Source organism: Bacteroides mediterraneensis (assembly GCF_016900355.1).
GTDB lineage: Bacteria > Bacteroidota > Bacteroidia > Bacteroidales > Bacteroidaceae > Phocaeicola.
This window is the reverse complement of record NZ_JACJKA010000001.1, coordinates 115,343-230,685: the sequence shown is the minus strand read 5'-3', so window position 1 is coordinate 230,685 and position 115,343 is coordinate 115,343. Positions and strand designations below refer to the sequence as shown.

The window sequence follows — 115,343 nt, the reverse complement described above, 5'->3', positions numbered from 1 at the left end:
CATTTCTATGAAAACGAATTGGGTGTATTGACCAACTCTCCGGGTTTTGAGTGGCAGCTGACCAACTTGAACAATTATGTGAATCTTTATGCCGGCAGTGCACAGCCTCAGGAATTCGGTAAGCTTACCTTGCGCTCTTTTGGGGCAGGAAGTGGTTTCCTGGGCATGCCGGGCGATGTGACGCCTCCTTCCCGTTTCGTGCGGGCTGCTTTCTATCAGACTACGGCTCCCCAGCAGGAAAATGCCCACCAGACGGTGCTTCAGGGATTTCAGATTTTGAACAATTTCGATATTCCGGTAGGTATTGAGTTTCAGGGAGGAAAGATTCCGGCCAATATCCCGAGTGCCACCCAGTGGACTTCGGCTACGGACATGCGTCATCGGATGATTTATTTCCGTACCATGTACAATGCATCTATCCGCAGCATTGACTTGAACAAGATTGATTTCCAGCGTGTCAAATACAGAGCGGTACCGTTGGATACCGTAAAGGAACAGCCTGTGACGGAAGTATCCATCCGTTGAGGATACGAATGAAAAAATAAGGTAGAAGCTGCTTTCACTTGTGTGTGGAGGCAGCTTCTTCTGTTTCTGCAAAGTCAAAACTCAACTGCCGTTCGTCTGTCTTTTTACGGGGAGTAGGAAGCAGCAGTCTCCGTACACCGGCAGCTCCCAGTTCGTGGATGGTCTTGTCCGGCAGTTCATTGCAGGTGATAAAGTATTTGGCTTTTTTCATCACAGCCCCCATCTTTTTCAGTTCATAGAAGCCGATGCGTGAGAAACGGCGGGAAGCTACAATCAGGCGGGCAGATTTTACTCCGATACCCGGCACGCGCAGGATGGCTTCATAATCGGCGGTCTGGATGTTCACGGGGAAAAACTCCGGATGGCGAAGGGCCCAGGCCAGTTTCGGGTCAATGTCCAGATCCAGGTTGGGCGTCTGGTCGTCCACGATCTCGTCCACCTTGAACTGGTAGAAGCGTAGCAGCCAGTCGGCCTGATAGAGTCGGTTCTCCCGGACCAGAGGCGGTTGTTTTAAGGTCGGCAGCCGCTTGTCGTAAGTATTGACCGAAATGTAGCCTGAATAATACACGCGTTTCATGGTGGGCTGTTCATAGAGCGAGGAAGAAACCTGCAGGATGTCCTTGTCGGTTTCAGGCGTAGCCCCGACAATCATCTGCGTACTTTGTCCGCCGGGGGCGAAACGAGGCACATGACGGTAATGTTTCCGGTCCTCCTGATGCGTCAGAATCCCTTGCTGAATGTATTTCATCGGGAGATATACACTCTGGTGATCTTTCTCCGGGGCCAGCAGCTTTAAATTCTTTTCGGTCGGGATTTCCAGGTTGACACTGAGACGGTCGGCATACAATCCGGCCTCCTGTACCAGTTCCTCACTGGCGCCGGGGATGCTTTTCAGGTGGATATAGCCGTTGAAGCGGTGCACCAACCGTAAGTCTTTGGCCACTCGGACCAAGCGCTCCATGGTGTAGTCGGGATTGCGCACCACTCCTGAGCTGAGGAACAGTCCCTCGATGTAGTTTCTTCGATAAAATTCCATAGTCAGTTCCACCAGTTCCGTCACGGAAAGCGTGGCTCGCGGAATGTCGTTGCTTACCCGGTTGATGCAGTAGGCGCAATCGTAAATGCAGTAGTTGGTCAGCATGATTTTGAGCAGGGAGATACAGCGTCCATCCTCCGAAAAGCTGTGGCAGATGCCCCATCCGCCCACGGTATTTCCCACTCCTCCTTTGGTATTCTTGCGGGAAGTACCGCTGGAAGCGCACGACACATCGTATTTGGCGGATTCTGTCAGTATCTTTAGTTTTTGTATTACCTGCTCATTCATCGTTCTTTTCCTTTCCAAATTTAAAGGTAGAGAGAGTTTCCGAAATGTGCAACGGTTGGGTGGAATTTCTCGTAAAAAACGGACGGTCTGTGTTTAAAATCGAACGGAGTGTCCGATATCGGACACTCTTTAAAAATTGAATACTATTGGGAATCAATGGTTTATCAATCTGGCATGGATGTTGTTTAGGAAAATGCGTGATGAGATAGGTAAAGATATGGATAGAGAAATATCAAAAGAAGTACGAAAAAGGTTGCGCAATAAAAGACTCATGCAATATGGAGGTATCGGAGTCGGATGCGTGGTAGTGTTGATTCTGCTGTTTTCATGGATGCGCAGCAGTGTGAAAGAAAGCAATCTGGTTTTTTCGGAAGTGACCCGGGGAACGATTGAAGTAAGTGTGAGCGCGTCGGGTAAGGTCGTACCTGCCTTTGAAGAAATCATCAATACGCCGATTAATTCGCGTATTGTGGAGGTATATGGAAAAGGAGGAGATAGTGTGGAGGTAGGTACGCCGTTGTTGAAACTGGATTTGCAGAGCACTGAGACCGGCTATCAGAAATTACAGGATGAAGACCAGATGAAGCGTTACCAGTTGGATCAGGTGAAAATCAACAATCAAACGTATCTCAGTGATCTGGAGATGAAAGTAAAGGTGTCGGCCATGAAACTGAACCGGATGAAGGCGGAGTTGCGAAACGAGCAATATCTTGACAGCCTGGGTTCGGGTACGACCGACCGGGTGCGTCAGGCGGAACTGAATTTCCAGACGGGAAAACTGGAATTGGAACAGCTTCGTCAGCAGCTGGCCAACGAACGTCAGGTGAAAGCGGCCGATTTGAGAGTGAAGGAGCTGGAATATGAGATTTTTCGTAAGGAGATGGCGGAAATGAAGCGGACCTTGGAGGATGCACAGATACGGTCACCGCGAAAAGCCATTCTTACCTATATCAATGATCAGGTGGGGGCACAGGTGACAGAAGGAACCCGGCTGGCAGTCATTTCAGACCTAAGTCATTTTAAAGTGGAAGCGGAAATTGCCGATACCTATGCAGACCAGGTAGTGGCAGGCGGACGGGCCATTGTGAAGATTGGCAATGAAAAACTGGAAGGACAAATCAGCAGTGTGACGCCTTTATCTAAAAATGGCGTGATTTCCTTTATTGTACAGCTGGCCAATGACCATTATCGTCGGTTGCGCTCGGGACTGAAAGTGGATGTGTATGTGATGAATTCCGTGAAAGAGGATGTGCTCCGAATAGACAATGCCAGTTATTATGTGGGAAAAGGAGAATATGCACTTTTTGTGCGGGATGGAAAAAATAAACTGGTCAAGCGGAAAGTGCAGTTAGGAGATTCCAATTTTGAATACGTGGAGGTTATTTCCGGACTTCAGCCGGGTGACCAAGTGGTAGTCAGCGACATGAAGGATTTTCAGAACAAGCGGAAGGTAAGCTTGAAACATTAATAGATGACAAAGAATATACAAGATTAAAATGAGAGTGAGATTTTTATGAGAATGCAAAGAACTTATTTGACACAGGCTTTTACACTACTGAAGCAGAACCGTCTGTTCAGTATGCTCTACATTGTCGGCACAGGATTGGCTATTGCCATGACCGTGATAGTGGCGGTAGTTTATTACGTGAAATTGGCCCCTATCTATCCGGAAGAGAATCGGAAAAACACGTTGTATCTGACTCATGTCAGTTTCAAATCGGAACAGGAATCAAGAATCTATCAGTCCGCTTTGTCGTATCGGGCTTTACAGGAATGGATTTATCCGCTAAAGAATGTGGTAGCGGTTTCTGCGCGTTTCAGCAATGCGATGGACTATTATGTACAGCCTGCCGATCGGAGCGGGGATTTCCGTCCGGCATTGAAACTGGTAGACCCGGCTTTCTTCCGTATCTATGCGTTGCAATTTCTGGAGGGACATCCATTTACGGAGGCCGATTTGGCAAGTGGTATTCATACGGCTGTGATTTCCGATGACCTTGCCCGTCGTTTGTTCGGTACGACAGAAGGCGTGGTGGGACGTTCGTTTTCCATGGATTATGTGAATTATCGTGTATGTGGGGTGGTACGTGGAGCGAGTTTCTTGACCCGCCAGTCGTATGCACAGGTTTATGTACCTTATTCCGTTGAATCAAATTACAAGGACCCCGTTGTCTCCAGCTTCCCCTATTGTGGGCTGTTTGATGTGACTTTTTTAGTGAAAGACAATGCACAAGCAAAGGCTTTACGGGCTGAAATCAAGGACTTGACCAGAAGAGTGAACGCACAATATAAAGGGCAGTGGCAGATGGAATTGTGGGAACAGCCTACTTCGCATGCACTCAGTGTGTTTAAAGAGTATCCTGCGGATACGAGTTTCAGCTCTTGGAAGGTGGCAGGTCGGCTGACGCTGTGGGTACTGGTACTTCTGCTTGTGCCTTCACTGAATCTGAACGGACTGATAGCCAGTCGTATGGAGAGTCGTTTGCCGGAGATGGGCGTTCGTAAATCTTTTGGAGCCAGCCGGAGTGCCTTGCTGTCGCAGGTGATGTGGGAGAATTTTTTCCTTACGTTAGTGGGAGGCCTGCTGGGCTTGCTGGTGGCATGGATCATGCTTTATGTGGGGCGTGAATGGATTTTTATCTTGTTTGATTCCTGGCCGATGGATATTCCAGAAGGAGCCAATCTGTATGTGTCAGGTGAAATGCTGTTTGCACCGGTCGTGTTTCTCATCGCCTTTTTATTGTGTCTGGTGCTGAATTTGCTCTCCGCTTTGTGGCCGGCATGGATGTCGTTGCGCAAGCCGATTGTGTATTCATTGTATGAAAAAAGATAATCCGAAAAATACTGAGTGGATATGTGGAAATTGATTATAAAAAATCTTTGGAGCCGTCGCCGTCGTAACGGATGGCTGCTGGCTGAACTGATATTGGTGGCCATTCTTTCCTGGGCCATTTTCGATCCTGTGATGGTAGTGACTTATGAGCGACATCTTCCGTTGGGATACGATGCAGACCGCCTGTGTATGGTATCTGTGGCCATGCTTCCTCCGGAGGCTCCCGGATATGAGCCGCAAGCGGCCGATTCGGCTTCGTTGATGCAGGCGTATTTGAATCTGGTAGACCGTGCCCGGCAGTATCCTGGGGTGGAACAGGCCGCTCCGGTACTTTCTTTTGTATATCCGGGTGCGATGGGAAGTGGAACTTCCGACTTTGTAGCAGAAGGTGATTCGGTCGTTCATTCGGCTCTCTATATCGAATTTTTACCTCATACCCATTTCTTTGAAACCTACGGTTTCCAATCTGGGGAGGGGAGTATGAGTGCAGCCCGGCTGTCGGATTTGGACAATGGGTACTATTATATCATGACGGAAGATTTGCTGGAAGAAATGTTTCATACACATACGTACCGGAATCAGCGTTGCTTGGAGGTGAATGGTACAGACACGTTTTATACGGCAGTGAAGGGGACGGTGAAAGCATGCAAGTATCTGAGTGACTGGCGTCCCGTACCGATGGTGTTCATGCCGCAGCAGAATCCGGATATACGTTCCAATCTGGACGATATGAGGATGGTCATTCGTTTGAAAGAGGGAGTCAGCATGGAGCGCTTCTTGCACGATTTCCGCCCTTGGATGCTTCGCCAGCTACGTGCCGGGAATCTTTATGCCCGTGAATTGCAGTCGTACGATGAAATCAATGCGGCCCGTGAATTCAGTGATTCTACGGCGCTTTATCGCCGTAATTTGAGCATTGCACTGTTTTTCCTAATCAATCTCTGTCTGGGGGTGATTGGTACTTTCTGGATGCAGACTCGTACCCGTCGGGAAGAGGTGGGGGTGATGCTTTCTTATGGAGCGACACCGCATCGCATTCGTCTGATGCTCTTGGGAGAAGGTACGGTACTGACTACGCTGGCTACTTTCATCGGCTGTTTTATTTATCTGCAATATGCGTTTAGTGAAGGGCTGAATAAGGGAAATTCCTGGATGCCGGCGGTGATTCCCAGTTGGGTGGACAATTTTGGACTGCACTTCTTCCTTATATCGCTGGTGGTATACGTCATTCTGCTGTTAGTGGTGTGGATAGGTATTTATATCCCGGCTCGTCGGATAAGCGCCATTTCGCCTACGGAAGCCTTGCGGGATGAATAAAAAGCACGTGAAACGATTCATCTGAATACAGATGTAATGATAAACTTTTAAAACAAGATGCGTATGAATATGATAGAATTAACCGGAATCAATAAGATTTACCGGACCAATGAGATAGAGACACAGGCATTGGAAAATGTGAACCTGACGGTAGAAAAAGGAGAATTTCTCAGTATCATGGGACCTTCCGGATGTGGAAAATCTACTTTGCTGAACATCATGGGACTGCTGGATGCGCCTACCAGCGGTACCATACAGATTGCGGGAGTGAAGATAGAAGGAATGAAAGACAAGGAACTGGCCGCTTTCCGTAACCGGAACTTGGGATTCGTGTTCCAGTCGTTCCACCTGATTAATTCCTTGAATGTGCTGGATAATGTGGAGGTACCTTTACTTTATCGCGATGTTTCTGCGAAGGAACGCCGGCAGCGGGCTGAGGAAGTGTTGCAGAAGGTGGGGCTGAGTCATCGTATGCATCACATGCCGTCGCAGCTTTCCGGAGGACAATGCCAGCGTGTGGCCATTGCCCGGGCCATTGTGGGAAATCCGGAAATCGTGCTGGCCGATGAACCGACCGGTAACTTGGATTCCAAGATGGGAGCGGAGATCATGGAGCTGCTGCACAAGCTGAATCAGGAAGACGGGCGTACGGTGGTGATGGTGACCCACAATGAGGAGCAGGCTAAACAGACCTCACGTATCGTACGCTTCTTTGATGGCCGCCAGGTAGGATAAGGCGGAATGGCTGGTTGGAAGAATTGAGGTGAGGGTAATACGATAAATGAGTGGAAGAGTATGAAACGGAGTGTATGGATTTTATTTTCTTTTTTCCTTTTCTGTAAAGGAGGGGCGGTAGAGCCGATGGAGAAAACGCATGTGTTGACGTTGGATGAGGCCATTATGCTGGCACGGGTACAGAGTGTGGATGCAGCTGTGGCTTTGAATGAGCTGAAAACGGCGTATTGGGAATATCGTACCTATCGTGCGGAATTGCTGCCGGAGGTGAACTTTACGGCCACTGTGCCTTCTTATCACAAGGGGTATAATTCGTATCAGCTGAATGACGGTTCCTACACGTATGTGCAAAACAACTACATGCAGATGAACGGACAGTTGTCCATCGACCAGAATATCTGGTTCACGGGAGGTACGTTGTCATTGAATACCTCTCTTGATTTTCTGCGGCAGATGGATGGCAGTTCGGGTAACCGTTTTATGTCGGTTCCGTTGGCTTTGACCTTGAACCAGCCTGTTTTTGGGGTGAATCAGACCAAGTGGGACCGCCGGATTGAGCCGGTACGTTATGCAGAAGCCAAAGCAGCTTTTTTGAGTGCAACGGAAGAGGTCACGATGACCACCATCAATTATTTTTTCAATTTGCTGCTGGCTCGTGAAAACGTAGCCATTGCCAGACAGAACCTGGAGAATGCAGAGAAATTGTATGAAGTTGCCAAGGCCAAGCGCCGGATGGGGCAGATCAGTGAAAATGATGTGTTGCAGTTGGAATTGAATGTGCTGGATGCCCGTTCTTCGCTGACCTCCAACGAGAGTGCCTTGAAGAGTCACATGTTTACCTTGCGTTCGTTCCTGGCTTTGGGGGAGGACGAAGAACTGATACCGGAGGTCCCGGATTCCGTGCCCGAGGTTCGGTTGGAGTATGCGGATGTGTTGTCCAAGGCTTTGGCTAACAACTCCTTTGCCCAGAATATCCGTCGCAGGCAGCTCGAAGCCGATTATGAAGTGGCCAAGGCGAAAGGGAATATGCGCGAAATCACGCTCTTTGCCCAGGTGGGATTTACAGGAACCGATCGCCGTTTTGACACGGCCTACCGCCGGTTGAAAGACAATCAGGTGGTGGAGATTGGGTTCAAGATTCCGATTCTGGACTGGGGCAAACGTCGCGGACAGGTCAAAGTGGCACAGAGCAACCGGGAAGTGACGGAAAGCAAGCTGCGGCAGGAATCCATGAATTTCAATCAGAATCTGTTTGTATTGGTAGAGCAGTTCAACAACCAGCAGACGCAGCTTCATTTGGCGGATGAGGCCGATCAGATTGCCCGTAAACGCTATCATACGAATGTGGAGACTTTTCTGGTTGGGAAGATTTCCACGCTCGATTTGAACGACTCGCAGAGCCAGAAGGATGAGGCACGCCGCAAACACATCAATGAGTTGTTTTATTATTGGTACTATTATTACCAGTTGCGCAGTCTCACCTTGTGGGATTTTGCGGCAGGAACGGGCATTGAGGCCGATTTTGAGAAGATAGTGAAGCACTGACCCCCTTCTTTTGTGAAATAATATTTACTTTTGTCGTGTTATGATATTGATAATAGATGATGATAGTGCCATTCGTTCGTCACTCAGTTTCATGCTTAAACGGGCGAAATATGAGGTACAGGCTGTGCCGCGCCCGAAAGAAGCAATGGAGGTAGTACATACGGTAACTCCACAGCTGATTCTGATGGACATGAATTTCAGCCTCTCTACCGATGGGGCAGAAGGACTGGTGTTGTTGAAGCAGGTCAAACTGTTCTGTCCGGATGTACCGGTCATCCTGATGACCGCGTGGGGAAGTATTCCGTTGGCTGTACAAGGGATGCGGGCCGGAGCTTTCGATTTTATTACCAAACCGTGGAACAATGCGGCGTTGATGCAACGCATTGAAACGGCTCTGGAACTGACGTCGAAAGAAGATTCAGCCGGCTTTTCTACAAAGGAGGAAGAAGATTTTGACCGCAGTCATATCATCGGGAAGAGCAAGGCGTTGGAAGAGGTGTTGTCTACCGTGAAGCGGGTGTCCCGCACAGGAGCCTCTGTCTTGATTACGGGGGAGAGCGGTACGGGAAAAGAACTGATTGCGGAGGCGATACATTTGAACAGTCCGCGCAGGAACCAGCCTTTTGTCAAGGTCAATTTAGGAGGTATTTCGCAGACTTTGTTTGAGAGTGAGATGTTCGGGCACAAGAAAGGGGCGTTTACCGATGCGGTGACCGACCGGAAAGGACGTTTCGAACTGGCGGATAAAGGGACGATTTTCTTGGATGAAATCGGTGAACTGGATTTGTCGTGTCAGGTGAAGTTGCTGCGGGTGTTGCAGGAGCAGACGTTTGAACCGTTGGGGGAGAGCCGTCCGCGAAAGGTCGATGTACGGGTGGTGTGTGCCACCAATGCCAATCTGGAACAGATGGTGCGTGAACATACGTTCCGGGAAGACTTGTTTTACCGTATCAACTTGATTACAGTGCATCTCCCAGCTTTACGTGAACGGAGGGAGGATATTCCTTTGTTGGCCGCTCATTTTGTGGAGAGCCGCTGCCAGGCCGACGGATTGCCGTTGGTGTCCCTTTCGGACGATGCGCTGGAATTCCTGAGCCGGTTGCCTTATCCCGGGAACATTCGTGAGCTGAAGAATCTGGTGGAGCGTACCTTGCTGGTATGCGGAAAGGATTGTCTGACTGCGGTAGATTTTCAGTCACAATATCATCCCACGACAGGAGCATGGGAATCATCGGTCACTTTGAAGGGACTGACGCTGGAGGAATTGGAGAAACAGACCATTCTGCAAGCTTTGGAGGCACATGGCAATAATCTGACGCAGGCAGCCCTTTCATTGGGCATCAGTCGGGCGGCTTTGTATCGCCGGCTGGAAAAATACGGCATTTCGTGGAATGACTGACGGGAGGGCTTATGAGACTGCGTACTTTGTTTTTTCTATTAGGCGGGCTGCTGGTCTTGGCGTGGGGCATCTTGCTGTCGTTTACCTTGAGCGCAAAGAGTCCGCTTTTGTATGTGGGAGAGGGCGTGATTTCTTTCTGTCTGATTGTCTTGTTTTATTTTTATCGGAAGGTGGTAAAGCCGCTCCACAGCATTGCCAGTGGGATGGATTTGTTGCGTGAACAGGATTTCAGCAGTCGTCTTGCTCCGGTGGGGCAGGCAGAAGCCGACCGTATTGTGGAGATGTTCAACCGGATGATGGGGCAGTTGAAGAATGAGCGGCTGCGCTTGCGGGAACAGAATCATTTTCTGGATTTGCTGATTAACGTGTCTCCTATGGGAGTGGTGATTCTGACGTTCGACGGACAGATTTCGATGTTGAATGCGGCAGCTTTGAAGTTCTTGGGCTATGCCTCGGCCGAAGAACTGATGGGAAAGCAGTTGCAGGAACTGAATACCCCGCTGGCCGAAGAAGTGGCACGCTTGCCGAAAGATACCACCGATACTATTCGTCTGAGTGATGCCAAAATCTATCGTTGTTCCCGACTGTCATTTGTCGATCAGGGATTTGCTCACCCGTTTATCTTGATAGAAAGTTTGACGACCGAGGTGGTGAAGGCGGAGAAGAAGGCTTATGAAAAAGTGATTCGGATGATTGCCCACGAAGTGAATAATACCACGGCGGGCATTACTTCCACGTTGGAAACAGTGGGAGAGGCATTGGAAACCTTGGAAGAGGATACGGAAGATTTGCGGGAAGTGATGAAGGTTTGTGTGGAGCGTTGTTTAGGCATGAGTCAGTTTATCACCAATTTTGCCAATGTGGTGAAAATTCCGGAACCTCGTCTGGAGCAGGTACGGCTGAACGACCGGGTACTGTCTTGCCAGCGGTTTATGGAGACAGTCTGCCGGGAGCGGAAGATTGGGTTGCACAATGAGTTGTGTCCTGAAAATCCGAAGGTCTGGATGGATACGGTGTTATTCGAGCAGGTGATGGTGAACATTATTAAAAATGCGGCCGAAAGTATCGGGCAGGAGGGAGATATCTATATTCGTACCTCCGCCTCGCCGGTGAGGCTGGAAATAGCCGATACCGGAAAAGGTATCTCCAAGGAAGTGGAGACAAAACTGTTCAGCCCCTTCTTTTCGACCAAGCCTCACGGACAGGGAATCGGGCTGATTTTCATTCGCGAAGTGTTGATCCGGCAGGAGTGTACTTTTTCGTTACGGACTTATCCGGATGGACTGACGCGATTTCGAATCTCATTCCCAGAGCGACGGCCGGAGCAGCAGAAAAAGGATGGATGAAGCCGCTTGCAGTACTTGCGGGGAAAGAAAGAGTGGAAGGTTCTGACGGAGAAACTTGTCAGTCACGGCTTTATTGTCTAATTTTGCAGGCTGTAATTCGAATTAATGTAAAGAAAACATGTGGTTATTACTGGCTTTTTGCTCAGCGGCGTTGCTGGGATTTTATGATGTCTTCAAGAAAAAATCATTGTCGAACAATGCGGTGCTCCCGGTGCTGGGACTGAATACGCTTTTTTCCAGTCTGATTTTCTTGCCGTTTATTTTAATTTCGCACTTTCACCCGGAAACCTTGAAAGATACGCTTTTCTATGTACCGGATGCAGGTTGGGAAGTGCATAAATTCATCCTGCTGAAATCATGTATCGTCCTTTCTTCGTGGACGTTCGGGTATTTCGGTATGAAACATTTGCCCTTGACTATTGTAGGACCGATCAATGCCACCCGTCCGGTCATGACCCTGGTGGGGGCCTTGCTGATATTTGGCGAGCGCCTGAATGTGTATCAGTGGATTGGCGTACTGATGGCGATCATCTCGTTCTTTATGTTGAGCCGTTCGGGAAAGAAGGAAGGCATTGACTTCAAGCATGACAAGTGGATTTGGTTCGTGGTGCTGGCAGCAGTGTTGGGAGCCGTGAGCGGATTGTACGACAAGTATCTGATGGGGCGGTTCAGCAACATGGTGGTACAGGCATGGTACAATGTCTATCAGCTTTTTCTCATGGGCGGAGTGCTGATGTTTTTGTGGTGGCCCAAACGGAAAAGCAGTACACCTTTCCACTGGGACTGGTGCATCATCCTGATTTCCGTGTTCCTGTCGGCTGCAGATTTTGTGTACTTCTATGCCTTGGGAATGGATGGAGCCATGATTTCCATCGTGTCCATGGTACGACGGGGAAGTGTGATTGTGTCCTTCCTGTTTGGAGCCATGATCTTCCGTGAGAAGAACCTGAAGAGCAAGGTAGTCGATTTGATTCTGGTGTTGATTGGTATGTTCTTCCTTTACTTAGGAAATGTGTTAGGATAATCTCATGGCTTTTATGGAACGACTGGAAGGCCGTTTCAGTACTTCCACGGCAGTACTCCAGTACTTTCCTATCAGTACTCTGGTACTTCCACGGCAGTACTGCAGTACTTCCTAAGGAGTACTGAGAAAAGAAAATAGACAGATGCTTTTGCCCGAAGAGAGTATTCTGATAAAATAGAAAATGCCGGAGCATACGAGGAGGTATGTTCCGGCATTTTTAGGTCTTACCCTGTACAAGGACTTTTTTAGTTCCGCATGTATTTCTTCATGCCTGCTGTGGAATAGGTTTGCAGTTTTCCGTTCTTGTCCGTATAGATGAAATAGGCATCCAGTTCCGGATGAGAATCACAGACTGCTTTGGCTGAATCCAATCCCAATACCATAAAGGCGGTGGCGTAGGCATCGGCAGTGGCACAGTTCTTGGCAATGACGGTAGAAGAAAGAATGTTGTGCTGCACTGGATAGCCTGTCCGCGGGTCGATGGTGTGCGCATATTTCTTTCCATCTTTATAATAGAAGTTGCGGTAATTGCCCGAAGTGGCCATACCGGCATCGGTAATTTCCAGTATGGTTTGCAGTTCCTGGTTGACCGATAAAGAGTCGTCAATCGGTTTGTTGACTCCGATGCGCCAGGTCTCCATCTTGGCATTCTGTCCTTTCATGACCAGTTCGCCGCCAATGTCAATCATGTAGTTCTTGATGCCTTTCCGGTCGAACAGACGGGCCACACAATCCACGCCGAATCCTTTGGCTATGGAGCTGAAGTCGAGCATCATGCGCGGGTCGGATTTGACTACTTCGCCGTCTGCGTTGAGGTGGATTTTGTCGATACCCACAAACTGACGCAAGCTGTCGACGGTCAGGGAATCCGGGAATTGGGAGTGTTTGAATCCGAAGCCCCAGGCATTGACTAACGGAGCCACGGTCACGTCGTACGCCTTTCCAGTGTCATGAGAGACTTCTTTTGCCAGATTAAACACATAGACGAACATACTGTCGGTATGCAAGTCGGTATTCTGGTTGATACGCGTGATGACCGACTGTTTGTTGAACGGTGACAGGGAGTTGTCCACCTTCTGCAGTTCTTTTTCAATCTCGTTTTTCAGGTTTTCCGACGACTGGTAAGTGATTTTATACACGGTGCCGAACACCAGGCCTTCGTCGGTCTGGTAAGGCGCTTGCTTTCTCAGAATCAGCACCGTTCCGACGATAAGGATGACGAGGAACGGCAGCTGCCATTTCAAATTGTTTTTGCTCATGAGTTATTGTAGGAATAAATGTTCTATTAAAATCTTCACGCCGATACCAATCAGTACCAGTCCTCCGAAAAGTTCTACCCGCAGGTGGAAGCGTTTGCCGAAGAACACTCCGATGAGGCTTCCCACCAGTGAAAGAATGAAAGAAGCCAGTCCGATGCTGGTTAGCGGCAGGGTCAGATCCTCTATCTGTTTGAGTCCCGCAAAGGCGAAGGAAATACCGATGGCCAGGGCGTCGATGCTGGTAGCTACCGCCAAGGCCAGTGTCACCTTCAGGCTGGTGGGGTTGAACGAGGCTGTTTCTTCTTCCTTGAACTGTGCCCGTATCATCCGGATACCTAAAAAGGCCAGCAGACCGAATGCAATCCAATGGTCGTAGTCCTCGATGAGGTGCTGGAAGCGGCTGGCACCCAGCCATCCGATGAAAGGCATCAAAGCCTGGAAAAGTCCGAAGAAAAAGGCCATTCTCAGAAAAGTACCCCAGCGGATGCGATGCAGGATGATGCCGCTGGTGACGGATACCGTAAAGCAGTCAATGGCCAGACTGACCGACAACAAAATTGTTTCAAGTAAGTTCATGTAAATCAGAAGGGCAAGTTGTAAATGAGATTATACGTCAGGTTGAAACTGCTGCTGGCATTCTTTCCGAATCCGGGCACGTACCATGGAACGGAATTTTCATGATTCTTGATGCTCATCCTCATTTTGTATCTCACGCTCCAACCCATGCAAAAACCTTTGTAGATTTTCACCTTGAGTCCGAGTACGCCTTCCAGCCAGCTGGCATTGCTCTTCAAGCCGGAATAAGAGAAGGGGTAGGAGATTTCTCCTCCATAGTTCGGGTCAGTCATGGATGGGCCGTCCACATCGTAGCTGAACGAGGTCATGCCATAGCGTAGTCCCACGTACAGATAGCCCGGCAAGTGTGTTTTCTTGTAAAACACGTTGTAATCCATTCCTATTCGGAAATAGGGGGCAGAGGTTTTGTAGTGCAGGTTGTTGGCGTCGTTGATGGCATCTGCTTTTCCGTATCCCACTTCCACCACAGGGAGGAAGCGGTTTTTCAGGTTGGCCTGTAGAGCTACCTCACTGTTCAGAATGTCACTTCCTAACAGGTAGCTTCCGATTCCGGCAATTTCCACTCCGATGCTCATTCCCTGATAAAGAGGTATGTTTTCCGTCGGTTCTGTTTTTTTCGCTTCTTCCTTCTGTATCTGTACCGGCTGTGCCTTGTGGGCTCCCGGCCGCTGTGCCCACAGGGAGCCACAGAGAAGGAGGCTACTCATTAGCAGCAGTAACCGTGAAATATATCTTGAAATTCTCTTTCTCATAATTGTCTATGTTCGGATTGGTGATGACGAGTGAATCGAGCATGCGGGTAGTCGTTTCCGCACTGGTTATCTCGTAGAACATCATGGTGCCGCAGTCCAAGTTGATGAAATAAGGAATGTTGCGGTGATTGACCGTAATGATGTCCCGCTGCCGGTTACCGTATTGGAAGATGAAGCGGGTCTGATCTCCGTAGCTGAGTGGCAGGCTGAGGGTACTCGTTTTTGTCGATTTGTTAATCAGCGTGTCATAGATAAGGGTATCGGCCGTCTGTAGCTGCCCGATTACGGTCAGCGTGTCAGTGTATTCCACCGATCTTCCATATTGGTCTACGAAATTGAACTGCGCATACGCCAAGGCGTTGGGCGGACAGTTCTCCACCTCGCAGGCCGGGAAGAAGGAGAAGGCTGCCAACAGGAGCAGGCTGCATACAATCGGTAGTTTCTTCATCGTCAAAGTTCTTTCTCAATTTGGTATTTGTTTCTTTCCGGCGAATTACGCGCAATCAGTTCACCGATGAATCCGGCCAGGAAAAGCTGGGTACCTAAAATCATGGTAGTCAGTGCCAGGTAGAAATAGGGACTTTCGGTCACCAGGCGGTAAGGATTACCACAATACATGTCGTACAGCTTGTTGGCTCCCACCACGATGACGGCGATGAATCCTAACAGGAACATGATGGAACCTAAAAAACCGAAGATGTGCATCGGTTTCACGCCAAAAGTAGAGAGGAACCAGAGCGACAGCAAGTCCAGATAGCCGTTCACGAAGCGGTTCAAGCCAAACTTGGTCTTTCCGTATTTGCGGGCCTGATGGTGTACCACCTTTTCGCCGATGCGGGTGAATCCGGCATTTTTAGCCAAATAGGGGATATACCGGTGCATTTCGCCATACACTTCGATATTCTTCACCACGTCCTTGCGGTAAGCCTTCAGTCCGCAGTTGAAATCGTGCAGGTTGTGAATGCCCGATACGGCACGTGCCGTGGCGTTGAACAGTTTGGTTGGAATGGTCTTCGACAGCGGGTCGTAGCGTTTCTGTTTCCAGCCTGAAACCAGGTCGTATCCTTCTTCTGTAATCATGCGGTACAGTTCCGGAATTTCGTCCGGGCTGTCCTGTAAGTCCGCATCCATGGTGATGACCACGTCGCCTTCAGCCTTTTCGAATCCACAGTACAGGGCTGGTGATTTACCATAATTCCGGCGGAACTTGATGCCTTTCACTTCTTTCGATTTCCGGCTGAGTTCTTCGATGACCTGCCAGGAGTGGTCCGTGCTGCCATCGTTCACGAAAATGACTTCGTAGGTAAAGTGGTGGGCGTACATCACGCGCTCAATCCAGGCATACAATTCAGGTAAGGATTCCTCTTCATTATAGAGAGGTACGACTACAGATATATCCATATATTTATTTCTAAGCGATTAATTCTTTTTTCTCATGACCAGCAACGCTGTCGGGATAGACAGCAGGATTCCGTAGAAGAAATTCTGTGAGAGCAGCTGGAATGTCATTTGCAAGGGGGTGAGTGACGAAATCACCTCGAAGCTGCTGATGAGTTGTTCCACGGAAACCTTCATGTCGCCGCTCACACTGTCCTTTATATTGTCCAGCTGGTCCAGATACGTGTTCAGCAGGTATCCCTGATCGATGAAGCGGAAATATACATAGTGAGCCAGTGCGGTCAGGATAGAGGCGAAGAGATACATCAGAAAGCAGAAACCGAAAGCCTGAGTGAAGGACAGGTAACCTTCACGGTACTGGTTACGGTAACGGCGGGCATAGATGAAGCCCAGTACAGGAACGAAAATCGTCATCAGGATGAAAAGCAGCTGGAGCAGCGGAATGGTAAATCCGATGGGAAGGAAAATGAATTTGAAAATCCAGAACAATCCCATATAAGTTCCGAACCGCATGGCGTATTCCTGTAGGGTAGTTGGTCTTTCTGCTGTCATATCGTCAAGTTTGTTAGTGGTTACAAAAGTAGTCTTTTTCGGTGAGCTGTGGTATAGAAAAGATTGAAAAATCATGAATCTTTCCCATTTTGGCCAATTTTTTTTGCGCAGGTATTGTATATTCAGAAAATTTGCCTACCTTTGCACCCGCAATCGAGAAATACGCCTTCCGCGTGATGCTCGATGACATGTTGAATACGGGTAAGTCCCATACGGCCAGCTCCCTTCGAATCCTCCAGGGCTTGATCGCAGCAAAGGTAGTTGGTTGTAGCGGCGCGATATGGTAAGCTTACCCACCCGCCTCTTTAGCTCAGTTGGCCAGAGCACGTGATTTGTAATCTCGGGGTCGTTGGTTCGAATCCGACAAGAGGCTCGAAAAAAGGACATATTTGGTGATTGCCTCTTTAGCTCAGTTGGCCAGAGCACGTGATTTGTAATCTCGGGGTCGTTGGTTCGAATCCGACAAGAGGCTCAGGAAAGTTGGACAGTTTTGTCCAACTTTTTTTTATGTCTGTAGTGAAGGGAAAAAGAAAAGCCACCGGTGTTGTTTCGGTGGCTTTTTTGTACATAAAGTTAGTTTAGTAAGCCTTTTGTAGGTAATATATGGCTTCTTTTCCCTTTGGAAGAAGGGAGATTCAATAAAGGAGTTATTTTTTCTATGAAAACAATCGGAAGATGAAAAATGTTCACAGCCCGTGAAAAAAAATTTTTTTTGCCTATTTTTGTATCCGGAAATAACAATAAATCTAATAACTATCAAAACTTACAAGCATGGGAGGTTTTTTCGGAACAGTCTCTAAGGCTGAATGCGTAACCGATTTATTTTACGGTACGGATTACAACTCACATTTAGGTACGAAACGCGCCGGTATGGCGACATACGCTGAGGGCGAAGGTTTCATACGTTCAATTCATAACCTGGAAAGTACTTATTTTCGGACAAAGTTTGAGGATGAACTTCCTAAGTTCAAAGGCAAGTCGGGGATAGGGATCATCAGTGATACAGATCCTCAGCCTATCATGATCAATTCTCATTTGGGGCGTTTTGCCATTGTCACGGTCGCAAAAATCAACAATATCGACCAGCTGGTGAAGGAACTGCTGGACTGCAATATGCATTTCTCTGAAATGAGTATGGGAAAGACCAACCCTACAGAATTGGTGGCCCTGCTCATTGTGCAGGGAAAAGATTTCGTGGAGGGCATTGAGAATGTGTTCCAAAAAATCAAAGGTTCGTGTTCCATGTTGATTCTGACGGAAGACGGGATTATCGTGGCTCGTGACAAATGGGGCCGTACGCCGATTGTCATTGGCCGGAAGAACGGGGCATATGCGGCTACCAGTGAGTCGAGCAGTTTGCCGAACCTGGATTTTGAGATTGACCGCTATGTGGGGCCGGGCGAGATTCTGCGCATGCGTGCCGACGGAATTGAGCAACTCCGCCAGCCGAACGAGAAGATGCAGATATGTTCGTTCCTTTGGGTGTACTACGGTTTCCCGGTTTCCTGCTATGAAGGGAAAAATGTGGAAGAAGTGCGTTTCATGAGTGGCTATAAGATGGGACAGCACGACGATTCCGAAGTGGATTGCGTGTGTGGCATTCCTGACTCGGGTGTAGGAATGGCATTGGGGTATGCGGAAGGAAAAGGAGTGCCTTATCACCGGGCCATTGCCAAATATACTCCTACCTGGCCTCGTAGTTTCACGCCGAGCAACCAGAGCATGCGTTCGCTGGTGGCCAAGATGAAGCTGATTCCCAACCGGGCCATGCTTCAGGGAAAGCGCTTGCTGTTCTGCGATGACTCTATCGTGCGTGGCACCCAGCTGCGTGACAACGTGAACGTACTCTACGATTACGGAGCCAAGGAGGTACACATGCGCATTGCTTGTCCGCCGTTGATTTACGGTTGTCCCTTCATCGGTTTCACTTCTTCCAAGAGTGACATGGAACTGATTACCCGCCGCATCATCAAGGAAATTGAAGGAGACGAAAATGCCAAGCTTGACAAGTATGCTACCACCGATTCGCCGGAATACAAGGAACTGGTAGAGCGTATCCGGGCCCGTTTCGGACTGACTTCACTGAAATTCAATACCCTGGAAATCTTGATTGAAGCCATCGGGCTGCCGAAGTGCAAGGTCTGCACCCACTGTTTTGACGGCTCCAGCTGCTTCTGACAAACCGTTTCGGAGGCTGCGAGCAAGATAAATTGGGAACTCCCCGGTATATACCGGAAAATGTATCGGAGAATTCTCTGTACCACACTGTGAAATAGGTATCCCACACTGCGGAATATGTATTTTACAGTGTGGTTTTTATATTCCATAGTGAGGGACAGAAAAAGTGCTGATATACAAGGGAGAATTTGCCGGGGCGTTTTTCAGAACGCCTCGGTCATGTTGAAATAAAACAGGTTCTGACGGTTGGTGAAGTCACGTCCTAAATCCAGACGTACGTTCATACGTGGCTGTACCTCGATGCGGAGGCCCAGTCCGGCATTCGGAAGTACCCCTTCAATCTTTCCGGGTGTCGGGCCCATGAAGCCACATCCGCCCCAGGCTACGAAGCCCAATCGGTTGATGACCTTCTTGATCCAGTTGCTTTGGTCGGTGTTGAACATTTGGCGGTATTCAGCCAGTGCCACGTGCGACGACTTGTCACGGTATTGTCCCATGTAGTAGCCTCGCAGGTCGAAGGGTGTGCCGCTCAATACGTATTTGTTCAGGGGCAGGTTGTGTCCGAAGGAATGTTTGCTCTGCACGGTCCAGGCCAGCACTTTCCGCTTTCCCACCAGCTTGTATTGCCGGTAGTCCAGTTCCAGACGGTAGAAGCTGGTATTGCTTCCCAGGAACTTTTCGTACATCAGTCCCCGCAGGTCGAAATACAGTCCTTTGTACGGGTTGGCCGGTACATCACGCGTATCATAGGTCAGCAGGAAGCCGATACCCGAACTAAAGTCTTTGTAGCCATCGGCAGTACCTCCTGCCCGTTTGTAGTCGGGTTGTTCCACCAGGTATTTGGCAGGATCCATGATGTGGTCGTAGGTGATGTCAATCTGCGGGCCGGCAAAGAAGTTGCTTTCGCCCAGCCGGAACAGGAACCAAGGATTAATCTGGATGCCGCTGTAGCGGTACTGGCTGGTAGAGTCGCTTCGTACATAATTCTTGTTGGTGCTGTAGCCCACGCCATAGAAATTTTCACGGGTGTTTTTAAACGAGAACTGTCCGAAGATACGGAAACGGTCGTTCTGGAAGAAAAGTTGAGGTTTGACCACCAGATTCAATCCCCCGTTGAACATAAAAGCCAGAGCGGCCGGTATGACCGAACGCCGCATGGTGGTGTCTTTCGGGTTCATCCGGAATGTCATCAGGGCACTTCCGCCCACTAACAGTCCGAAGTCAGGGGTATAGCTGGGCCCTCCCAATATATTATAGTGAAAGTTACGTTCGGCTTTCTTCTTTTTCTTGAGCTCTTTGGCGGTCAGCGGTTTGGCGGCCACGGTATCTTGCAAAGACTCTTGTGCATTCCCCATTATAGCAAACAGGAAGTAAATGCAGATCAGTAAGTATTTTTTCATGCGGCAAAATTACAAAAAAAGGCCTGAATCTTTTTGGTATTGTTTTAAGAGATTATGGATTGCCCTCTCTTTTTTAACTTAAAAGTGATAGCATTTTTGAGCTTCAAAGTAAATCATTCTTGTGTTCTAATAAAAAATGGTAAGTCGTTTGGTCATTCTCAGGGTATTTTTGTACTTTTACGTCAAACAAGAAAACGTAAACAGTAAAATTGATATGACAGTAATTGAACGCTTTTTGAAGTATGTGACTTTTGATACACAGTCGGACGAATCGACCGGAGTAACGCCAAGTACGGCGAAACAGATGGTGTTTGCCCGTTATCTGAAGGAGGAACTGGAAAAACTGGGCTTGAAAGATATTTCGCTGGATGAAAACGGGTATCTGTTTGCCACGCTTCCTTCGAACGTGGACCATGAGGTGCCGGTCATCGGTTTTATTGCCCACATGGATACCAGTCCCGACATGAGCGGAGAGAATGTGAAGCCGCGTATCGTGGAGAAATACGACGGAAAGGACATCCCATTGTGTGCGGAGGAGCATATCATTCTGTCGCCCAAGAATTTCCCGGAACTGCTGGACCATGTAGGCGAGGATTTGATTGTGACCGACGGTCATACCTTGTTAGGCGCCGATGATAAGGCAGGTATTGCAGAAATCGTAGGGGCAGTGGCTTACCTGAAGGCTCATCCGGAAATCGAGCACGGAGATATCCGCGTGGGCTTTAATCCGGATGAAGAAATCGGCTTGGGAGCCCACAAGTTTGATGTGGAGAAATTTGGTGCGAAATGGGCCTACACGATGGACGGCGGTGAAGTAGGGGAACTGGAGTTCGAGAACTTCAATGCCGCAGCAGCCAAGGTGGTCGTGAAAGGACGCAACGTGCATCCGGGATATGCCAAGAACAAAATGATCAATTCTTTGCTGGTGGCCACGGAATATGCTTCCTTGCTTCCTGCCAATGAGACTCCGGGTACCACCGAAGGATACGAAGGCTTCTATCACCTGATTGGTATGGAAGGAGAAGTGGAAAAGACGGTGTTGTCTTACATTGTGCGTGACCATGACCGGGAGAAGTTTGAAGCACGCAAGCAGGCTTTGCTGGACTATGCGGCCCAGCTGAACCAGAAATACGGAGAGGGTACGGTGAGTGTGGAACTGAAAGACCAGTATTATAACATGCGTCAGCAGGTAGAGCCGTTGATGCATATCATCGACATCGCCTTTGCGGCCATGCAGGAAGCCGGCGTCACTCCGAAGGTGAGAGCCATCCGCGGCGGTACAGACGGGGCACAGCTTTCGTTCAAGGGACTTCCTTGTCCGAATATCTTTGCCGGCGGGCTGAACTTCCACGGACGTTATGAGTTCGTGCCTATCCAGTCTATCGAGAAGGCTATGATGGTGGTCGTGAAGATTGCCGAGCTGACAGCCAAAAGATATCGTTAAATCATTATGAAAGTTGCAGACTTGTTTCGGCAGGTCTGCAACTTTGTACATCAACCTTAAAATATACCTTATGAAAACAACTCCATTTACCGAGAAACATATTGCACTCGGTGCCAAAATGCATGAATTTGCGGGTTATAACATGCCGATTGAATACTCTGGAATCATTGATGAACACATGACGGTTTGCCAGTCAGTGGGGGTATTTGATGTGTCGCACATGGGAGAATTCTGGGTGAAAGGGCCTCATGCCCTGGAATTCATTCAGGAAGTGACTTCCAACAACGCGGCGGTGCTTACTCCGGGCAAGGTGCAGTACACTTGCTTCCCCAATGAAACGGGAGGAATTGTTGACGATTTGCTGGTGTATGCGTATGAACCTGAGAAATACATGCTGGTGGTCAATGCGGCCAATATTGAAAAAGACTGGAACTGGTGCGTGTCTCACAACAAGGTGGGGGCAGAGCTGGAAAATTCGTCCGACCGTATCGCACAGCTGGCCATACAAGGACCTAAGGCGTGTGACACCCTTCAGAAACTGACTCCGGTGGACCTGAAGTCGATTCCTTATTATACATTCAAGGTGGGTGAGTTTGCCGGAGTGCCGAATGTGATTATTTCGAATACGGGATACACCGGCGCCGGAGGTTTTGAATTGTACTTCTATCCGGAAGTAGCCATGAAAATATGGGATGCCATCTTCGAGGCCGGAAAAGAATTCGGTATCAAACCGATTGGTCTGGGGGCCCGTGATACTTTGCGTCTGGAAATGGGCTTCTGCCTGTATGGAAATGATATTACCGACGAGACTTCTCCGCTGGAAGCCGGACTGGGATGGATTACGAAGTTTGTGGAGGGTAAGAACTTCACGAACCGTGCCGCATTGGAAAAGCAGAAAGCAGAAGGCGTGAGCCGGAAACTGGTAGGCTTTGAGATGATTGACCGTGGCATTCCTCGTCATGGATATGCCTTGCTGAATGAAGCCGGCGAGACCATTGGACACGTGACTTCAGGTACCATGTCGCCGACACGGAAAATCGGTATCGGCATGGGATATGTCAAGATTGAATACGCCAAACCAGGTACGGAAATTTACCTGGATAACCGGGGGCGGAAGCTGAAGGCACAGGTAGTGAAACCGCCCTTCCGTAAGAACTCCTGAGGCTTTTGAAATAGATTTTGAATAGATTCGGATGCAAAGTCGTTTCAGAGATTTCTCTCCTACGGCTTTGCATCTTTTTTAAGGAAACCATGAAAGAAAAGTTTTTGTATGCAAGTGCATGTCTGCCTTTGCTGGCTCCGGCTCATCTGAAGGCGGCAGACAGTGACGGTCTTTCCCGTCCCAATGTGATTATTATCTGTGCGGATGATCTCGGCTATGGAGATCTGGAGTGCTATCGGGCCAAGAACATCCATACACCGGCCGTGAACAGTCTGGCTCAGCACGGTATTCAGTTCACGAATGCCTATGCGGTGGCATCCACGAGTACTCCGTCGCGGTATTCTCTGCTCACAGGAGAATATGCCTGGCGGAAACCGGGTACTGATGTGGCAGCAGGAAATGCCGGCATGATTATCGATCCGGGGCGTTATACGCTGGCGGATGTGTTTAAAAATTCAGGGTACGTGACTTCCGTCATCGGCAAGTGGCATTTAGGCTTGGGAAGTGAGACCGGCGAGCAGGACTGGAACGCACCGCTTCCTACGCATCCGGGCGACTTGGGCTTTGATTATTCGTATATCATGGCGGCTACGGCCGATCGCGTGCCTTGCGTGTTCATCGAAAACGGGAAGGTGGCGAATTACGACCCGGCCCATCCGATAGAGGTAAGTTACAAGAAGCCTTTTCCGGGGGAGCCTTTAGGAAAAGAACATCCGGAGCTGCTGTATAATTTGCGGTCGACCCATGAGCATAATCAGGCTATTGTCAATGGGATTGGGCGTATCGGATATATGAAAGGAGGGGGAAAGGCCTTGTGGAAGGACGAGAATATCGCCGATTCCATCACAGCGCATGCCATTGGCTTTATCCGTCAGCACAGCCAGGAACCTTTTTTCATGTATTTTGCCACGAACGACGTGCATGTGCCGCGTTTCCCGCACGAGCGGTTCAGGGGAAAGAATGTGATGGGCCTGAGAGGGGATGCCATTGCGCAGTTCGATTGGAGCGTGGGACAGTTGTTGGCTTGCCTGGAAGAGCTGCACCTGCGTGAGAATACGCTGATTATCCTGACCAGTGACAACGGTCCGGTGTGCGACGACGGCTATGACGATCAGGCGGCTGAACGCTTGAACGGTCATTCACCTACCGGCGGGCTGAGAGGGAATAAGTACAGTGCGTTTGAAGGGGGAACCCGAATTCCGTTCATCGTGTCATGGCCTGCCGAAATCCGGAAAGCGGGCACATCCGACGCATTGGTTTCGCAGATTGATATCATGAAGTCGTTGGGACAACTCGTGGGGGCTGTGCTTCCCAAGGGAAGTGCACCGGACAGCGGCGATTACCTGAATACCTTGCTGGGAAAGGACATGAAGGGCAGAGAATGGGTGGTGGAACAATCGTACAACCACACCTTGTCGGTACGCACGAAGGACTGGAAATACATTGAGCCAAGCGACGGACCTGTGGGAGTACCTTGGGTGCCGGAAATTGAATCGGGCAACAATACAGCGCCTCAGTTGTATAAACTGGTGGATGATGCCCACGAGCAGCAGAATGTGGCCGTTGAATATCCGGAGGTGGTGTTTAAGATGCAGGATATCCTGAGAAGAGTCAGAAAGGGTGTCCAATAAACGTTTTCGTTTGTATCGCGAAGAATAAGAATGGCTGGAAAGTGGGCGAAAGCTGCTTTTCAGCCATTTTGTGTAGTGTAGAGATAGGGATATAAAAAAAGATTGTCTTTTTGAAAGACAATCTCTCGGAGAGCGGAAGACGGGACTCAAACCCGCGACCCTCAGCTTGGAAGGCTAATGCTCTATCAACTGAGCTACTTCCGCAAATTTGCGGTGGGCAAAGATGGATTCGAACCACCGAAGGCGTAAGCCAGCAGATTTACAGTCTGCCCCATTTGGCCACTCTGGTATTTGCCCGATAGAAGAATTTCAAAAAAGAGCGGAAGACGGGACTCAAACCCGCGACCCTCAGCTTGGAAGGCTAATGCTCTATCAACTGAGCTACTTCCGCAAATTTGGTGGGCAAAGATGGATTCGAACCACCGAAGGCGTAAGCCAGCAGATTTACAGTCTGCCCCATTTGGCCACTCTGGTATTTGCCCGTCCGCAACTGAGAATTTAGTGCTTTTCTCAATTGCGTTGCAAAGGTACGATTATTTTTTTAACTTGCAAACAAAATCAATCATTTTTATCGCTGTCACTGCACATTCGTCACCTTTATTTCCCAATTTGCCGCCCGCGCGATCTTCTGCCTGTTGCATGTTGTTGGTGGTAATCAGACCGTAAATCACTGGGGTGTCGGTGGTTGCGTTCAGTTCAGTAATGCCTTGTGTGGCACCGGCGCATACATAGTCAAAATGGGGAGTATCTCCACGAACCACACAGCCTAATGCGATGACTGCATCTACCTTTCCACTTTTGATAAGTTGTGCAGAACCGAAAGTCAGTTCAAAACTGCCTGGCACCGGATAAACCAGGATGTTTTCGTCTTTGGCTCCGTGTTTTTTCAGTGTGCGGACCGCGCCGTCGAGCAGGGCACCTGTGATATTGTGATTCCATTCAGACACTACAATTCCGAAACGCATTTGTGAAGCGTCGGGTACGGAATTAAAATCGTAATCAGAAAGATTGTGATAAGCTGTTGCCATATTCGTTGTGTGTTAAGGGTTATACATAAAAAAATGAACCGGACCGAAAAACTGGAGTACATCCGCAGATGCTTGTGAGTTTTTCGGTCCGGCCTGAATGATGATACTCTTTTATAATAATAGAAGTATGTTCGTCGAAATTATTTCAGAGAAGCACGTTCGATGTACTTGTCGATATCCATAGCCTGGTAAGAATTACCGTATTTGTTCTTCACCTGCTTGTAAGCGTCTACGGCTTCTGCATTCTTGCCTTGCTTTTCCAGAATCTGTCCGGCCTGAATCAGGTAAATCGGGCTTAAAGTCATGCTGTTGGCATGTTCGGCAGCTTTCAGCAATGTAGCTACGGCCTTGTCAAGCTGTCCTACCTGTGCATAGCAGTTTCCCAGTGCTCCCATTACGGCTGGTGCTACCAGCAGGTCGTTTCCGCTGAATTTGTCCAAGTATTTGATAGCGTCTTCGTATTTGCCCAACTGTGCATAGCAAAGTCCGGCGTATGCGTTAGCCAGGTTGCCGGCATCTGTACCGCTGAACTGGTCTGCCAGTTTGATGAAACCTGCATAACCTAGGCTGTCGCCTTTCAGGGCGATTTCAAAGTTGTCGTCTCCAAAGTACTGTTCTCCTTTGAAGATGGCTTCCGATGCCTTCTGTTCTTTTGGCTCAGAAATGAAATGTTTGTATCCGAGGTAACCTCCGACAATGACAACCAGGGCGATTACTACGCCTAACAGTAGATTCTTGTTTTTGAGAAGAAATGCTTCGGAAGTGCTGAGCGCTTCGTCTACATTCAATGGGTCATGAGTGTGTTTTTGTTCAGTCATTTGATATTTGTTTTTTATTATTTTCAAAATCCACTTATTCGGACAGCAAAAGTAGTTTATTTATGCTTATAAATGAAATTTGCGGGCAGTTTTTTTAATGTGTCTTGCTTTTATTGTTAAATTTGTATCCTAAATAACAAGAGTTTTATGTGGCTTAAACGCATTTCAATTGTAAATTATAAGAATCTGGAACAGGCGGAGTTGAGTTTTTCGCGGAAGATGAACTGCATTATCGGAAAGAACGGGATGGGGAAAACCAACCTGATGGATGCCGTGTATTATCTTTCTTTCTGCAAGAGTGCGACCAATCCCATTGATTCACAGAATATCCGGCACGGACAGGACTTTTTCGTGCTGCAGGGATTCTATGAAACGGATGGAGGTGATCCGGAGGAAGTGTATTGCGGATTGAAACGCCGGCAGAAGAAACAGTTCAAGCGGAACAAGAAGGAATATACCCGTTTGTCGGATCACATCGGACTGATTCCGCTGGTGATGGTCTCTCCGGCCGACACGCTGCTCATTGCGGGGGGAAGCGAAGAGCGCAGACGTTTCATGGACGTGGTGATTTCGCAGTTCGACCGGGAATATCTGGATGCGTTGATTCGCTACAACAAGGCGCTGCTGCAACGGAATACATTGCTCAAGGCGGAACTGGAACCCGATGAGGAGCTGATGAACGTGTGGGAGGAAATGATGGCTTCTACGGGGGAAGTAGTATTTCGCAAGCGTCGCCAGTTCATCGAGGAGTTTATTCCGATTTTCCAGTCGTATTATGCCTATATTTCCCAGAACCGGGAGCAGGTGAAACTGTCGTATCAGTCGCATGCGGCGGAGGGAGACCTGCTGACGCTGCTGCGTGAAAACCGTCAGCGGGACCGGGTGATGGGATTTTCTCTGAAAGGTATCCACAAAGACGACCTGATTATGCAGTTGGGTGAGTTCCCCATGAAGCGGGAAGGGTCGCAGGGGCAGAACAAAACGTATCTGATTGCGCTCAAGCTGGCCCAATTCGAGTTCTTGAAACGTACGGGCAGCGGTACCACACCATTGATTCTGCTGGACGATATCTTCGACAAGCTGGATGCTCTTCGGGTGGAACAGATAGTGAAACTGGTGGCCGGTGACAATTTCGGACAGATTTTCATTACGGACACCAACCGTGACCACCTGGACCGCATCCTGAAAAAGATTGAGGGAGACTATAAACTGTTTGAGGTGGAAAACGGAGAAGTTTCCGAACGAAAGGAAGGATATGAAGCGGAATAATACGGAACAGATAGGCGATGTGATCCGGCAGTTCCTCCGCCAGCAGGGGCTGGAAACGCCCTTGAACGAATATCGTCTGGTGGATGCCTGGAAAGATGTGGTGGGGCCGGTCATCACCCGTTACACCACGAATCTTTTTATCAAGAACCAGGTACTTTATGTCAGTCTGTCTTCGTCGGTCATCCGGCAGGAGCTGATGATGGGGCGGGAGATGCTGATTCGCAATCTGAACGCGCAGGTAGGGTCGCAGGTCATCGTGAACATTGTGTTCCATTGAACACACAGCCTTGCTCGGTCCACACTTCGTGCATGGAGTGGTCTGTAGGCTCTGTCGGGATGTACGGGTAGAGCTGGAAGTGAAAGCACACACCTATATTATAAGAATGCAGGCGAGCCAGGGTGCGGTCATAGTATCCTTTTCCGCGTCCCAATCGATTGCCGGTCCGGTCGAAGGCGACACCGGGAACGATGCTCAGTTCGATTTCATCCCAATTTTCTACCTGTCTTCCGGTAGGTTCCTCAATGCCGAATGAGCCGGTTTGCAATGAGTCTTTTCCTTCGTAATACCGTAGTTCGAGTTCTTCTCCTTTCACCAGAGGCAACACGATGCGTTTGTGCGGATACCAGCGCTCGATAAATGCGTGAGTCTGTACTTCATCGGGCAAAGAATGATACAACAGGATGGTTTTCGCCTGTAAAAACAAAGGATGGTCTTCCAGCTTCTGGAACAAGCTGGAAGACCATTCCGTTTTTTGAGAAGCGGAGTATTTCCGCTTCTCTTGTGCAATTAGTTTGCGTATTTCTTTTTTGTCCATTAGATCCTATTTCTTTTTCTCGTTGGAGGCCTGTACCTCAGGAGCCTTTGGGAAAGATTCTCCCTTTTCTAAGATTTCCACCGCTTTCAAAACCGTTTTATCGGTTTCATTCAGGTATTCCACATACGCTTCCATGCCCAGCATGTTGTAGATAATGTTTCCGTAAAGGCTCATTTCAAACAGCCGGCGTGATTTGGCCATCAGGTTGTTGCGGCGTTTCAATCCTTTCTTTTCTGCCCATGCCGCAAATTTGTTCAGCAGGTTCTGCTTTTTCAAGTATTCCTCCATCTTTTCCGGTATGTCATATTGCTGTAATGTGCTCCGGTTCTGATCGGTATATTCGAAAGTATAGCGGATAATCAGTCCACGGTTGGCTGCCATGCGGAAATAAGACGTCATGCCGGTGGTGTCCTGTGGTACGAAGATATCAGGCATGATACCGCCACCTCCGTAAACCGGACGTCCCAAGCGGGTGTGGTAGACTTCGGTTTCGTTCTGTTTGATGCTGTCGGCTGAGAAGAACTCTCCGTGTTCGTAGCGGGTGAGTAAATCCAGTTCATATTCCGATTCTTTTCCTTTTTCGTAGGGCTTCTGGATGCAACGTCCCGATGGCGTATAGTAACGGGCGATGGTCAGACGGATGGCAGAGCCGTCGCTGAATTCAATAGGTTGCTGTACCAGTCCTTTTCCGAATGAACGGCGTCCGATGATGGTTCCGCGGTCATTGTCTTGGATGGCTCCGGCAAAAATTTCGCTGGCAGAAGCAGAGCCTTCGTCCACCAATACCACGAGCGGCATTTTCTGGTTGCTGCCTGTACCGTTGGAACTGTAGTCTTCGCGCGGGGATTTGCGACCCTGAGTATAGACAATCAGTCGGTTGTTGGGAAGGAACTCGTTGACCATCTGGATAGCTGCCGCCATGTAGCCTCCCGTGTTTCCACGAAGGTCGATAATCAGTCCTTCACAGTTCTTTTGGTTCAGTTTGGCCAGGGCTATCAATAATTCCGGATAAGTGGTTTCACCGAATTTGTTAACCTTAACATAGCCTACTTTTTCGTTAATCATGTAGGCCGCATCAATGCTCTTGACCGGAATGTTGCCACGTACTACCGTGAAGTGCAGCAATTCCTTTTCGCCCGGGCGGTATACCCCGAGTTTGACCTTGCTGCCTTTTTCGCCTTTCAGCCGTTTCATGGCTTCTTCGTTGGTCACGATTTTTCCTACGAAGGCAGAGTCATCAACTTCTACGATGCGGTCGCCCGCCATCAGGCCTACTTTTTCAGAAGGACCTCCCTGAATGACGTTGTTCACGTGAATTGTATCGTCCTGGATGGTGAACTGAATACCGATACCGCTGAAACTTCCTTTCAAGTCGGCCGTGACGGCTTCCAGGTCTTTGGCTGGAATATAGGAAGAGTGCGGGTCGAGTTCGGAAAGAATCTGCGGCATGGCTTCTTCCACTAGGTCACTGATGTTGACCGTATCTACATACTGGTCGTCAATGATGCGCAGCAAGGCATTCAGTTTATTGGAAGAGGTATTGATGATGCCCAGTTTGTTGCCGGAAAAATGATTGGCATAGAATGTACCGATGGCGATGCCTGCAATCAGGGCAATGGCCAGCAGAAACGGAATGAGGCGTGTTCGGTTATTTTTCATAATTTTTATTCATTTGGGTTAAGGTATACAACTTCAATATGGGCTCGTTTCAATAAGTCCAGTCCGTCTTCCAGACGGTATTTTTCGGCATAGACCACCCGCTTGATGCCGGCCTGAATAATCAGTTTGGCACATTCGATGCACGGGGAGGCAGTGACATACATGGTGGCTCCCTCGCTGCTGTTGCTGGAACGGGCAATCTTAGTGATGGCGTTGGCCTCGGCATGGAGCACGTAAGGACGAGTCACTCCGTTTTCGTCTTCACACACATTTTCAAATCCAGCCGGTGTGCCGTTGTATCCGTCTGAGATAATCATCTTGTCCTTGACAATCAATGCCCCCACCTGACGCCGCTTGCAATAGGAGTTCTCGGCCCAGATGAGTGCCATACGCATATAGCGTTTGTCCAGTATTTCCTGTTTATGTTCTGATGGTTCCATAATGCTATAGCCTAATCGTTAAATCCTTTGGGATAAAATTGAATATAATGATTCTTGTCGAGGTTGAACAGCTTGATGAGCCGTGAACTACCCCGATAGAATTTTGCACTGCTTATTTCGTCATAAAAAGTCTTGTCCAGTCCGCTGCGGTTTCCGTTAGGCTTCAACTGGATGGAGAAGCTCTGGTCATCTCCGTTGGCACTCCATGTGCCGGTAAAGGTGAAACTGCCTCCTTTTCCTTCCACCGTACCGTCTTCTTTGAAAATGATGGTGTATTTGTCTTGGTCATCATTGATTCTGGCCAGTTCATCCCGTGTCAACGTGGGAGTGTAATTGTTGTTGTCGCTTTTCCAGTCACTGGTGTTGTAAGAGCCGCTCCAGTGCCATGTCTGTCCACTCGCGAAAATTTCATAAACATCGTCTTTCTGGTTACATCCTGCCAGTAATAGGAGTAACGTAAAGAACCAGGAGATTCTGAATGTTTTCATTTGTATGTTCATTTTATTCCATTTCTTTTTAACAATGCGTCGATGGTCGGTTCCTGTCCGCGGAAACGCTTGTAGAGCGTCATCGGGTGTTCGGTACCCCCTTTCGACAGAATATTTTCGCGGAAGGAGCGTGCCGTTTCCGGATTGAAGATGCCTTTTTCCTTGAATACGGAAAACGCATCGGCATCCAGCACTTCCGCCCATTTGTAGCTGTAGTATCCGGCAGAGTAACCTCCCGACATGATGTGACCGAACTGTACGCTCATGCAAGTGTCGTCCAGCTGTGGCAGCAGTTGGGTGCGTTGCCAGGACGCTTTTTCGTATGCTTTCACATCTCCTTCAAACGGAGTCTGGCGGGTATACCAGGCCATGTCGAGCAGTCCGAAGCTGACTTGGCGCAAGCAAGCGTAGGCCACGTTGAAGTTCGAGGCGTCTACAATGCGCTGGACCAGTTCTGCCGGAATGGGCTCTCCTGTCTGGTAGTGACATGCGAATGTATTTAAAAATTCTTTTTCTATGGCAAAGTTTTCCATGATTTGTGACGGAAGTTCCACAAAATCCCAATATACGTTCGTGCCGCTCATGCTTTGGAAGCGCGTATTGGCAAACATACCGTGCAAGGCATGGCCGAATTCGTGCAGGAAGGTGTTGACTTCCGAGAAAGTCAGCAAGGCCGGCTTGTCTTTCGTGGGCTTGGTGAAATTCATGGTCACGGAGACGTGCGGGCGACTGTTGGTGCCGTCGTCGTCTATCCATTGTTCCTTGTAGCTGGTCATCCAGGCACCCGAACGCTTGCCTTCTCGCGGATGGAAGTCGGTATAGAGCACGGCCAGGAAGCTTCCGTCGCGGTCGAACACTTCGTAGGCTTGTACATCGGGATGGTAGACTGGTATTTCTTTATTTTCCTTGAAGGTGATGCCGTAGAGGCGGGTGGCCAGTCCGAATACGCCGGCTTTTACGCGGCTCAGTTCAAAATAGGGGCGGAGGGCTTCTTCGTCCAGACTGAATTTCCGGTTTTTCAGTTTCTCGGCATAATAGGAGAAATCCCATGGCATCAGTTCAAAGTCGTTTCCTTCCAGTTCGCGGGCCAGCGTGCGGATTTCTTCTACTTCCTTTTGGGCCACTGGTGTATAGGCATCCAGCAAATCGTTCAACAGTTTGTAGACATGTTCGCTGTTTTCGGCCATACGTTTTTTCAGTACATATTCCGCATAATTGGAGAAACCCAACAGCTGGGCCAGTTCCATGCGCAGGTTGACCAACCGTTTTACGATGTCGAGGTTGTTGAATTCGTTGTCGTGACAGCACTGGGTGTTGTAGGCCATGTACAGCTGTTTACGCAGGTCTCTTCTGTCGCTGTATTTCATGAAAGGCACGTAGCTGGGAGCCTGCAAGGTGATGATCCAGCATCCGTCTTTCCCTTTTTCGTGAGCGGTATGGGCAGCAGCTTCCACAGCACTTTCCGGCAGTCCGGCCAGGTCGTCTTCCTGTGTCAGCACCAGTTCGAAACTGTTTGTTTCTTTCAGATGGTTCTGTGAGAACTTCAGGGTCAGGCTGCTCAGTTCCATGCTCAGTTTGCGGAAGGTAGCCTTGTCTTCTTCCGAAAGATTCGCTCCGTTACGGACGAATCCGTCGTACGATTTTTCCAGCAGCTGGCGTTCTTCCGGGGTCAGTGAAAGGTTTTCTCTTTGGTCGTACACTGCTTTTACGCGAGCAAACAAAGCTTCGTTGAGGCTGATGTTGTTAGCGTGTGCCGAAAGTTCAGGCGTCATCTTTTCGGCCACGGCCTCCAGTTCGTCACAGGTCTCCGCACTCAGCAGGTTGAACAACACGGTAGTTACCCGGTCGAGCGTCTTTCCGGCGTGTTCCAGTGCCAGAATCGTGTTCTGGAAGGTCGGTTGTTCCGGATTGCCGGTGATTTGCTGAATCTCTTCGTCTTCCTGTCGCATGCCTTCCCGGATGGCCGGTTCATAATCTTCTATCCGTATTTGCGGGAAGGGAGTGGTGTGATGCAGCGTATGATAGGGTTGTAAAAATGGATTGTTCATAAGTTTTCAGTAAAAAGTTAGATTTATTCTTTTTGGTTCAAAAGTTGAACCACATCTCTCAGTTCAGGAATGCTGAACGTGCGTCGTCCCAGTTGGATGAGGCCCTGTTTCTGCAAGTCGTTCAGCACGTTTGATACGTTGATGCGCGTGTCGTCGATGAGCCGGGCCAGGTCTTCCATACGGATAGACAGTTTCTTGGGGCCGTAGGGTGTCATGCAGCGCAGCAAAAGGAAGTTGATGATTTTATCGCGTGTCTTCCCGATATGGGCATTCCACAGCTTGTTATAGATTACTTGTCCCCGGTTGCTCAGCATGTTCAGGTAGTTCAGGTTGAACACTTCGTAGCGGCACAACTCGTTGAGGATATAAGATTTCTCAATGTGAAGCGTGTTGACTTCAGTCAGTGCCGTATAGGAGGCCGTGTAATACGTACGCATACCAAACAGGGAGTAGGGCTCAATGACGTTCGGACTTTTAAAATTTTCCCACAAGGTATATTTGTGGGACGGGTCGTTGGATTCTATCTGTACATCTCCGTCGAGGACGAAAATAAGTTGGTCGCACGGACTATCCTGTTTTACCACGCAGCTTCCAGGTTCATATTTATTGAAGTGAATTTTTACTTTTTCCAGAATGTCGGTGAAGTCGAATTTCGACATTCCTTGAAACAGAGGGAGCTGTAAAAGCTTATCGTACATTGTCAATTCCATCTCTCGTTAACTTTATTAAGTTATCTTTTAACATACAAAGTTAAGTATATTTCTGTACTGTAGCAGTTCCTTTCTGATAGGTTTTATCTTTTTTATCCTTTCTTACGGTCTGATAATGTTTGTGGATTCTTGCAAGTGTATGAAAAAATGATAACTTTGCAAAAGTAATTGGAATATAACAATGATTGGATTTAATTTTCAACAGTTTTTGAGCGCCTTCATCGTTCTTTTTGCCGTGATTGACATTATTGGTTCTATCCCTATTATATTGGATTTGAAGCAAAAAGGAAGGCCGGTGAATGCGCCGAAGGCTACCCTTATCGCTTTTGTCCTTCTATTGGGATTTTTCTATGCCGGCGATATGATGCTGCGCTTGTTTCAGGTAGACATCGCTTCGTTTGCGGTGGCAGGTGCGTTTGTCATCTTTTTGATGTCGCTGGAAATGATTCTGGATATCGAGATTTTCAAGAATACAGGCCCTATCAAAGAGGCCACGCTGGTGCCTCTGGTGTTCCCTTTGCTGGCAGGTGCGGGTGCATTTACCACTCTGCTGTCGTTGCGGGCGGAATATGCGCCAATTAACATTGTACTGGCGCTGATATTGAATATGGTATGGGTCTATATTGTGTTGAAACTGACCGACCGCATCGAACGGATGCTGGGAAAAGGTGGAATCTATGTGATTCGTAAATTTTTCGGCATCATCTTGCTGGCTATTTCGGCCCGTTTGTTTACGGCAAACATTACGTCTCTCATTGAACAGTTCCAGGCTTTGAAGTGAGATATACCTTGAAAAGGGTATTGGGCATTTGGATGGTGAGTGGTATATTTGCCGCCAAAAAAGAACAGACATGAAAATAGCAGCATTGATTTCGGGAGGAGTGGACAGCGCGGTAGCGGTACATCTGTTGTGTGAGCAAGGATACAAACCTGACTTGTTTTACATAAAGATTGGGATGGATACGGATGAGGAACTGACGTGTACGGCAGAAGAGGATATAGAACTGGCTTCTGCCACTGCCCGTAAGTATGGACTGCCGTTTCATATCGTCGATTTGCAGAAGGAATATTGGGAGAATGTAGTGGCCTACACGATAGACAAGGTACGACGTGGACTCACTCCCAATCCGGATGTGATGTGCAATAAACTGATCAAGTTCGGTTGTTTTGACCAAAAGGCCGGACATGACTATGATAAGATAGCTACAGGACATTATGCTTCTACACTTGTGGAAGATGGACATACGTGGCTGGCAACAGCCAAAGACCCGGTGAAGGACCAGACGGACTTCCTGGCACAGATTGATTATCTGCAGGTGTCCCGGCTGATGTTCCCGTTGGGTGACTTGCGGAAAGAAGAAGTACGGGCATTGGCCCTCGAAGCTTCTTTGCCCAGCGCCAGACGGAAGGACAGTCAGGGTATCTGTTTCCTGGGAAAGATAAACTACAGTGATTTCATCCGTCGTTTTCTGGGCGAACGGCCGGGACCGGTCGTAGAACTGGAGACCGGGAAAATCATCGGGCAGCATCGCGGATACTGGTTCCATACCATCGGCCAGCGAAAGGGGCTGGGCCTTGGAGGTGGACCATGGTTCGTGGTAGGCAAGAACGTAGAAGAAAACATTATCTATGTGTCGCATGGTTATGATACAGAAAAGCAGTTTGGCTATTCCTTTTACCTGAAGGACTTCCATTTCATTACATTGAATCCTTGGAAAGAACCGGAAACTGAAATTTGTTTCAAGATACGCCACACGGATACCTTTCAGACTGGAATAATCCGTTTCTCGGATAACGGATTGCAGGTGTCCAGCAGGGAGCCGATACAGGGGATAGCCCCTGGACAGTTCGGGGTGATTTATGACAAGGATGCTCGCCTGTGCATCGGCAGTGGCGAGATAAGAACGAAGGAATTTTTTTAACAGAAAGGCTGACTATGCGAATTTCTTTTCAACTGAACGCGTCGGGTTCTTTTCGTATGAAGGAACTCATCCGCAAATTGGAGGTGCCGATCAAGGTGACACTTCAGGGCACGTATCAGGGAAAAAATCTGTATTATTTTCATCGTCCGGAATATTCTACCACTTCATTTGCCATTTCAGATGACGAGAAGGGACGGGTGTTGGTGGCTATGGACGGATTGGCTTCTTATGATGATTACAAGTTCTTTCCTTATCTGATTGATACATTGGGGTTGTATCTGAACGGACATAGCCCGAAACTGGTATCGGGAGAGGATGGAATGTCTTATTCTGTGTACGAACGTCTGGGAACGCAGTGGATAGAAGATTGTATCGGGGAGGAAATTGCTTCCCTGAAGGTGGTGCTCTCGGTCATCCCCCGTTGCTATCTGGAACTGCCGAAAGAAGGGATTTGTTATGTCTCGTTGGAGCAGTTGAAGCAATATGGGGTGAACCTTCATTCTTCCACTTCGCGTATTTATGGCTATATTCAGTATCTGTTGCGAAAGGGCTGGCTTTCGGAGGCTACCCGCGAGGAGTTCATGGCCGACAGCCTGGCGTATGCCATGGATGTGGAGGTGGATGTACCTCAGCATGTGTCAATCGGCCGTGTCAAGTCCTGGCAGTCAGACGGCACGGAGGCCTGGGAAAGCTTTTCGCAGGAAGATGTGGACATGTTGCTGGAACTGGGAAAGGAATACCGGGAAGGAACTCGCGTGGATGGAGTGGTGCTGAACGACATCGGTACCTTGTATCAGGAAGGAGTCGGCGTAAATTCCGATGGCTATGAAGCTGAATTCTGGTTCAAGGAAGCAGTACGGCAGGGCGATATGACCTATGCTTCGGTCAATCTGGGCGATTTGTACCGTAAGGGATGCGGTCAGTTGCCGGTTTCGTTGCCGCGGGCTTTCGAGGCTTATCGCCATTCGTCCGACCCTTATGCCTTTTATCGGATTGGACAAGGATACGAAGAAGGTTGGACTGGTGCTCCCGACCTGCATCTGGCCATGTTCTGGTATAAGAAAGCTGCCCAGGCAGGACATCATCTGGCACTGAAACGGCTCTCAAAGTCGTGAATTTTCTCTTCTCGGAAAACGACGAAGCGTTTGGACTGAAACGTCCTTGCGTTTAATATAAAACGCCTTTGCGTTTTACCTGAAATGTACTTGCGTTTGAAGTAAAACGTAAGGGCGTTTGGGGAAGAACGCAAAGGCGTTTTTTTTTAGGGTGTATGGCGCGCTCCTTGTGAAGATGCTCGCCGTCTGGAAATCTGTTATAGTTGCAGGAAACGACTGATGTCTTCCGGCTTTTCCGCCAGCAGGTCTGGGTGGAATTCCTGCAGTTCACTCTTGGGGCGGAATCCCCAGCATACGCCGATGGTGGTGACGCCTGCGTTGAGGCCCGTCTGCATGTCGACTCCGGAGTCGCCGATATACACTACTTCTTCCTTGCTGACTCCTGCCAGCTGGATAATCTCGTTTACGACTTGTGGGTCAGGTTTGGTCGGTACGTTTTCCCGCTGCCCGAAAACTGCAGTGAAACGGATGGCCGGAAAATATTGCCCGATGAGCTTGGCGGTGGCTTCCTGGTATTTGTTGGATGCGACTGCTATCTGGATGTGATGTTGTTGCAACAGATTGAGCAGGTCTTCAATGCCGGGATAAGGGCGGCTTAAATCTGCATTGTGTACGTTGTAGTAAGGTACGAACTTCGACCGGATACGCAGGACGTTTTCCGGAGTTCGGTCTGCTTCAGGAAGTGCCCGTTCAAAAAGTTTGTTGATGCCGTTGCCCACAAAGAAACGGTAGGCGTCCGTCGAGTGGGTAGGATAGCCGAACTGGGTCAGGGCATAATTGGTGGCTGCGGCCAGGTCGGCAATGGTGTTTAGTAAAGTTCCGTCCAAATCAAAAATCACAAGTTTTTTCATATCGCGTTAGTTTTTGGTATAAGTTGATTCCACTCCGGTTTTCTCGCAGTCTGCTCCCATGGGAGGGTTTTGTTTGAACAGGGCAATCTTGACTTCCGTGAGGGTAGGAAAGTCGCGGAACAGCCGTTCGGCAATGCGTTGGATGACGTGTTCCAACAGCTGGGAAGGCTGCTGCATTTCTTCTTTTACGGCCTGAAATACCTCGGCATAGTTGAGGGTGTATTGCAGGTCGTCGGTCTGCGACGCGCGGCTGAAGTCTGTTTTCAACCGCAGGTTGAGAGTGTACTCGGCACCGATCTTGTTTTCCTGTGGCAGCACGCCGTGGAACGCATATAGTTTCAGCCCGTTCAGGCAAATGTACATGTCAGATTGTTTCATAGGGAAGTAGATAGAAGAGAGGCATGAATTAGGCGTGGCTGCGGTACAGCCTTCTGCCTGATTCATGCCTGAAAATAAATGAGTAAAGTCACTCGTATGTAAGAGTTTATCCGCAGCGTGAAGAACCACAGGTCTTACAGATCAGACAGCCTTCCTGATATACCAGCGTTTCATGACCGCAGTTCGGACATTTCACGCCTTTGGCTTCTGTTCCGTCTTGTACGTATTTCTTCAAGGCTCTTTCCACACCGTTCTTCCAGGTGTTGATGCTTTCGCTATCCAGCTGCAGGGAGCTTACCAGCTTGATGACCTGTTCAATCGGCATTCTCCAGCGGAGCACTCCTGAAATCAGCTTGGCGTAGTTCCAGTATTCCTTGTTGAACTTTTCAGAAAGTCCTTCGATGGTCATCTTGTAACCGCGCTTGTTTTCAAACTGGAAGTCGTAGTGCTTGGTTCCGTCTTCGTCGTAGCTCTTGATGATACGTCCGGAAGTGACTGACTTCGGCAGTACGATGCCTTCTTCGTCATCCTGCAGACCAGTAAAGATTTCGTAAGGTCTTCCGTCGAGCAGGCCGACAAAAGCCACCCATTTTTCCTTGTTGTTTTGGAAACGTACCACATCGGCTTCCAGCACTTTCGGGCGGACTTCCACTACCTGGGGCGGTTTGCAGCGGCATTCTTCCTCTTCTTTCTTGTCTTTCTTCTTGGTAGAGAGCAGTACGCCGGCACGAGAACCGTCACGGTATACAGTACAGCCTTTGCAACCAGAACGCCATGCTTCTACGTAAAGCTGGTTGACGAGGTCTTCGCTTACGTTATTCGGCAGGTTGATGGTAACACTGATAGAGTGGTCTACCCATTTCTGGATACGGCCCTGCATCTTCACTTTCATCAGCCAGTCTACATCGTTGGAAGTTGCTTTGTAATAAGGTGATTTGGCCACCAGTTCGTCAATTTCTTCCTGCGTGTAACGCTTGTCTGGATCGTAACCGTTTACCTTCATCCAAGTCAGGAACTTGTGGTGGAATACGATGTATTCTTCGAAAGCGTCTCCTGTTTCATCCACAAAATCTACATGTACGTTGGTGTCATTCGGATTGACTTTCCGGCGGCGTTTGTACACCGGCATGAATACCGGTTCGATACCAGAAGTTGTCTGTGTCATCAAGCTGGTGGTACCGGTCGGTGCGATAGTCAGGCAGGCGATGTTGCGTCGGCCATACTTCTTCATTTCTTTGTACAATTCAGGGTCAGCCTCTTTCAGACGGTTGATGAACGGGTTGTTCTTTTCACGTTCTGCATCGTAGATTTCGAAAGCGCCACGTTCCTTGGCCATGTTCACAGAGGAGCGGTAGGCTTCGAGCGCGATGGTCTTATGTACTTTTTCAGAGAAATCGGTAGCTTCTTCTGTGCCGTAGCGCAATCCCATGGCAGCCAGCATATCGCCTTCTGCAGTGATACCTACACCGGTACGGCGTCCCAAACCTGACTTGTGGTAAATCTTTTCCCACAGGTGACGTTCGGTGCCTTTTACTTCCATGCTTTCCGGGTCAGAATCAATCTTTTCAAAGATGCGTTCAATCTTTTCCAGCTCCAGGTCGATGATGTCGTCCATGATGCGCTGTGCCAGTGCCACATGTTTCTTGAACAGGTCGAAGTCGAAGTAAGCTTCCGGAGTAAACGGATTGACTACGTATGAATACAGGTTGATGGCCAGCAGACGGCAGGAGTCGTACGGACACAATGGAATTTCACCGCATGGATTGGTAGAAACCGTACGGAAACCTAAATCGGCATAGCAGTCGGGCACAGACTCACGGATAATGGTATCCCAGAACAATACGCCCGGTTCTGCCGATTTCCAAGCATTGTGTACAATCTTCTTCCACAAGGTAGAAGCATCGATTTCTTTGGAAACCATCGGGTTGGGTGAATCAATCGGGTACTGCTGTATATAAGGCTTTCCTTCTACAGCAGCCTGCAGGAAGGCATCGTCCAGTTTGACAGATACGTTGGCTCCCGTCACTTTGCCTTCCGTCATCTTGGCGTCGATGAATGCTTCTGAATCCGGATGCTTAATGGACACGGTCAGCATCAGTGCTCCGCGGCGTCCGTCTTGAGCCACCTCACGGGTTGAGTTAGAATAGCGCTCCATGAACGGAACGAGTCCGGTAGAGGTCAGGGCAGAGTTCTTCACAGGAGAACCTTTCGGGCGGATGTGCGACAAGTCGTGTCCCACACCTCCACGGCGTTTCATCAGTTGTACCTGTTCTTCGTCGATACGGATAATGGCTCCGTAAGAGTCGGCATTTCCGTCAAGTCCAATCACAAAGCAGTTGGACAGTGAGGCAATCTGATAGTTGTTTCCAATTCCAGTCATCGGACTACCTTGCGGTATGATGTACTTGAAATGGTCCATCAAATCAAAAAGTTCCTGAGAACTGAGTGCATTCGGATATTTTGCCTCGATACGGGCCACCTCATTGGCGATTCGCCAATGCATATCCACTGGAGATTTTTCATAGATGTTTCCAAAAGAGTCCTTCACGGCGTATTTGTTTACCCAAACGCGGGCCGCCAGTTCGTCTCCATTGAAATACTCCAACGAAGCATTGAACGCTTCATCGTAGCTGTACGTTTTCTTTTCCACGGTTATTTGTATATGATTTGTTTTCAATAAAAGTCAGTGTAATATGTAGAAGCTCGTTTTATTTCCAACAAACGTTTGCAAAGCTAAAGATGTTTTTTTAATTCACAAAATAAAAAGAGAAGAAGTTATTAACAAGGTGAGTGGTTTTCTGTTTTTATTCTTTATTTTATTGATAATTAAATATATATGGATTTTGTCTTGTTGAAAAGTTTTCCATTTTAGAAAACTTGGTGAAGTTATGGTTGTTTTTTATCATTCGGAAAAGTACAGGGATTTTTGTCGGTTTCCAGGCCTCTGCACTCAGCTTTCACTATCTTTAAAGAAGATAGGATGCGCCTCGGCAAAGTCAAATTAGAAAACTGTGTTTTCTATTTGCCTCTGCACTCAGCTTTCATTATCTTTGTACATATATATAAAGCCGATATAATATGGAATCAATAAAGAACAGACGGACCATTCGCAAATATACGCAGGAAGATGTGCCTGCCGAATTGCTGAATGAATTGCTGGAGGAAGCGTTTCGGGCCTCCACCATGGGAAATATGCAGTTGTATAGTGTGGTTGTAACGAGGGATGCGAAAATGAAGGAGCGCTTGGCTCCTGCTCATTTTAACCAGCCGATGGTTACTTCGGCTCCGGTTGTGCTGACTTTCTGTGCCGATTTTAACCGGTTCAGCAAGTGGTGTGAACAGCGGAAGGCAGAACCAGGCTATAATAATTTCATTTCTTTCCTGAATGCGGCGACCGATGCCTTGCTGGTGACACAGAACTTCTGTACGCTGGCTGAAGAGAAAGGATTGGGTATCTGTTATCTGGGAACTACCATTTATAATCCTGATCAGATTATCGATTTGCTGAAGCTTCCGAAACTGGTGGTTCCGGTGGCTACCATTACGGTAGGCTATCCCGATGAATGTCCCGCACAACCCGACCGTTTACCTATTCGGGGCATCATCCATGAGGAACAGTATCATGACTATACTCCAGCAGAGATAGACGATATTTATGCGTATAAGGAAAGCTTGCCTGAAAACAAGCATTTTGTGGAAATCAATCACACCGAGACGCTGGCCCAGATTTTCACGGATATCCGTTACAAGAAATCAGATAATGAATATATGTCGGAAGGCTTGAAAAAAGTATTGAAACGGCAAGGATTTGATGATTGAGGGTATCAGGATGGGTAAAAAAAGAGGTGGCTTGAATTTCAAGTCACCTCTTTTTTTATCTCATTCGAAGACTGGTTTCTATTTCTTCGATTTCTGCCTTAAATGCTTTGTCTACATCTACCTGGTCTTTTACAATCTTGCAGGCATGCAACACCGTGGCGTGGTCTTTGTTGCCTATCAGCTGGCCAATCTTGGAAGAAGAGGTATCGGTATGTTTCTTCGCCAGATACATGGCTACCTGTCTCACCTGTACCACTTCCCGCTTGCGGGTCTTGGTGTGGATGGCTGTTTCATCAATTTTGTAATGTTCGCACACTTTCGTGATGATGTCGCTTACGGTCATCGGTTTGCTCTCGGCGCATTTCACTGCCTTTCTCACGATGTGTTGTGCCAAGTCAAGATCGATTTCCCGTTTGAACAAGATGGACTGGGCCAACAGTGAATTGACGATACCTTCCAGTTCACGCACGCTCTCATTCACGCTCTCTGCAATGTAGCTGATAACCGATTCCGGGATGACCAGTCCGTCACGCTTGATTTTGTTGCGCAGGATGTTCTTCCGGAGTTCGATATCCGGTTTCTCCAGTTCGGCCACCAAGCCCCATTTGAAACGGGTGAGCAGACGGTCTTCCATTCCCTGCAGCATGACGGGCGCACGGTCTGAAGTCAGAATCAGTTGCTTTCCGTTCTGGTGAAGGTGGTTGAAGATATGGAAGAACGTGTTTTGCGTTTTGGTAACCCCTGCAAATTCCTGTATATCATCAATGATCAGCACGTCGATTGTCTGGTAGAAGCTAATGAAATCATTGAAGTGATTGGTTCGCACAGAGTCGGTGTATTGCACCTGGAAAAGATGAGCGGATACATACAGTACTCGTTTTTCCGGATACAATTCCTTGATTCTTGTACCGATGGCGTTAATCAGATGGGTTTTTCCCACTCCCGAGGGGCCATAGATAAACAAGGGGTTGAAGGTACGTGCCGGGTTCTGGGCAACGGTCTCTGCCACTGTCCTAGAGAATTCATTGCTGTTTCCTTTAATGAAGTTCTCAAAGTTATAGTTCGGGTTCAGATGAGGATCCAAATCCTGTGGAGCCGGAGCCTGCAAAGGATTCGGTGCCTTGTTTCCGTTGTACACAGGAGCCTGTTCCGGCAATGCGGAAGAGCGTTTTGTGCCTTCTATATTGACTGTGATATGGTTGGTCTTATCGGTCAGGATAGAGTACATCAACTCCGTGCCTTCACCTATTTCTTTATAGATGGCGGCGCGCAGCAATCCCACGTACTTTTCTTCCAGATATTCATAGAAGAAAGGACTTGGGACGCCGATTGTCAATGCCTTTTCTGTATCCTCATATTTTAAAGGTACGATAGGCTCAAACCATGTTTTAAAAGCCGTAGCATTTACGTTGTCTTTGATGAATGCCAGACACCGGTTCCACAATGCAACGGCTTGGTTATGTTCAATCATACGTGCGTTGTTATTAATAAAGCGAAACTTCTACGTTTGCAAATTTCGTAATGAAATTTCAGAAAAACAAATGCCTTTTTGCTTGCTTTTTATTTTGATAAATTAAGTTGTTGATAAATAAGATGTTACAGGTTTGTTAAATTCCTTGTTAAAGAGAAATGACTTGTGAATCTATAATGTCTTGCTTATCAATTGGTTAGTGTCTCTCCTTTTTGGCGTGATTCCCCTTCGTTTGATATGGTTTGTCTTTGAAAATCATGTATTTGAGATTCTTTACTTTTCTTCTTTGGGTATTCCTTTCTATTTAGATTGTTTCTATATAGTGAGGCTGATGCTTCTTTGCCAAAGGATTGTCGTGGTTTTCTTCATAAGAAGGCAGGAAATCACCTTTGGAACCGATGATTTCCTGCCTTGCCGATAGGAATGAGATTTCCTTATTTATCTTTTTTCCCAAACAGAGAGAAGTGTACGTACCGTTTCGGGTGTTCCTGCAAGTCTTTCAGGAGAGAAGCTGCATTGGCTGAGGTGGCATTCAGGTTCTGATACAGCGCATCGTCGTTTAACAGGAGTCCGATGGAATTATTCTTGCTGCTCAGCTTTTCGGTCAGCATGTGTACGTTCTGCAAAGTAGAGTCCACCTTTTGGAAGGTAGCTGCATAGTCCACCCCTTTCAGGTTCTCGCTGATTCCTTTCAGGTTTTCCGTGATGGTAGTCACGTTGCTGGTCAGTTGCGGAATGTCGCGGCTCATCAGGCTGTGCAGTTGCGTGCTGGTGGCATTGAGTGAAGCCGTCAGCTTTTCTGCATTATGCAACGTGTTTTTCAAAGCCGGATCTGCTAACAGCTGGTTTAGGGAGCCCAAGATGGAATCCAGTTTCGGCATCATCTGCTCCACTTTCGGCAGCAGTTCCTGTTCCGCTTTGCCCAGGATGCCCGTGTTGGCTGTACCTTCGATGGTGTCGCCGGGATTCATGTAAGTGGCAGCTCCATGTTTGAGCAGCATGTTCATCTTGACAGTTCCTAACATTTCAGTCACCAGTTCCGCCTTACTTCCGGTCGGGATACGCATGTCCTGATCTACTTCAATTCCTACCACCACATGGCCCGGCTTCTGGTAGTTGTATTGCAGGTCGCGTACAATACCTATCTTGAAACCATTGGCGAATACCGGGCTCGACAGAGCCAGTCCGTTTACATCGGTAAAATCCACATAATAGTAGCTTTCCGGTTTGAACATACTGATTCCTTTCAGGTAGTTGATGCCGAAAAAGAGAATCAACAATGCGCCGATTCCAGCTAATCCGATTTTTACTTCTTTCTTCATATTTTTTTCTTTTTCTTTTTTTATTATCTGTTTCGTTTGAATTCTCGTATGGCTTGATTGATGTTCATTTTCTGTCCGTCTTTGAACGCAATGATGAAGGCATCCTTGAATTTGCTGTCCACCTTGGTGCGTTTGAGGCGGAGAATCTTGTTGTAGTTTGTATCTGCTCCGTAAGTATACTTGATGATTCCGTTCTCTTCGTAACTGTCCACTGGAGTAAGCCCTTTGAACTGCTTGCTTTTGGCTGGCAGTTTGCGGCCGGAAGTCAGTATCTGTATTTTGAATACCGGTTTCCCTGTTATGGTGGCTGATTCGGACTTCTGCTTGGTAGTGCGCTGTTCGCGTACGGTGGGCATGGGTGCGGAAGATTCTACGCTGACTATTTCTTCTTCTGCAGGCGTGGCCGAACTGTCAGTGTCAGCCACTGGTTGGGAGGCTACGCCTTTTTTCCCTGCTTTGTAATTCAGAAAGGCACGGTAGATACTTTTAGCCAGGGTAGAGCTGCCTTGGTCTGACATTAGGTAAGCTTCTTCAGTAGGGTTCGTAATGTAGCCCAGCTCAATCAGTACACTCGGCATGGACGTGGCACGCAAGACCAGAAAGCCGGCTTGGTGCACCCCTTTGTCTATGCGGTTGGCATTTCGGAACCCTCGTTGCACTTGAGTGGCAAAGCTGACGCTTTGGGCCATATTCTTGTCTTGCAAGAACTCAAAAATGATGTAGCTTTCCGATGAATTCGGGTTGAATCCCGCATATCGCTGCTTGTAGTCATCCTCAATGAGAATTACCGCATTTTCTTTTTTTGCTACTTCCAAGTTTTCCTGAGTACGGTGCAATCCGAGGGTATAGGTCTCTGTGCCGCTGACGCTTCTGTTTTTAGAGGCCACCGAGTTGGTGTGGATGGAAATGAAAAGATCCGCCTTGGCATCGTTGGCGATTTCAGCCCTTGTGTGCAGCGGGATGAACACATCTCTGTCTCGGGTATAGACCACCCGCGTGTCCGGACAGTTTTGTCGGATCAGCTTTCCTAATTTGAGAGCTACGCTCAGATTGATGTTTTTTTCCTTTCCTCTTTTGCCCACCGCTCCAGGGTCATGACCTCCGTGTCCGGCATCAATCACGACGGTAAAGTGAGTATCGGCAGCATGTATTTGGGGGGATAGGCTGAAAGACAGCCACAAGCTAATGGCAATGAACAGTATGTCGAATCTTCTCCTCTGCATAATTTAAATAACGTGGCAAAGTTAATATTTTTTTGTCGACTAACTTTCTGTTGCCCGAAGATTTATTCCCTTGCTGTAATAATTGCTATAAAAACCGAAAAATGAGCAGGTCTTTGCCGTAAAATTCCTACTTTTGTATAAATCATAAAATTAGAAAGGAGTATTTATGACATTAATCGACGGAAAAGCAGTTTCTGAACAAGTGAAAAAGGAAATCGCTGCCGAAGTGGCCGACATTGTGGCAAAAGGAGGCAAGCGTCCTCATTTAGCTGCCATCTTAGTGGGTCATGATGGAGGGAGTGAAACCTATGTAGCGGCAAAGGTAAAAGCCTGCGAAGTGTGCGGATTCAAGTCTACGTTGATCCGCTACGAATCGGATGTGACAGAAGAAGAACTTTTGGCCAAAGTACGTGAATTGAATGCCGATGCCGATGTGGACGGATTCATCGTACAGCTTCCGTTGCCTCCCCACATTTCAGAACAGAAAGTGATAGAGACCATTGATTACCGGAAAGATGTCGACGGATTCCATCCCATCAATGTGGGACGTTTGTCTATCGGACTTCCTTGTTACATTTCAGCCACTCCCAACGGCATCATGGAACTTCTGCGTCGTTATCAGATTGATACGCGCGGAAAGAAATGTGTCATCTTGGGCCGAAGCAATATCGTGGGAAAGCCGATGGCCATGCTGATGATGCAGAAAGCCGTGCCGGGCGATGCCACTGTCACTGTATGCCACAGCCGCAGCAAGGATTTGGTCAGAGAATGCCAGGAGGCCGATATCCTGATTGCTGCCATGGGACAGCCTAACTTCGTCAAGGCCGATATGGTGAAAGAAGGAGCGGTCGTTATCGATGTCGGTACCACTCGTGTGCCCGATGCATTCAAGAAATCAGGTTTCAAGCTTACCGGCGACGTGAAGTTTGACGAGGTGGCTCCCAAGTGTTCCTACATTACTCCCGTACCCGGTGGAGTAGGGCCGATGACCATCGTTTCTTTGATGAAGAATACGCTGTTGGCCGGGAAAAAAGCAATATATTGAGATTTTAGAGGATTTTTTCGATGAAATGTTTGCAGTTTCGAAAAAATCCTCTACCTTTGCAATCGCTTTTGAAAAGGAAGCCAACATGGTGACTATAGTTCAGTTGGTTAGAGCGTCAGATTGTGGTTCTGAATGTCGTGGGTTCGAGTCCCACTAGTCACCCTCCTTCATTTTTTAACGTTTTTCATGCCAACATGGTGACTATAGTTCAGTTGGTTAGAGCGTCAGATTGTGGTTCTGAATGTCGTGGGTTCGAGTCCCACTAGTCACCCACAGAAAAAGGTCTTGCAGTTGCAAGGCCTTTTTTTGTATCCCTTCTTCTCTGACAGCGCATAAAAAAGCGCTATCTGGCCTTCACAGGCTGGATAGCGCAAGCTACAATACAAAATACAAATACAACTAAACGAGATTTTGTGCTAAAATTAAAGCTTTCAAAGATAGGAATAAAAGTTTACCTATCCTGAGGATTCATATGTAATTTAAATATCCTTAATATTCAGACAATTCCCTGAGCCATCATGGCATGAGCCACTTTCATGAATCCGGCAATGTTGGCGCCCTTCACATAATTGATGTATCCGTCGCTTTCCGTACCGTACTTCACGCACTGTTCGTGAATGTTGTGCATAATCTGGTGCAACTTGTCGTCCACTTCCTGTGCGGTCCAGCTCAGGTGCATGGCGTTCTGGCTCATTTCCAGTCCGGAGGTAGCCACTCCGCCCGCATTGACCGCCTTGCCCGGTGCATACATCATTTTGTGTTCAATGAACGCATCGATAGCTTCCGGTGTACATCCCATGTTGGAGATTTCACCTACACAGAGCACGTGGTTCTTGATCAACTGCTGTGCATCTTCGCCGTTCAGCTCGTTCTGGGTAGCGCAAGGCAGTGCGATGTCCACTTTCACCTCCCACGGGCGGCGTCCCGGCACGAAGGTAGCTCCCGGGAATTTCTCCGCATACGGGGCCACGATGTCGTTGCCCGAAGCACGCAGTTCCAGCATGTAGTCAATCTTTTCTCCCGAAATGCCGTCCGGGTCATAAATGTAACCGTCCGGTCCAGAGATGGTCACTACTTTGGCGCCCAACTGAGTAGCCTTGGTGGCAGCTCCCCAAGCCACGTTACCGAAGCCTGAGATGGCCACAGTCTTTCCTTTTATTTCAATGCCCTTCGCATCGAGCATGTGTTTCACGAAATACAAGCCTCCGAAGCCTGTTGCTTCCGGACGAATCAGCGAACCGCCGAATTCCAGTCCCTTACCGGTAAAGGTGCCGGTAAATTCACGCGTCAGCTTCTTGTACATGCCGAACATGTAACCCACTTCGCGTCCGCCTACGCCGATGTCACCGGCCGGCACGTCCATGTCCGGACCTAAGTGGCGCCACAGTTCCAGCATGAAGGCCTGGCAGAAACGCATGATTTCCGCATTGCTCTTTCCGCGCGGAGAGAAGTCGGAGCCTCCCTTGCCGCCGCCCATCGGCAGCGTGGTCAGTGCGTTCTTGAAGGTCTGCTCAAATCCTAAGAATTTCAGGATAGACAGGTTGACCGAAGCGTGGAAACGGATACCTCCCTTGTACGGGCCGATGGCGTTATTGAACTGCACGCGATAGCCCAGGTTGGTTTGCACTTCCCCTTTGTCGTCCACCCATGTGACACGGAAGGTGAAGATACGGTCGGGTTCTACCAGCCGTTCAATGATTTTGGCCTTTTCAAATTCGGGATGTTGGTTGTAGATATCTTCGATAGAAAGCAATACTTCCTTGACTGCCTGAAGGTACTCGGATTCACCTGGATGCTTGGCTTCCAGCGATGACATGATTTTGTTAATATCCATAATCAAATAATTTAAGGTCTGACAAAATGAAATGTTTTGTATCTGCAAAGATAGGAATTTACCTGTATTGGCAAAGCTTTTCCCCTTATTTTTCGATTGTGAGCTTGAATTTTGATAGTTTTTCACCAACGCTCAAGAAAGATTTGCAAAAATCCCGTGAATTTCCGATTTTTGCTTTTATAAATGTCAAAAGCCTAAATGAAGATACTATGTTAAGCAACCTGAGAATTAAACTCCGTCAGCTTTATTTCAAGGATACGCAGTTCGCCAACCTCATGACCAAGCGCATTTTCAACGTGCTGTTAGTGGCTAATCCCTACGATGCGTTCATGTTGGAAGACGATGGCCGCATCGATGAGAAGATATTCAATGAATATATGAACCTGAGCCTGCGCTATCCTCCCCGTTTCACCCAAGTGTCAACCGATAAGGAGGCATGGGAGCAGTTGCGCAATACCATGTTCGACCTGGTTATCTGTATGCCCGGTTCCGACAACAGCGATACCTTCGATATTGCCCGCGACATCAAGCAGGCCTATCCCCACTTGCCGTTGGTAGTGCTGACTCCTTTTTCGCATGGCATCAAGGAACGGATGGAGCACGAAGACCTGAGCATCTTTGAGTATGTGTTCTGCTGGCTGGGCAACACCGACCTGCTGGTGTCCATCATCAAGCTGATTGAGGACAAGATGAACCTGGAACACGACATCCAGGAAATCGGCGTGCAGATGATTCTGTTAGTGGAAGATTCCATCCGTTTCTATTCGTCCGTGCTGCCCAACCTCTACAAGTTTGTGCTCCGCCAGAGCCAGGAGTTTGCCACGGAAGCCCTGAACGAGCACCAGCGTACGCTGCGCATGCGCGGACGTCCCAAGATTGTGTTGGCCCGCTCGTACGAGGAAGCCATGGAACTATATGACAAGTACGAGCACAACATGCTGGGAGTCATTTCCGATGCCCGTTTCCCCCATGAAGGCGTGAACGATCCGGAAGCCGGCGTGACTTTCCTGCGTGAGATACGCCGTCGCGACCCCTTCATCCCGCTGATTCTACAGTCGGCCGAAGAGAGCAACCGCCGCTATGTGGACGAACTGGGCGCCGTGTTCATCGACAAGAACTCCAAGAAGATGAACATCGACCTGCGCGAAGCCGTGTCGGATAACTTTGGGTTCGGTGATTTTATCTTTCGTGACCCTCATACCATGAAGGAAGTGGCTCGCATCCATAACCTGAAAGAACTTCAGAATGTCATCTTCGCCATTCCGGCCGAATCCTTCCTCTACCACATCAGCCGCAACCACATCTCGCGCTGGCTGTATTCGCGTGCCATCTTCCCGGTGGCCGAGTTCTTGAAACAGATTACGTGGGAATCCCTTCAGGATATCGATGCACACCGCCAGATTATCTTCGAGGCCATCGTGAAATACCGCAAGATGAAGAACCAGGGCGTGGTGGCCGTATTCCAGCGTGACCGTTTCGACCGCTATTCCAACTTTGCCCGCATCGGTGATGGTTCTTTGGGAGGAAAGGGGCGTGGACTGGCCTTTATCGACAACATGGTGAAGCGCCATCCCGAGTTCGATGAGTTTGAGAATGCCTCGGTCATGATTCCGAAAACCGTGGTACTCTGCACCGACATCTTCGACGAGTTCATGGACTCCAACCAGCTCTATCAGATTGCCTTGAGCGATGCCGCCGACGATGTGATTCTGAAAGCCTTTCTCCGGGCCAAGCTTCCCGACAACCTGGTGGAAGATTTCTTCGCCTTCTTCGATGCCGTCAAGGCCCCGATCGCCATCCGCTCGTCCAGTCTGCTGGAAGACTCGCACTACCAGCCGTTTGCCGGCATTTATTCCACCTACATGATTCCTTATCTGGACGACAAGTACGAGATGCTCCGTATGCTGAGCGATGCCATCAAGGGCGTGTATGCCTCCGTATATTATAAGGATAGCAAGGCCTATATGCAAGCCACCAGCAACGTCATCGACCAGGAAAAGATGGCCGTCATCCTTCAGGAAGTGGTCGGCACTCAGTATGGCGACCGCTACTATCCGGCCATCTCCGGTGTGGCCCGCTCCGTCAACTATTATCCCATCAACGACGAATTGGCTGAAGAGGGCACGGTGAGTCTGGCATTAGGACTCGGAAAATACATTGTCGACGGCGGACTTACTCTGCGCGTCTGTCCGTACCATCCCACACAAGTACTACAGACCAGTGAGATGGAGATCGCCTTGCGCGAGACCCAGACCCGCTTCTATGCCCTCGACCTGAAAAACTTAGGACAGAACTTCTCGCTCGACGACGGGTTCAACCTATTGAAGCTCCATGTGAAAGATGCCGAAGCCGACGGGGCCTTGAACTTCATCGCCTCGACCTACGATCCTTATGACATGGTGATTCGCGACGGACTCTATCCCGGTGGGCGCAAGCTCATCACCTTTGCCAACATCCTTCAGCATGACGTATTTCCGCTGGCCCGCATCCTCCAGCTCGTACAGAAATACGGTCAGGGCGAAATGCGCCGTCCGGTCGAAATCGAATTTGCCGTCAACCTGGATGCCCGCACCAAGAGCGGGGTGTTCTATCTGCTGCAAATCCGTCCGATGGTCGACGTGAAAGCCGGATTGGAAGAGGACCTGAGCCGGATACCGGAAGAAAAACTTCTGCTCAAGAGCGAAAACTCATTGGGTCACGGGGTGATGGACGACATGCAGGATGTCATCTACGTCAAGACCGAAGGCTATTCTGCTTCCAACAACCAGCTGATAGCCTACGACATTGAGAAACTCAACCGCCGTTTCCTCGACGAAGGCAAACATTACATTCTGGTCGGTCCCGGGCGCTGGGGCAGCAGTGACACTTGGCTGGGTATTCCCGTGAAATGGCCGAACATTTCCGCTGCGAGGATCATCGTGGAAGCCGGTCTCACCAATTACCGGGTAGACCCCAGTCAGGGCACCCATTTCTTCCAGAACCTGACCTCCTTCGGGGTGGGCTATTTCACCATCAATGCCTACATGAACGACGGCATCTACAACCAGGCATTGCTCGACCGTATGCCAGCCGTAGAAGAGACCAAATTCCTCCGCTGGGTACGATTTGAAAAGCCGCTTATCGTGAAGATGGACGGAAAGAAGAAGCTCGGTGTGGTGGAATTGCCGGAAAGCTGATGCTTTTCTTAAAATAGAAAGCTCCCTTATTTCCTTCTCATATTAGGTTGGGAAATAAGGGAGCTTTTTTTATCCGATTATTCGGAGGAGTTGGCTTCTTATTGCGGATTCTGAACCAAATTACTGTTGGTCAGCATGGCCTTGTTCGGAATCGGGAAGAGGTTTCTGTTCGGGTTGCTCTTGTCGTGTGAGAACCAAGACTTCGTGGTGAAGACTCCAAAACGGATCATGTCCTGACGGCGTCTGCCTTCCTGACAGAATTCCCATCCTAATTCGTCCAAGAAACGGCCGTACTTGATGTCCGCTCCGCCTTCGTGAGTTTCCATGTTGGTATCCCGGCGTCCGTAGTCATAGCAGCTTCCGCCTTCCAGTTCCGCATCGGTGACGATGGCTTTGTTCGGGTCTTCGAAAGCACGTTTACGTACTTCAGTGACCAGTGCACCTGCTCCGGGCTGTCCGGAACGCATCAGGGCTTCTGCCTTCATCATCAGTACATCGGCATAGCGGAGCAACGGCCAGTCGTTGCTCAGACGGTTGGTAATGCCTTTGGCATATTCAAATTTACCCCAGCGGTAGCCGTGTCCGGAATCAGAACTTTCAATGGAAGGCACTTCGTTGATGTAGATGAGCTGTCCTTTGCCGTCACTGCGCTGCAACGGTTCGCCGGATGCTGTGAGCTGAGGCCCTTGGATATAATTCTCTTTCAAGCGCAGGTCGTCCGGGTCGAAAGAATCGATGAACTGAGGAATGGCACACACACCTCCCCACGGTCTTTCGGTGAACTGATAAGTATCCTGGTTTTCGGCTGCTAACGTATACATGTGGAAGTCGAAATCATTCCATCCCGTCACGTAGATTTCATCGAACGGAAGGGCGAAGATGATTTCCTTGGAATTCTCGTTCTGAGTGATGAACACGTTTTTCTGTTTTTCTTCCAGTCCGTATTCGTTTGTAGCGTTTGCAAAGTCAATCACGGCTTGACATTCGTCGATGCAGTCTTGCCAGTGAGCTTCTCCGGCCCAGATTTCCGCATTCAGATACATCTTGGCCAGCAGGGTGTGGGCAGCCCACTTGTTGAAACGTCCGTAGTAGTATCCTCTCGGAGTTTCAGAAAGCAGGTCGATATTGTCCTTGATTTCTTTCACGATAAAATCGAACACTTCTTTGCGGGTAGCCTGCTTGGGGAGCGATTCATCCTTGAAGTCGGTTACCAGAGGCACATTTCCATAGAGGTCGATCAGGATGTAATAGTAGGAGGCACGCAACACCTTCAGTTCGGCTATCAATGCAGCCTTGGTATCGTCTTCCACATTGATGGTACCTTCTTCTATCTGCGAAAGGATACGGTTGCAGGTGTTCACTCCGTTGTAGGTACGTTCCCATCCTTGCAGCACACCGTCGTCTTCCGTGGTCCAGGTATGCTGGTGCCAGCGCTTGTAGATGTATCCGTCTACCCATCCTGTACCGTCGCGTGCTGGAATTACATCCTGGTCGGCACACAGTTCCTGTGAGCGTACCACACCGTTCCATTGCAACAAGGTCTCTCTCCAGGGAATATAGGCTGCGTTTACCAGGTAGCTGACTTCTTCTTCTGTCTTCGGAGAGTATTTGCTGGACACTACCTGTCCATAGCTGTCGTCCAATAAGCTGGTACATGCCGTACTGCCGATTAAGGCTGAAGTGAGCAGGCATGTGGAAAATAATCTGATTATATTTTTCATGGTTCTTTACTTTTAAATTAGAATTTTACGTTGACACCTAATGTAAATGAGCGTATGCTTGGATAGCGGTCGCGGGTGTCGTATCCAGGAGTCAGTCCGTCAGTAGAAACTTCCGGGTCGATGCCTTTGTATCCGGTGATGGTCAGGGCGTTCAGTACGGAACCGTAGATACGCAATGACTTGATGTATTTGCCGAGCTGTCCGAAGTTGTAACCCAGTGTGATGTTGTCAATCTTCCAATAGTCACCGTCTTCTACATAGTAGCTGTTGAATTCCGGTTCTACTTCCGGGCTGAGGGTATGCTTGCCGAATACCAGGTCGTTGACTGATTTCAGTCGGTTTTCCATACGGGCGTTCTTCACGTTTTCGTAGTTCATACGGGCACCGTTGATAATTTGGAAGCCGAAGGCGCCACGCATGGTGATAGACAAATCAAAATTCTTGTAGCGGAAGTTGTTGTTCCATCCTGCATAGTATTTCGGAAGTCCGTTACCGATGATGTGCTTGTCTTCCGGTGCATGCGTGAAGTCTTTGTAGTTTATCAGGTCGCCGTTGCGGTCTTCGTAGATCCAGCGTCCTTCTTCGTCCACGTCTACTACCTTGAAGCCGTAGAAGTTACCGATGCTTTCGCCCACCTGTACGCGGTGTGAGTCTGCCACCTGTCCGGAGTATTCCACTGTTCCTGTGTTGAAGTAGTCATATTCTGATTTAAAGATACTTCCTGACAGACTTTCCAGTTTGTTGGAGTTGAATGAGAAAGTACCGGTGGTGCTCCATTCAAAGTCTTTGTTCTGTACCGGAATCACATTGACCAGGATTTCCACACCCTTGTTTCTCATCTTACCGCCATTGGCTGTAGTGGTGTTGTACAAGTTGGGAGGAGTCGGTACGGCATAGTCATAAATCAATCCGTCTACCAGTCGGTTGTAGTAGTCGATGCTACCAGAGAGACGTCCTTCCCAAGAAGACCAGTCGATACCGATGTTGGTTTCTTTCTTCTCTTCCCAGCGTAAATCGGGATTCGGGTTGGAAGCCGGTACAATGGTTTGAATCCAGCTGCTGTTTACATAGGCGTAAGAACCGTATTTCAGCATGGCTACTCCCAAGAATCCGTTTTTAGGTTGTGACCCAGTGACACCGTAACCTACTCTCAGTTTCAAGTCATTGAAAATGTGCTGGTTTTTCATGAACGGTTCTTCCGTGATTCTCCAACCGAATGAGACGGACGGGAACAATCCCCATGCGTTGTCCGTGCCCCAGAGCTGGCTGGCACCTTCATAACGCAGGGCAGCCATGAACAGATAGCGTTCTTTCCAGGAATAGGTGGCACGGCCGAAGAAACCGATCAGGTTGGTCGAAGTCTTGCTGGAGCCTGCAGAAGCTTTTCCTTCTTTCAAGGCAGAACCGATGCCGATGTTGTGCCAACCGCCGAAATAGTCATCCTGGAAACCGTAGTTGTCGAACCACATTTCTTCATAGTCTGTTTCGTCGTAGCTGTAACCTCCCAAGATAGAGAATTTATGGTCGTTGATGGTCTTGTTGTATTGTGCGGTCAGTTCCATCAGCTTTTCCATTTCGGTATACGCACCGACAGAAGACCATCCGTTCTTGTGGTCACGAAGGGCGGAGATGTGGTTCTGTGTTTCACTGTATCCGCGGTTCATGTTTTCACGTGTGTAAGAGAACATGGCCTGCAGGGTCAGGTCTTTGATGGGGTTGTAGGTGATGTTTCCGTTGTAACGCAATTCTGTTTTCTTTACGTTTCCGTCTGATTCATAGAGCAGAGCCAACGGGTTTTCATATTCAAATTTGTTGACGTTTTCATACCAGGTACCGTCCGGGTTGCGTACGGGTTCGGTCGGGTTGCGTCGGGTAGCCTGTGAGTAGACACCGCCGCGGAAGCTTCCTCCACTTTGAGTGGATTCCATCTGGCTTTTCTTTCCGAAAACGCCGAATTTCAGTTTCACTTTGTCGTCGAACATACGGTGAGTCACTTCAATTCTTCCCTGGAAGTTGTCGAAGTCTGATTTTTTCATGGTTCCCTGACGGTCTGCGTAGTTGAGGTTGGCAATGTAGCTGGTCTTGGAATTACCACCCATCAATGAGAGGTTGTGTACGTGAGAAATAGGGGTACGGCTGATTTCATCCACCCAGTCGGTGTTGTATCCGTAGTCATAATCCGGATAGAGGGCAGCAAATTCGCGTCCACTGAGCATTTCCAGCCGTTTGGCCATCATGGCAGTGCTGACGTAGCCACTGTATTCTACAGAGCAGATATCGCCTCCTTTTGACTGCTTGGTAGTGATGAGGATGACACCGTTTGTACCACGGGTACCGTAGATGGCGGCAGCGGAACCGTCTTTCAGTACGTCTACGCTTTCCACGTCTTCAGGAGCCACTGTGCTCAAGGTTCCGGGGATACCGTCAATCAATACCAAAGGGGCTGTGTTGGCTCCACCGATGGTGTTGGTTCCACGGAGGCGGATCTGAGTTTCTCCGGCCGGGTCACCAGTCGGGTTGGTGATGGCCAGTCCGGCTACTTTTCCTTGAATCAGCTGGCCGACATCCTTTACGGCTCCTTTGACGAAGTTTTCTGATTTGACGCTGGAGATGGCACTGGTTACATCTCCTTTACGCTGGGTTCCGTAACCGATGACTACTACTTCATCCAGCATTTCATTGTCTTCTTTCAATACTACTTTTATCGCCGATTTGGCCGGTACTTCTTGGGTTACATACCCGATATAAGAAATGACGAGTGTGGAGTTGGCCGGTACATTGAGAGTGAACTGTCCGTCGAAGTCGGTAATGGTACCTTGTGTGGTGTTCCCCTTTATCACTACACTGGCTCCAATAATGGGTTCTCCTTTGGTGTCGGTCACATTTCCTTTAACGGACAGGTCTTGTCCCCATCCTACGGTTGCCCAACATAGAAAAAGAACTGTGGCAATGACAGTCTGAAGCCATGAATGACATGGCTTTCTTTTACATGCATGTTTCATAAATATAGGTTTTAAAAGGTTATAAAATAGAATTATAAAAAGGTTCAATCTAAATAATCCTATAGGAGGAGTGTCATGTGTTTCGTATTAGTTTGGATGGCGTTCTTAAAAGAAGGTGCGGGACTCCTCAAGCCGCACCTTCTCTTAAAATGTGTCTTACAGTTTTATAGAAATCTTTTTACCTGTATAAGTCACTTTCTGGTCGGGTTTCACCGTGACGGTTTCAGCCGACGGTTTGCCCGGTTGCATCAGGGTGATGCGGAAGTTTCGCTTTTTCAGCATATGCGGGAATTCTCCCTGACGGTTGTCGATGGTCAGCGTGCGGGTGGCATCGTTCCAGTGGAAACGGATGGTAGAGAATGCTCCCTTTTCGTAGTTGTAGTTGTCGAACTCGTCTTCGTAGAGGGTGAATTCGCCATCGGCACCCGGGTAGACACAAATGTCCAGGTTGTCCCATTTCTTTTCAGAAGAATATTGTACCTTCGGACCTAAGGGCAGGATGCTTCCGGCCTTGATGTAGAGCGGCAGGATGTCTACCGGGCATTCCCGCTGGATGTCTTGTCCGCCTTCCACGGTTTCGTTGGTCCAGAAATCAATCCATTTCGTGCCTTTCGGCAAGTATACTTTCACCGGTGCGGAAGCCTTGGCCACGTCGGGCACGGTGGTCACGCCCTTGTTGCCTTCTACCTTTTTGGTGTACAGCGGTTCAGTGACCGGACGTACCAAAATCTGCTTGCCGAAGAGGTATTCATTGTCCAGCAGGATGGCCTTGCGGTCGGTAGCGAAGTCCATTACTAACGGACGCATCATGCAGCCGTCTTCCTGTACCACTGCACCGTTCAGACTATATATATAAGGTAAGAGGCGGTAGCGGAGTTCGATGGCCCGCTTCTGTGCATCGTAGGCCCAGTCGCCTTCCTTGCCGAAGAGGTCAATTTCGTTCAGCATCGGTGAAGAGCAGTGGTTGCGCATCAGTGGCATGAAACAGCCCCACTGGAACCAGCGGGCATGCAGTTCCTGATAAGCCACATTGGTACAGTCGTTGTTGTATTCCCAGCCGAAGAAACCTCCTAAGTCTGTATTCCAGAACGGGATGCCGCACAGCGTGAAATTCAGTCCGGCCGGAATCTGCTGGCGGAGTACGTCCCAGCTTGATACCACGTCGCCGCTCCAGCTCAGGGCACCGTAGTGCTGCTGGCCCAGGTAGCCCGAACGGGTCATCTGGAACACACGTTTGGCATCCGATACGGCACGCTGGTGTTCATAGATACCCCGGTTGTGAGACAACGGGAAGGCATTGTGTACGGAACGGAAGGAGCCGTCGGCCGTTTGCAGGTCGAAGTCGCTTTCCTTGGGGTTCAGGTGGTCGGGTTCCGTAGAGTCGGTCCACCAGGCATCGATGCCCATCTGATGCAAATGGCTGAGGTAACGCCAGTAGAGGTCGCGTGCGTCCTTGTTGAACGGGTCGTACGGATGAGCACCTGATTTGGGCGGCCAGGTTTCGAATTTTAGCAAGGCCCCCATCTTGTCGAGTTCCTTGTACTGGTCGGTCCACGGTCCGAAGCTGGCCCATACGGAAATCATGAGGTGGGCATTATTCTTGTGTACGTATTCCACCATCTCTTCCGGGCTCTTGAAGCGGGGTTTCGGATAGCGGGCGTTCTTGTCTTCGTCGTTCGGCAGGTAGCGCAGGGCAGCCGGATCGTCCATCTTGTTGATGTAGCGCGGGTTCATGAATTTCATGGCGTTCCAGTTGGAATCACATCCCCAGTACTGCCAGTCCTGTACGATACCGTCGAGAGGGATTTCGAGCTTGCGGTACTTGTCGAGCACGCCGCAGAGTTCGTCGGGGCTCTTGTAGCGTTCGCGGCACTGCCAGTAGCCCATGGTCCAGAGCGGGAACATGGTGGCCTTTCCCGTCAGGTCGCGGATACAGGCAATCACGCCGTCCTGCGTACCGTCTTTATAAAGGAAATAATAGTCGGAGCAAAGGCCTACCTGTGAAGAGAATGAGGTTTCGTAGGGCGTGTCGCTGAAATCGGAGATACCCGGATTGTCCCAGTACACGCCATATCCCTTTTCGGAAGTGAAATAGGGGATACAGATATTGGTGTTGCCGTTTGACAGGTGAATCTGCTGGTTGCGGTGGTTCATGGCCCCACTCTGGCGTTGTCCCAGTCCGTAGATGGCTTCATCGGGTGCAAGGCTGAAGGCCTGGCTCACGGTATACGCCTCGCGGTTGACATCTTTCCGGGGGATGAAGTTGGTGCCTTCTACTTTTTCATTTAATAAGGTTTTTCCTTTTTCATCGGTGTAAGTCACTTTTCCGGTGGCCACATCCAAGGTCACCTTCATCTTTCCGGCGGTCATGCACACCGTGTTCCCGTTCTGGGTGTAAGCTATTTCCACTTTCTCCGGAGTCTTGATGACCGGGAAACTTTTTTTCTCGGGCATCTCAGCCGAAGGATATTTCACGATGCGCACAATGGAAGGAGAGTAGAAAATCACTTCCCCGTTCAATACAGGTTGTGCGGTCTGGAATTTTCCCCCTTGGGCAGTTCTTTCAAAATGCTGCGCAAAAGAGGACATACAAGAGGCCAGTGCGGCCAGAAACAGAATTTCTTTTCTCATGTTGTCAATTTGTTTTTCGGAGTTTACCACTAAGGTTGACGTCACCAAATGTAAAAAGATTCTTTGGCGAGGCGGAGAAAAGAATGTGCCAAAGAGCGGCATAAAATGCTTCAAAAGGCGTTTTGACGCATTTTTACCCCTCTTTTGATTCAGATATACCCTCTTGTTCCTGTTTCTTCTGGTATTCGCTGGGCGTGAGACCGTACTCTTCCTTGAAGCAGGCGGTGAAATATTTCCGGTTGTAATAGCCGAGGGCCAGGGCCACTTCGTTCACGGTGGTATGGCTGTCTTTCAGCATCCGGCAGGCATGCTGCATCTTGACGCGGCGGATGTATTCCAACGGGGTCAGTCCGGTGATGGCCTTCAGCTTGCGGGTCAGGGTGGAGCGCGACATGTTGGCTTTTTCGGCCAGGTGCTGCACGTCGAAATCCGGTTCGCTCAGATTGTCTTCCACGGCTTTCAGAATGTTGTCGAGCAGCATCTTGTCGAGGTTTGCAAACTCCCGGTCGGAAATCTGCACTTCCGGATGGACATCCTGCCGGTTGCCGTTCAGGTACGAGCGCATTTTCATCAGTTCCGTGCTGTCGGCATACAGTTCCTCGTTTTCCTGTTTCATTCTTCGAAGGTAGAAGCGGATACCGGCATAAATTCCACCCACTATGAGGAGCAAGTAAAACGCCATGGCCCATCCGGTTTGGTAGAAGGCTGGCAGACGTTTGATATGGATTCGGGTGATTTTATCACTCCATACGCCGTAGCCGTCTGTCGCTTTCACTTCGAACACGTAGTTTCCTTTGGGAAGGTGTTTGTAGACGGCCACGGGCTGTCCTTCGGCAGTGTAGTTCCATTCCTTGTCGAGTCCGTCCATGCGATAGGCATAACGTATTTTCCTTGCATTCAGGTAGTCGAGCGATGAGAAATGAATTTCCAGACTGTATTCATCGGGCTGGAGAGTCAGGTGCCCTTTCCAGTTTCTTGGTTGGCCCATGACGTTGATACCGGTCAGGAAGGTAGGCGTTTCGGGACTTGGCTGGTCGAGCCGGGCGGAAGGAGTGACGGCACAGATGCCCGGGATACCTCCTAAGTAAATCCGTCCGTCGTGTCCCTTGCAGAGGGCGGTAGGGATGAAACGATGGAGCAGCAGGGAATTGTCAGTCGTCAGATAGGTAGAAAACGAGTGATTTTTCGGATTGTATTCTATCAGTTTCTGGTTGGTGTCAATCCACAGATGTCCGTACACGTCGTATTCCAACTGGTTCACCGTGTTTCCAGTCAGTCCACAAAGCCAGGTGTGGTCAGTGAGGTGTCTGGTCTTTACATGCAGGGCATATACGCCACCTTCCTGGGTACCTATCCAGACGCAGGTGTCTTCTTGCAGGCTCAGGCAGGTGATGGGGAGGGAGGGGACGATTCTTTGACAATTGTCAGTCTTGCTTTGTCGGTAAAGTCCTTTGTCGGTGGTCCCTATCCACAGGTTGCCGCGTTTGTCTTCCTTGATGCAGCTCACCTGTCCCAATGTGTCGCAGAGAGTATGCCACTGTCTCTTTTGCAGGTTGAAGGTATACAGTCCGTGGTTCGTGCCTGCCCATAGCGTGCCGTGTTCGTCTTCGTAGGTTTGGGTGAAATATTCGTCGGGCTTTGGAGAAGGCAGTGACAGGGTACGTACGTGGACAATCTGCATGCCTTCCCGTCTGAACTCATAGATAAGATTTTCTCCTTCGGGAATCACCCATACGTTTCCTTCCCTGCGGGCCTCCGACATCTGTTTGATGGTTCCTAAAGAAAGACCGGTGAGTGACGGAAAATCGGGGTAAAGTGACACACGGTCGTATTGCAGGTCATACAGCCCGAGTCCAGTACGTTCCTGTGAAATCCACAGCTTGCCTTCGCCGGCATCACTCAGAGCCATGATGGCGGGTTGAGACTTGACACGCTGTGCTAAGGCGGGGAGCGGATACTCTTCCGGCACATCTTCGGCAAAATGCACGATGAAACTCTTGCCGTCGAAAGAAGACACCCACAGGGCCCCGTTCTTGTCTTTATAGATTTCATTCAGCATACTGCCGTATTCGGCCGGCAGGCGGAAACCGGTCTGTACTAACTGACGTTTCTTTTCATCGTAGCGCATGGCAATCAGCGAACTGCGGGTGGTCATCCAAAGGGTGCCGTCATTATTGTCTTGTGCCAGATACAGGATGTTGCCCTCCTTTTCTCCCATGGAATTGACGGGGAGGGGGGAGTAAGTGTAGAGGGAATCTTTTGGAGCCGACGGATTGAAAAGCAGCACGCCGTTGCCGCTGGTCCCTATCCAAAAGTAATTGTGTGTGCAGTCCTGGATGAAGTAAGTCAGGTTCCGTTCGGCAGGAGGATCGGCATAATGTATAAAGGTATCCCGTTTCCGGTCGTAGCGGTAGATGCCTTCCCGGCCTAAGTTAATCAGGATTTCCTTTTGCCGGCTTTCGCAGAACCCGGCCATCCACGAAGGTTTTCCTTCCGGGTCGTACAACGAATAGGTTTTCTGGTGTCTGCCCGATGCGTCATATCGTATCAGTCTGTTGTCGGTGGCCAGCCACATACATCCGTCCGAGGTTTTCCGGATGCTGTAGACCGCACTTCCTTGCAATCTTTCCGGGTCCAGGGGAGTGACCTGTCGGTCGGTCTTGTCCAGTATGTAGGCACCGGCATCCGTACCGAACCAGATCCGGCCTTTGGCATCTTCCGAAATGGACTGCACCAGGTTGTTGCGCAGTAGTCCCGGTGTATGGATGTCGGAGCGGATGACATCCACTTGGTAGCCGTCGTCGCGGCACAGCCCGTTGACCGTGCCATACCACATTATTCCCTCGCTGTCCTGGAAAATGCGGTGTATGGCACTTACCGGCAGTTGTGGAAGAGACGGAATGGGGGTGAGCCGCACACTGGAGGCAGCTTTCAGCAAGAGGCTGACCAGGCAAAAAAGGAGTGAAATATACGTTTTTTTCATGGCTTTTCAGGGGGGTATAAAAAACGCAAGTACGTTTGGGTTAAAACGCAAGTGCGTTTCACTTAAAACGTAAGTGCGTTTTGATCAAAACGTAAAGGCGTTTTACTTCAAACGCAAGTGCGTTTTCTGACGAACGCTTCGGCGTTTTTCTGAGGACCTCAAAATGGCCTCAGAAAGCGTCTGGAAGCGTTTTGATTTTTTATCCGTTGTTCCGGTATTCCAGTGGACTCATTCCCACGTATCGTTTGAAATATTTTCCGAAGAACGACACGTTGGCAAAGTTCAGGGAGTCGGAAATGTTCTGAATGGAAAGCTGCGATGACTTCAGCTGCGACTTGGCATCCATGATGACCATCGAAGAGATGATGTCCACGCAGGTTTTCCCCGTAATCTGTTTCACGGTGGTACAGAGGTGGGCATGCGTGATTTGTAGCTTCTCGGCATACCAGGCCACGTTGCGCGTCTGGTTGTAGTGCTGCATGACCAGCTGGGCAAAGTTGCGGCAGATCAGTTCGCTTTTCGACAGGTTATGTACTTCGTCGGTCTTGTTCCGGTAGAGCATGGATATACCTTTATGTATATCGGCATACAGGTTGGTGGCGATTTCCGGCCTGATTTTCTCGGGCAGGAACTCATACATCTTGATGAGCAGCTGCATGTATTCCTCCATCATTTTGGCCCCTTCCGGTTTCAGACGGATGACGGGGCGTCCTAAGGTAAGGTACATGGTGTCGAGGAAAGAATGCGACTGGAGGTTGTGTTCCATGTATTCGGACGAGAATCCACCGAAGTAGATGTTCAGGTCTCCTTTGATGTCGTTTATCTGAAAGATGCTTCCGGGGGTAAGCGTGATGAAGTCGTTGGCTTCCACCTTTATTTTATTCAGGTTGACCGAGGCTTCCACTTCTCCGGACATGCAAAGTACGAAGATTTCACATTTCAGGCGCACGGGATAATTGGTATAGAGTCCCAGCAGTTCCTTACTGATGCCGGTGCCGATGAGCCATTCTTCCGGCAGGTCGATTTTGGGAAGTTCCTTTTCCATGGTATTCAAATTTTTGCAAAGATAGCGAAAGCCGAGTGCAGAGGCAAATAGAAAACGCAGTTTTCTAATTTGACTATGCCGAGGCGCATCCAATCTTCTTAAAAGATAGCGAAAGCCGAGTGCAGAGGCAAATAGAAAACATAGTTTTCTGAATTTAATATTAGAATTGATTTTTTTATATTCTTAAATATTGACCATACCTGTTGAAATTAAATATTCTTAAAACTGTTATAACGCCATTTTTTTTATCTGATTTATTCTGTATTTGAAAAATAGGCTAAAAATAGAATAAATTGACCTTGCAGGAATAAAGCAGATTGGTTTCCTTTGCGACCGTAATTAAAAACATAATTAAGCAATGAAAAAGAGTTTATTTTATTACGTGTTGGCCATGTTGTGCATGGTAGGTTTGTTTACTTCTTGTAGTAATGATGATGATGCTGCCGTTTCGGCTGCAAACGAAGTGGTAGGCGAGTATTCCGGGAAATTAGATGTAGTTATCTCTATGGGTGGAATGGATGTTCCGGCTGGAACAATTGATCCTCAAACCATCACCGTGACAAAAGCTGGCGACAATTCCATTAATCTGTCTATCACCAATTTTACGTTCCAGAATATCCCACTTGGAAACATTGAACTGAAGGATTGTGCGTTGACTGCCAATGGCGACAAATATAACTTTACAGGAACCACTAATCTTGATAATCAGATGCTGACTGCCGACATAGCTGCTACTGGTTCTTTCAGCAATGGAACCTTGACACTGGACTTGGATATCGATGCAGTATTGGGAGGAACAATGAACCAGACTGTGAAAGTAACTTATTCAGGTACGAAACAGGAATAAGATGAAACCTTTTTCAGGACTTTCCTGAAATACATAAAAAAAGGGCTGAGGCATTTCGAACCTCAGCCCTTTTTTTTCGTATGCAGGTCTCAGAATTCATAGCCGAATCCCAAGTTCAGGTAAATGGGATACATGGCAAAGGAGACCGTGGTAAAGTCTTTTTGGAAAATATCGTTCAATCCCCAGGTCAGGTCGGCATGGACGTTCAAGTGCTTGTAGGCCTTCCATTCTCCGCCCACCTGCACGCCCCACTGGAAATGGCGGAGGTTGTCTGAGAAGTCGTAGGCAGCCTTGTTTTCTCCTTCAAAATTCACGCGGCTTCCGCTGGCATCAGGTGTACGGAGGTGTCCTTCGTAGACATTGCCGGAAAATTCTCCGTTCAGCATGTACGAGAAATACGGTCCGGCCATCACTTTCCAGCGGTTGCTGATCCGGTAGTTCGCCAATACCGGAACGGTGAGGTACGACATTTTCACGGTTGTTTTTACTCCTCCTGTCCAGAGTCCCTTTATTTTTCCTCCGGTCTCACTGAAAATTTCCATGCCATAGTTCTTGACGGTGGCTTTGGTATCCATGTCTTTTTTGTCGAGGCGTAGTCCCACGCTGAGGCCCCACTTTTGTTTTGCATCCAGCCATTTGGTGGCATTTCCTTCCAGGGTGATGGCCAGTCCGGGCGAATAACTGTCCAGGCTTCTGATTTCCTGGGGAAGTGGCAGTGGAGAAGTTCCACCTATATTTATACCGGCCTTTATTTCATAGTCCAGCCCGTGGGAAGCCAGCCATAACAGTCCTTTGTGTGAGGAAGAATACTGTGCGTGACCTGCCAGGGCGAAGCCTCCTAAAAACAATGCTAATATGGGCGTTACATATTTTTTCATCTTACTCTATTTTAGTTCTCACAAATAATTTCCACTTCATCAATGTACAATTCACTCCCCACGGCTCCTTGGAAGTAGGCGCCCATGACACTGGAAGAGAACACGACGGCCAGTTTGTATTTTCCGTTTTTCAAGTCGTCGGCGTTGACGGTTTTTCCATTCTGGGGAGTAAATTCCAGGTCAAATTTTTTCCATTCGTCGGTTTCCGTCATTTCCTGTTCCGGGATGCGTGCTAACAGCACGATGTGTTCGTCTATGCCCGTTCCGTCCGGAAAAAGGTTGCCGTCCAGGGTAAAGTCGCTGGTGGGAGCCTCATAGAGTACCGCATAAATATCGCCTCTATCCTTCTTGCCAGTCACCACATTGCCTGCTTTGTCGGTAAAGGTTTCTCCTGCCTTATATTTGAACCAGCCAGTCATCCGGGTGGGTCGTTTGGTGAACGGGAATCCCATGTGAGTGGCTTGCAAGGGTGCCAGTACGGCGTTTTGGGTATCGAACGAACCGATGAAGATATTTCCGGCCGCAATCGGCATACCAAGAGGCTTTCCGAAGCTTCCGGTGCTGAGCGTGGTCAGTTTGACACATTTTCCCGCGTAACCCACAGGATATTGCACGGTAGGGTATTGTGTTTCGTTCAAAGCCATACCGCTCAGTTCGTATCCGGGATTTCCGCTGGCCCACTGCATGATGCCGGTCGCATTGGTGAGATAAAAAACATTGTAAGGGGTGGTTTCTTTCAACTCTTCAAAAGAGAAACTGGTGGGCAACGCCAGTTTGTTCACCCGTACGATGTATGGAGTTTTTGTGGCTCCGTCTTCGGAAGTTACTACAAAATGCCGGAGGACTTTTTGGCTGAAATCATAGAGAGGAGGCCGGTCGTTGGTTTCCGTCTCTTCCGCTTGGATGGTGGCTCCCTCGGGAAGCGTGAAAATCAGTTCTTGTTGGGAAATGTCAGTTCCGTCGAGTACATAGACTTCCACTTCCTTTCTTAAATGGTCGATGGTGGCCGACTGGATATTGGTTCCGGTGCAGCCGTCTATGGCTGCTTCCACATTGAGCGCTTCGTCCTGTATGCAGGAACTGACGGACACGCTTAGCAGGAATCCGGATAAGATGTACTTTACGTTCATTTGGATTCGTGATTGTCTGTTTGGTATTGTTTTTGCAAAGGTATAAATTTTTTGGTAGGATATAACTTCCGTTATCTATGGTATTTTAAAAATAGACCATTTGGATGTCTTGTAGAAAGGGGTTTTGTGTTAATTATCAGGTAAAAGGGGGCTTTACGGAAGATTGATTATGAAAAATCAGCCAAAAATAAAAAAAAAAGACCTTGTGAGGGTTGGGAAATTGGTGTTATTTTGCACACTGAAAAATACAATGTACAAATGAAGATAAAAGGTTATTTAAAGGTTTCTTTGTTGCTGGTGTCGCTGGCTTTCCTTGGAAGCTGCCGCAGTGAAAAAGAACAAGAGGGTTTTTCAGAAACAGGCAGTGTGATGATTGATTTGTCGTCTGAACTGTCTTATCACAGTCGTGCGATAGACCAAAGTGCCTATCAGAATACAGACAATTATAAGGTATCCTTGTATAAAGGTGAAGAAGCTGTGTACACGGACAAGCTTTACAAGGACTTGGAAGTGGAACAGAAAGTTGATTTTGGAGTACCTTATACAGTGACGGCTTATTATGGGGAAGATGTAGCCGCAGGGTATGATCAGCTTTATGTGAAAGGCAGTCAGACTTTCTCGGTGGCTCAGGGAGACAAGAAAACGATTTCTATCACTTGCAAGCCTGCCAATGCAAAAATGTCCGTAGTATATAAAGGTAATGATGATACGGATACATTCGAAGATTATTTCCAAGATTGTACAGTGTCAATCAAAACTTCGTATATGGACAATGCGTGGACCATGAACAAGTCGGATGTGGGGAAGGAACTATATTTGAAAACAGGTGATGAAGGTACGAAATGTACGTTGACATTTGCTTTGACAGATAAAGAGGGAAATCCTGTCACAGTAGACGGCTTTGAATCTACGAAAGAAATTGATTTGAAGCCTTGCTATGCTTATACCTTGACCATCAAACCGAAGGGAACCGATGTACCGGGAGGTAAATTCGGCTTGACTGTGACGGTGGATAATGGGGTGACCGAAGAAGATGTAACAGTAAATATTCCGGGGGAATATATTCCTAGTTCAAATTAAAAGATGAAAAATATGAAAAAATATAAGAGTTTAATTGGCTTTTTGGCACTGGTAATCGGCCTTTCATCTTGCGAGATGCGTGATGAAATTTTAGGGAAAGGTCAGGCTGGCCCCAACGACGGTGTGTTGGAGCTGGATTTGTCTTCTGTTTATAATGGCGTGGAAATCAGCCGTGCGGATGCGACTGTAGATAATGGAACTACGACGGGTAGTTTTGCTGATGAAGATATAAATACGGATAATTATACGTTGGTAGTGACGAATACGTCTACCCAGGAAGAAGTGGCCAAAGGTACGGTCAGTGAATTGAAAAATCAGGATGGAAAGATTTTGATTCCTTTGGGAGAGGGTGATTATACGGTAGAAGCTTATAATTATGAAGGAGAAAACGTGACGGTTTCTGAACGTCCTTTCTTCAAAGGTGAACAGACTTTTTCTGTGAAAAAAGGTGTTTCTACAGCGGTAAGTTTGTCTTGTAAACTGGCCTGTGTGGAAATGGAGCTTGGGGTAACCACTTCTTTTACAGACGCTTTTAAGGATGATTATGCCATTACAGTGGATAATGGAGAGGGAGCTACTCAGGTATTTAGTAAAGATAACTTGGGTAAAAAATATTATTTCAAGACTCCCGCTCAGCAGGATCATTTGACGGTTTCAGTAAAGGCTACTACTAAGGAAGGCACTGAAATTACATTGAATGCCACAGTAAAGAAGCCTGCTGATGCAGAAGGTAATTCTGAATTGGCCGGAGGAGACTCCTTTATTATTAATCTGACAGAAGAAGGTGCTACGGATTCTTATCTTTCTATTGGTTTGACGGTGGATTTGACCTTTACAGAAAAGGGAGAAACCATTGAAATTCCGGTAGAAAATATTATTTATGACGGACCGGATGTGCCGGATGCTGGAGGAGAAGGAGGTACGGGAGAACCGGAACAACCGGAGGCTTCAATTACATTTGAAGGATTGCCCGCTACTTATACTTGCACATATGGAGATACTGAGATTGAAGGCTTACAGGATGTGCATATTACGGCGCCCAATGGGATTAAAAACTTGAATGTGACTATTTCAGGAGAAATCGCCGGACTTTTAGGAATGGTGGAATTACCAGAAACATTTGATATCTGTAATATGGATGATGAGCTCAAGTCAAAAATAGTAGGATTAGGACTTGTTACGGAGGAAGAATATTCGGAGTTGCATGCAGGAACACGTACAGATTTCACTTTTAAGTTGGGAGGGTTATTGGTCTTGATTCCTCCAGTCGTAGAATCAGGAAATAGTACATTTAATTTGTCGGTTTCTGATGGAGTAAATACTAAAGACGGCGATATTACAGTGGTGGTCAATCCAAAATAAGGAGAGAAGAAAACTATGAAATTAACAAATATAATGATTGGATTGTTTCTGGGGACAGGATTGGTTTCTTCTTGTCAGTCAGAAATAGAAGAAGGCGAGGGATATGGTTATCTCCAGTTGTCTTCTGTGGACGTCAATAAGAATGTGACGACACGTGCCGATGTGACTAGTTCGGAAGCGATTGCCGTAGATATATTGGATGCTTCAGCCGCAGTGGTAAAACATGCCGACGATTGGACAGAATTGAACGATGTATTGTTGCCGGTAGCCACTTATACTATCAAAGCATATTCAGCAGATAAGGATAAGGAAGCACAGGGCTTTGAGGCAGCTCCTTATTACGAAGGAGAGAAAGAGGTGGCCATTGAAGCCAATCAGGCAAAAGCAGTTAACATTACATGCAAGTTGGCACAGGCAATGGTTTCAATCAATTGTTCTGAAAGTTTCAAGTCAACTTTTAGTACTTATTCATGTTCAATTGAAGGTACAGATTTGAGTATTCCTTTCGTAAAAGATGAAGCACGTGCCGCTTATGTAAAGGCAGGCCAGCCTTTGACGGTAAAAGTGGGTTTCGGTAATGGCAAGTCTTTCACGCAACAGATTACCGAAAAGGCAGAAGCTGCCTATTATTATAAAGTAAACTTGGATATTACAGAAGGAAACGCTTCATTTGACATTACAGTTGATCAGACTATTCATCAATATGAGGTATTGGTGAAAGTGCCTTCTACACAAGATGAAACTACAGTAACGACAGGAATTGCTACTACTGATATTTCAAATGATGTATCTAAAGTATGGGGACAGTTTGCTTATCTGTCTGGAACCTGTGATTTGCAGGATGCCACTTCACCTGTACAGTTCGCTTATAAGAAGAAGGCTGATTCTGAATGGAAGACAGTGGAAGCTACTCATGGAGAAGGAAATGAGTATTCCGCTAAAGTATCTCCGCTGGATTTCGGTACGGAGTATGAATATCATATCTTGTGTGGAGATAAGACGGGTGAGACTTATAGCTTTACTACGGAATCTTTTGAAGCAATACCTAATTTAGGGTTTGAAGATTGGTCGCAGAAGGGTAAAAATTGGTATCCGAATACAGATGCCTCAAACAGTTATTGGGCCACAGGTAATGAAGGAGTTACCATGGGGGGTAGTTCAAATAGTACGGGAGTTTCAGATTCTCACACAGGATTGGCAGCTCGGTTGGAAACTGTAGAAGTTAAGGTGTTAATTGTCAAAGTAAAAGCTGCAGGAAATCTTTTTATTGGGAGTTATAAAACCAATGTTTCAGATCCTGCATCAAGTGTAACATTTGGTAAACCTTATGCAGGGGCTCGTCCAACGAAATTGTCTGGATACTTTAAGTATCAGCCAGGAGCTACGATGTCTAGTGGAAGTGTGCCTGCTGACCGTACTTTGACTGCGGATGAATGTGATATATATATTCAGTTATGGTCAGGAGATGTGACGATTGGTGAAGGGCATTTTATCACTAACAAAACAGTTTCTGAATATACCCGTTTTGAGATTCCAGTTGAATACACAGTCACCAATAAGCGGCCGGATAAAATAACTATCGTGGCGACTTCAAGTCGTTACGGTGGATATTTTGATGGGATGAGTGTGGTTGGTCAGCTGGCGATTGGCAGTACCCTCTGGGTAGATGATTTTGAATTGTCATACTATTAATATTTTGCATGAAGAAATATTTGATTCTATTTTTAACTTTTTTGTGCGTCACTTCGGTGTACGCACGAAAAAGTTATGACCGTAATATAAAGCCTTCTCTTTTTGTGCCGAAAGGTTCCTGGATGGGAGGGGTGACTTTTTCCTATATGGAGTTGACGGGAGATAACTATAAGTTTTTAATCTTGAACGACATTAACGGTGAAGGCTATACCTTTAAAGTGAGTCCGTATGCGGGCTATTTCTTCCGGGATAACATGGCAGCTGGTCTTCGTCTGAACTATAATCGTACGTATGCGGATATAGGAAATATCAATCTCGATTTGGGAGACGATTTGTCGTTCGACATCAGTGATTACAAATATCTGGAACATGAATATACGGCTTCCGGTTTCTTGCGGACGTATATGGGACTGGGAAACAGCAAGGTTTTCGGTTTCTTCAATGAACTGCGCCTGACTTATGGTTATGGTGAAGGAAAGACGTTGGATGGAGTCGATCAGAAAGCGACTGGTACTTATCAGACCACACACAGTTTGCAGATTGGTGCAGCTCCGGGCTTGACGGCTTTTGTGACCAACAACATGGCGGTGGAAGTGTCCATTAATGTGGTGGGACTGAAATTCAAGTGGGCGGAACAGGTAACCAATCAGGTAGAACGTGGTTCGTACCGTCAAAGTTCAGCGGACTTTAAGATTAATATATTTTCGATAAACATCGGTATTTGTTCCTATTTTTAAATTGACAGATTATGCTTGTAAAAGCCTTGAAATATAGTTTTATTTCTCTCTTGTTACTGAACTTGTCTTCTTGTATTGAGAATGACATCCCTTATCCATATATTGAAGGAGTGATTCAGGAAATCCAAGTGGAAGGGATGCAGGGAGAAGCCGTGTTCAATAATCAGGCACGCACCATTGAACTGACCATTGGTGAAGATGCTTTTATAGACAGTTTGCCGATTACAAAATTGGTGGCTAATGCAGAAGCTTTGATTTATCCGGATTCAACGGCCTGTATCAGGCCTTCCGGTTTTCCTGATTTCAGCTTTTCTTCCTTGGATGAATTGCCGGCCAATGCCAATACGGCGGTCGACTTTACTAATCCGGTGGATGTCTTGCTGAAAACCTATCAGGATTATTGGTGGAAGATTACGGTAAAACAGAACATTGAACGTACGATAGAAGTGGAGAACCAGTCGGGTACGGCTCCTTTGCTGGACTTGAATACCCATGTGGCCATTATCTATGTGACGGAGGATGCGGATTACCGGAATATTAAAATCAATAAACTGAACCTGGAAGGCTCGAAAACCAAATTGATTCCTTCGCCCGATACCATCACGGACTTTACTCGTCCCCGTGTGTTTCAGGCGTATCGGAATGGACGATACATTTGTGACTGGACGGTGGATGTGCAGAAGTCTTCCGTACCTGCTTCGGTGGAAAGCGTGAATGCATGGGCTACGAAAGCTTATATAAGCGGCAGTTTCCGTGCGGGTACTACCTTATCGGTAGAGTATCGTGTACAGGGAGAAGAGGAATGGACTGCGTTGGACGCGGCTTCCATAACAACCACCGGAACACGGTCGTATTCGGCCACGCTGACCGGATTGACCAATGGTACCAATTATGAGGTGCGTGCGCTGGCGGATGGAAACAGCGGTGAAACTTTCTCTTTCCTGACCGAAACTATCGTGACAATTCCGAATATGAATTTTGATACGTGGACGCAGGATGGAAAAACCTGGTATCCAAATCCGGTGGCCAACAATTTGGATGATGCACAGGCCTATTGGGCGACCGGAAACGAAGGAGTGACCATTTATAAGGAATCGAGTACGGTACCTGTGACAGGCAGTGATGCGTATCGTGGAACTTCTGCCAAATTATATACCTATGGTGATATTCTTTTGGTAGGAGCAGCTGCGGGTAATCTTTTTATAGGTACTTATAAGACGAATATGGGAACACCCGAATCAAGTCCTTCTTTTGGACGTCCGTACTCGGGGGCACGTCCCACGAAGTTAAGCGGATATTACAAGTACAAATCCATGCCTATCACTTACAATGGGACGGTTCCGGGAAATTTGAAGAATGACCAATGTCAAATTTACTTGCGGCTGTGGAATTCTGCCGATCAGGAAATTGCTTATGGAGAATTTACGGGCAGTGAGACGGTAACGGAATACCAGAAATTTGAGTTTGACATTAACTATACGGATACAATCTCTAAGCCTGCCAAGATTACAATTGTGGCTACTTCCAGCAAATATGGAGGGGAGTTTGATGCAAACGGTAAAAAGGTTATTGGTCAGGTAGGTGACGGTAGCACATTGTGGGTAGATGAATTTGAATTGAGTTATGAATAAAGGAAGAGATAAAAATATGAAATGGTTTAGTAGCCTTTTGTTATTATTGTGTGGAATGTGGCTGGGAGGCTGTCAGCAGGAAGACGATTTTCGCTCCTCTGCTCAGACAGGTTTCCAGATTACTTTGACAGACGAAGGAAATCAAGCCTATTCGCGTACGGCTCCTACTGAATTGGAGAAGCCAGTAGCATCTATGTTTCGCTTGCGTGTGGTAGATGCGTCTACAAATAAAGTGGCTTATTCTGGAAAATGTGCGGAATCGGTCTTGGTGAAAGAAGGTACATACAATCTGACGGCCACTTATGGAGACAATCCGGTCATTGCATTGGATGCTCCTTATTATGTGGGTACGTTGGAGAATCAGCAAGTGGTGACCGGGCAGATGACTTCGGCCACTATTTCGTGTGCGGTGGCTAATGCATTGCTTTCGGTAAACTATAATGAAGAAAGTTTGAAAAAAGCCTATGAAGACTATTCGGTGACGGTTTCTGTAGGCGACCAATCTGTCGAGATTGATTCTGTAGGCGACCAATCTGTCGAGATTGATTCAACAGGGATACAGAGTGCCTATTTTCAGGCAGGCTCTTCTGTACAATTGGTTTTCCATGGACATTTGGCAGGGACAGGGAAAGAAGTATCGTATAATATAGCGGAACCTGTTAATCCGGAAAAGCCTGATTGGAAACCATTTACCAATATCCCTGCGAGAACACATGTGAAAATTACGCTGGGTACGGATACAATTTCATCGGGTGTCGGCATTTCTGTGGAAAAGGTGGAGGTATCTAAAGTATCTGTCACCGAAACGTTGCCTTTGGAATTCTTGCCAAAGCCTAAGTTGGAATCGGCAGATTTCGTGAACAATGAACTTTCTTTTGCGGAAACGGAGAAGAAGAAATCGGCCGTCATTAATTTGAAGTTGTCTTCTCCCTTGCAGGATATCAAGCTGAAATTCAATTCTACAGATACAATATTTGCAGAATTGGAAGCGGACAAGGAATATTTGTTGTCAAATCCAGACGATTCGGCAGCTGTAGCATCTTTGGGTATCACCTTGCCGGAAATCGGTGCGACAACAGGAAGCCTTGATTTTACTTCTTTGATTCCTCAGTTGATGACAGACGCTGGAAATACGGTTGCTTCTACCATTACGGTGGATGTGGAAGCCAATAATCGCTGGGCGAGTGAAGACCAAGCGGTCAACAGTGTGTACACTTTGAAGTGCAAGAAACCGGAATTCAGTATTGCTGTAGATGAAAGAAATTGCTGGTCAAGAGAGTTCACCATAGATGAAGTTAATGTAACTTCCGGAGATCCGGAAGCAATAAAAGCGAATCTGGTTTACCAGTATTATGACGGGGCGAACTGGATTGATTGTACTACCCGTGAGAATGTCAAGGGACGCATTCAGCAGTTTGCACAGCGTGCAGAAGACATTTCGAACAAGGTCTATAAAGTGCGTGCGTTGTATCGTGGAGTGATTGCTTCTGCTGAGGCGGAAGCTACGCTGGAAACACCGGTGCAATTGCCGAATTCGGGAATGGAAGAATGGAAAGAAGATAATTATGTAAAAGATGGTTTGTTTAGTGATGAAACCTATTATTCTTTTAATCCTTGGCAAAATGATGAAGATCATTTTTGGGATACCTGTAATGATTTTACAACACGTCATAGAAATAATAGCAATGTTAATATATATAATTACAATGGATTTCATGCAGTTTCTTATGTGCCAGGGCGTAATGGTTTAGCAGCAGAGCTTAGAAGTACGGTTAATGGACGTGGAAATATGGTTAGTACTTTTTATAATTTTAATAAAGTAGCAGGTGAGTTATTCACCGGAACGGCAAAGGTTACAATGGGAACTAGTGGCTTCTTTGGAGATACTGATGGGAGTAAAGATACGTATGAGCGCATAAAAGATGCTTCGTTCTATAATCGTCCTACTGCGTTGAAATTTTGGTATAAATATGTACCATACAATTCTGATACATGGAAAGTTCATGTGGAGTTGTTGGATGAGAATAGAAATGTGATTATTCAAAATGATTATACTTCTTCTGAAATAAAGAATGATTGGACAGAAACAACCTTACCTTTGAATTATGTGGAGGGAGTGTCTTATGCAAAATGTAAATATATTTATGTGATATTTAGTTCTACTGTAAATTCTGGATCTAATATGCCTTATCGGGAAATCACACAGACCTTTTATGTGAATGGAGAAACTAAGACATTTAGTCCTGCTTATGTAGGTAGTGTATTAACTATTGATGATATCTCTTTGATTTACGACAAATAAAGAAGAACGATGAAAAAGAATATAGTATATATTTTATTGGGAATTTTCCTGCTGGCAAGCTGTCAGCAGGAAAATGAGATTCCTTCAGGAAAAGGTTATTTGTCTGTAGAAGGGATTGAATTGCAGTCGCAAGTGGTGACGGAAGTCGTTTCGCGTGCAGTAGATGAAAGTTTGACTGTGGATTTGTATAAAGGAGGAGAATTGGTGCGTACTTTGACTCCGGAAGAAATGCAAAACAAAATTGAACTGGATCCTGCTACCGATTATATGCTGAAAGTGTACAGTGCAAACTATGGAGAGAAGTCTACTTGGGACAATGAAACCATGGGTGAGCCAGTTTATTATAAAGACGTGTCTTTTGTGGTGACAGAAGGGGCTACAACGCCCTTGAAGGTGCAGGTGCCCATGATTACCTTTGCAGTCTGTCTGGATATGTCAGCGGTGACGGGTAACTGGTTGCAACGTTATACTTTTACCGTGACCTATGGGAGCCGGTCTGTGACGTTGCAAAATGGAGAAACAGCTTATTTCTCTTACGCGGAAGAAACTTCTTTCAGTTATCAGTTATCGATTACCAACTCGGATAATGAATCTCAGGTGCAATCAGGTAGCTGGGGAACGGAGGATGGAGAAACGGTAGCACAGAATACGGTGTACACCGTGACTTATAATTGGGCTACACAGTCGTTGACGGTGGAATAACAACCAGTCTACGCAATAATATAGAAAAACCGGGTGAAACCTTGAAATATTCAAGCTCTCACCCGGTTTTATTGTAATTTTAAAATCAAGCGTTATACAATACCCTGAGCCATCATGGCATTGGCCACTTTCATGAATCCGGCTACGTTGGCACCCTTCACGTAGTTAATGTAACCGTCGGGTTCCGTACCGTATTTCACGCAGGCTTCGTGGATGTTCTTCATGATGCTCTTCAGCTTTTCGTCCACTTCTTCCTGAGTCCAGCTCAGCTTGATGGAGTTCTGTGTCATTTCCAGACCGGATACAGATACACCACCTGCATTGGCAGCCTTACCTGGAGCGTAGAGAATCTTAGCTTCCTGGAACACGCGGATGGCTTCCGGAGTAGAAGGCATGTTAGCTCCTTCGGATACGGCAAATACGCCGTTGGCAATCAAAGCCTTCGCATCGTCGCCGTTGATTTCGTTCTGAGTGGCAGAAGGAAGGGCGATGTCGGCTTTTTCGTGCCAGGGACGAGCACCTTCCACGTATTTGCAACCGTATTTCTCTGCATATTCACGGATACGTCCGCGGTAGAGGTTCTTCAGTTCCATGATGTAGTCCAGTTTCTCACGGTCGATGCCGTCCGGGTCATAAATGTAACCGTCGGAGTCGGACATGGTGACTACTTTGGCACCTAACTGAATCAGTTTTTCTACGGTGTACTGTGCTACGTTGCCGGCACCGGATACCAGACAGGTCTTGCCCTTGATGTCAATGTTACGGGTTTTCAGCATTTCAAGCAGGAAGTAGATGTTACCATAACCGGTAGCTTCGGGACGGATGAGTGAACCGCCGAATTCACGGCCTTTACCAGTCAATACGCCACTGAATTCGCGGGTCAGTTTCTTGTACATACCGAACATATAGCCTACTTCGCGACCTCCTACACCGATATCACCGGCTGGAACGTCGGTTTCAGGACCGATGTGACGCCACAATTCCAACATGAAGGCTTGGCAGAAACGCATCACTTCGGCGTTGGACTTGCCGCGCGGAGAGAAATCGGAACCGCCTTTACCGCCACCCATCGGCAGAGTGGTCAATGAGTTCTTGAAGGTCTGTTCAAAAGCCAGGAACTTCAGGATTCCTAAGTTGACGGAACTATGGAAACGGATACCGCCTTTATACGGGCCGATGGCGTTGTTGTGCTGCACGCGGTAACCCATGTTGGTGCGGATGTTACCTTTGTCGTCCATCCAGGTGACGCGGAATTGATATACGCGGTCGGGAATACACAAACGTTCTATCAAGTTGACTTTATCGAATTCAGGATGCTTGTTGTATTCCTCTTCGATGGTTCCTAACACTTCTTCTACTGCCTGATGATACTCAGGTTCATTGGGAAATCTTCTTTTCAGATCTTCCAGCACTTTTGCTGCATTCATAATTTAAAAGATTATCTGTCTTATTTATTGGTTTGATAAATCAAGGTTAACCGATATTGGTTTGTTTGATGTGCCAAAAATATAGATAAAATTTTTCCCTTGCAACAATAAATCAATAAAAGTGAGGAATCGGCGTCAAAAATATTCTTTTTAGTTACTTATTTGCGTTTATTTGTTTCTGTTTTTAAGTGACTTGATGACGGGAATAAATACTAAGGCGCCCGAAATGAGAATCATGAGGATGAGCGGTCCGTCTATTTTTGGAGTGGAAGTGAGGACCAGAAAGCATAGGGCCGCCCAGCATAGAGTCAGGACGACGCATTGAGTGTGGTTGAGGGGTTTTCTCATAGTGAATCAGGAAATAATACACGGAGGAACAGCGGATAAGAGCGTCTATATGTGTCTCTTTGCGGCTGTACCTCCGTGTGGGTTTAATGAATGAGGAAGCGCTTATTGCGCTTTTTTCTTTTTGTCGACGATGGCATCGATGCAGGCAATGGCGGTGATGTTGACAATGTCGCGCACGGAGCTTTCGATGTCGGTGAAGTGAATCGGTTTGTTCAATCCCATCTGAATCGGGCCGATGACCTCCGTTTCACTCATGCTTTGGATGAGCTGGTAGGTGGCATTGGCTGAACTCAGGTTCGGGAATACCAGTGTATTTACTTCCTTGCCTTTCAGTCGGGTGAACGGATATTTCTCGTCACGAAGGGCATTGTTCAGGGCAAACTTCACTTGCATTTCACCGTCGATGGCCAGTTCGGGATATTCCTGATGGAGCTGGCTTACAGCTTCGTGTACCTTGGCCGGACTTCCTTCAGTGTCGGAACCAAAGTTGGAGTAGGACAGCATGGCCATCACGGGTTCTTGATTGAAGAAGCGTACCGCCTTGGCCGACAGCTTGGCAATGTCAATCAACGTGTCGGTATCCGGGTGACGGTTGATCAGAGTGTCGGCAATGAAATAGGTGCCTTTCTTGGAATTCAGGATGTGCATGGTGCCGAAATGCTTGTATCCCGGCTGGATGCCGATGACTTCCTTGGCTACTTTGATGGTGTTAGAATACTTGGTGTACAGTCCGGTAACGAAGGCGTCGGCTTCACCGGTTTCTACCATCATCATACCGAAGTAGTTGCGTTCGAACATCTTGTCGTTGGCTTCCTGGAAGTTGGCGCCTTCGCGGGCACGTTTCTCGCAGAGGATGCGGGCGTAACGTTCTCGGCGTTCAGCTTCGCGGTCATGACGCAGGTTGACAATTTCAATGCCTTCCAGCCTCAGATCGAGTTCTTTGGCCAGTTTCTCGATACGTTCTTCGTTGCCCAGCAAAATCGGGTGGCAGATACCTTCAGCTTTGGCTTCCACAGCGGCTTTCAGCATATTGGGGTGGATGCCTTCGGCAAAGACCACACGCTGCGGGTTGTGCCGGGCAGTTTCATACAGCTGGCGGGTCAGTTTGTTTTCTTGTCCCATCAGCTCTTTCAGGCGGTTCTTGTATTCGTCCCAGTCGGTAATCTGCTTGCGGGCTACGCCAGACTCCATAGCGGCTTTGGCTACGGCCATGGAGACTTCGGTAATCAGACGCGGGTCGACTGGTTTCGGGATGAAGTATTCCGGGCCGAAGGTCAGGTTGTTTACATGGTAGGCTTCGTTGACCACATCGGGTACGGGCTTCTTGGCCAAGTTGGCGATGGCACGTACGGCTGCCAGTTTCATTTCCTCATTGATGGCGGTAGCACGGGTATCGAGGGCGCCACGGAAAATATAGGGGAATCCGATGACGTTGTTAATCTGGTTCGGATAATCGGAACGGCCGGTTGACATCAGAACGTCCGGACGGGAAGCCATGGCATCCTCGTAGGAGATTTCCGGAGTCGGGTTGGCCAATGCGAAGACAATCGGATGAGAGGCCATGCTGCGCACCATATCTTGTGTCAGGACGTTTCCTCTGGACAATCCGAGGAATACATCTGCCCCTTTGATGGCTTCTGCCAAGGTGTGGATGTCGGTACGGTCGGTCGCAAAGAATTTTTTCTGTTCGTTCAGGTCGGTACGTTGCTTGGAGATGACTCCCTTACTGTCAATCATGACAATATTTTCCAGACGGGCACCCAGTGAGACGTAGAGTTTCGTGCAGGATACGGCAGAAGCACCGGCTCCGTTGACCACGATTTTTACGTCTTCAATCTTTTTCCCTGCCACTTCCAGGGCATTTAATAAGCCGGCACTGGAGATGATGGCTGTACCGTGCTGGTCGTCGTGCATCACCGGAATGTCCAGTTCTTCTTTCAGACGCTGTTCTATCTTGAAGCACTCGGGCGCCTTGATGTCTTCCAGATTGATACCTCCGAAAGTCGGGGCAATGGCCTTTACAGCTTCAATGAACTTATCAGGGTCTTTTTCGTTTACTTCGATGTCGAACACGTCGATGCCGGCATAGATTTTAAACAGCAGGCCTTTTCCTTCCATGACAGGTTTTCCACTCATAGCACCGATGTCACCCAGTCCCAGTACGGCGGTTCCGTTGGAAATGACGGCCACCAGATTGCCTTTATCAGTATAATCGTAGGCCGTATCCGGATTTTTTTGGATTTCCAAACAAGGTTCTGCTACTCCTGGAGAATAGGCCAGTGACAAATCCCTCTGTGTCTGATAGGGTTTCGTGGGGACTACTTCGATTTTCCCCGGCTTGCCCTGCGAATGGTAGAGCAAAGCAGCTTCTTTAGTTATTTTTGTCATATTTTCTTCGTTTTTTGAGTTTTTCAAAGAATAAAGTGTCGCGCAAATGTAGGAATAAAATAACAAATGGACTGTTTTTTTCTGAAAAAAACTATAAAACGGATTTTGTTCATATTTTTTGTCGATGTTTATCGTCAATTGGTCGGATTAATTTGGCGATATGTAATTATATATTCGTTTTATGGTTATTCTTAGTTAAAGCTCGTTTTTTAGGCTGTATTTTTTTGTTATATTTGCGCCATTAAAAACTAAAAAAAGGCTTAAAGTTTTCATCGGAGAACTTTTATATTGAGAGAATGAGAGAAAAAATCAATTTTTTAGTATGAATATAAGTATGAGCACAAAAAGAAACAGAAGTCTTTCTTCTAGCCGAGTGGCATTCTATGCATTGACTCTTTCGGTTCTGACTGCTTGTGGTGGTCAGGGGGGTATGAAAATGGGTGATGACGAATTTGCAGTAGAGGCAGTTTCAGCTACTTCCAGCAATCAGTCAACTCAATACCCGGCAACAATCAAAGGTTTGCAGGACATTGAAATCCGTCCTCAAGTATCAGGTTTTATTGTGAAATTGTGTGTGGACGAAGGTGCAACCGTTCACAAAGGACAGGCTCTGTTCCAGATTGACCCGACGCAGTATAAGGCTGCATACGACCAGGCAAAGGCCAGCGTAGCTTCAGCCAAAGCAAACCTGGAAACAGTTACTTCTACGGAAGCCAACAAGAAGATGTTGCACGAGCAGAAGATTATCAGTGACTTTGAATATCAAACGGCGGTAAACAATCTGCTTTCTGCAAAAGCGAGTTTGGCGCAGGCAGAAGCTGCTTATGCTGCTGCTAAACAAAATTTGGGATTCTGTACGGTGACAAGCCCTTCGGATGGTGTGATTGGTACATTCCCGTATCGTGTGGGTGCGCTGGTAAGTCCGTCGGTAGCAGAACCGCTGACTACAGTGTCTCAGATTGGCGATATGTATGTGTACTTCTCCATGACTGAAAAACAGCTGCTGGAGTTGACACGTGCAGGAGGTACTTTGAAGGAACAATTGGAAAAGATGCCGGCAGTGAAATTGCAGTTGGCTGATGGTACCATGTACTCTGAAGAAGGTAAGATTGATGCCGTGAGTGGAGTTATCGACCAGACGACGGGTTCTGTAAGCATGCGTGCTATTTTCCCGAACAAGCAGAACGTGTTGCGTAGTGGCGGTATGGCCAATGTGGTATTCCCTTACACGATGAGCGACATCATCTTGATTCCGCAGACTGCTACACAGGAAATTCAGGACAAGAAGTTTGTGTATGTGTTGCAGGCCGACAGCACCATCAAACATACGGAAGTACAGATTTCTAATTTGAATGACGGTAAGAATTACATTGTGACGGGTGGTTTGAAGCCGGGTGACAAGATTGTCATCGAAGGTGTACAGACACTGACCGACGGACAGAAAATCAAACCGATTACTCCGGCTGAGAAGGAAGCAAAGTATAAGAAGGCTTTGCAGGATCAGAAGGATGGAAACATTCAGACAGCTTTCAATTAATAAATAATGTGCGTAAGGTGGAAGGAAATCTCGATCCGCATGGGAGTGTGTGGATAACAAAGGGTTTCCGGAACTGTAACAAAAATAGTATTTAAAGAATGAAACTAGATAAATTTATTAACCGTCCGGTGCTGTCAACGGTAATCTCTATCTTGATAGTCATCTTGGGTGTGATCGGTCTGGCTACGCTGCCAGTTACCCAGTATCCGGACATTGCGCCTCCTACCGTATCGGTAAGAGCCACTTATACGGGTGCGAATGCACAGACTGTATTGAACTCTGTGATTGCTCCGTTGGAAGACCAGATTAACGGTGTGGAAAACATGATGTACATCCAGTCAAGTGCATCCAACAACGGTTCAGCTGATATCAGTGTATATTTCAACCAAGGTACCGACCCGGATATGGCAGCGGTCAACGTACAGAACCGTGTTTCTATGGCACAAGGTCTGTTGCCGGCCGAAGTAACCAAAGTCGGTGTGACTACACAGAAACGTCAGAACTCCATGCTGTTGATTTTCTCTTTGTATGATGCGGAAGATAAATACAACATTGAGTTTATTGAAAACTACGCCAAGATTAACTTGATTCCGGAAGTACAGCGTGTGAAAGGTGTGGGTGATGCCAACGTGATGGGTCAGGACTATTCTATGCGTATCTGGTTGAAGCCGGATATCATGGCTCAGTATAAACTGGTGCCGGCCGATATTTCCAATGCCTTGGCTGAACAGAATATTGAAGCGGCTCCGGGACAGTTTGGTGAACGTGGTAACCAGACTTTCCAGTACACTATCCGTTACAAAGGACGTCTGCAACAGACAGAGGAATTTGAGAACATCGTCATCAAGGCTCTGCCCGACGGCGAAGTGCTCCGTCTGGGAGATGTAGCTCGTATCGAGCTGGGTCGTCTGGCCTATACCTTTAATAATACGGTAAACGGTCATAAGGCTGTAACTTGTATCGTGTTCCAGATGGCGGGAACCAACGCTACGGAAACCATCAACAACTTGTTGGATGTAATCAGCAAAGCAGAAGAAAGTTTGCCTGCCGGTTTGAAGATTAACGTGGCACAGAATGCCAACGACTTCTTGTATGCGTCTATCCACGAAGTTATCAAGACTTTGATTGAGGCATTTATTTTGGTGTTCATTGTAGTATATGTCTTCTTGCAGGATATGCGTTCTACATTGATTCCGGCCATTGCCATTCCGGTAGCCTTGATTGCTACCTTCTTCGTCTTGAAGTTGATTGGATTTAGTGTGAACTTGCTGACACTTTCGGCGATGGTGTTGGCCATTGCGATTGTGGTCGATGATGCCATTGTGGTGGTGGAAGGTGTCCATGCGAAACTGGACCAAGGATATAAGTCTTCCCGTGAGGCTTCTATCGACGCCATGAGCGAACTGGGTGGTGCCTTGGTTTCCATTACCTTGGTCATGATGTCCGTATTTATCCCGGTAAGTTTCATGGGTGGTACGGCCGGTACGTTCTACCGTCAGTTCGGTATTACCATGGCTATTTCTATCGCCTTCTCTGCATTGAACGCCTTGACTTTGTCACCGGCCTTGTGTGCTCTCTTCCTGAAACCGCATGACTCTGAACATAAGCCGAAGAAGATGAGCATGATTGACCGTTTTCATACCTCTTTCAATGCGGCTTACGATTCTTTGCTGAAGAGCTATAAGAAGCGTGTGGTATTCTTTATTCATAAGAAATGGCTGGCCATGGGATTGGTAGCCGCTTCTATTGTGCTGTTGATTTTCTTTATGAAGATTACTCCGACCGGTATGGTGCCGAATGAAGATACCGGTACGATTATGGGTGCCGTAACGTTGCCTCCTGGTACTTCACAGGAACGTGCCATGGAAGTATTAAATAAGGTAGACAGTCTGGTAGCTGCAGAACCGGCTGTTCAGTCACGTACTATCATTTCCGGTTACAGCTTCATCGGTGGTCAGGGACCTTCTTACGGTTCTGTCATCATTAAGTTGAAAGACTGGGAAGAACGTTCACTGATGCAGAACTCGGATATCGTTTATGCGACCTTGTTCATGCGTGCGCAGAAAGTCATCAAGGATGCACAGGTATTGTTCTTTGCTCCTCCGATGATTCCGGGTTACTCTGTATCAAGTGATATTGAGTTGAACATGCAGGATAAGACCGGTGGTAGTTTGGATCACTTCTTTGAAGTGGTGAACAGTTATACCGCAGCTTTGGAAGCACGTCCGGAAATCAACTCTGCAAAGACGACCTTCAACCCGAGCTTCCCGCAGTATCAGCTGGATATTGATGCGGCAGCTTGTAAGAAGGCAGGTATTAGTCCGAGTGACATCCTTTCTACCATGCAGGGATACTTCGGTGGTTTGTATGCTTCTAACTTCAACCGTTTCGGTAAGATGTACCGTGTAATGATTCAGGCAGAACCGGATGCTACTAAGAACATGGAATCGCTGAATGGCGTGAAAGTACGTGGAAGCAACGGAGAAATGGCTCCTATCACGCAGTTCGTCAGTTTGAAGAAAGTATACGGCCCGGATATCATCAGCCGTTTCAACCTGTACACTTCTATGAAAGTGATGGTGGCTCCGGCATCAGGATATACTTCAGGTCAGGCTTTGCAGGCTATTGCAGAAGTGGCCAAGGAAAACCTGCCGACTGGATTTGGTTATGAATTAGGAGGTATGGCGCGTGAGGAAGCTTCTTCAAGTGGTAGTACGACGGGTATCATCTTTGTGCTCTGTTTCGTATTCGTATACTTGCTGTTGAGTGCCCAGTACGAAAGTTATATTCTTCCGTTGGCCGTATTGCTTTCCGTACCGTTCGGTTTGATGGGTAGCTTCCTGTTTGTCAACGGATTCGGTGCATTGGGTAGTATCCCGGCCTTGAAGATGATTGTAGGTTCTATGTCAAACGATATCTACATGCAGATTGCCTTGATTATGTTGATGGGTCTGTTGGCAAAGAACGCCATCTTGATTGTTGAGTTCGCCCTCGACCGTCGTAAGCAAGGTATGAGTATTTCGTGGGCTGCCGTGTTGGGTGCCGCCGCTCGTTTGCGACCTATCTTGATGACTTCTTTGGCCATGATTGTCGGCTTGCTTCCGTTGATGTTTGCCTTCGGTGTAGGTGCCCACGGTAACCGTACATTGGGTGCTTCCGCTATCGGTGGTATGTTGATCGGTATGATTTTGCAGATCTTCATCGTACCTGTATTGTTCGTCATCTTCCAGTGGCTGCAAGAGAAGGTTAAACCGATGGAATGGGATAGCCTCGATGAAAGCGAAGTAGAGTCTGAAATTGAACAGTATTCTCCTAATACGCATAAATAAGATTGATAATGAAAAAACAGATAATAGGAATGATGTGTCTGACTGCCATGATGAGCAGCTGCCACATTTATAAAGCTTACGACCGTCCGGAAACGATAGATGCCTCAGGCATCTATCGCGACCCGGCTTCGGCGACCGATACGTTGGCTTCGGACACAGCCAACATGGGAAATCTGCCTTGGAAGGAAGTGTTCCGTGATGCAAAACTGCAGGCCTTGATTGAAGAAGGACTGGCCAACAACGTAGATATGCAGGCCGCTGCACTCCGCGTAGAGGAAGCGAAAGTGATGTTGACGGCGGCGAAACTGTCTTACTTGCCTACCATTAATCTGGCTCCGCAAGGTTCTACAACCAGCATGGGAGGTGGAAACTATGTAAAGGCATACCAGCTTCCGGTTGCAGCCAGCTGGGAAATTGACTTGTTCGGCAAGATTTTGAACACTAAACGTGGTCAGAAAGTTGCCTACGAACAGAGCCAGTATGCGGAACAGGCTGTACGTTCACAGATTATTTGTGGTATAGCTAACGTGTACTATTCTTTGCTGATGCTTGACCGTCAGGTAGAAATTACGACCGAAACGGCTGCTATCTATAAAGAAAACGTACGAGTAATGGAAGCCATGAAAATTGCCGGTATGACCACTGAAGCTGCCGTAGCACAGATGCGTGCTGCCAGCCATCAGGTAGAGGCTTCATTGATGGATTTGAAACGTCAGGTGCGTGAAACAGAAAATTCACTTGCTGTACTGTTGGCTAAGGCTCCTCAGACCATCGAACGCAGTACATTGGATGAACAGGTTATGCCGGAAGAACTGGCAGCGGGTGTACCGATGCAGTTATTGGAAAACCGTCCGGACGTAAAGATGGCTGAAATGACGCTTGCGGCTGCTTATTATACAACTAATTCCGCACGTGCAGCTTTCTATCCGGGCTTGAACATTACAGGTATGGCAGGATGGACAAACGGATCAGGTATTCAAGTTTCTAATCCGGGTGAATTTATGCTGCAGGCTTTGGCTTCATTGGCTCAGCCTATTTTCAATAACGGTAAGCTGATTGCCAACCTGAAGGTTTCAAAGGCAGAAGAAAAGATTGCTCAGATGAATTATCAGCAGACTATTCTGGAAGCAGGAAAGGAAGTGAGCGATGCTTTGTATCTGTTCGATACGCAGAATAAGAAACTGGTGGAAGACCGTGGACAGGTAGAACAGTTGGATAAGGCAGTGACTTATACCAAGGCCTTGTTCCAGAGCGGAGATGCCACTTATCTGGAAATCCTGACCGCACAGCAGAATCTGCTGAGCGCCCAGTTGAGTGAAGTTTCCGATAACTTCCAGCGTATGCAGGCTGTCATCAACCTGTACAGCGCATTGGGTGGTGGAAGAGAATAAGTAACCTTAAATATGAAGAAACATGATTAGTCCTTTAGCTTATGTGGATCCGTCGGCCAAACTTGGCAAAAATGTGACGGTACATCCATTTGCCTATATCGACAAGAACGTAGAGATAGGCGATGATAATGTGATTATGCCCTATGCCAGCCTGATGAGTGGTACGCGCATGGGAAACGGGAATACAGTTTATCAGGGAGCAGTCGTTGCGGCTGTTCCCCAAGATTTTGCCTATACGGGCGAAGATACGCTGGCCATCATCGGCGACCACAATGTGATTCGTGAGAATTCCGTGATTATCCGGGGTACTCATCCTTCACATGCCACAAAGGTGGGCAACAACAATTTTATTATGACGGGTGCTCGTCTGTCACACGATGTGGAAGTAGGAAACGGATGTATTATCGGTAACGGTTCACAGGTATCTGGTAACTGCATCATCTACGATTGCGCTATCCTGACTTCCAACGTACTGATGCAAGGAAATACGCGTTTGGGAAGCTATTCACTGGTACAGGGTGGATGTCGTTTCATTAAAGACATTCCTCCTTATATCGTGGCTGCTCACGAACCGATTGCGTTTTATAGCATCAATACGAAGGTGCTGGAATATACCGGTATTTCGGAAACGGTTATCAAGCACATTGCACAGGCCTACCGTATCCTGTATAAAGCCAATACATCGCAGCATGATGCATTGGTTCGTATCCGGGAACAGATTCCGCACGGACCTGAAATTGAGAATATTCTTCAGTTCGTGGAATCTTCACAATTAGGTATCATTCATTGATTAAAGTGATCAGATGGCAGGGCGGAGAAGAGAAAGCAACCGTGAGGAGCTGAAAATACGCATATTGGAAACTGCGGCCGAAGCGTTTAAGCGTTCGGGCATTAAAGCCGTTCACATGGACGACATCGCAGGTTCTTTGTCCATATCCAAGCGTACCCTCTACGAACTGTTCGGCGACAAGGAACAGTTGTTGCTGGAGGTCTTCGGCTTATATCGCCAGCGGATCAATGAAGATATGCAAGAGATTACTTCCAGGGCGGAAAACGTGCTGGAAGTAATCCTTAAATTCTATGAACGCAAAGTCAACGAATTATGTCTGGTAAACCCCTTGTTTTTTCGTGACTTACGCAAATATCCCAAGGTGTTGGATTTTATACACGAAGAACAACGGCAAAACGATGCCGATTCGGTGGAATATTTCCAAAAAGGGGTGGAACAGGGCATTTTTCGAGACGACATTAATTTCCAGATTATCAATCAGGCCATGGCCATGCAGTTGGATTTGCTGATTTATTCCGATATAACCCTGCATTATCCGCTGGCTGAGATTTACAGTGAGATTACGATTCTGCACATGAGGGGTATCACTACAGAAAAAGGTAACCGCATGGTGGATGAATTCTTAAAGAATATCCGGGGAAAGCGTCAAGGGTGACGAAATAAGATTCGCCTCGGCATCGTCAAAATCAGAAAACTATGTTTTCTATTTGCCTCTGCACTCGGCTTTCATTATCTTTGCAGTCGATTTTGGAGGAAAATTCATGAAGAATAGATTATTATATACTTTCCTGTTTACGGTTCTGGTCGTGGCAGGTCTGTTTGCACTGCATTATTTACCCTCTGTTTCTTTAGATGGAAAGCCTTTGCGAAGGGTGGACCTGCTTTCTGATGTCCGCGTGAAAAAGGAATTGGTGGAGCCGATGGATTCGGATTCCTTGATATTGCCTCCTCCGGTGAAGCCTGCCTTTGTGGATACCTGCAAGAGCGGCATGGTATGCATTGAGGAATATGTGGATTCTACGGGGCGCGGAATGAGTCATTTTTATGAGGCGTTGAGTCAGGTGAATGCCCTGAACCGACCGGTGCGTATCGCTTATTTCGGGGATTCCTTTATCGAGGCAGATATTCTGACCGGCGATTTGCGTGAGATGTTGCAGAAGCGTTTTGGCGGATGTGGGGTGGGATATGTGCCGATTACGAATAAAATTGCGAGTTTCCGTCCTACGGTGCACCAATCGTTTGGAGGTTGGGGCAGTCATGCCATTACAGACTCTGTGCATTTTGATCGTTCCCGTCAGGACATTTCCAATCATTATTTCATTCCTTCGGTCGGAGCGTATGTTTTGTTGAAAGGTGAAAAACGTTTTCTTTCGCGCATAGATACCTGTGACGTGTCAACTTGCTATTTCTTGGCTGCTGATTCAGTGACACTGAGCGCTTCTGTAAATGGAAGAGAGAAAAAAGAATTTCCCGTGAAAGGAAATGGAGAATTGCAGGCTGTGTCTGTCGATGGTCGGATTGGTTCCGTTCGCTGGAATGTGGAAAAGCTGGATTCGGCAGCCTTGTTCTATGCGGTGACAATGGATCCGCACCGGGGAGTGGTGGTGGATAATTTCAGTACTCGGGGGAGTAGCGGACAGCAGCTGGCACACATTCCGATGTCTATTCTGCGCCAATACAACCGGTTGCGGCCTTATGATTTGATTGTGTTGCAATATGGGTTGAATGTGGCTTCACAGAATGTGTTGAACTATACGTATTACAAGAACGCCATGAAGCCTATTGTGGAACGGCTGAAGGAGGCTTTCCCGGAGACTTCTATTCTGATTGTCAGTGTAGGCGACCGGGAATACAAGGATGAAAACGGTGAACTGCGTACCATGCCCGGCGTGAAAGGATTGATTCGGTACCAGCAGGCACTGGCCGCAGAAACGCACGTGGCCTTCTGGAACATGTTTGAAGCCATGGGAGGAGAAGGAAGCATGGTGAAGATGGTGGAAGGCAAACCGCAGATGGCCAATTATGATTATACACACATCAATTTCAGGGGAGGGAAGCATATGGCCCAACTTCTGTTTGAGACCTTGATGTATGGAAAAGAACAGTATGAGAAACGGAAGGCTTATGAGATGGAATAAACTGTGGGGCTGGATAATGTGGTGCGTGCTGTGCTTATGGGCTACGGGGGTGTCGGCACAGGATGTGTTGCCGGTGAAATCACGCCCTGACCGGCATTCCGGTCATGTGTCCGACAGCAAGGCCATGCAGCAGCTGCTGAAATTTATACAGGTGAGCAATCCGATGCCTGCCAGTTTCAGGGAAACGACGGACAACCGGATTGAAGACCCGACGGGAGAACTTCTTCCTTTCTGGCAGAAGCTTTCTGTGCTCGACCGTCCGTTGCGGATAGTTCATATCGGTGATTCGCACGTGCGCGGACATGTGTTTCCGTATGTCGTCCGACGGCAGTTAGAGGATGATTTCGGACGGGAAGCGGTGCTTGACATGCAGGTGAGTTACCATACGTCGGGTTTGGCCCAGGAAACGGGGGCACCGGGAATCGTCTACCACATACTGGGAGTGAACGGGGCAACTTATGGTTCGTTTGCTACGTCAGAGAACATACAGCAGATTATCGACTTGAATCCAGACCTGGTGATTCTTTCTTTTGGCACGAACGAGGCTCATGCCCGTCGATATTCTTCCACTGAACATGTGGCCCACATGGATTATCTGTTGGGAGATCTGAAGAAAGGGTGCCCAAATGCCGTGTATCTGCTGACCACTCCACCGGGAGCGTATGTGCGCAACGGGCGACGGGGAGCCAGGATCATCAACCCCCGTACGAAACAGGTGGTGAAGACGGAACAGGATTATGCGGCTTCCCGGAAACTGGCTTTGTGGGATATGTACCATATTGTGGGCGGCGAACGGAGGGCATGTCTGAACTGGAGTGCCGGAAACTATTACCAACGAGACAAGATTCATTTCACGCAGGACGGATATATCCTGCAGGGATTACTTTTACACGAAGCGATTATCAAATCATACAACAATTATGTGGAAACTCAACTGGACGGAACTCGGAATTGACTGGGATAGATTGAAGGATGTGCTGACGTATGATTCCGCACAGCCGATGATTTTCAGCAGCGGACTGTTCCTCTTTCTCTTTTTAGGATTCAGCCTGATTTATCTGCTTTTGCAGAAGAAGACTACGGCACGACTGCTGTTTGTCACCTTGTTTTCATACTATTTCTATTACAAGAGTAGCGGATTCTATTTTTTCCTGCTGGGCATTGTCACGGTGTCCGACTTTCTGCTGGCCCGCAGGATGGAGGTCACGCTGTCGGCATGGAAGCGGAAAATGTTAGTGGTGTGCAGTTTGTGTATCAACCTCGGACTGCTCTGCTATTTCAAGTACACGAACTTCTTCTATGAGATGCTGGCTCCTCTGTGGAACGGACAGTTCCAGCCGCTCGACATCTTCCTGCCGGTGGGTATTTCTTTCTTTACCTTTCAGTCGCTGAGCTACACCATTGATGTGTATCGTCGGGATTTGAAACCGCTGTCGAACCTGCTGGATTATGCGTTTTATGTGTCGTTCTTTCCGCAGCTGGTGGCTGGACCGATTGTGCGCGCCCGCGATTTCGTTCCGCAAATCCGGCAGCCGCTGTTCGTTTCATCGGAGATGTTCGGGCAGGGGATTTTCTTTATCGTGAGCGGTCTGTTCAAGAAAGCGGTTATTTCGGACTACATCAGTGTGAACTTCGTGGAACGTATATTTGATAATCCGGGATTGTATTCGGGACTGGAAAACCTGTTTGGTGTATACGGATATGCGTTGCAGATTTATTGCGACTTTTCGGGCTACAGCGACATGGCTATCGGTATTGCCCTGCTGTTAGGTTTCCGTTTTCCGCTCAACTTCAATTCGCCTTATAAGTCGGACAGTGTGACCGATTTCTGGCATCGCTGGCATATTTCCTTGTCTACCTGGCTGCGCGATTACCTGTACATTTCGTTGGGTGGCAACCGGAAAGGGAAAATCCGTACGTACATCAACCTGATATTGACCATGCTGTTAGGTGGTCTCTGGCACGGTGCTTCCTGGAATTTTGTGGTGTGGGGCGGACTGCACGGGGTGGCACTGGCCTTGCATAAGTTCTTCCGCAGTTTGTTGGGGCGTCCCAAGCAATATCGCAGCCAGGGTATCCGGAAATTCTTCGCGATGATAATAACCTTCCATTTTGTGTGCTTCTGCTGGATTTTCTTCCGTAATGCCACGTTCGAGGCTTCTGTCACCATGATCCGGCAGATATTTACGGCTTTCCATCCGGAGTTGCTGGAACAGCTGCTGACGGGCTACTGGAAGGTCTTTGCCTTGATGGGAGTCGGTTTTCTGCTGCATTTCTGTCCCGACAACTGGCAGAATGCTTGCAGCCGGGGCATGGTACGCTTGCCGCTGGTGGCACAGGCCTTGGTGATGATTGCACTGATTTACCTGGTGATTCAGGTGAAAAGCAGCGATATTCAGCCGTTTATCTATTTCCAGTTCTAAGAAATTGCTGTCGCAGGCGTGAGAAAGAGGCAACTATTTTGGCAGAAGGCTACCATTTTTTCCTGAAAAAATTAGGAGAAAAGGGGGAATAATTGTATTTTTGTCACGCTTTCGAAAAATCCTTTTTGCCAAAGGAAGCTGGAAAGTGTGTTTATTGGTATTTGCGCCCGTAGTTCAATGGATAGAATAAAGGATTCCGGTTCCTTCGATTGGGGTTCGACTCCCCACGGGCGTACATAGTAGCTTATTAGACTGAAAATGAACGGTTTAATAAGCTTTTTTGTTTATAAGTACAGACCCTTTCGGAACCTGTGTATGCCACGGTTGGAAAACGCACTTGTGTTTAAGTTCAAACGCACTTGCGTTTCACATAAAACGTCCTTGCGTTTGAGACAAAACGCACTTGCGTTTCAGTTAAAACGCTTAGGCGTTTGGATTGAAACGTCGAAGCGTTTTCCGGCAGTTGCAAAGTGGGGGGACGGAAGGTGAAAAAAATCACTCTTAAAAGTTGACTGAAAGATGAAAAACTACATGTTTGAAATTTGTGCGAACTCCGCAGAGAGTTGCGTGGCAGCCCAGCAGGGAGGGGCTCATCGGGTAGAATTGTGTGCCGGCATGCCGGAAGGAGGAACCACTCCGTCTATCGGGGAGATTAAGGTGGCTCGGAAATTGATTGACATCCGTCTGCATGTCATTATCCGTCCGCGTGGAGGAGATTTTCTGTATACCTCTTCAGAACTGGATATTATGGAAGAAGACATCCGTGCAGCTCGTCAGGCTGGGGCCGATGGGGTGGTGTTTGGGTGCCTCACGCCGGAAGGAGAACTCGACAAGCGGGCCATGCAGCGTCTGATGGAGGCTGCGAAGGGACTTTCGGTCACTTTTCACCGGGCTTTTGATTATGTGAAGTCGCCGGACAAAGCATTGGAGGAACTGATTGAAATGGGAGTGAACCGTGTGCTGACTTCCGGTCAGATGCCTACTGCCATGGAAGGAGCACCCCTGTTGGCAGAACTGGTGAAGCAGGCAGGTGACCGTATCATCATCATGCCGGGATGTGGGGTGAATGAACACAACATTGCCGAACTGGCCCGGGTGACGGATGCCCGTGAATTCCATTTCTCTGCGCGCGAAGTAAAAGAAAGCCGGATGCTTCTTCGCAATCCGGCTTTGTCGATGGGAGGTACGGATATGGATGAATATGCTCATCCGGTCACGACTCCCGAAAAGGTGCGTCGCACCATCGAGGCGCTTACAGTCCGTGGATAACATGGAGCAGTTGCTCGCCCATGCCGATGGTGTATCCGTGTGACTCGAAGACTACACGGTTGAACGTGTCGCCTAAGATAATCACCGGCAGGGTGGGTTTGCTGCCCAGTTTCATGTTTTCAGCAATCATCTTCAGGATGCTGCCGTCCTTGTCGATACCGAATACTACGTTCGACGGCAGGTTGGGGAATTCCTTGCGGTCAAACCGCTTGTAGGCAGCTTCGTCGGTGAAGAGCAGCACGAGAGTGCGTCCCCATTTCTCAAATTCCGCTTTCTTGATTTCAATGTCTTTCAAGGCATGGTTGGTCGGCTCTTGTCCTACACCCAATACGCCTACAATGTAATAGCCACGTCCTGTGGTGTTGAGGATGGATGTTTGTTCCCCATTTTCCGGGAGAGTGTAAAGTGCTTCAGAATTGAAGTTGCCGATGACACGTACTTCCTCTGTATTGTCTCGCATGCAGAGCGGAGTAACGGTGGTCTTTCCATCTTCTACCGTAAAGAAAGAAACTTGGCTCAGTACACTTCCGTTGGCCATACGGCTGCCGGTTACCAGCATGTAATAACCCGTTGACATCTGGCTTCCGTTTTTCAGCAGAGAAACCCAGCTGGCATTTTCCGGATGATTTTGCAGTTGGAAAGTGCCGTTGTCGTACTTCGACAAGGTGAAGTGGGTATAATATTTCGGGTTATCCAGTCGCGGAATCGGCTGGTAAGTCGCTTTCAGTATACCTTCCGACAGATTGCCTCCTTCCGATTTCTCAAAGTCCACCAGTACCGGATTGCCGTTGAGGCGGTAGCAGATATTGCCGTTCACTTCGTCTTTCCAGGCCGGGATGCCTAAACTGCGGGCAGCGGCCACAAAGAAAATGTCTCTCGACTGGGAGTCGGTTACCCGGCTGCGCCATACGCCTTCCGGAGAAGTCGTTGTAAACAAGGTACTCAAATCGTTGCGGATAAGCAGGCTGTCCTTACACCATTTTACCAGCACCTGAGGGTCGGCCTTGATTTGGGCAGCCAGTTCGGCTGGGAAGGCTTTCTGCAGGTAGCTCCGGTAAGGAGTCAGCATTTCGCTGGCGATACGCGGGGCCAGTACTTCCTTCACATCGGCTGCGGCATCGGTCGCATAGAGATGGTCTTCCAAGATAGCGCAGGGGGTGTCGCGCAAGTCTTTTTCGGCCAGAGTTCCTAACAACTCCAGTGCCCGTGTGCCCTGTCCTTTTTCTGCGGCATGTGAAAGGAATTGCATGATGTCGGCATAATTACCTCTGGATTTCACGATAAAATCACTGGCCCGTGTTTCATCCAGCTTCAGTCCTTGAGCAAATGCTTTGGCTTTTTCTTCCGTCGGGAAAGTGGCTACGTAGGCATTGCGGATGGAGTCTTCTTTTGCCATACGAAGGGTGTTTTCCTTGCGCTGAGCTTCGGTTAGTTCTGGTAAGTTGGCCTTTTCGGCAGGCGGCACGATGTGCAGGGTGTCGGTAAACACGTCGCCCGGACGATGGGTGAGGGCAAGAGTTACTTCTTTGTCTTTACCGAAGGATACCTTTTTCAGACCGAAACGCTGGTTGGCAGAAGCATAGACCAGCATGTCGCCCAGTCCGGCAGAAAGAGAAGCTTTACCGGAGGCGTCAGTGGTCTTGTTGGCTACGGTATAGAACTCTGCATAGTTGTAGAGCTTGAACTCCACATGAGCTCCTTCCACCGCTTTACCTAAGGAGTCGACCACGGTAACGGTGACCGGTGCACTCTGTGCGTAATTGTCGATAATGTTGATTTCGGTGTAGTTGGCAGTGGTTTTCATCACGTCTTCCGGTCCATCGTAGGCTCCGAATACCTTGGTGTGCATCAGCATGCCTCGGCTGGCCGGGGCATTGAACCAGCCTAAGTTCAGCACAGGTTCCGGTTCGCAGGCACCCAGGAAGTACCATTTACCATCTACCCAGGCTTCTACCCAGGCATGGTTGTCGTCCGTGTGTGCCCAGCGTGGGGTATAGACCTGACGGGCCGGAATGCCTACGGCACGCAAGGCGGCTACCAGGAAGGTCGATTCCTCTCCACAACGTCCGTAAGCGGTCTTGACGGTAGCCAGCGGCGCGCTGGTACGGCTGTCGGTCGGGGTATAGATTACTTTCTCGTGGCACCAGTGGTTTACTTCCAGTACCGCGTCGTACATGGACAGTTTTTCTACGCGAGGCATCAGTTCCTTGCGGAACACTTCACGCGCATTGTCCAGGTTTTCGTTGTTGACCCGTATGGGAAGTACAAAATGACGGAAAATCAAGTCCGGGATTTGTGAGCCCCAGGACGTTTGTTTGCGGTCCTGCAAAGACAGACGTACATTTTTCAGGTAGAAATCGCCGGAGTAGTCGGCAATGTCGCCCGGTGTCATGTAAGCATACAGGAACATCATGGCTTCCCGCTCTTCTTGCGTCATTTCCTCATTGAAAACCGCAAAGAGATTGCCCCGGTTGAGAACTTCTTTTTTCTGGTTGAAGTCAGTTTCTACCTTTTGACGGTAGTCGGTCTCTTTCAGAAAATGGTCGGAAGAGGTACAGGCCGGTAAGAGGCAGCTGAGCCAGAAACCTAAAATAGGGATAACTAATTTTTTCATGTAGATAAAAAATATGAGTGACAAGTAAAAAAGAAAAGACACGGAAACGGGTCTTTCTTCCTCGGGAAGAAATCCTTCGTTTCTGTGTCTTTTATAGGGATGATATGAATGCTTTTTAGATAGGTTTATATTCTACAAAAGCTTCCATGGCTTCATAGCAAGCCAGTCCTAAGTGGTCATAAAGCGAAGCGGTTCCGCGGTTGCGGTCTTCACTTCTCTGCCAGAACAAACGTTCGTCGTTGCCCAGGAACGGGGCGCTTTCCATCTGCGACTGGTGTTTCAGGATGGAGTTGCGTTTTGCACGAAGTTCTTCCGGACTCAACGGTACGGCCATTTCGATGTTCTCGATTTCCCATTCAGCCCATGCGCCACGGTACATCCAAATACGGCAGTCTTTCAGCCATTCAGCGCCAGCATTCTTTTCTTCGTCGATGGCAGCGAATACGGCATCCGTACATACACGGTGCGTACCGTGCGGGTCGGCCAAGTCGCCGGCTACATAAATCTGATGTGGTTTCACTTCACGCAGCAGATTCAGTACGATTTCCACATCGGCCTCGCTGATCGGATTCTTCTCAATTTTTCCGGTTTCATAGAACGGAAGATCCAGGAAGTGGCAGTGATCCAATGGTATATGGTTGAATGTACAAGCTGTACGGGCTTCTCCACGGCGAATCAGTCCCTTGATGGTCAGAATGTCGCGGGTATCCATCTGTCCTTCCTTCTTGGTAGAGAAGAATTTCTTGATTTCCGCATATTTCTCGCTGATTACCTTGTCTTCGCTGTTTTCGAACAGCTGGTTGAAGCCGTTGATGAAGTGCATGAAACGAACTACTTCTTCGTCGCCTACGGCAATGTTTCCAGAAGTTTCATAAGCCACGTGTACATCGTGTCCCTGCTGTACCAAACGGCGCAAGGTACCTCCCATGGAGATGACATCGTCGTCCGGATGCGGAGAGAACACCACTACGCGTTTCGGGAACGGTTTGGCGCGTTCCGGACGATACGTATCGTCGGCATTCGGTTTTCCACCCGGCCATCCGGTGATGGTATGCTGCAGGTCGTTGAACACTTTGATGTTGGCATTGTAGGCAGAGCCGTAAAGAGCCAGCAGTTCGCTCAAGCCATTTTCGTTATAATCCTTGTTCGTCAGTTTCAGAATTGGCTTATTAAGGGTGGTGCACAACCATACAATAGCGCTTCTCACCAGCTTGTCGTTCCATTCGCAGCTGGTAACCAGCCACGGACGCTGGATACGGGTCAGGTGGGCAGCCGCTGCCAGGTCGATGCAAACTGAAGTGTTGGAATGGAGTTGCAGGTAGGAAGCCGGTAAAGTGTCACTCACCTTGTCTTCCACTGCACTTCGGATAATGTCGGCTTTGTCTTCTCCCCATGCCAGCAGATATACTTTCCGTGCTCCTAAAATGGTACTGATACCCATGGTAATGGAGCAAGGAGGCAGGTTGTCTACTCCGATATTGTGTGCGGCTTCCGAACGGGAGGTCGCGTCAATCAGAATCAGTCGGGTGGTGGAACTGGCGTGTGAGCCCGGTTCGTTCATACCGATGTTTCCTTCCCGGCCTACTCCCATGATGACGATGTCGATGCCACCGAAGGTTTGGATACGCTGTTCGTATAAACGGCAGTGTTCCGTAATGGCTTCCTGCGGAATCGTTCCATCCATGGTAAAGATATTCTGGCGGTCGATGTCAATCTGAGAAAGGAAAAGTTTGTTCAAGTGGTTGAAACTGCTTCCGGCCTCGTCTGTCAACGGATAATATTCATACAAGTTGAAGAATACCACGTTACGGAAGCTGACACCTTCATCTTTGTGTTTCCGAATCAGTTCGGCAAAGAGCGGACGCAGGGAAGCACCTGTACCTACTGCAATGGTGCAGAACTTTCCTTCGCGTTGTCTGTCCTGTATTTTGGCTACGATTTCATTGGCAATCTGTACCACTCCTTCATCAATGGTCTCAAAGATGTTGGTGGGTATTTTTTCGAGTCGTGTCAGTACAGAACGTTCCACCGCATTTTCCGGTCGGTAATATCTGGGGGATACACGGTTCAGTGAGATTTGAGAGCTTAGGTTTGTTCTCATAAATTAGCAAATTAAAGATTGTTCTTTTCGATGTCTTTGAAGTACTTGTAAGTGCCGACCTTCAGTTCGTCCGTTGCAGCTTCATCGCATACGATGATGCCATGCTGGTGCATCTGGAGTGCGCTGATGGTCCACATCTGTGTAATACCTCCTTCAACAGCATGCTGCAAAGCGCGAGCCTTGTTGTGTCCGTTGCAGATAATCAACACTTCCTTGGCAGAAAGCACTGTGCCTACTCCTACGGTCAGAGCTGTTTTGGGCACTTTGTTGACGTCGTTTTCAAAGAAACGAGAGTTGGCAATGATGGTATCGGTAGTCAGTGTTTTCACACGGGTGCGTGAACTCAATGAAGAGCCCGGTTCGTTGAATGCGATGTGACCATCAGGACCGATACCTCCCAAGAACAGGTCGATACCACCGAATTTTTCAATTTCCTTCTCATAGTGCGCACATTCTGCTTCCAAATCGGCTGCATTACCGTTCAGGATATGGATGTTTTCCTTGCAGATGTCGATGTGGTTGAAGAAATTGTTGAACATGAAAGAATGATAACTTTCCGGATGTGATTCAGGTAAGCCTACATATTCATCCATATTGAAAGTTACTACGTTCTTGAAGGAAACCACTCCTTTTTTATTCAGTTCAATCAAGGCTTTGTACATACCCAGTGGAGAAGAACCGGTAGGAAGTCCCAATACAAACGGTTTTTCTTTGGTCGGATTGGCTGCGTTAATTTTTTTTGCGACATAGTTTGCTGCCCAATTTGACAGCGCATTGTAATCAGGTTCAATGATTAGTCTCATGGTGGTTAGAATTTTGAATATTGAAATTAATTTTAATTGTAATCTGATCTACGATAAGATTTATCTTGTTTCTGCAAATATATCAAAGCTTATTCAGAAAGTCAAATAAAAAAATAGATTTTTTATGCTTGACTTTTTAAAGAAAAATTCTACATTTGTAAATGTTTCTATAAAAAATAACGAATATGGGTCAGACTCTATTGACGAACATACAGAAAGGGGTTAAGAGTGCGTTAGTAAAGCAGCGTATCATTACGCATTTGATTTATGCGGGTAGCACTACGATTACAGATTTGTCTAAATCAATGGGCTTAAGTGTTCCTACGGTGACAAAATTTGTGGATGAGATGTGTAAAGAGGGATATGTGAACGATTGTGGAAAACTGGAGACCAGCGGAGGACGTCATCCCAGTCTATATGGCTTGAATGCAGATTCGGCCTATTTTATAGGAGTGGCATTGGCGGTGCAGTCTTTAAGTTTGGGTGCTATTAATTTTAAGGGAGATGTCTTGCAGACCAAGATGGAGATTCCTTTTAAATTGGAAAATACGCCGGAATGTCTGGAACGTATTTGCCGGGAAATCGAAATCTTTATTGATGAGCTTCCGTGTGACAAGTCGAAAATCTTGAACATTTGCATCGGTATGACAGGCCGCGTCAATCCGGAAACCGGATGCAGTTATACACACTTGACATTTGGAGAGAAACCGTTGGCTGAGATGTTTACCGACAGACTGGGTATCAATGTATGCATTGACAATGACAGCCGGGCCATGGCATACGGTGAATATATCATGCGTCCAGAGAAATGTCCGAAGAATCTGATATTCATCAATGTGAACTGGGGACTGGGGATGGCTATTATTATTGATGGCAAATTGTATTCCGGTATGTCTGGTTTTGCCGGGGAATTCGGACACAACTATGGATACGATAATCAGCAAATCTGTTATTGCGGAAAGAAAGGGTGTATTGAGACGGAAGTTTCCTGTTCGGCATTGTACCGTAAATTCATTGCCCGTCTTCGTCAGGGAGAGAACTCTGTTTTGCTGAAAGAAAAAGCCATCGATGACATCACGTTGGCCGATATTATCTCAGCAGTACGACGGGAAGATGTGCTGGCTATTGAACTGGTGGAAGAAATTGGTACAAAATTAGGACGTCACATTGGGGACTTGATTAATATATTCAATCCTGAACAGGTGATTATTGGAGGTGAGTTTGCGAAAGTAGGAGAATATTTGCTTCCTCCGGTAATTTCTGCGGTCCGGAAGTACACGTTGAACCTGATGTATAAGGATTCAGACATCGTGTTGTCTGAATTGAAGGAGAAAGCCAATGTGATAGGTTCTTCTCTGTTGTCGCGAAGCAAATTGTTTGCTTTGGAATAATGAAGCCTTCTTAGGAATACAAAAAATCCACAGAAAGAGTATAGTGATGTACCTTTTCTGTGGATTTTCTGTTTATAGTGAAGTGGTTTGCAGACTCTGATAAACTGTTTCCCAGTTTTCGTCAAATGCCGACATGGAAGGAAAGAGCAGGTTGGCTCCTTCTTTCAAGAGGACTTCATCGGGAAGAGGGCCGGTATTCAGAGCTACCGTAAAGATTCCGGCGGCCACTCCGGCGCGTACGCCCAGAGGAGCGTTTTCTACAACAATCGCCTCATTGGCTTGGATTCCTGCCTTTTGCAGGGCCATTAGGTAGGGCTCGGGATTAGGCTTTCCGTATTTCACGTCGAAAGCGGTAACCATCAGTTCGCGGTGAAAAATGTCTGGAAAGTAATGGTTCAGTTTGTCCAGCAAAGAATGCTGTCCGGAGCCTGTGACTACCATAGGGATGAGTCCGGCAGTCTTAATCTTATTCAGTACCTCAAGAGCCCCGGGCATGGGATCTGCCTTGGGCAGACTGTTGAACAAGTCACTTTTAGTTTGGTAAATTTGTTTGATTTCTTCCTCAGAAGCTTCGTAGCCTCTTTCCCGTTGGCTGACGATGTTGATGGTAGAAGCCCCTGTACGGCCTTCGTGTAGATAGGCTTCTTCCGGGCTTAGGCTCATGCCATACTGTTTCATGGCCTCGTGCCAGGCACGGGCATGGTTCTTCATGGAATCGAACAGCACTCCGTCCATGTCGAACAATACGGCTTTTAAATCAATGTGCGTATAATGATGTGTGTGGAGATATTGATTGATTTCTTGTTGGAACATGATAATCCTTTTTATAATAATCAGGCACGCATTACATGAAGAATATTTCCTTCTCTTTCTGCAGAGAGGTGCTTCTCATGTAATTCGTGCCTGTAAATGTAAAACGAAATGACGTCTCGTTTTATTTCTTCAGACGAGCCTGGATTGCTTCAGATTCTTTTTCGTATCCCGGCTTGTTCAAGAGGGCAAACATATTCTTCTTGTAGGCTTCTACACCCGGCTGGTTGAACGGATTTACACCCAAAAGGTATCCGCTGATTCCGCAGGCTTTTTCAAAGAAGTAAATCAGCTGTCCCAGATAGTATTCGTTCAGTGAAGGAACACTGACGTGCAAGTTAGGAACACCACCGTCTACGTGAGCAAGCTGTGTACCCAGTTCAGCCATCTTGTTGACTTCATCGATACGTTTTCCAGCCAGGAAGTTCAAACCATCCAAGTTTTCTTCATCACTTGGGAAGTGAAGCTCGTGGTTGGGGGTAGCAATGGAAACTACTGTTTCGAAGATGGTGCGTTCACCCTGCTGAATCCACTGTCCCATAGAGTGCAGGTCGGTAGAGAAATCTACAGAGCTCGGATAGATACCTTTGTGGTCTTTTCCTTCTGATTCACCGTACAACTGTTTCCACCATTCCATGAAGTAGTGCAGTTTCGGCTGGAAGTTGACCAAAATTTCAATTTTCTTGCCATTCTGGTACAGTTCGTTGCGAGTAGCTGCATACAGGGCTGCCGGGTTTTCGTACATGTTTTCGTTGGCACATACTTTTTCCATTTCGCAGGCACCGGCTACCAATTGGTCAATGTTGATACCAGCCACTGCAATAGGGAGTAAACCTACCGGAGTCAGTACAGAGAAACGTCCGCCTACGTTGTCAGGAATGATGAATGATTTGTATCCTTCCTTGTCGGCTGTAACGCGGGCAGCACCTTTCTTTGCATCGGTTACGGCTACGATCACTTTGCGGGCCATTTCCTTGCCTCTCTGGTCTTCGCACTGTTTCTTCAGCAGGCGGAATGCCAAAGCTGTTTCGGTAGTAGTTCCTGATTTAGATATGTTGATGACACCGAACTTTTTGTCTTTCAGGAACTCTGTCAGTTCGAACAGATAGTCTTCGCTGATATTGTGTCCGGCAAAAATAATCGTCGGGTTTCCAGCTTTCTTTTCCTCTAACCAAGCAAAGCTGTTTGACATGGCTTCGATGACAGCACGTGCGCCTAAGTAGCTACCTCCAATACCGGCAACAACCACTACTTCACAATTTTCACGAAGGATCTGTGCAGTAGCTTTCAGGTCGTTCAGGTGTTCTGTGGTGATGGAAGAAGGTAAATGCAACCAACCTAAGAAATCATTTCCCAGACCAGTGCCTTTTTCCAGCGTTTCCATACAAGCTTTTACTTTGGGTTCATAAGAAGCCAATTTTTCTTTGGAGATAAAATCCAAAGTTTTTTCCACATTTAGTTGAATATTTTCCATAACTGTTTCTGATTTTTATCTAAATGAGTCAGTTAATAATTTGATTTCTATCATTGGAGATATCCGCTCATAAAGGATGTTGTACACCGCATCTACAATCGGCATATTCACGTGCAGATGCTTGTTCAGTTCCTTGATGCATTTGGTGCCGTAGTATCCTTCGGCAATCATTTCCATCTCAATCTGTGCGCTTTTCACGGAATATCCTTTACCGATCATGGTTCCGAATACCCGGTTACGGCTGAAATTGGAATAGGAAGTTACGAGAAGGTCGCCCAGATAGGCTGAGTCGTTGGTGCAGCGATTGACCGGATGAACGGTGTCCAGGAATCGGTTCATTTCCTGTAAGGCATTTGAAACCAATACAGCTTGGAAATTGTCGCCGTATTTCAGTCCGCTGCAAATACCAGCTGCGATGGCATATACGTTCTTCAGTACAGAAGCATATTCAATGCCGGCTACGTCGGTGTTGACAGACGTTTTGATATAGTGTCCAGCCAGTTGCTTGGCGAACATCTTGGCTTTTTCGATGTCTTTACATCCTACGGTGAGGTAAGAAAGTCGTTCCAAGGCTACTTCTTCTGCGTGACAAGGGCCTGCCAAAACGGCAATGTTGTTTTCAGGCACGTCGTACATCTTGTGGAAGTAGTCGGATACAATCAGATTCTCGTCCGGTACAATACCTTTGATGGCGGTAACGATGAATTTATCCTTCAGTTTGACTTTTAGCTTTTTGAGGTGACTTTTCAGATACGGTGAAGGGGTCACGAAAATCAGGGTATCCGATTCCTTGACTACCTTATTAATGTCTGATGAAAAATTGATGCATTTCATGTCGAAACGTACACTCGTCAAATAAGCTGGATTATGTCCCAGACGTTTGAATTCTTCAATCCGGTCGTCACGGCGCATATACCAGTTTATGGATTCTGCCTGGGTCAATATGATTTTGGCAATAGCTGTGGCCCAGCTTCCTCCCCCCATGATTGCTATTTTTCCGGGTAATTTCATACTTTATTTTCTTAATGAAACAGATATGAAGAGTGAAGCTCATTCTTCACTCTTCATACATCCCTTCATTCTGTCTGTTACTTAATTTTTTCTATCCAGCCTGCAACTTCGTCGACTGTCGGGTTCTTCAATTCCAGTTTGTATTTTTTATTAATACCGCAGATATCCTGATGGAGCTTCTGTGGATTGACATCTTTCATGTCGCTTATCAGGTTATATCCGGCTTTTTGGAGAACCGGTACCCATTCTTCTGCCACGCCCAATTCCATGAATTTGGCCGGTGCATCTTTCGGAATGACTTTTTCCGGACGCATTTGCGGGAAGAACAACACTTCCTGAATGGTGTTCTGACCTGTCATCAGCATGACCAAGCGGTCCATACCGATACCCAAACCTGAAGTAGGAGGCATACCGTATTCCAAGGCACGTACGAAGTCTTTATCAATAATCATAGCTTCGTCGTCTCCCTTTTCGTTCAGGCGCATCTGCTCTTCAAAACGTTCCAGCTGGTCAATCGGGTCGTTCAGCTCTGAATAAGCATTGCAAAGTTCCTTTCCGTTCACCATCAGTTCGAAGCGTTCGGTCAGGTCCGGATTGTTGCGGTGCTTCTTTGTCAGCGGAGACATTTCAATCGGATAGTCGGTGATAAAGGTCGGCTGGATGTAGTTGCCTTCGCAGAATTCGCCGAAGATTTCGTCAATCAGCTTACCCTTACCCATTGTATCGTCGATTTCCATGTTCAGCTTCTGACACACTTCCCGAATCTGGTCTTCGTTCATGCCGGTCAGGTCGTATCCCGTAAATTCCTTGATAGAATCCAGCATGGTGACGCGCTTGAACGGAGCCTTGAAGCTGATGACATTGTCACCAATCTTCACTTCTGTAGTACCATTTACGTCCATGCAGATTTTCTCGAGCATGTTTTCCGTAAACTTCATCATCCAGTTGTAATCCTTGTAGGCTACATAAATTTCCATACAAGTGAATTCCGGGTTGTGTGTACGGTCCATACCTTCGTTACGGAAGTTCTTGCCAATTTCGTACACTCCTTCAAAACCACCTACAATCAGTCGTTTCAGGTACAGCTCACTGGCAATACGCATGTACAAAGGAATGTCGAGTGCGTTGTGGTGAGTGATGAACGGGCGTGCCGTAGCACCTCCCGGGATAGACTGAAGAATCGGAGTTTCTACTTCCACATAGCCTTTGGAATTGAAATATTCTCTCATGGAATTGTAGATTTTGCTCCGTTTCAGGAAAATATCTTTGACTCCGTCGTTGACTACCAAGTCTACATAGCGCTGGCGGTAGCGGAGTTCCGGGTCTTCGAATTTGTCGTATGCCACTCCGTCTTTGTATTTTACAATCGGAAGCGGACGGATGGATTTGGACAACACTGTCAGTCTCTGTGCATGGATGGAAACTTCTCCTGTCTGTGTGCGGAATACAAAGCCTTCAATTCCGATGAAATCACCCAAGTCCAGCAAACGTTTGAAAACAACATTGTATAAATCTTTGTTTTCCCCCGGACAGATGTCGTCACGGGTTATATATACTTGAATACGACCTTTAGAGTCTTGCAATTCAATGAAGGATGCCTTACCCATGACGCGGCGAGACATGATACGACCGGCTACAGACACTTTGCGGGGTTCCGCATCGTCTTTAAATTCGGCTTTAATGTCAGTCGAAAAAGCGTTGGTTACATACTCGGCAGCAGGGTATGGGTCAATCCCCATTGCTCTTAACTCATTCAGACTGTTACGTCTGATAATTTCCTGTTCGCTTAATTCTAATACGTTCATTTGTTAGTATATTAACTCATTTTGGCTACAAAAATAAAAAACATTTTGCAAACTACCTCTATATATAAGGTTCTTTTAGAATAAAAAGCCTGAGAATAGCCAAGTTATTAAGAAATCGGTGAAAAAACAGGGATATGAATGAGAAATTTCAAAAACGTACATTTTGTTTTTATATAGAAGTATTTTGAAGCTAAAATTTGCTTTCTGTAATTAAATCGTTACCTTTGGGCGTTTCTAATGAATGAAAAGCATGAAAATAATCTTATTGCAGACAGATATTTGCTGGGCTGACCCTGAAGCCAATGTGGCTCACATGGGAAAGGTCATTGATCGTTACGATAAAGTCGATTTGTTTGTGCTTCCGGAAATGTTTTCCACGGGTTTTTGTACGTTACCGGAAGGTATTGCGGAGCCTGTAGAAAGTCCTACCTTACAATGGATGAAGCAGACGGCGTGCACGCATGATTGTGCCCTTGCTGGCAGTATCTCTATTGAGGAAAATGGAAAATTCTATAACCGTTTCTTCTTTGTGCATCCCGATGGAAAAGTACAATGGTATGACAAAAAGCATCTGTTTACGTATGGTGGAGAAGACAAGCATTATACGGCCGGTACGGAGCGTGTTGTGGTGGATTTCCGCGGGGTACGTTTCCTGCTGGAGGTGTGCTATGACCTACGGTTCCCCGTATGGTCCCGGAATCGGGGTGATTACGATGTGGCATTGTATGTAGCCAGTTGGCCGTCTTCACGAGTGGAAGCTTGGAAGGCTTTGTTGCGGGCACGAGCCATTGAAAACCAATGCTATGTATTGGGTGTGAACCGGGTGGGAAAGGATCCGTATTGTGACTATTGTGGCGGTACGGCAGCCATCGACCCGTATGGACGGACCCTTGCGGCGTGTGCCGACGGAGAACAGGGACAGATTGAGGTCTCCATTGACATGGAAGAGCTGGAAGCTTTCCGGAAAAAGTTCCCCGTACTGAATGATGCAGATTCTTTTACATTGAATTAACTTCTTAATATTTATGAAAGACAATCATAAACTTTTGTTGTTGGGTGATCAGGCGATAGCACTGGGCGCCCTTCATGCGGGAATCTCGGGAGTCTATGCTTACCCGGGTACTCCTTCGACTGAAATTACCGAATATATACAGGAATCTCCGATAGCGAAGGCACGCGGCTTGCACAGCAGTTGGTGCACTAACGAGAAAACGGCTATGGAAGCCGCTTTAGGAGTATCGTATGTGGGCAAGCGGGCATTGGTCTGCATGAAACACGTGGGAATGAATGTATGTGCCGATGCCTTTGTCAATTCGGCCATTACGGGTGTCAATGGAGGTGTGGTGGTTTTGGCTGCTGATGACCCTACTATGCACTCTTCCCAAAACGAGCAGGATTCTCGCTTTTATGGTAAGTTTGCTTTAATTCCGATATTGGAACCTTCCTCCCAGCAGGAAGCCTATGATATGATGGCGTATGCATACGACCTTTCAGAGCAGTTGCGCACTCCGGTATTGATGCGTATTACTACCCGTATGGCCCATTCCCGCGCGGCAGTGGAAGTCGTTGCATCCGGGAAAGAAGTCACTTGTACGGGACGTCAGTCGGTACCTGCCGACTGGGTGTTGTTGCCGGGAAATGCCCGTCGCCGTTATATCGAAGTTATCGAAAACCAGCAGAAACTGGAGGCTGAATCTGAGCATTCTGGCTATAATCAGTTGAGTATGCAGGAAGGGATGGCTGAGAAAGGGATTGTGGCTTGTGGCATCGGTTACAACTACGTGATGGAAAATTATCCGGAGGGATGTCCTTATCCCATACTGAAGATTTCGCAATACCCTTTACCGGTAGAAGCATTGACTCGTCTGGCAGACTCTTGCAAGGAGATTTTAGTGGTAGAAGACGGACAGCCTTTTGTGGAAGAACAGCTGAAAGGTATCCTTCCTTCTAAATATGTAGTGAAAGGCCGTTTAAGCGGTGAGTTACCCCGCACTGGAGAACTGACACCCGATAATGTCCGTCAGGCCCTGGGTTTGCCGAGTGGACAGGTCTATGCGGCTGCCCAGCAAGTAGTTCCTCGTCCGCCAGCCTTGTGTAAAGGATGTGGACACCGTGATGTATATGATGCCTTGAATAAGGTGGCTGCAGAATATCCGGATGCAAAGATTTTCGGAGATATCGGTTGCTATACATTGGGGGCACTTCCTCCTTATCGTATCTTGAGTAGTTGTGTGGATATGGGTGCTTCCATTACCATGGCCAAAGGAGCGGCTGATGCAGGACTGTTTCCTTCCATTGCCGTGATAGGGGATTCCACTTTCACCCATTCCGGAATGACGGGGCTGCTGGATGCGGTGAACGACCGTTCGAACATCACGGTCGTTATTTCCGACAACCTGACCACAGCCATGACCGGGGGACAGGATTCGGCCGGTACCAACAAATTTGAAGCCATTTGTTTAGGACTGGGTGTGGAGCCGGAGCATGTCCGGGTAGTGGTACCGCTTCCCAAGAACATGGAAGAAATCACCCGGGTCATTCGGGAAGAGATAGAATACAAGGGAGTGTCTGTCATTATTCCGCGCAGGGAATGTATGCAGACGTTGAACCGGAAACTGAAACAGCAAAAAGCAAAGAAACAATGAAAACAGATATCATACTTTCTGGAGTGGGCGGACAGGGAATTCTGTCTATTGCCACGATTATTGGTGAGGCGGCCCTGCATTTAGGGTTGAACCTGAAACAGGCCGAAGTACATGGAATGAGTCAGCGAGGGGGCGATGTGCAGTCGAATTTGCGTTTGTCAGAGGCGCCGATTGCGTCCGATTTGATACCGTTGGGGATGGCAGACATGATTATTTCATTGGAGCCGATGGAGGCGTTACGTTATCTTCCGTATCTGTCGAAAGACGGGTGGATCATCACTTCGGCCACTCCGTTTAAGAACATTCCCAATTATCCGGAAGACGAAAAACTGAAAGTGGAACTCCATGCGCAGCCGCATGTGGTGGTGCTGGATGTAGAGAATTTGGCGAAGGAGAATCACATGCCTAAATCGGCCAATGTCATTTTGTTGGGCGCGGCTGCACCTTTCTTGAAAATCCTGAATGCGGACGTGTTGCGGGAAAGTGTAGGGCGTATCTTTGCTTCGAAAGGCGAAGAGGTGGTCCAAATGAACTACAAGGCCTTTGATATCGGTCATGAATATGTGAAACAATTGAAATTCTAAGGGCTTATGAGTTGCGTGTTTAGTGAAGAACTGGTCAATTCTGTGGCCAAGGAGATGAAAGTGGCCGATTTAGCCAATGCGACCATCGGCGATGTGTTGCTGGTGGCTTCCCGCTTGGAAGAACTTACGGGTATTCCATTTATCCGGATGGATCAGGGATCTCCCGGTCTTCCCGCGAACAGGATAGGTATTGAAGCGGAGAAGAAAGCACTGGACAGAGGAGTTGGTTCCCAGTATCCGGCTGCTGCCGGTGTGGCAGAATTGAAACAGGCTGCCTCCCGCTTTGTCAAGGCATTCATCAATATTGATATTTCTCCTCGGGCGTGTGTACCCACTACGGGGTCGGTAGCGGGGTCTTTTGGTGCCTTTATCGCCTGTACCCAGCGGATTCCCGGGAAAAACAAGGTACTGTTCATCGACCCGGGTTTCCCGATACAGAAATCCCAGCTGCGCATTTTAGGCATTGCGTGGGAGTCGTTCGATATCCATGATTTCCGGGGAGAACCGTTGCGTGCCAAACTGGAAAGTTTCCTTTCCAAAGGAGATATTGCGTCCATTGTCTATTCCAATCCCAACAATCCAGCTTGGATTTGTCTGGAAGAAAGTGAACTGAAAATCATCGGGGAACTGGCTACGCAGTATGATGCGGTGGTCATGGAAGATCAGGCATATTTCTGTATGGACTTCCGCCATGCGTTCGGCCGTCCTTATCAGCCTCCTTTTGTGCCTACGGTAGCCCGTTATACCGATAATTACATTCTCATGCTGTCTGCCTCCAAAATTTTCAGTTATGCCGGGCAGCGCATTGCCTTGGCTTGTGTGTCCGATAAGCTGTTCGATACGCAGTATCCGGCTTTGGCCTCCCGTTATGAGGATTCAGGTGTGTTCGGTCCTACCTTTATCGCTTCCATCTTGTATATGATTACTTCCGGATGTACAGCCACCACTCAGTATGCCATGGCAGAAATGCTGGAAAAGTCCGTTACGGGCGAAATCAATTTTGTGGAAGACGTCCGTGAGTATGAACGACGTGCGCATCGGATGAAACAGATTTTCACCCGTTATGGTTTTTCGGTAGTATACGATAAGGATGTCACCCAGCAGGTGGGCGATGGCTTTTTCTTTACCTTGGGCTATCCCGGACTGACGGGCGGTGAGTTGCTCCGTGAACTGATGATGTACGGGGTGAGCAGTATTTCCCTGTCGACGACGGGCAGTGAACAGCAAGGTGTGAGAGCCTGTACTTCCCGGATGCGGGAGGAACTCTATCCGGTGCTGGAAGAACGGATGAAGGCTTTTCAGGAAGACCATCCTGTGTCGGGAAAATAACCAAACTATTACTGAAATAAAGAAAAACACACTATGATTTGGAATCCGAACAAAGAATGTATGCCGCGTGAGCAGATGCGTGAGCTGCAGGGGAAACGTTTGTGCAAACTGGTGCAGTATGTGTACCATAATGTGCCTTTTTATCGGCACAAGATGCAGGAGATGGATCTCACTCCCGATGACATCCGGGAAATTGAGGACATCACAAAACTGCCTTTTACCACCAAACAGGATTTGCGGGACAATTATCCGTATGGGCTGATGGCGGCTCCTCTTTCGGAAGTGGTGCGTGTGCATGCTTCTTCCGGAACGACCGGCAACCCGACCATCGTGGGATATACCCGCCGTGATTTATCGATCTGGTCGGAGGTGATGTCGCGTTGTCTTTCGGCATACGGAGTAACTCGTGACGATACGTTTTCCGTGAGTTACGGATATGGTCTGTTTACCGGCGGACTGGGAGCACACTATGGTGTAGAGAATTTAGGAGCAACTGTGATTCCGGCTTCTACGGGAAATACGGAAAAACATGTACGCCTGATTCGGGATTTGCATATCACGGGCATTGCCTGTACGCCTTCGTATGCTTTGTATCTGGCAGAAGTGGTGGAACGGATGGGCATCCGCAAGGAAGAACTGGGATTGCGTATCGGTGCTTTCGGGGCGGAACCTTGGACGGAACACATGCGTCAGGAAATCCAGAGCCGTTTGGGCCTGAAGGGCTACAACATTTATGGGTTGAGCGAGATTATGGGGCCGGGCGTGTCTTACGAATGTCAGGAACAGTATGGTTCCCATATCAATGAAGACCATTTCTATCCGGAAATCATCGACCCTGTGACGTGTCAGAACCTGCCGTATGGCACGCAGGGAGAGCTGGTGTTTACCACATTGACCAAGGAGGGCATGCCGCTGCTCCGCTACCGTACCAAAGACCTGACTTCTCTGATTGCTGACCCGTGTCCTTGCGGACGTACCAGCGTGCGTATGACGCCGATTATGGGTCGAAGCGACGATATGCTGATTATCCGGGGTATCAATGTCTTCCCGTCACAGGTGGAAAGTGTGATTTTGGGCATGAAGGAATTTGAACCGCAGTATCTGCTGGTGGTCGACCGCAAGAACAACCTCGATACGTTGGAAGTGCAGGTAGAAGTCCGTCGCGATTTCTTCAGTGACGACATTGGTTCCATGCTGAAGCTGAAGAAGACCCTTTCCGACCGCTTGAAGAGTGTGCTCTCTATCAGTGCGGAAGTCAAACTGGTGGAACCGAACAGCATAGCCCGTAGCCAGGGAAAGTCCAAACGTGTGATTGATAACCGAGTATTGGTGTAACTAAAGAAATGAATCTATGATAATCAAACAATTATCCGTTTTTCTGGAAAATAAGACCGGAAGAATCAATGACGTGGTGCATGCGTTGGGAGCAAACGGCATCAATATGCATGCCTTCAGTATGGCCGAGACTACCGATTTTGGCATTTTACGCTTGATTGTTTCCGATGTGGAGAAGGCAGTCGAGGTGCTCCGAGCCAAAGATTTTGCCGTGATGTCGACCGATGTGGTCTGTCTGTCGTGTGACAATGTACCCGGTTCGCTGGCGGTGGTGTTGGAGTATCTGGCTGAAGAGCAGATTTTCATTGAATACATGTATGCGTTTGCCCAGGCCGACCAGGCCCATGTGGTCATCAAACCCAATGACATGGAGCATTGTTTGAAAGTGCTCGAAGCGCATCATTGCCGTGTGTTGGGAAAAGACGAACTTTAGGAAAAAGAGACAGTCTGTAAAGAAAGACTAAAGTAAAAATCTCCTGCTTTCAGTCGGAAAGTTCGAATGAACTGAGGCTGAGCAGGAGATTTTTTGTGTGGTTATTATTCAGTTTCTAATCTTCTAATGGAGGTTACATTTCTATAATTGCTACTGGAGAGTCTGCTTAGAACAAGCTCCAAGAGACGGTCAGTCCGGCCATGACGATGGCCACCATGCTCATCAGTTTGATGAGGATGTTCAGGCTCGGGCCGGAAGTATCCTTGAACGGGTCGCCTACCGTATCACCTACCACGGTGGCTCGGTGTACTTCGCTGCCTTTCCCGCCAAAGTTGCCTTCTTCCACATATTTCTTCGCATTGTCCCATGCACCGCCGGAGTTAGCCATGAAGATGGCCAGGATAAAGCCCGATGACAATCCCCCTATCAGCAGTCCGATGACGCCCGGTACCCCGAACAGCAGTCCTGTCACAATGGGGGCGATGATGGCCAGTAGGGAAGGGAATACCATTTCTTTTTGGGCACCTAATGTGGAGATTTGTACGCAGCGGGCATAATCCGGTTCCGCCTTGCCTTCCAGAATCCCTTTGATTTCGCGGAACTGCCGGCGCACTTCTTCTACCATGTGGGCCGCTGCTCTGCCCACCGCATTCATGGTCAGTCCGCAGAACAGGAAGGCCATCATGCTGCCGATGAACATTCCAGACAGCACTTTCGGATTCATCAGTGTGACGTCGTAGTACATCATGAAATCCGTGAATCCGGCTTCGTGAATGACTACTTCCAGTCCGTTGGGCAGTTCCAGTATGGTCGTACCGATGCGTTCCAGTCCGATACGGATTTCTTCGATGTAAGAAGCTAACAGGGCCAGTCCGGTCAGGGCAGCAGAGCCGATGGCAAATCCTTTTCCGGTGGCTGCCGTGGTGTTTCCCAAGGAATCCAGCGCATCGGTGCGTTTGCGTACTTCTTCTCCCAGTCCGCTCATCTCGGCATTGCCTCCGGCGTTGTCGGCTATCGGGCCATACGCATCCGTAGCTAACGTAATACCTAAAGTAGACAACATGCCCACCGCTGCAATGCCGATGCCGTAGAGTCCCATACTGATGTTTGTGAAGTCAAATCCCGAGGCCAGCCAGTAGGACAGGATGATACCGGCCACGACGGCAATGACCGGAATCGTGGTAGATACCATGCCCAGTCCGATGCCCGAGATGATGACCGTGGCCGGTCCGGTCTTTCCGCTTTCCGCCAGTTTCCGGGTCGGTTTGTAGGATTGAGAGGTATAGAATTCCGTCGATTGTCCGATGATGACTCCGACCACCAGCCCGATAACAACGGCGCAGGAGATGTAGAGCCAGTTCTCCAGTTGCAACAGCCAAAGAATCACAAAAGTAGCGATAACAATCAGTCCCGCGCTGAGGTTGGTGCCCGTTGACAAGGCCCGGAGCAGTTCTCTCATGCCCGCGTCCTCTTTGGTGCGTACGGCAAAAATACCGATGATGGACAAGAGGATACCAACTGCCGCAATCAGCATCGGGGCAATGACTGCCTTGAACTGCATGACCGTATCGCCGGTCCCGATGTAGGCCGCCGCTCCCAAGGCTGCTGTGGCCAGAATGGAGCCGCAGTAAGATTCATAAAGGTCGGCTCCCATTCCCGCTACATCGCCCACATTGTCGCCCACGTTGTCGGCAATGGTCGCCGGGTTGCGCGGGTCATCTTCCGGGATACCCGCTTCCACTTTCCCTACCAAGTCGGCTCCCACATCGGCTGCCTTGGTGTAGATTCCTCCCCCTACACGGGCAAAGAGGGCCTGTGTGGAGGCTCCCATACCAAAGGTCAGCATGGTGGTGGTAATGATGCATAGTTTGGCTGTCGGATTCAGGGCATCTTCCGGGATACATTGTTCCAGCAACAGATACCAGAAAGAAATATCAAATAATCCCAGTCCGACCACTACCAGTCCCATGACGGCTCCGCTGCGGAAGGCCACTTTCAGGCCTTTGTTCAAAGAGTTCCGGGCTGCATTCGCTGTGCGTGCTGAAGCGTAGGTAGCCGTTTTCATGCCCAGATAGCCCGAAAGGCCGGAAAAGAATCCTCCCGTCAGGAAGGCCACAGGCACCCAGTGGTTTTGCAGGTTGAACCCGTAGGCCATGATGGCAAACAGCACCGCCAGGGCGATAAACACGATAGTGACAATTTTATATTGCTGTTTCAGGTACGACATGGCTCCTTGCCGCACGTACGAGGCGATGCGTGCCATGGCAGGAGTGCCTTCGCTTTCCTGTTTCATCTGCCGGTAGAAATATCCGGCAAGTGCCAATGCCAGCAGCGATGCGGCCGGTATCAGCCAGAAGAGGGATGTTTCCATAATATCTTGATATAAGAGTTTCCTCAAACTTACAAAAAATCTTTGGAATAACCACATAAAATTCAATGGATTCCAGTGGCTGAAAAGGCGGATAATGTGGCTGATGGATAGGATGATTTAAAACTATAATGAAATAATGCGTAAAAAGCCACGTTCTTTTTTACGTTTCCGCAGGCGGAGCCCTACGTTTCCCTTGGCGGAACCGTACGTTTCTGCTTAGAAAAACGTATGTTTTCCGCACGGGAAACATAAATCGGATAAGTAGATATTTTGATTAAGATGCTTGCATTTGTCAGATTCTCATCGTATATTGCTGAAAATTCCAGTTCTGTGAGAGAGAATAGTAAAAATATGTAAGTATTTTTCAGTTTGCAGATGTGTCTGCCAAAAAACGGCTGGAATTTCTTCTTTGAAGATGTAGATTGTCAAGAAGATGTAACAATAAATAGCAGTTTGTTGTTTTTTTATCACTTTTAAAGACAATTTTGTGGTTTATTTTCGATATATTTGCGCACTAAGTTATAAAAAGGATTGATCAGATGATTTATGACATGGAAATGCAGAAGACGTTCTATGCGTCGTATGCGGAAAAAGTAGGAAAAGCCCGGAAGAAACTGGGACGTGCCATGACCTTGGCCGAAAAAATATTGTATGCCCATTTGTACGACGAGCACACGATGGCTCCGTTCCGTCGGGGAGAAGAGTATGTCAATTTCCGTCCCGACCGGGTGGCCATGCAGGATGCTACGGCACAGATGGCGTTGCTGCAGTTTATGAATGCCGGAAAATCTGTATCGGCAGTGCCTGCCACTGTACATTGCGACCATTTGATTCAAGCATATAAAGGAGTGGAAGAGGATTTGCCTTCCGCTTGTACCACAAATAAAGAGGTATATGACTTCTTGAAGAGTGTGGCATCGAAATACGGCATCGGATTCTGGAAGCCGGGAGCAGGAATCATCCATCAGGTGGTGCTTGAGAACTATGCATTCCCGGGCGGAATGATGGTGGGTACCGATTCTCATACGCCGAATGCAGGTGGCTTGGGAATGATTGCCATCGGCGTAGGCGGTGCCGACGCTGTGGACGTGATGACCGGCATGGAATGGGAGCTGAAGATGCCGAAACTGATTGGCGTGAAGCTGACCGGTAAACTAAACGGTTGGGCTTCGCCGAAGGATGTGATTTTGAAGCTGGCAGGTATCCTGACCGTAAAGGGGGGAACCAATGCCATCATCGAATATTTTGGAGAAGGAACGCATTCGTTGTCGGCTACCGGAAAGGCTACCATCTGCAATATGGGAGCGGAAGTGGGAGCCACGACTTCGGTTTTCCCGTACGATGAGGAAATGAAACGCTACCTGTGTGCAACTGGCCGTGAGGAGATTGCTTCACTGGCTGAGGCCAATGCAGCCGACTTGCAAGCGGATGCGGAAGTGGCACAGGCTCCGGAGAAATACTACGACCGGTTGATTGAAATCGACCTTTCAGCTTTGGAACCTTATGTGAACGGTCCGTTTACTCCCGATGCGGCTTGTCCGATTTCGGAATTTGCGGCCCGTGTGAAGAAGGAAGGTTTCCCGCAGAAGATGGAAGTGGGACTGATTGGTTCTTGTACCAACTCCTCTTATCAGGATTTGAGTCGGGCAGCTTCAGTAGCCCGTCAGGTAAAGGCGAAGGGACTGAAGATGCAGGCTTCGTTGATTATCAACCCGGGTTCCGAACAGGTGTATTGCACGGCTCAGCGCGACGGCATGATTGAAGACCTGAAAAGTATCGGTGGCGTGGTGATGACCAATGCCTGTGGTCCTTGTATCGGTCAGTGGAAGCGTGTGACCGACGACCCGTTGCGGGCCAATTCCATCGTGACTTCGTTCAACCGTAACTTTGCCAAGCGTGCTGATGGCAATCCGAATACGCATGCCTTCATCGCTTCACCGGAAATGGCGGTAGCTTTTGCCATTGCAGGGGATTTGTGCTTCAATCCGCTGACGGATACCTTGACGAATGAAAAGGGTGAAGC

88 protein-coding genes and 9 tRNA genes (2 of these 97 running past the window's edge) are annotated in these 115,343 nt (G+C 47.9%); 51 read left to right on the top strand and 46 right to left on the bottom strand.

Annotation, left to right across the window (positions count from 1 at the left end; genetic code table 11):
* On the top strand, window positions 1-525 hold the end of the coding sequence (locus tag H6A28_RS00965) for a choloylglycine hydrolase family protein (RefSeq protein ID WP_204474818.1). The gene continues 561 nt to the left of window position 1, outside the view; the window shows 525 of its 1,086 coding nt (coding positions 562-1,086); its start codon lies beyond the left edge, outside the window; the stop codon is at window positions 523-525.
* A 34-nt stretch (window positions 526-559) separates the two neighbouring features.
* On the opposite strand, the gene H6A28_RS00960 is transcribed toward H6A28_RS00965, so the two are convergent.
* Complete coding sequence (locus H6A28_RS00960) at window positions 560-1,849, bottom strand: putative DNA modification/repair radical SAM protein (RefSeq protein ID WP_204474819.1); 1,290 nt, start codon at window positions 1,847-1,849, stop codon at window positions 560-562.
* Window positions 1,850-2,066: 217 nt separating this feature from the next.
* Here H6A28_RS00960 and H6A28_RS00955 point away from each other — a divergent pair, with 217 nt between their 5' ends.
* The 8 genes from H6A28_RS00955 to H6A28_RS00920 all read left to right on the top strand — a co-directional run bounded on the left by H6A28_RS00955 (window position 2,067) and on the right by H6A28_RS00920 (window position 12,048).
* A complete protein-coding gene (locus tag H6A28_RS00955) occupies window positions 2,067-3,317 on the top strand; it encodes an efflux RND transporter periplasmic adaptor subunit (protein ID WP_204474820.1) in 1,251 nt (416 codons plus the stop codon).
* Window positions 3,318-3,368: 51 nt separating this feature from the next.
* A complete protein-coding gene (locus H6A28_RS00950) occupies window positions 3,369-4,682 on the top strand; it encodes an ABC transporter permease (RefSeq protein WP_204474840.1) in 1,314 nt (437 codons plus the stop codon).
* Window positions 4,683-4,703: 21 nt separating this feature from the next.
* The gene (locus tag H6A28_RS00945; RefSeq protein WP_204474821.1) at window positions 4,704-5,999 is read left to right on the top strand and encodes an ABC transporter permease; all 1,296 of its coding nucleotides are present in this window, start codon (window positions 4,704-4,706) and stop codon (window positions 5,997-5,999) included.
* 69 nt (window positions 6,000-6,068) lie between these two features.
* The gene (locus tag H6A28_RS00940) at window positions 6,069-6,734 is read left to right on the top strand and encodes an ABC transporter ATP-binding protein (protein WP_204474841.1); all 666 of its coding nucleotides are present in this window, start codon (window positions 6,069-6,071) and stop codon (window positions 6,732-6,734) included.
* Between the two features lie 60 nt (window positions 6,735-6,794).
* Window positions 6,795-8,279 carry a TolC family protein gene (locus H6A28_RS00935; RefSeq protein ID WP_204474822.1) on the top strand — a complete coding sequence of 495 codons (1,485 nt, stop codon included), beginning with the start codon at window positions 6,795-6,797 and terminating at the stop codon, window positions 8,277-8,279.
* A gap of 40 nt (window positions 8,280-8,319) precedes the next feature.
* Window positions 8,320-9,678: a sigma-54-dependent transcriptional regulator gene (locus tag H6A28_RS00930; RefSeq protein ID WP_204478582.1), complete on the top strand. Its 1,359-nt coding sequence runs from the start codon at window positions 8,320-8,322 to the stop codon at window positions 9,676-9,678.
* An 11-nt stretch (window positions 9,679-9,689) separates the two neighbouring features.
* Window positions 9,690-11,024, top strand: coding sequence for a sensor histidine kinase (locus tag H6A28_RS00925; protein ID WP_204474825.1), 1,335 nt, complete (start codon window positions 9,690-9,692; stop codon window positions 11,022-11,024).
* Window positions 11,025-11,142: 118 nt separating this feature from the next.
* The gene (locus H6A28_RS00920; protein WP_204474827.1) at window positions 11,143-12,048 is read left to right on the top strand and encodes a DMT family transporter; all 906 of its coding nucleotides are present in this window, start codon (window positions 11,143-11,145) and stop codon (window positions 12,046-12,048) included.
* A 245-nt stretch (window positions 12,049-12,293) separates the two neighbouring features.
* On the opposite strand, the gene H6A28_RS00915 is transcribed toward H6A28_RS00920, so the two are convergent.
* The 6 genes from H6A28_RS00915 to H6A28_RS00890 are packed head-to-tail and all read right to left on the bottom strand — an operon-like array spanning window position 12,294 to window position 16,585.
* Window positions 12,294-13,307, bottom strand: coding sequence for an FAD:protein FMN transferase (locus tag H6A28_RS00915; RefSeq protein ID WP_204477471.1), 1,014 nt, complete (start codon window positions 13,305-13,307; stop codon window positions 12,294-12,296).
* 3 nt (window positions 13,308-13,310) lie between these two features.
* A complete protein-coding gene (locus H6A28_RS00910; protein WP_204477473.1) occupies window positions 13,311-13,883 on the bottom strand; it encodes a manganese efflux pump MntP in 573 nt (190 codons plus the stop codon).
* A 5-nt stretch (window positions 13,884-13,888) separates the two neighbouring features.
* The gene (locus tag H6A28_RS00905; protein WP_430622451.1) at window positions 13,889-14,590 is read right to left on the bottom strand and encodes a DUF6048 family protein; all 702 of its coding nucleotides are present in this window, start codon (window positions 14,588-14,590) and stop codon (window positions 13,889-13,891) included.
* Window positions 14,583-15,083: a DUF6452 family protein gene (locus H6A28_RS00900; RefSeq protein WP_204477476.1), complete on the bottom strand. Its 501-nt coding sequence runs from the start codon at window positions 15,081-15,083 to the stop codon at window positions 14,583-14,585. Before H6A28_RS00900 ends, H6A28_RS00905 begins: the two co-directional genes overlap by 8 nt.
* Window positions 15,084-15,085: 2 nt before the next feature.
* Window positions 15,086-16,036, bottom strand: a complete 951-nt coding sequence (locus tag H6A28_RS00895; RefSeq protein ID WP_204477478.1) for a glycosyltransferase family 2 protein — start codon at window positions 16,034-16,036, stop codon at window positions 15,086-15,088.
* 18 nt (window positions 16,037-16,054) lie between these two features.
* Window positions 16,055-16,585 (bottom strand): DUF4199 domain-containing protein, encoded by a 531-nt coding sequence (locus H6A28_RS00890; protein WP_204477480.1) that lies wholly within the window; start codon window positions 16,583-16,585, stop codon window positions 16,055-16,057.
* 299 nt (window positions 16,586-16,884) lie between these two features.
* Between H6A28_RS00890 and H6A28_RS00885 the strand changes: the two genes are divergently transcribed.
* From H6A28_RS00885 to H6A28_RS00875, 3 genes are all read left to right on the top strand, one after another.
* Window positions 16,885-16,958 (top strand) — tRNA-Thr (locus H6A28_RS00885).
* 25 nt (window positions 16,959-16,983) lie between these two features.
* Window positions 16,984-17,057 (top strand) — tRNA-Thr (locus H6A28_RS00880).
* Between the two features lie 299 nt (window positions 17,058-17,356).
* Window positions 17,357-18,763, top strand: coding sequence for an amidophosphoribosyltransferase (locus tag H6A28_RS00875; protein ID WP_204478581.1), 1,407 nt, complete (start codon window positions 17,357-17,359; stop codon window positions 18,761-18,763).
* 203 nt (window positions 18,764-18,966) lie between these two features.
* Here H6A28_RS00875 and H6A28_RS00870 read toward each other — a convergent pair whose 3' ends face one another.
* Window positions 18,967-20,163: a BamA/TamA family outer membrane protein gene (locus H6A28_RS00870; RefSeq protein WP_204478580.1), complete on the bottom strand. Its 1,197-nt coding sequence runs from the start codon at window positions 20,161-20,163 to the stop codon at window positions 18,967-18,969.
* A gap of 214 nt (window positions 20,164-20,377) precedes the next feature.
* Between H6A28_RS00870 and pepT the strand changes: the two genes are divergently transcribed.
* From pepT to H6A28_RS00855, 3 genes are all read left to right on the top strand, one after another.
* On the top strand, window positions 20,378-21,607 hold the full coding sequence (gene pepT, locus H6A28_RS00865; RefSeq protein ID WP_204478579.1) for a peptidase T: 1,230 nt from the start codon (window positions 20,378-20,380) through the stop codon (window positions 21,605-21,607).
* A 70-nt stretch (window positions 21,608-21,677) separates the two neighbouring features.
* Window positions 21,678-22,769, top strand: a complete 1,092-nt coding sequence (gene gcvT / locus H6A28_RS00860) for a glycine cleavage system aminomethyltransferase GcvT (RefSeq protein WP_204478578.1) — start codon at window positions 21,678-21,680, stop codon at window positions 22,767-22,769.
* An 89-nt stretch (window positions 22,770-22,858) separates the two neighbouring features.
* On the top strand, window positions 22,859-24,400 hold the full coding sequence (locus H6A28_RS00855) for a sulfatase family protein (protein ID WP_204478577.1): 1,542 nt from the start codon (window positions 22,859-22,861) through the stop codon (window positions 24,398-24,400).
* 131 nt (window positions 24,401-24,531) lie between these two features.
* On the opposite strand, the gene H6A28_RS00850 is transcribed toward H6A28_RS00855, so the two are convergent.
* The 6 genes from H6A28_RS00850 to H6A28_RS00825 all read right to left on the bottom strand — a co-directional run bounded on the left by H6A28_RS00850 (window position 24,532) and on the right by H6A28_RS00825 (window position 26,246).
* Window positions 24,532-24,604 (bottom strand) — tRNA-Gly (locus H6A28_RS00850).
* Between the two features lie 10 nt (window positions 24,605-24,614).
* A tRNA-Tyr gene (locus tag H6A28_RS00845) sits at window positions 24,615-24,697 on the bottom strand.
* A 21-nt stretch (window positions 24,698-24,718) separates the two neighbouring features.
* Window positions 24,719-24,791, bottom strand: a tRNA-Gly gene (locus tag H6A28_RS00840).
* Window positions 24,792-24,796: 5 nt separating this feature from the next.
* Window positions 24,797-24,882, bottom strand: a tRNA-Tyr gene (locus H6A28_RS00835).
* Between the two features lie 51 nt (window positions 24,883-24,933).
* Window positions 24,934-25,428 carry a 6,7-dimethyl-8-ribityllumazine synthase gene (gene ribH / locus H6A28_RS00830; RefSeq protein ID WP_204475095.1) on the bottom strand — a complete coding sequence of 165 codons (495 nt, stop codon included), beginning with the start codon at window positions 25,426-25,428 and terminating at the stop codon, window positions 24,934-24,936.
* 140 nt (window positions 25,429-25,568) lie between these two features.
* Window positions 25,569-26,246, bottom strand: coding sequence for a tetratricopeptide repeat protein (locus tag H6A28_RS00825; protein ID WP_204475097.1), 678 nt, complete (start codon window positions 26,244-26,246; stop codon window positions 25,569-25,571).
* A gap of 147 nt (window positions 26,247-26,393) precedes the next feature.
* Between H6A28_RS00825 and recF the strand changes: the two genes are divergently transcribed.
* Window positions 26,394-27,515 carry a DNA replication/repair protein RecF gene (gene recF / locus H6A28_RS00820; RefSeq protein ID WP_204475099.1) on the top strand — a complete coding sequence of 374 codons (1,122 nt, stop codon included), beginning with the start codon at window positions 26,394-26,396 and terminating at the stop codon, window positions 27,513-27,515.
* On the top strand, window positions 27,502-27,792 hold the full coding sequence (locus H6A28_RS00815) for a DciA family protein (protein ID WP_204475101.1): 291 nt from the start codon (window positions 27,502-27,504) through the stop codon (window positions 27,790-27,792). The genes recF and H6A28_RS00815 overlap by 14 nt, the downstream gene beginning before the upstream one ends.
* Here H6A28_RS00815 and H6A28_RS00810 read toward each other — a convergent pair.
* The 6 genes from H6A28_RS00810 to H6A28_RS00785 are packed head-to-tail and all read right to left on the bottom strand — an operon-like array spanning window position 27,767 to window position 33,675.
* The gene (locus H6A28_RS00810) at window positions 27,767-28,330 is read right to left on the bottom strand and encodes a 5-formyltetrahydrofolate cyclo-ligase (protein WP_204475103.1); all 564 of its coding nucleotides are present in this window, start codon (window positions 28,328-28,330) and stop codon (window positions 27,767-27,769) included. The genes H6A28_RS00815 and H6A28_RS00810 overlap by 26 nt on opposite strands.
* A 6-nt stretch (window positions 28,331-28,336) precedes the next feature.
* On the bottom strand, window positions 28,337-29,989 hold the full coding sequence (locus H6A28_RS00805) for a S41 family peptidase (RefSeq protein ID WP_239465210.1): 1,653 nt from the start codon (window positions 29,987-29,989) through the stop codon (window positions 28,337-28,339).
* A gap of 5 nt (window positions 29,990-29,994) precedes the next feature.
* A complete protein-coding gene (locus tag H6A28_RS00800; protein ID WP_022354294.1) occupies window positions 29,995-30,429 on the bottom strand; it encodes a dCMP deaminase family protein in 435 nt (144 codons plus the stop codon).
* Between the two features lie 11 nt (window positions 30,430-30,440).
* A complete protein-coding gene (locus H6A28_RS00795) occupies window positions 30,441-30,917 on the bottom strand; it encodes a DUF4847 family protein (RefSeq protein ID WP_204475104.1) in 477 nt (158 codons plus the stop codon).
* A gap of 8 nt (window positions 30,918-30,925) precedes the next feature.
* Window positions 30,926-32,965, bottom strand: a complete 2,040-nt coding sequence (locus tag H6A28_RS00790; protein WP_204478576.1) for a M3 family metallopeptidase — start codon at window positions 32,963-32,965, stop codon at window positions 30,926-30,928.
* Window positions 32,966-32,988: 23 nt separating this feature from the next.
* On the bottom strand, window positions 32,989-33,675 hold the full coding sequence (locus H6A28_RS00785; protein ID WP_204478575.1) for a Crp/Fnr family transcriptional regulator: 687 nt from the start codon (window positions 33,673-33,675) through the stop codon (window positions 32,989-32,991).
* A gap of 181 nt (window positions 33,676-33,856) precedes the next feature.
* Between H6A28_RS00785 and H6A28_RS00780 the strand changes: the two genes are divergently transcribed.
* The 3 genes from H6A28_RS00780 (at window position 33,857) to H6A28_RS00770 (ending at window position 36,712) form a co-directional block, all read left to right on the top strand.
* A complete protein-coding gene (locus tag H6A28_RS00780) occupies window positions 33,857-34,456 on the top strand; it encodes a MarC family protein (protein ID WP_204475110.1) in 600 nt (199 codons plus the stop codon).
* Window positions 34,457-34,526: 70 nt separating this feature from the next.
* Window positions 34,527-35,597, top strand: a complete 1,071-nt coding sequence (gene mnmA / locus H6A28_RS00775; protein ID WP_204475112.1) for a tRNA 2-thiouridine(34) synthase MnmA — start codon at window positions 34,527-34,529, stop codon at window positions 35,595-35,597.
* Between the two features lie 14 nt (window positions 35,598-35,611).
* A complete protein-coding gene (locus tag H6A28_RS00770; RefSeq protein WP_204478574.1) occupies window positions 35,612-36,712 on the top strand; it encodes a tetratricopeptide repeat protein in 1,101 nt (366 codons plus the stop codon).
* A gap of 197 nt (window positions 36,713-36,909) precedes the next feature.
* Here the strand turns inward: H6A28_RS00770 and H6A28_RS00765 are convergent, their stop codons facing one another.
* The 3 genes from H6A28_RS00765 to H6A28_RS00755 all read right to left on the bottom strand — a co-directional run bounded on the left by H6A28_RS00765 (window position 36,910) and on the right by H6A28_RS00755 (window position 40,591).
* Window positions 36,910-37,563 carry an HAD family hydrolase gene (locus H6A28_RS00765; RefSeq protein ID WP_204475116.1) on the bottom strand — a complete coding sequence of 218 codons (654 nt, stop codon included), beginning with the start codon at window positions 37,561-37,563 and terminating at the stop codon, window positions 36,910-36,912.
* Window positions 37,564-37,569: 6 nt separating this feature from the next.
* Window positions 37,570-37,941 (bottom strand): dihydroneopterin aldolase, encoded by a 372-nt coding sequence (gene folB, locus H6A28_RS00760; RefSeq protein WP_204478573.1) that lies wholly within the window; start codon window positions 37,939-37,941, stop codon window positions 37,570-37,572.
* 106 nt (window positions 37,942-38,047) lie between these two features.
* A complete protein-coding gene (locus H6A28_RS00755) occupies window positions 38,048-40,591 on the bottom strand; it encodes an adenosylcobalamin-dependent ribonucleoside-diphosphate reductase (RefSeq protein ID WP_204478572.1) in 2,544 nt (847 codons plus the stop codon).
* Between the two features lie 428 nt (window positions 40,592-41,019).
* Here H6A28_RS00755 and H6A28_RS00750 point away from each other — a divergent pair, with 428 nt between their 5' ends.
* Complete coding sequence (locus H6A28_RS00750) at window positions 41,020-41,760, top strand: NADPH-dependent oxidoreductase (RefSeq protein ID WP_204475120.1); 741 nt, start codon at window positions 41,020-41,022, stop codon at window positions 41,758-41,760.
* A 55-nt stretch (window positions 41,761-41,815) separates the two neighbouring features.
* Here H6A28_RS00750 and dnaA read toward each other — a convergent pair whose 3' ends face one another.
* The 4 genes from dnaA to H6A28_RS00730 form a co-directional block, all read right to left on the bottom strand.
* The gene (gene dnaA / locus H6A28_RS00745; RefSeq protein ID WP_204475121.1) at window positions 41,816-43,231 is read right to left on the bottom strand and encodes a chromosomal replication initiator protein DnaA; all 1,416 of its coding nucleotides are present in this window, start codon (window positions 43,229-43,231) and stop codon (window positions 41,816-41,818) included.
* A gap of 304 nt (window positions 43,232-43,535) precedes the next feature.
* Entirely contained in the window at window positions 43,536-43,685 is a 150-nt protein-coding gene (locus tag H6A28_RS00740; protein ID WP_204478571.1) for a hypothetical protein, read from the bottom strand.
* Window positions 43,666-44,553 (bottom strand): MlaD family protein, encoded by an 888-nt coding sequence (locus H6A28_RS00735; RefSeq protein ID WP_204475123.1) that lies wholly within the window; start codon window positions 44,551-44,553, stop codon window positions 43,666-43,668. Before H6A28_RS00735 ends, H6A28_RS00740 begins: the two co-directional genes overlap by 20 nt.
* Window positions 44,554-44,576: 23 nt before the next feature.
* Window positions 44,577-45,776, bottom strand: coding sequence for an N-acetylmuramoyl-L-alanine amidase family protein (locus tag H6A28_RS00730; protein ID WP_204478570.1), 1,200 nt, complete (start codon window positions 45,774-45,776; stop codon window positions 44,577-44,579).
* A 166-nt stretch (window positions 45,777-45,942) separates the two neighbouring features.
* On the opposite strand from H6A28_RS00730, the gene folD reads away from it, so the two are divergent.
* From folD to H6A28_RS00715, 3 genes are all read left to right on the top strand, one after another.
* Window positions 45,943-46,821, top strand: a complete 879-nt coding sequence (folD, locus tag H6A28_RS00725) for a bifunctional methylenetetrahydrofolate dehydrogenase/methenyltetrahydrofolate cyclohydrolase FolD (protein WP_204478569.1) — start codon at window positions 45,943-45,945, stop codon at window positions 46,819-46,821.
* Window positions 46,822-46,909: 88 nt separating this feature from the next.
* Window positions 46,910-46,983 (top strand) — tRNA-His (locus H6A28_RS00720).
* A 35-nt stretch (window positions 46,984-47,018) separates the two neighbouring features.
* Window positions 47,019-47,092, top strand: a tRNA-His gene (locus tag H6A28_RS00715).
* Between the two features lie 225 nt (window positions 47,093-47,317).
* Here H6A28_RS00715 and gdhA read toward each other — a convergent pair.
* A complete protein-coding gene (gene gdhA, locus H6A28_RS00710; RefSeq protein WP_204475126.1) occupies window positions 47,318-48,655 on the bottom strand; it encodes an NADP-specific glutamate dehydrogenase in 1,338 nt (445 codons plus the stop codon).
* Window positions 48,656-48,864: 209 nt separating this feature from the next.
* Here gdhA and H6A28_RS00705 point away from each other — a divergent pair, with 209 nt between their 5' ends.
* Window positions 48,865-51,831: a PEP/pyruvate-binding domain-containing protein gene (locus H6A28_RS00705; RefSeq protein ID WP_204478568.1), complete on the top strand. Its 2,967-nt coding sequence runs from the start codon at window positions 48,865-48,867 to the stop codon at window positions 51,829-51,831.
* 98 nt (window positions 51,832-51,929) lie between these two features.
* On the opposite strand, the gene H6A28_RS00700 is transcribed toward H6A28_RS00705, so the two are convergent.
* The 5 genes from H6A28_RS00700 to H6A28_RS00680 form a co-directional block, all read right to left on the bottom strand.
* The gene (locus H6A28_RS00700; protein WP_204475128.1) at window positions 51,930-53,552 is read right to left on the bottom strand and encodes a RagB/SusD family nutrient uptake outer membrane protein; all 1,623 of its coding nucleotides are present in this window, start codon (window positions 53,550-53,552) and stop codon (window positions 51,930-51,932) included.
* A gap of 17 nt (window positions 53,553-53,569) precedes the next feature.
* Window positions 53,570-56,554 (bottom strand): SusC/RagA family TonB-linked outer membrane protein, encoded by a 2,985-nt coding sequence (locus tag H6A28_RS00695; protein ID WP_204478567.1) that lies wholly within the window; start codon window positions 56,552-56,554, stop codon window positions 53,570-53,572.
* A gap of 156 nt (window positions 56,555-56,710) precedes the next feature.
* Window positions 56,711-59,185, bottom strand: coding sequence for a TIM-barrel domain-containing protein (locus tag H6A28_RS00690; protein ID WP_204478566.1), 2,475 nt, complete (start codon window positions 59,183-59,185; stop codon window positions 56,711-56,713).
* 133 nt (window positions 59,186-59,318) lie between these two features.
* On the bottom strand, window positions 59,319-62,168 hold the full coding sequence (locus tag H6A28_RS00685; protein WP_204478565.1) for an AraC family transcriptional regulator: 2,850 nt from the start codon (window positions 62,166-62,168) through the stop codon (window positions 59,319-59,321).
* Window positions 62,169-62,367: 199 nt separating this feature from the next.
* Window positions 62,368-63,213, bottom strand: a complete 846-nt coding sequence (locus tag H6A28_RS00680) for a helix-turn-helix domain-containing protein (protein WP_204475133.1) — start codon at window positions 63,211-63,213, stop codon at window positions 62,368-62,370.
* A 358-nt stretch (window positions 63,214-63,571) separates the two neighbouring features.
* On the opposite strand from H6A28_RS00680, the gene H6A28_RS00675 reads away from it, so the two are divergent.
* Complete coding sequence (locus tag H6A28_RS00675) at window positions 63,572-64,060, top strand: calycin-like domain-containing protein (protein ID WP_204475135.1); 489 nt, start codon at window positions 63,572-63,574, stop codon at window positions 64,058-64,060.
* A gap of 89 nt (window positions 64,061-64,149) precedes the next feature.
* Here H6A28_RS00675 and H6A28_RS00670 read toward each other — a convergent pair whose 3' ends face one another.
* Both H6A28_RS00670 and H6A28_RS00665 read right to left on the bottom strand, forming a co-directional pair.
* Window positions 64,150-64,938, bottom strand: coding sequence for a porin family protein (locus H6A28_RS00670; RefSeq protein WP_204478564.1), 789 nt, complete (start codon window positions 64,936-64,938; stop codon window positions 64,150-64,152).
* Window positions 64,939-64,949: 11 nt separating this feature from the next.
* On the bottom strand, window positions 64,950-66,068 hold the full coding sequence (locus tag H6A28_RS00665; RefSeq protein WP_204478563.1) for a PCMD domain-containing protein: 1,119 nt from the start codon (window positions 66,066-66,068) through the stop codon (window positions 64,950-64,952).
* Window positions 66,069-66,326: 258 nt separating this feature from the next.
* On the opposite strand from H6A28_RS00665, the gene H6A28_RS00660 reads away from it, so the two are divergent.
* The 7 genes from H6A28_RS00660 to H6A28_RS00630 are packed head-to-tail and all read left to right on the top strand — an operon-like array spanning window position 66,327 to window position 75,574.
* Complete coding sequence (locus tag H6A28_RS00660) at window positions 66,327-67,148, top strand: DUF4493 domain-containing protein (RefSeq protein WP_204478562.1); 822 nt, start codon at window positions 66,327-66,329, stop codon at window positions 67,146-67,148.
* A 12-nt stretch (window positions 67,149-67,160) separates the two neighbouring features.
* Window positions 67,161-68,510, top strand: a complete 1,350-nt coding sequence (locus H6A28_RS00655) for a DUF4493 domain-containing protein (RefSeq protein WP_204478561.1) — start codon at window positions 67,161-67,163, stop codon at window positions 68,508-68,510.
* A gap of 15 nt (window positions 68,511-68,525) precedes the next feature.
* Window positions 68,526-70,202, top strand: coding sequence for a DUF4493 domain-containing protein (locus H6A28_RS00650; RefSeq protein ID WP_204478560.1), 1,677 nt, complete (start codon window positions 68,526-68,528; stop codon window positions 70,200-70,202).
* Window positions 70,203-70,210: 8 nt separating this feature from the next.
* Window positions 70,211-70,939: a hypothetical protein gene (locus tag H6A28_RS00645; protein ID WP_204478559.1), complete on the top strand. Its 729-nt coding sequence runs from the start codon at window positions 70,211-70,213 to the stop codon at window positions 70,937-70,939.
* A gap of 11 nt (window positions 70,940-70,950) precedes the next feature.
* On the top strand, window positions 70,951-72,570 hold the full coding sequence (locus tag H6A28_RS00640; RefSeq protein ID WP_204478558.1) for a PCMD domain-containing protein: 1,620 nt from the start codon (window positions 70,951-70,953) through the stop codon (window positions 72,568-72,570).
* Window positions 72,563-74,872, top strand: a complete 2,310-nt coding sequence (locus H6A28_RS00635) for a DUF4493 domain-containing protein (protein ID WP_204478557.1) — start codon at window positions 72,563-72,565, stop codon at window positions 74,870-74,872. Before H6A28_RS00640 ends, H6A28_RS00635 begins: the two co-directional genes overlap by 8 nt.
* A gap of 9 nt (window positions 74,873-74,881) precedes the next feature.
* Window positions 74,882-75,574 (top strand): DUF4493 domain-containing protein, encoded by a 693-nt coding sequence (locus H6A28_RS00630; protein ID WP_204478556.1) that lies wholly within the window; start codon window positions 74,882-74,884, stop codon window positions 75,572-75,574.
* A 92-nt stretch (window positions 75,575-75,666) separates the two neighbouring features.
* On the opposite strand, the gene H6A28_RS00625 is transcribed toward H6A28_RS00630, so the two are convergent.
* From H6A28_RS00625 to H6A28_RS00620, 3 genes are all read right to left on the bottom strand, one after another.
* Window positions 75,667-77,001, bottom strand: a complete 1,335-nt coding sequence (locus tag H6A28_RS00625) for an NADP-specific glutamate dehydrogenase (RefSeq protein WP_204475147.1) — start codon at window positions 76,999-77,001, stop codon at window positions 75,667-75,669.
* Window positions 77,002-77,169: 168 nt separating this feature from the next.
* On the bottom strand, window positions 77,170-77,349 hold the full coding sequence (locus H6A28_RS15050) for a hypothetical protein (protein WP_239465208.1): 180 nt from the start codon (window positions 77,347-77,349) through the stop codon (window positions 77,170-77,172).
* Between the two features lie 102 nt (window positions 77,350-77,451).
* A complete protein-coding gene (locus H6A28_RS00620; protein WP_204478555.1) occupies window positions 77,452-79,737 on the bottom strand; it encodes an NADP-dependent malic enzyme in 2,286 nt (761 codons plus the stop codon).
* A gap of 430 nt (window positions 79,738-80,167) precedes the next feature.
* On the opposite strand from H6A28_RS00620, the gene H6A28_RS00615 reads away from it, so the two are divergent.
* From H6A28_RS00615 to H6A28_RS00570, 10 genes are all read left to right on the top strand, one after another.
* Entirely contained in the window at window positions 80,168-81,274 is a 1,107-nt protein-coding gene (locus H6A28_RS00615; protein WP_430622425.1) for an efflux RND transporter periplasmic adaptor subunit, read from the top strand.
* Window positions 81,275-81,372: 98 nt separating this feature from the next.
* Window positions 81,373-84,603 (top strand): efflux RND transporter permease subunit, encoded by a 3,231-nt coding sequence (locus H6A28_RS00610; RefSeq protein ID WP_204478554.1) that lies wholly within the window; start codon window positions 81,373-81,375, stop codon window positions 84,601-84,603.
* Window positions 84,604-84,611: 8 nt separating this feature from the next.
* Window positions 84,612-85,994 carry a TolC family protein gene (locus H6A28_RS00605; RefSeq protein ID WP_204478553.1) on the top strand — a complete coding sequence of 461 codons (1,383 nt, stop codon included), beginning with the start codon at window positions 84,612-84,614 and terminating at the stop codon, window positions 85,992-85,994.
* A 22-nt stretch (window positions 85,995-86,016) separates the two neighbouring features.
* The gene (gene lpxA, locus H6A28_RS00600; protein ID WP_204475156.1) at window positions 86,017-86,784 is read left to right on the top strand and encodes an acyl-ACP--UDP-N-acetylglucosamine O-acyltransferase; all 768 of its coding nucleotides are present in this window, start codon (window positions 86,017-86,019) and stop codon (window positions 86,782-86,784) included.
* A 13-nt stretch (window positions 86,785-86,797) separates the two neighbouring features.
* Entirely contained in the window at window positions 86,798-87,439 is a 642-nt protein-coding gene (locus H6A28_RS00595) for a TetR/AcrR family transcriptional regulator (RefSeq protein ID WP_204475158.1), read from the top strand.
* Window positions 87,440-87,545: 106 nt separating this feature from the next.
* The gene (locus tag H6A28_RS00590) at window positions 87,546-88,922 is read left to right on the top strand and encodes an SGNH/GDSL hydrolase family protein (protein WP_204478552.1); all 1,377 of its coding nucleotides are present in this window, start codon (window positions 87,546-87,548) and stop codon (window positions 88,920-88,922) included.
* Entirely contained in the window at window positions 88,909-89,877 is a 969-nt protein-coding gene (locus tag H6A28_RS00585) for a GDSL-type esterase/lipase family protein (protein ID WP_204478551.1), read from the top strand. Before H6A28_RS00590 ends, H6A28_RS00585 begins: the two co-directional genes overlap by 14 nt.
* Window positions 89,843-91,345 carry an MBOAT family O-acyltransferase gene (locus H6A28_RS00580; RefSeq protein WP_204478550.1) on the top strand — a complete coding sequence of 501 codons (1,503 nt, stop codon included), beginning with the start codon at window positions 89,843-89,845 and terminating at the stop codon, window positions 91,343-91,345. The genes H6A28_RS00585 and H6A28_RS00580 overlap by 35 nt, the downstream gene beginning before the upstream one ends.
* Window positions 91,346-91,508: 163 nt before the next feature.
* Window positions 91,509-91,580, top strand: a tRNA-Arg gene (locus H6A28_RS00575).
* Window positions 91,581-91,864: 284 nt separating this feature from the next.
* Window positions 91,865-92,614, top strand: coding sequence for a copper homeostasis protein CutC (locus H6A28_RS00570; RefSeq protein WP_204478549.1), 750 nt, complete (start codon window positions 91,865-91,867; stop codon window positions 92,612-92,614).
* On the opposite strand, the gene H6A28_RS00565 is transcribed toward H6A28_RS00570, so the two are convergent.
* From H6A28_RS00565 to nagB, 3 genes are all read right to left on the bottom strand, one after another.
* The gene (locus tag H6A28_RS00565; RefSeq protein WP_204478548.1) at window positions 92,598-95,228 is read right to left on the bottom strand and encodes a transglutaminase domain-containing protein; all 2,631 of its coding nucleotides are present in this window, start codon (window positions 95,226-95,228) and stop codon (window positions 92,598-92,600) included. The two genes, H6A28_RS00570 and H6A28_RS00565, sit on opposite strands and share 17 nt — an antisense overlap.
* Window positions 95,229-95,343: 115 nt before the next feature.
* Window positions 95,344-97,329, bottom strand: a complete 1,986-nt coding sequence (locus H6A28_RS00560; RefSeq protein WP_204475166.1) for a glucosamine-6-phosphate deaminase — start codon at window positions 97,327-97,329, stop codon at window positions 95,344-95,346.
* Between the two features lie 11 nt (window positions 97,330-97,340).
* A complete protein-coding gene (nagB, locus tag H6A28_RS00555; protein ID WP_204475167.1) occupies window positions 97,341-98,132 on the bottom strand; it encodes a glucosamine-6-phosphate deaminase in 792 nt (263 codons plus the stop codon).
* Window positions 98,133-98,317: 185 nt separating this feature from the next.
* Between nagB and H6A28_RS00550 the strand changes: the two genes are divergently transcribed.
* On the top strand, window positions 98,318-99,523 hold the full coding sequence (locus H6A28_RS00550) for an ROK family transcriptional regulator (RefSeq protein WP_204478547.1): 1,206 nt from the start codon (window positions 98,318-98,320) through the stop codon (window positions 99,521-99,523).
* A 72-nt stretch (window positions 99,524-99,595) separates the two neighbouring features.
* On the opposite strand, the gene H6A28_RS00545 is transcribed toward H6A28_RS00550, so the two are convergent.
* The 4 genes from H6A28_RS00545 to lysS all read right to left on the bottom strand — a co-directional run bounded on the left by H6A28_RS00545 (window position 99,596) and on the right by lysS (window position 104,623).
* Window positions 99,596-100,336: an HAD-IA family hydrolase gene (locus tag H6A28_RS00545; protein ID WP_204478546.1), complete on the bottom strand. Its 741-nt coding sequence runs from the start codon at window positions 100,334-100,336 to the stop codon at window positions 99,596-99,598.
* A 121-nt stretch (window positions 100,337-100,457) separates the two neighbouring features.
* Window positions 100,458-101,807 (bottom strand): glucose-6-phosphate isomerase, encoded by a 1,350-nt coding sequence (locus H6A28_RS00540; protein WP_204475171.1) that lies wholly within the window; start codon window positions 101,805-101,807, stop codon window positions 100,458-100,460.
* Window positions 101,808-101,822: 15 nt separating this feature from the next.
* On the bottom strand, window positions 101,823-102,818 hold the full coding sequence (locus H6A28_RS00535; protein ID WP_204475173.1) for an NAD(P)H-dependent glycerol-3-phosphate dehydrogenase: 996 nt from the start codon (window positions 102,816-102,818) through the stop codon (window positions 101,823-101,825).
* A 77-nt stretch (window positions 102,819-102,895) separates the two neighbouring features.
* Window positions 102,896-104,623: a lysine--tRNA ligase gene (gene lysS / locus H6A28_RS00530; RefSeq protein WP_204475175.1), complete on the bottom strand. Its 1,728-nt coding sequence runs from the start codon at window positions 104,621-104,623 to the stop codon at window positions 102,896-102,898.
* A 250-nt stretch (window positions 104,624-104,873) separates the two neighbouring features.
* Here lysS and H6A28_RS00525 point away from each other — a divergent pair, with 250 nt between their 5' ends.
* The 6 genes from H6A28_RS00525 to H6A28_RS00500 are packed head-to-tail and all read left to right on the top strand — an operon-like array spanning window position 104,874 to window position 110,949.
* On the top strand, window positions 104,874-105,635 hold the full coding sequence (locus H6A28_RS00525; RefSeq protein WP_204475176.1) for an amidohydrolase: 762 nt from the start codon (window positions 104,874-104,876) through the stop codon (window positions 105,633-105,635).
* 13 nt (window positions 105,636-105,648) lie between these two features.
* On the top strand, window positions 105,649-107,268 hold the full coding sequence (locus H6A28_RS00520; RefSeq protein WP_204478545.1) for a thiamine pyrophosphate-dependent enzyme: 1,620 nt from the start codon (window positions 105,649-105,651) through the stop codon (window positions 107,266-107,268).
* A complete protein-coding gene (locus tag H6A28_RS00515) occupies window positions 107,265-107,852 on the top strand; it encodes an indolepyruvate oxidoreductase subunit beta (protein WP_204478544.1) in 588 nt (195 codons plus the stop codon). The genes H6A28_RS00520 and H6A28_RS00515 overlap by 4 nt, the downstream gene beginning before the upstream one ends.
* 6 nt (window positions 107,853-107,858) lie before the next feature.
* Window positions 107,859-109,181 (top strand): aminotransferase class I/II-fold pyridoxal phosphate-dependent enzyme, encoded by a 1,323-nt coding sequence (locus H6A28_RS00510; RefSeq protein ID WP_204478543.1) that lies wholly within the window; start codon window positions 107,859-107,861, stop codon window positions 109,179-109,181.
* A gap of 33 nt (window positions 109,182-109,214) precedes the next feature.
* Complete coding sequence (locus tag H6A28_RS00505) at window positions 109,215-110,516, top strand: phenylacetate--CoA ligase family protein (RefSeq protein WP_204478542.1); 1,302 nt, start codon at window positions 109,215-109,217, stop codon at window positions 110,514-110,516.
* A gap of 16 nt (window positions 110,517-110,532) precedes the next feature.
* Window positions 110,533-110,949, top strand: a complete 417-nt coding sequence (locus H6A28_RS00500; protein ID WP_204478541.1) for an amino acid-binding protein — start codon at window positions 110,533-110,535, stop codon at window positions 110,947-110,949.
* A 166-nt stretch (window positions 110,950-111,115) separates the two neighbouring features.
* Here H6A28_RS00500 and H6A28_RS00495 read toward each other — a convergent pair whose 3' ends face one another.
* On the bottom strand, window positions 111,116-113,320 hold the full coding sequence (locus H6A28_RS00495) for a sodium-translocating pyrophosphatase (protein ID WP_204478540.1): 2,205 nt from the start codon (window positions 113,318-113,320) through the stop codon (window positions 111,116-111,118).
* A 539-nt stretch (window positions 113,321-113,859) separates the two neighbouring features.
* On the opposite strand from H6A28_RS00495, the gene H6A28_RS00490 reads away from it, so the two are divergent.
* On the top strand, window positions 113,860-115,343 hold the 5' portion of the coding sequence (locus tag H6A28_RS00490) for an aconitate hydratase (RefSeq protein ID WP_204478539.1). It continues 772 nt past the right edge of the window; the window shows 1,484 of its 2,256 coding nt (coding positions 1-1,484); the start codon lies at window positions 113,860-113,862; its stop codon lies beyond the right edge, outside the window.

Excerpts from the sequence above, each read along its gene's own strand:
- H6A28_RS00960 (WP_204474819.1), bottom strand. The coding sequence starts at position 1,849 with ATGAATGAGCAGGTAATACAAAAACTAAAGATACTGACAGAATCCGCC.
- H6A28_RS00955 (WP_204474820.1), top strand. The coding sequence starts at position 2,067 with ATGGATAGAGAAATATCAAAAGAAGTACGAAAAAGGTTGCGCAATAAA.
- H6A28_RS00950 (WP_204474840.1), top strand. The coding sequence starts at position 3,369 with ATGCAAAGAACTTATTTGACACAGGCTTTTACACTACTGAAGCAGAAC.
- H6A28_RS00945 (WP_204474821.1), top strand. The coding sequence starts at position 4,704 with ATGTGGAAATTGATTATAAAAAATCTTTGGAGCCGTCGCCGTCGTAAC.
- H6A28_RS00940 (WP_204474841.1), top strand. The coding sequence starts at position 6,069 with ATGATAGAATTAACCGGAATCAATAAGATTTACCGGACCAATGAGATA.
- H6A28_RS00935 (WP_204474822.1), top strand. The coding sequence starts at position 6,795 with ATGAAACGGAGTGTATGGATTTTATTTTCTTTTTTCCTTTTCTGTAAA.
- H6A28_RS00930 (WP_204478582.1), top strand. The coding sequence starts at position 8,320 with ATGATATTGATAATAGATGATGATAGTGCCATTCGTTCGTCACTCAGT.
- H6A28_RS00925 (WP_204474825.1), top strand. The coding sequence starts at position 9,690 with ATGAGACTGCGTACTTTGTTTTTTCTATTAGGCGGGCTGCTGGTCTTG.
- H6A28_RS00920 (WP_204474827.1), top strand. The coding sequence starts at position 11,143 with ATGTGGTTATTACTGGCTTTTTGCTCAGCGGCGTTGCTGGGATTTTAT.
- H6A28_RS00915 (WP_204477471.1), bottom strand. The coding sequence starts at position 13,307 with ATGAGCAAAAACAATTTGAAATGGCAGCTGCCGTTCCTCGTCATCCTT.
- H6A28_RS00910 (WP_204477473.1), bottom strand. The coding sequence starts at position 13,883 with ATGAACTTACTTGAAACAATTTTGTTGTCGGTCAGTCTGGCCATTGAC.
- H6A28_RS00905 (WP_430622451.1), bottom strand. The coding sequence starts at position 14,590 with ATGAGTAGCCTCCTTCTCTGTGGCTCCCTGTGGGCACAGCGGCCGGGA.
- H6A28_RS00900 (WP_204477476.1), bottom strand. The coding sequence starts at position 15,083 with ATGAAGAAACTACCGATTGTATGCAGCCTGCTCCTGTTGGCAGCCTTC.
- H6A28_RS00895 (WP_204477478.1), bottom strand. The coding sequence starts at position 16,036 with ATGGATATATCTGTAGTCGTACCTCTCTATAATGAAGAGGAATCCTTA.
- H6A28_RS00890 (WP_204477480.1), bottom strand. The coding sequence starts at position 16,585 with ATGACAGCAGAAAGACCAACTACCCTACAGGAATACGCCATGCGGTTC.
- H6A28_RS00875 (WP_204478581.1), top strand. The coding sequence starts at position 17,357 with ATGGGAGGTTTTTTCGGAACAGTCTCTAAGGCTGAATGCGTAACCGAT.
- H6A28_RS00870 (WP_204478580.1), bottom strand. The coding sequence starts at position 20,163 with ATGAAAAAATACTTACTGATCTGCATTTACTTCCTGTTTGCTATAATG.
- pepT (WP_204478579.1), top strand. The coding sequence starts at position 20,378 with ATGACAGTAATTGAACGCTTTTTGAAGTATGTGACTTTTGATACACAG.
- gcvT (WP_204478578.1), top strand. The coding sequence starts at position 21,678 with ATGAAAACAACTCCATTTACCGAGAAACATATTGCACTCGGTGCCAAA.
- H6A28_RS00855 (WP_204478577.1), top strand. The coding sequence starts at position 22,859 with ATGAAAGAAAAGTTTTTGTATGCAAGTGCATGTCTGCCTTTGCTGGCT.
- ribH (WP_204475095.1), bottom strand. The coding sequence starts at position 25,428 with ATGGCAACAGCTTATCACAATCTTTCTGATTACGATTTTAATTCCGTA.
- H6A28_RS00825 (WP_204475097.1), bottom strand. The coding sequence starts at position 26,246 with ATGACTGAACAAAAACACACTCATGACCCATTGAATGTAGACGAAGCG.
- recF (WP_204475099.1), top strand. The coding sequence starts at position 26,394 with ATGTGGCTTAAACGCATTTCAATTGTAAATTATAAGAATCTGGAACAG.
- H6A28_RS00815 (WP_204475101.1), top strand. The coding sequence starts at position 27,502 with ATGAAGCGGAATAATACGGAACAGATAGGCGATGTGATCCGGCAGTTC.
- H6A28_RS00810 (WP_204475103.1), bottom strand. The coding sequence starts at position 28,330 with ATGGACAAAAAAGAAATACGCAAACTAATTGCACAAGAGAAGCGGAAA.
- H6A28_RS00805 (WP_239465210.1), bottom strand. The coding sequence starts at position 29,989 with ATGAAAAATAACCGAACACGCCTCATTCCGTTTCTGCTGGCCATTGCC.
- H6A28_RS00800 (WP_022354294.1), bottom strand. The coding sequence starts at position 30,429 with ATGGAACCATCAGAACATAAACAGGAAATACTGGACAAACGCTATATG.
- H6A28_RS00795 (WP_204475104.1), bottom strand. The coding sequence starts at position 30,917 with ATGAAAACATTCAGAATCTCCTGGTTCTTTACGTTACTCCTATTACTG.
- H6A28_RS00790 (WP_204478576.1), bottom strand. The coding sequence starts at position 32,965 with ATGAACAATCCATTTTTACAACCCTATCATACGCTGCATCACACCACT.
- H6A28_RS00785 (WP_204478575.1), bottom strand. The coding sequence starts at position 33,675 with ATGGAATTGACAATGTACGATAAGCTTTTACAGCTCCCTCTGTTTCAA.
- H6A28_RS00780 (WP_204475110.1), top strand. The coding sequence starts at position 33,857 with ATGATTGGATTTAATTTTCAACAGTTTTTGAGCGCCTTCATCGTTCTT.
- mnmA (WP_204475112.1), top strand. The coding sequence starts at position 34,527 with ATGAAAATAGCAGCATTGATTTCGGGAGGAGTGGACAGCGCGGTAGCG.
- H6A28_RS00770 (WP_204478574.1), top strand. The coding sequence starts at position 35,612 with ATGCGAATTTCTTTTCAACTGAACGCGTCGGGTTCTTTTCGTATGAAG.
- H6A28_RS00765 (WP_204475116.1), bottom strand. The coding sequence starts at position 37,563 with ATGAAAAAACTTGTGATTTTTGATTTGGACGGAACTTTACTAAACACC.
- folB (WP_204478573.1), bottom strand. The coding sequence starts at position 37,941 with ATGAAACAATCTGACATGTACATTTGCCTGAACGGGCTGAAACTATAT.
- H6A28_RS00750 (WP_204475120.1), top strand. The coding sequence starts at position 41,020 with ATGGAATCAATAAAGAACAGACGGACCATTCGCAAATATACGCAGGAA.
- dnaA (WP_204475121.1), bottom strand. The coding sequence starts at position 43,231 with ATGATTGAACATAACCAAGCCGTTGCATTGTGGAACCGGTGTCTGGCA.
- H6A28_RS00735 (WP_204475123.1), bottom strand. The coding sequence starts at position 44,553 with ATGAAGAAAGAAGTAAAAATCGGATTAGCTGGAATCGGCGCATTGTTG.
- H6A28_RS00730 (WP_204478570.1), bottom strand. The coding sequence starts at position 45,776 with ATGCAGAGGAGAAGATTCGACATACTGTTCATTGCCATTAGCTTGTGG.
- folD (WP_204478569.1), top strand. The coding sequence starts at position 45,943 with ATGACATTAATCGACGGAAAAGCAGTTTCTGAACAAGTGAAAAAGGAA.
- gdhA (WP_204475126.1), bottom strand. The coding sequence starts at position 48,655 with ATGGATATTAACAAAATCATGTCATCGCTGGAAGCCAAGCATCCAGGT.
- H6A28_RS00705 (WP_204478568.1), top strand. The coding sequence starts at position 48,865 with ATGTTAAGCAACCTGAGAATTAAACTCCGTCAGCTTTATTTCAAGGAT.
- H6A28_RS00700 (WP_204475128.1), bottom strand. The coding sequence starts at position 53,552 with ATGAAAAATATAATCAGATTATTTTCCACATGCCTGCTCACTTCAGCC.
- H6A28_RS00695 (WP_204478567.1), bottom strand. The coding sequence starts at position 56,554 with ATGAAACATGCATGTAAAAGAAAGCCATGTCATTCATGGCTTCAGACT.
- H6A28_RS00690 (WP_204478566.1), bottom strand. The coding sequence starts at position 59,185 with ATGAGAAAAGAAATTCTGTTTCTGGCCGCACTGGCCTCTTGTATGTCC.
- H6A28_RS00685 (WP_204478565.1), bottom strand. The coding sequence starts at position 62,168 with ATGAAAAAAACGTATATTTCACTCCTTTTTTGCCTGGTCAGCCTCTTG.
- H6A28_RS00680 (WP_204475133.1), bottom strand. The coding sequence starts at position 63,213 with ATGGAAAAGGAACTTCCCAAAATCGACCTGCCGGAAGAATGGCTCATC.
- H6A28_RS00675 (WP_204475135.1), top strand. The coding sequence starts at position 63,572 with ATGAAAAAGAGTTTATTTTATTACGTGTTGGCCATGTTGTGCATGGTA.
- H6A28_RS00670 (WP_204478564.1), bottom strand. The coding sequence starts at position 64,938 with ATGAAAAAATATGTAACGCCCATATTAGCATTGTTTTTAGGAGGCTTC.
- H6A28_RS00665 (WP_204478563.1), bottom strand. The coding sequence starts at position 66,068 with ATGAACGTAAAGTACATCTTATCCGGATTCCTGCTAAGCGTGTCCGTC.
- H6A28_RS00660 (WP_204478562.1), top strand. The coding sequence starts at position 66,327 with ATGAAGATAAAAGGTTATTTAAAGGTTTCTTTGTTGCTGGTGTCGCTG.
- H6A28_RS00655 (WP_204478561.1), top strand. The coding sequence starts at position 67,161 with ATGAAAAAATATAAGAGTTTAATTGGCTTTTTGGCACTGGTAATCGGC.
- H6A28_RS00650 (WP_204478560.1), top strand. The coding sequence starts at position 68,526 with ATGAAATTAACAAATATAATGATTGGATTGTTTCTGGGGACAGGATTG.
- H6A28_RS00645 (WP_204478559.1), top strand. The coding sequence starts at position 70,211 with ATGAAGAAATATTTGATTCTATTTTTAACTTTTTTGTGCGTCACTTCG.
- H6A28_RS00640 (WP_204478558.1), top strand. The coding sequence starts at position 70,951 with ATGCTTGTAAAAGCCTTGAAATATAGTTTTATTTCTCTCTTGTTACTG.
- H6A28_RS00635 (WP_204478557.1), top strand. The coding sequence starts at position 72,563 with ATGAATAAAGGAAGAGATAAAAATATGAAATGGTTTAGTAGCCTTTTG.
- H6A28_RS00630 (WP_204478556.1), top strand. The coding sequence starts at position 74,882 with ATGAAAAAGAATATAGTATATATTTTATTGGGAATTTTCCTGCTGGCA.
- H6A28_RS00625 (WP_204475147.1), bottom strand. The coding sequence starts at position 77,001 with ATGAATGCAGCAAAAGTGCTGGAAGATCTGAAAAGAAGATTTCCCAAT.
- H6A28_RS15050 (WP_239465208.1), bottom strand. The coding sequence starts at position 77,349 with ATGAGAAAACCCCTCAACCACACTCAATGCGTCGTCCTGACTCTATGC.
- H6A28_RS00620 (WP_204478555.1), bottom strand. The coding sequence starts at position 79,737 with ATGACAAAAATAACTAAAGAAGCTGCTTTGCTCTACCATTCGCAGGGC.
- H6A28_RS00615 (WP_430622425.1), top strand. The coding sequence starts at position 80,168 with ATGAAAATGGGTGATGACGAATTTGCAGTAGAGGCAGTTTCAGCTACT.
- H6A28_RS00610 (WP_204478554.1), top strand. The coding sequence starts at position 81,373 with ATGAAACTAGATAAATTTATTAACCGTCCGGTGCTGTCAACGGTAATC.
- H6A28_RS00605 (WP_204478553.1), top strand. The coding sequence starts at position 84,612 with ATGAAAAAACAGATAATAGGAATGATGTGTCTGACTGCCATGATGAGC.
- lpxA (WP_204475156.1), top strand. The coding sequence starts at position 86,017 with ATGATTAGTCCTTTAGCTTATGTGGATCCGTCGGCCAAACTTGGCAAA.
- H6A28_RS00595 (WP_204475158.1), top strand. The coding sequence starts at position 86,798 with ATGGCAGGGCGGAGAAGAGAAAGCAACCGTGAGGAGCTGAAAATACGC.
- H6A28_RS00590 (WP_204478552.1), top strand. The coding sequence starts at position 87,546 with ATGAAGAATAGATTATTATATACTTTCCTGTTTACGGTTCTGGTCGTG.
- H6A28_RS00585 (WP_204478551.1), top strand. The coding sequence starts at position 88,909 with ATGAGATGGAATAAACTGTGGGGCTGGATAATGTGGTGCGTGCTGTGC.
- H6A28_RS00580 (WP_204478550.1), top strand. The coding sequence starts at position 89,843 with ATGTGGAAACTCAACTGGACGGAACTCGGAATTGACTGGGATAGATTG.
- H6A28_RS00570 (WP_204478549.1), top strand. The coding sequence starts at position 91,865 with ATGAAAAACTACATGTTTGAAATTTGTGCGAACTCCGCAGAGAGTTGC.
- H6A28_RS00565 (WP_204478548.1), bottom strand. The coding sequence starts at position 95,228 with ATGAAAAAATTAGTTATCCCTATTTTAGGTTTCTGGCTCAGCTGCCTC.
- H6A28_RS00560 (WP_204475166.1), bottom strand. The coding sequence starts at position 97,329 with ATGAGAACAAACCTAAGCTCTCAAATCTCACTGAACCGTGTATCCCCC.
- nagB (WP_204475167.1), bottom strand. The coding sequence starts at position 98,132 with ATGAGACTAATCATTGAACCTGATTACAATGCGCTGTCAAATTGGGCA.
- H6A28_RS00550 (WP_204478547.1), top strand. The coding sequence starts at position 98,318 with ATGGGTCAGACTCTATTGACGAACATACAGAAAGGGGTTAAGAGTGCG.
- H6A28_RS00545 (WP_204478546.1), bottom strand. The coding sequence starts at position 100,336 with ATGTTCCAACAAGAAATCAATCAATATCTCCACACACATCATTATACG.
- H6A28_RS00540 (WP_204475171.1), bottom strand. The coding sequence starts at position 101,807 with ATGGAAAATATTCAACTAAATGTGGAAAAAACTTTGGATTTTATCTCC.
- H6A28_RS00535 (WP_204475173.1), bottom strand. The coding sequence starts at position 102,818 with ATGAAATTACCCGGAAAAATAGCAATCATGGGGGGAGGAAGCTGGGCC.
- lysS (WP_204475175.1), bottom strand. The coding sequence starts at position 104,623 with ATGAACGTATTAGAATTAAGCGAACAGGAAATTATCAGACGTAACAGT.
- H6A28_RS00525 (WP_204475176.1), top strand. The coding sequence starts at position 104,874 with ATGAAAATAATCTTATTGCAGACAGATATTTGCTGGGCTGACCCTGAA.
- H6A28_RS00520 (WP_204478545.1), top strand. The coding sequence starts at position 105,649 with ATGAAAGACAATCATAAACTTTTGTTGTTGGGTGATCAGGCGATAGCA.
- H6A28_RS00515 (WP_204478544.1), top strand. The coding sequence starts at position 107,265 with ATGAAAACAGATATCATACTTTCTGGAGTGGGCGGACAGGGAATTCTG.
- H6A28_RS00510 (WP_204478543.1), top strand. The coding sequence starts at position 107,859 with ATGAGTTGCGTGTTTAGTGAAGAACTGGTCAATTCTGTGGCCAAGGAG.
- H6A28_RS00505 (WP_204478542.1), top strand. The coding sequence starts at position 109,215 with ATGATTTGGAATCCGAACAAAGAATGTATGCCGCGTGAGCAGATGCGT.
- H6A28_RS00500 (WP_204478541.1), top strand. The coding sequence starts at position 110,533 with ATGATAATCAAACAATTATCCGTTTTTCTGGAAAATAAGACCGGAAGA.
- H6A28_RS00495 (WP_204478540.1), bottom strand. The coding sequence starts at position 113,320 with ATGGAAACATCCCTCTTCTGGCTGATACCGGCCGCATCGCTGCTGGCA.